This window comes from Flavobacterium macacae (assembly GCF_003865365.1).
In the GTDB taxonomy this organism is placed as follows: domain Bacteria; phylum Bacteroidota; class Bacteroidia; order Flavobacteriales; family Flavobacteriaceae; genus Flavobacterium; species Flavobacterium macacae.
In genome coordinates this window covers 1-115,343 of sequence record NZ_RQVR01000011.1, presented here as the reverse complement: position 1 = coordinate 115,343, position 115,343 = coordinate 1, and the positions used below count along the sequence as shown (strand labels likewise).

Genomic DNA, 115,343 nt, shown 5'->3' with positions numbered 1-115,343 from the left:
TGTGTCACAAAAGATGGAAATGAGTTGTGAAATTGAAATCAAGACCCGAAAAAAAAATGCCGAAATGATATTCGACATTTTTTCTAATTTATACGAAATTGACATTAAAAGGAAAGAATAAATTCCAATTTTGCGAATTCTATATCAATCTTCAACAAACGTTAAAAGTTTCTCAGAAACATACTTTGGCGGAAGCGTGGGACGGCCCGTTTTCATATCCACAAAAACCAACATTGAAGTTCCCGTTGTTAATAACTCATCCTTTTCATTGAATATCTCATAGTCAAATTCTATCTTCACAGACGTCTGGCTTTTAAAGATGGTTTTTACCCGAATCAAATCGTCATACCGCGCCGGCTTTTTGTAATTCATTGTCAAGGAAACTACCGGAAGCATGATTCCGTTTTCTTCCATCCATTTGTATGACAACCCCAGGTTTCTCAGCCATTCAACGCGTCCCATCTCAAAATATTGGGCATAATTTCCGTGGTAAACGACTGCCATTTGATCGGTTTCTGCATATCTTACTCTTACTTTGAATTCAAATTCTCGCATTTTGCTTTATCTTATTACATTAAAATTAATGTAGTCATTTTCTGAAACTACTTACAACAATATTTTTATAAAATCAATCCCTATTTAATTTTTTTTTACAGATTTTTGTCACATATTTGTTCTCCCAAAGAAGTTACAAAAGATGTACTTTTCTTTTGTAGGATTTACTTTTAACAAACATAATAATTTAGCTCATAATATGAACAAAACTGCGCAATCGGTATGGGAAAACTGTCTATTATTTATAAAGGACAATATTCAGGACCAAGCTTATAAAACTTGGTTTGAACCAATCAAATCGGTTGAGCTAACTGATAACGCTTTGTATATTCAAGTTCCGAGTAAATTCTTTTACGAATGGCTCGAAGAACATTATGTTAAATTATTAAAAGTCGCTTTGACCAAAGAACTTGGTAAAAATGCAAAGTTACTTTATAAAATTAAAATGGAAAACACTTATGGCAACAAACAACCGTTTACGGAACAATTGCCAAGTGCCCACAGAAGCCCTGTAAAACCACAGGATGTCGATGTGCCATTGCAAAATAAAAACCCAGAATTAAAAAATCCTTTTATTATTCCTGGAATCAGAAACGTGAAAATCGAGTCGCAACTGAATGCAAATTACAGTTTTGACAATTTTCTGGAAGGTGATTCCAACCGTTTGGCGCGTTCTGCCGGTATGGCTGTAGCCAATAAACCGGGAGGAACTTCATTCAATCCGCTGTTGATTTTTGGCGGAGTTGGTTTGGGTAAAACGCACCTAGCACATGCTATTGGTGTGGAAATAAAAGATAAATATCCTGAAAAAACGGTACTTTATATTTCTGCTGAAATTTTCACGCAACAATATATTGAGTCTGTAAAGAAAAATACGCGTAACGATTTTATCCATTTTTACCAATTGATTGACGTTCTTATTATAGACGATGTTCAATTTTTATCTGGAAAGACCGGAACCCAGGATGTATTTTTCCATATTTTCAACTATTTGCACCAAAACGGAAAACAGGTAATCTTGACTTCTGACAAGGCTCCTGTAGACATGCAAGATATTGAACAGCGTTTGCTTTCTCGTTTTAAATGGGGACTTTCTGCTGAATTGCACCAGCCTGATTATGAAACAAGAATTTCGATCTTGAAAAACATCTTGTATCGTGACGGCGTTGAAGTTCCAGAAGAAATTTTGGAATATGTGGCGCGAAATATCAAGTCAAACGTTCGTGAATTAGAAGGCGCGATTATTTCATTGATCGCCCAATCTTCTTTCAATAAAAAAGAAGTGACGCTTGAATTGGCAAAACAAGTAGTTGAGAAATTCGTTAAAAATGTAAAACGCGAAATTTCAATCGATTATATCCAGAAAGTAGTATCTGATTATTTCCAATTAGACTTGGACATATTACAATCAAAAACAAGAAAACGCCATGTGGTGCAAGCGAGACAGCTAGCAATGTTTTTTGCAAAAAAATATACCAAAGCTTCGCTGGCCAATATCGGCTCCCAAATTGGCGATCGTGATCACGCAACCGTACTTCACGCTTGTAAAACGGTGGACAACTTGGTTTCTACTGACAAACAGTTCAAGAAATTCGTAGACGATATAAACAAGAAATTATCTTTATAATTATAGATTTTAAAATCTAAGATCATAAATTCTCAAAAAATGCCTGTTAAAATCTTAATGGTCTGTCTCGGAAATATCTGCCGTTCTCCTTTGGCAGAAGGGCTTTTGCAGTCTAAACTTCCGAGAGAAAAATTCATTGTAGATTCTGCCGGAACCGGAAATTGGCACGTTGGAAAACAACCCGATGCTCGTTCTATTGCTATTGCCAAACTCAACGGGCTTGACATTTCCTGCCAGCGCGGAAGACATTTCAGCAAAAAAGATTTTGAAGAATACCATTATATTTATGTAATGGACAGTTCTAATTACAGCGATGTGATTTCTTTGGCTCCCAATTCTGAAGCAAAATCAAAAGTCAAAATGATTTTGAATGAAATATTTCCGGGCGAAAATGTTGACGTTCCAGATCCTTACTTCGGACTTGAAAATGGCTTTGCTAATGTGTATGCAATGCTTGATGAAGCTTGTGATAGTATTGCGCAAAAATTGATTGCCAAACATTTTTAAGAGCACTACTTTAATCCTCCTAAAATTAATCTGCGAATCTGTGGTTTATTTTTTATAAAATTTCGCAGTCGTTTTTAGAATACCTATTTTTACATTTCTAATAAAACGAAATAATTACAATGAAAGCTTTAGGAAAACTATACTTAATCCCAACAACTCTTGGCGAAAGCGATCCGATGGACGTCTTGCCTCAAACCGTAAAAAGAGCCATTGATTTCATTGATTACTATATTGTTGAAAACGAAAAAACAGCCCGAAAATCAATCAAAATTGTTCATCCTGAAAAGAAACAGCCTGATTTAAAACTCAGCTTGTTAAACAAACATACTGACGCAAAAGAGCACGCTACAATGATTGCGCCTTGCCTTCAAGGAATCAACGTGGGACTGATGTCAGAAGCAGGTTGTCCTGGCGTTGCAGATCCTGGGGCGGCGATTGTAAAAATTGCCCACGAAAAAGGAATCCAGGTGGTACCGCTGGTTGGCCCTTCTTCCATTTTACTGGCGTTGATGGGTTCTGGAATGAACGGACAGAGTTTTGCTTTCAACGGCTATCTTCCTATTGAGAAATCAGAAAAAAAAACAGCTTTAAAGAATTTAGAGAAATTATCTTCTGACAAAAACCAATCGCAACTTTTTATTGAAACTCCTTACAGAAACAACAAATTATTAGAAGATATTCTGCAAGCTTTACAGCCCAATACGCACCTTTGTATTGCCTGTGACATTACATTACCAACCGAATACATCAAAACTTTTAGAGTTGCCGATTGGAAGAAAATCAAAGTCGATTTACACAACAGGCCTTCTATTTTTATCATTCATAAGACGAATTAATTTCAAAATACAACCAAAAAATAATCCACAAAAAAAGGAAGACTGATAAAATCAATCTTCCTTTTTTTTTGAATTATAAAAACCTAGTTTAACTTCACTTTTGCATTCATATTTGCAACAATATGTGAAGTATCATAACCTCCAAATTTCTTGAAATAGCTTTTTAAAGAAGTGCCATACCCATCCTTAAACTTATTTTTCCCGTTGCTTCTCAAATAGCTTTTCACAGAACCTGCACCACCTAAATGTGCTGCAGCCAAAATACCTGATTCGGTAATTTTTATGCCATTGATAATTTTCCCCTCGTACTTCTCGATTTCATTTTCGAGCATCGCTTTGTTAATGGATAGCAATGCTTTAAATGCTTTTTCTTGAAGCCTTGGATTGTTTAGGAAATCTCTTTTATCTTTAATCCCAATCGAACGCAAGGCAGCACCACCAAATTGGTATTTCCCCATGTATCCAAAAGTATTGATTAATTTGTATTGTCCTTGAGATTCTCGAATGGCGATTGCCTGTTTGAAGCCGGTATAAGATTTGCCGGTAAAAGGAAGTTGCAGATTGACGTATTCACACTCATCTTGCGTTGGGACTGTATAGATGATCTCTTCATCTTCTCCCACATAAAACCAAGAATTTTTTTCGGATTCTTTAGATGTAAAACCTAAAGTAATAAATGCGACTGAAACGATCAGACCCGCAAAAAAGTAACATTTTTTTATCATAAATTGGATTTCTCAAGCACTGTCACCATCTTGAAATTTCTAGGGGGCAAAGATACGACAAAAAATATAATATTGAAAATCAGGCTGTTAATCTTTTCTAAAAATAGATTAAGTGTCCTTTTAGACCGCCTAACTCCCTGAACTCTAAAGTTGGAGCAGGAACTTTAATGGAGTTAAAAACCGAAAAAAGGGTCTTTAAAAAGTGGTTTTCAGTCTTAATTTTGGTCAAATCTAAATCCAAACTGACATAAAACTGTCGCGTCCGTTCCTTTTCAGGAAGAAAAATGGTGTTTATCAAACCGTCTTCTGCACCCAACATTCCTTCAGCTCCATAACCGATTGCCACATTCAGCCATTTCGGTATTTTTGATTCCTTAAAAAAGGAATGCATATTTACCGAAAGCCAATAAGTCTGTCCGTTATAATCTTTTAAAATTTCTTCTGATAAACCATTACCCAAAACTTCAGGTCTTGCGCCAGCATAAGGCGTTTGGTGAAACGAAAATTTCGGAACGATGCGCTGTTCGTCCCAAAGCAATTCTTGACCTACATATAAAGCCGTTCCGGAAGCGTTTGCCACAACATCGCCCCAAGAAAAGCCCCATTCAGCAGAATAACCGTCCATAACCTCAACGGCTGTTAAAAACACAAAACCCGTTGTAGCGCCATAAATCAACTGGTCCTTCTTTGAAACACCGCTCCAGTCAAGCAATTCTGCGCTAAACCTGCCGAGATGGTAAGACGAATACACATGACCGGCCTTGTCCATCTGCAACCAATGCGTATTGTCATTTTTAAAATGAAAATCAGATTTTTTATAATCTTTATACCAAAGCTGATCCAAACCAACCAAAGCACCGCCCAAAGCCACCGTTTCTAAAAGAACCACAGTATTTCTTCGGGCCACTCTTAACGAATCAGATGGCGTGAGAAAATCTTGGAATCGATTTTGCGCCACACCATCTGACAATGTTAGTACTAAAAGGAGAAAATAAATTTTAAGTAACTTCAAAACTATCTTTTAATTCCTTGTTTGCTTACCCAAGCAATATATTTTTGACGGTTGACCTCGTGCTGTGCCGGAGTTACCGCAAATTCGTGGTATCCAAAATTAGTTACGCTGGCGCAGAAAAAAATATAATTGTGCTTTTCAGGGTTTAAAACCGCATCAATTGCCGTTACATCCGGCATTGCGATCGGTCCTGGAGGCAAACCAAAATTTCTGTAGGTGTTATAAGGAGAAACGGTTTCTAAATCTTTATATAAAACTCTTTTAATTACTCTTTCAAAATCATTCTCCGATTTTTTTACAGCGTAAATTACCGTTGGATCTGCTTCTAATTTTATTCCCTTGTTTAACCTGTTTAAGTAAACTCCTGCAACTCTTGGCCTTTCGTCTGTTTTTACCGTTTCTTTATGAACGATCGAAGCCAATATCGAAACTTCGATCGGCGTTAATTTTTGAACTTCTGCTTTTGCTTTTCTTTCGGCAGTCCAGAATTTCCTGTATTCTTTTGCCATTCTTTCACGGAATTTTTCTGCTGAAGTATTCCAGAAAAAGTCATACGAATTGGGGATAAACATTGCCAAAACGTTTTCTTCAGTGAATCCGTTTTCTTCTAAAAACTTTTTATCAGTAAAAGCTTTCATCAAAGAGGTACTGTCAGCTTCAATTTGCGAACCAATTCTTCCTGCAAAATCTTCTAATCTTTCTTGGTTGTTGAACGCCAGTTTTGTCTCTACCGGCTGGCGCAATGAATTGATGATATCATTGTTGTTCATATTATTTTTCAACAAAAACTTACCCGCCTTTACATTCGTTACATATGATTTTTTCTCAGCTACCATTTTAAAATTGTCCATATTTTCAATATACGGCGCCACAATTTTTTCTACTTCTGCATAATCTGAATCTGTCGGGATGTAGATAAAAACCTCTTTTTCAGCAAACTTGGTGTTTGCCGAGAAGATTTTTTTGTAAATCATATATCCATAAATAGATAATCCAAGTACCAGAAGTACTGAAAATATAGCAAGGATTTTTTTTAGTGTCAAAGTGGTAATTTTTAAAGTTGGTGATTGATTAATTGAAACAGCGCTTCGTCATTATAAACGCCATTTACGAGGTTCCATTGTTTTTTTGTTCCGATTTTTTCAAACCCAAAATTAGTAAAAAGACTGATACTGGCTTCATTCTGCGGATTGATATTTGCAAATAATTGCTTCAGATTTAATTGCCTGAACGAATAATCGATTAAAATTTCTAATGCCTGGGAACCAATGCCTTGATTTCGGTTTCCTGCTTCCTTAATCAAAATCCCGATTCCGGCGCGATTGTTTCTGGGGTCAAACTCAAATAAATCAATCAAACCCACGGCTTTAAAATCTTCATTTTTGCAAATCGCCAAGCGCAATTGTTTGGCTTCATAAATATCTTGGTGTGCGTTTTCAAGATATTGACGAATTAAAAATCGGCTGTAAGGGGTTTGCGTGTTGCTAAATTCCCAAATGGCTTGGTCGTTTTCAATATCGAAAACAAATTCCAAATCTTCGGGCTCGAGCGCACGCAAATAAATATTTTTTCCTTGTAATGTAATCATCTGGAAATTCGATTTCTTAAATTGTTAGATTTTTGGACTTCTTATACTTTATAAATTGTAGAAAAGATTTTAAAATTTAAACCCCAATACTTCCTTCAAAAACAAAAGCCGCTGGTCCTTTTAAGAAAACATCCATATATTTTCCAGAAATTTCTTTAAAAGAAACTTCTAGCTTTCCTCCTTCTACGTTTAATTTTATTTCGTTAGAATCTGTTTTGCCGGTCGCTTTCATGGCTATGGCAACGGCAGTGACGCCGGTTCCGCAAGACAAAGTTTCATCTTCGACACCTCTTTCATAGGTTCTTACTGAAAAAGTGTCAGTGTCATTTTGATGTACAAAATTAACATTGCTTCCGGCTTGGCCGTATAATTTTCCGTAACGAATTTCCGCCCCTTTTTCTTTTATTGGGTAATTTTTTAAATCGTCCACCAACTGAACGTGATGTGGAGAACCGGTATCTAAAAAAACATAATCTTCTTCAATATTCACATTATCAACATCTTTCATTTGCAAAGAAACAATTCCGTCATCTGAAATTGTGGCGTGGTGCAAACCGTCTGTTGCGGTAAAAGTGGTTGTGTTTTCTATAACACCGAGTTGCTTGGCAAAGGCAACCAAACATCTTCCGCCGTTGCCACACATCGAACTTTGGTTTCCATCAGAGTTGTAATACACCATTTTAAAATCGGTTTCTGCATCATTTTCTAATAAAATCAAGCCATCCGCTCCGATTCCGAAACGCCTGTCGCACAGTTTTTCGATTAATCTGCTATCGTTTTTGGCAAAAGTTTCCTGGCGATTGTCAATCATTATGAAATCGTTTCCGGTACCTTGGTATTTGTAAAATGTAATTTCCATTTTTTGTCTGCGCAATTTTGGTAAGAGTTTAAAAAATGCCTTTTGTTTGTTTAATAGCCCTGATGCTCCCAAATATCCTTTTGTTTCCGGTGTTCGGAACAAAAGATAGGGCGAAGCAGCAGGAAAATGATAAAAACGATTCCAAATGTAGTGCTTCTAAAAATGACAAACAAAGCTTTACAAAAGTATGAATATTAATGAAAAGTTAATCATTGTTAATCGTGCGTTAAAGCGAAAATAACGGCACAGTTTTACATATATATTTACATCAAATAACTTAATTGCTAACGTACTATGAAAAAATTTTCGAGTTTATTTCTAGTGTCCTTATTAAGTGGCGCAACCACTTTGGGCGCTTATAAGCTGTTCATTGAAAATGACGGCTTTTTATCTGAAAACAAAAAAACAATTGTGACTTCGGCTCCTCCGAGCTTTAGCAAAAATGTGGGACTTGGGGCTGAAACGGTCGATTTTACGGCTGCAGCTGACAATGCGGTCCACACGGTTGTTCACGTGAAGAATGTGACGTACCGCACCATAAATAATCCGATGCTGGAATATTATTATGGCTATAAAGGCGGCCAGCAGCAAGCACAAGTTGGGACGGGTTCTGGCGTAATTATTTCTGAAGACGGATATATCGTCACCAACAATCACGTAATCCAAAATGCGTCTGAACTGGAAGTTACCTTAAATAACAAAGATACTTACAAGGCAAAATTGATCGGGACCGATTCAAAAATGGACATTGCTTTGCTTAAAATTGATGCTGGCAAAAAATTGCCTTACGCTGCTTTTGGAGATTCTGACGGCGTGAAAGTCGGAGAATGGGTTTTGGCTGTCGGGAATCCGTACAACTTGACTTCAACGGTAACGGCCGGAATTGTTTCGGCGAAAGCCAGAAATTTAGACCAAAAAGGGATCCAGTCCTTTATCCAAACGGATGCGGCGGTGAATCCGGGAAATAGCGGTGGCGCCTTGGTGAATACCCGTGGCGAATTGATCGGAATCAATACCATGATTACTTCAATGACCGGTTCTTATGTAGGTTATTCTTTTGCTGTTCCTTCGAATATTACCCGAAAAATCATTGAAGATATTATGGAATATGGAAATGTGCAGCGCGCCATTCTGGGTGTTGAAGGAGGGGAACTGAACGCTGCGGTTTCTAAAGAATTGGGAGTGGATCGCTCGTCAGGGTTTTATGTAAATAATGTGACTAAAAATTCTGGCGCTCAAAAAGCAGGGTTGGCCAAAGGCGATATCATCATCAAATTAGACGAGACCAATGTGACTTCTTTTGCTGATTTATCTGGGGTTGTAAATACCAAGCGTCCCAATGACGTATTAAAAGTGACGTACATCAGAAATGGAAAAGCGTGGGTTGTGCCGGTGACGTTAAGCAAAAACGAATTTTCGTCGTATGAATTTAACGGAATGAAACTAGAAGACATTTCTCCGGCGGATGCCAAAAAATACAATTTGAATTACGGCGTAAAAATTAAAGAAGTCGAAAATGATTACAATGACTTTTTGAAAGGAAGCATTATTTTGAAAATTGACAATGAAAAAATCGAAAATGTGGAAAGCGCTTCTGAAATCTTGAACAAAAAGCAAGAAAACCGAGCGATGAAAATTGAATTGATTAATAAAAATGGCCAATTGGAACGCTATATTTTACAAACAAGATAATTTCTAAAACTTTTAAAAATGGCCAGTTTAAATGACTGGCTTTTTTTATGCAAAATTTTTGGCTAAATACTTTACGAAAACGTTTGAAATCTATACTTTTGCATCGGTAAAAAAAACTACAACACACGAACTACACTTATTATTTATCATGACAAAAACAATTTTATACGAAAAAGAACTTTCTTTTCAGGCCGACAGGAGAAGAGCTGGAGTTGAATTCATCAAAATCATCAGCGACCTTTGGTATGACAAATCGATTGAATTGGTATTATTTAAAAACCAACTGATCAATACTAATGTCAGCGACATTATCAATCTTCACGAATATGCGGGAGAATTTGTTGGAAAACCAATCAATGTTTTTGATTCTGTAGAAATTGCAAGAGCTTTACTATCTCTTGATTTGCCTCCTGCCAAGTTAGACATCGGGAAACTGACGTATGAATACCATTTAGAAGACAATAAATATAATGACGCCAAAGCTTTTGTAATTGACAAATTGAGCAATGCAAAAGAATACAAAAACAACAAGCCGAAAGATGTGGTTTTGTATGGTTTTGGGCGTATCGGAAGATTATTGGCTCGTGAATTAATGTCAAAAACAGGAAAAGGTACGCAACTTCGATTGAGAGCAATTGTGGTTCGTGAGAAAAATGACGCTACAAGTTTGGAAAAAAGAGCATCCCTATTAAGATATGACTCGATCCACGGTGATTTTCAAGGTTCGGTTTCGGCTGATCCAGAAAACAATGCCTTGATCATCAACGGAACTACGGTTCACATTATTTCTGCCGGAAGCCCTGAAGATATTGATTATTCTGATTATGGAATTAAGGAAGCTTTGGTGATTGACAATACAGGAGCTTTTACTACAAAAGAAGCTTTAGAAAGACATTTGAAGTCAAATGGCGTTCACAAAGTTTTGCTGACTGCGCCTGGTAAAGGGATTCCAAATATTGTTCACGGTGTAAACCACAAGGAACATAATCCTGATGAAGTAAATATTTTTTCTGCTGCGTCTTGCACGACCAATGCCATTACCCCTATTTTAAAAGCAGTGGAAGATACTTTGGGCGTGGTAAAAGGGCATCTAGAAACGATCCATGCTTATACAAACGACCAGAATTTAGTAGATAACATGCACAAAAAATACCGCCGTGGCCGTGCTGCCGCTTTAAATATGGTCATCACAGAAACGGGTGCGGGAAGTGCCGTTGCAAAAGCACTGCCTTCACTTGCTGGAAAATTAACTTCAAACGCCATTCGCGTTCCTGTGCCAAATGGTTCTTTGGTTGTCTTGAACTTAGAAGTAAGCAAAGAAACTTCGGTTAATGAAATTAATGAAATCATGAAGCGTTATGCCCTGGAGGGTGAATTGGTGGAACAAATCAAATATTCTTTGAATAACGAATTGGTTTCTTCTGACATTGTTGGCACTTCTGCTCCGTCGATTTATGACAGCAACGCAACAATTGTTTCAGCTGACGGAAAAAATATCGTGCTTTATATCTGGTATGATAACGAATATGGATACAGCCACCAAGTAATTCGCTTGGCTAAATATATTTCTAAGGTAAGAAGATACGCTTACTACTAGGAAATACTTTGAATTTTAATTTTGGTAAAAAGGATCCGTTCTAGAAATAGAACGGATTTTTTAGTTAAAACATTCTCCTATCGAAACTTATCCCATACTTTAAAGTCGCATTATGAGAATTTTTTGATTTTTTTTCTTATTTTTGAAAGCTTCCTAATTTGAGAATATCATGAAAAATCTTATCTTCTTTCTACTTTTTTTTCCATTTATTGGATATTCCCAAATTGGAATTGGAACGGAAACTCCAACGAGAACTCTAGACATCAATGGAGATTTAAGAATCAGAAATACACCCGCTACTAATCGTGAAAGCGCAGCGAAAGATTCAATTTTAGTGGTTGACCTGCAAGGAAACGTCGACCGGACCACTTCGCAACAAGTCATTTACAGCCATTTTAAATCTTTTGTCAGAGGAAACTTTGGGACTTCAGGAAATACGAGTATACCTGCTTCGGGAACCGGACTAATGAAATTCAGCAACAAAGATTTTGATCTCAGCAATGATTACAGCTTGTCTACGGGAGTTTTCACTGCAAAAATCGCAGGCATTTACCACATCAATATTTCACTAAAATTTGCATCCTCTGTCTTGTCACTTACAGGAGACGTGGGTGTTGCTATTCAAAAAACCACTTTAGCCGGTATAACTGCCACAAAAGCAAAAGCATCATTTTCAAATATTGCAGTACTCGGAATAAATGTATCACCGACAACTCGAACAACGGAAACGATTGTGGAACTTAATCCTGGGGACACCATCACTTTTTTAGTAATAGGACCTTCTACGATTACAGTTGTAAATGAGGAAACATTTTTCTCCATTGAGCAGGTAAGATAATAATTAACATGTATTATTATGAGAAAAATATTTTTACCGTCAGTACTATTATTTCATGTTATCTGTTTTTCACAAATTGGAATTGAAACTGCACAACCGACCGCAATGCTGGATATCAATGGCAATATGAGAATTAGAAATATACCATCTATAAGTAGAGAATCTGTCGCAAAAGATTCGATACTGACGTCCAATATAACAGGAAACAGTCATCGTGTATCTTCAAAGACTGTGGTTTACAGCCATAAAAAATCATACGTGGCCGGTTTTTTTGCAGGTGGCGAAAGTCCTTCGTTGTCATTAACGAGTTCAAGAGCTAAAATTCCATTTAACGCAAAAGAAATCGATCTCAATAATGATTTTAATGTTTTAACAAATACATTCACTGCGCCACACAGCGGAATTTATAGAATTGGAGTACAAATTGTTTCCACTTCTGCAGTCGGGGTTACAACCGATTTCGGGGTTCAAATTGTGAAAAACGGAACTGCCATTTTAGCGAGAAGTAGTTTTGCAAATATTGGCGTCGTGGTACTTTTTGTAAATATTAATGTGACGCAACCCTTGAGAAATTTATCTACAACGGTTTCTTTAAACGCTGGCGAAACAATTACATTTGAAACTAAGAGCGCACTTCTCAACATTTCCTTATTAGGAAATAATGACGAAAATTTCTTTTTCATCTATCAACTGCAGTAAATTTTAATTAGCTAATGCTTAAATTTGTAACTAAAATCTAAAAAATGCATCCAAATCACAATTATCAGCTTACCCTTAAATGGACCGGAAACAAAGGAAAAGGAACTGAAAGTTACCGTTCTTATGATAGAAACCACGATATTTTAATTGATAATAAAGTCATCATCAAGGGTTCTGCTGACCCTACTTTTCACGGAGACAAAAGCGCGCACAATCCTGAAGATTTGCTGTTGGCCTCACTTTCGGCGTGCCACATGATGTCATACTTGCACGTTTGCGTAAAAAACGGAATCGTGGTTACAGATTACATTGACAATGCCACCGGAATTATGAAGGTAAACGATGATGGTTCCGGCCAATTTATTGAAGTGACTTTACACCCGATTGTGACAATTACCGACGAAAAATTTTTAGCAAAAGCAAATGAATTGCATTTTGAAGCGAACAAATTGTGCTTTATTGCCAATTCTGTAAACTTTCCCGTGAAGCATATTGCGGAAAGCAAGATTTGATTTTATGGCAAAACAATAACTTTCAAACGAAGCGCAAGTCTCTGAGTATATTTCAAAATTAGAAAGTTCAATTGGAGCAATAGTAGGATTTTTGAGAAAACGATTTTAGAAATAAAATCCTTTGATCTAAAAGAATACATAACAGATTTGCTGGTTTTAAATACACACAGAAAAGAATCCGTTATAATTGTATTTCCTACTGGAAAAATAATCACTTATGAATTGGGATTTTGAGAAGAAATTATCCAGACGGAGGAAAAATTAATAAATAAAAAAAACTCCCGATTTTCATCGAGAGTTTTTTGTTTATAAACAAAACTATTATTATGCGTTTCCTGCCGCAGCAATCAAGTTTAATGCTGAACCTGCTTTAAACCAGCCAATTTGCCCTTCATTATACGTGTGGTTTGCCATAATAATATCCTTAGTTCCATCCGCGTGGATGAATTCTAAAGTCAATGGTTTTCCAACTGCAAATTCTGTCAAATCGGTGAAGTTGATGGTATCATCTTCTTGGATCAAATCATAATCTGCTTCGTTAGCAAAAGTCAGGCCTAACAATCCTTGTTTTTTCAAATTCGTTTCGTGGATACGAGCAAAAGATTTTACAAGAACCGCCTTTACGCCTAAGTGGCGTGGCTCCATAGCTGCATGCTCACGAGAAGAACCTTCGCCATAATTGTGGTCACCCACAACCACAGTTGGAATTCCTGCCGCTTTATATTCTCTCTGAACCGCCGGAACTGCGTCATATTTGCCGGTCAATTGGTTTTTTACAGAGTTCGCTTTTTGGTTGAATGCATTGATCGCGCCAATTAGCATGTTATTTGAAATATTATCTAAATGCCCACGGAAACGCAACCATGGTCCGGCCATAGAAATGTGGTCAGTGGTACATTTTCCGAAAGCTTTGATCAGCAATTTCGCTCCTGTGATATTTTTTCCATCCCAAGGTTGGAATGGCGCTAATAATTGAAGTCTTTCAGAAGTTTCGCTTACCACTACTTGAACTCCAGAACCGTCTGCAGAAGGCGCTTGAAAACCGGGATCTTCAGCATCGAAACCTCTCGGAGGCAATTCGTTTCCGGTTGGTTCGTCAAGCATCACTTCTTCCCCATCTTCATTGATTAATTTATCTGTCAAGGGATTAAAACTTAAATCTCCAGCAATTGCCAGCGCCGTTACCAATTCAGGAGAACCCACGAAAGCCAAGGTGTTTGGATTTCCGTCCGCACGTTTTGAGAAGTTTCTGTTGAAGGAGTGAACGATGGTATTTCTTTCTTCTTTTTCAGCACCTTCCCTGTCCCACATACCGATACATGGCCCACAGGCATTGGCAAAAACCGTTGCACCAATTTTATTAAAAGTGTCGATAAAACCATCACGCTCAATGGTATAGCGCACTACTTCAGAACCTGGAGTAATTGTAAATTGAGCTTTAGTTTTTAAATTTTTATCTGAAACTTGTTTTGCTAATGAAGCGGCACGAGAAATATCTTCGTAGGATGAATTGGTACAAGAACCGATCAAACCCACTTGAATTTGTAATGGCCAATTATTTTTGATCGCTTCCTCTTTCATTTTAGAAATTGGCGTAGCCAAATCTGGCGTAAAAGGACCATTCAAATGTGGCTCTAGCTCAGAAAGATTGATTTCAATAACTTGGTCAAAATAGTGTTCTGGATTTGCGTAAACTTCGTCATCACCAGTTAAATAAGAAGCGACTTTGTCAGCAGCTTCAGCAACATCAACTCTATTGGTAGATTTTAAGTAACGACGCATTGAATCGTCATAACCAAAAGTGGAAGTCGTTGCTCCAATTTCGGCACCCATATTACAGATCGTTCCTTTTCCGGTACACGACATTGAAGTAGCACCTTCGCCGAAATATTCAACGATGGCACCCGTTCCACCTTTTACAGTAAGAATTCCTGCTACTTTTAAGATCACATCTTTTGGAGCTGTCCATCCTGATAATTTTCCTGTCAATTTGATTCCGATCAGTTTTGGAAATTTCAATTCCCAAGCCATACCAGACATTACATCAACCGCATCAGCACCACCAACGCCAATGGCAAGCATTCCCAATCCTCCTGCATTTACAGTATGGGAATCCGTACCAATCATCATTCCGCCTGGGAAGGCATAATTTTCAAGAACTACTTGGTGGATAATTCCAGCGCCTGGGCCCCAAAAACCGATTCCGTATTTATCAGAAACTGACGAAAGGAAATCGAAAACTTCATTACTTTGTGTTTTTGCTCTAGCCAAATCGGTAGCAGCATCTACTTTGGCTTGGATCAAGTGATCGCAGTGAACTGTTGTAGGAACTGCAACTTTCGGTTTTCCGGCGTGCATAAATTGCAATAAAGCCATTTGGGCTGTTGCATCTTGGCAAGCCACTCTATCTGGTGCGAAATCCACATAATCCTTTCCTCTTGTGAAAGCTTGCGTAGGATTTCCTTCCCAAAGGTGGGCATATAAAATCTTTTCAGAAAGTGTTAACGGACGGCCCACAAGTTCACGTGCTTTATCAACACGTTCTGCCATAGTGCCGTACGCTTTTTTTATCATTTCAATATCAAAAGCCATAGTTTATATATTTGTATTGTTATTACTATAAATTTACGAAAAATAAAGCTGTTATAAAAAGAAAGCTCAAGTTAATAACTCAAGCTTTCTCATAAATTTATATTATAAAACTGTTAATAATTTGCTAGAAGGAACAAACTTTGTCAAGCTGATGCCTTTAACTGCTACTTTATATTCTTCAATTGTTGGAGTCCTGCCTAAAATTGTGGACAGCACTACAACTGGCGTTGAAGAAAGCAAGGACTCTCCTTTTTTACCTTCCGTGTCTTCCACAACCCTTCCTTGGAAAAGACGCGTTGATGTCGCCATAACCGTATCTCCTTTAGAAGCTTTTTCTTGGTTCCCCATACAAAGGTTACAACCTGGACGCTCTAGATAAAGCATATTTTCATACTCCGTGCGGGCTGCTCCTTTTGGCGCATTATCGTCGAATTCAAAACCAGAATATCTTTGCAAAACTTCCCAATCGCCTTCTAATTTTAATTCATCTACGATATTGTAAGTTGGCGGTGCCACCACAAGGGGCGCTTTAAATTCCACTTTGCCATATTCTTCTTCGACATTTTTAAGCATCTGGGCCAAAATTTTCAAATCGCCTTTGTGGACCATACACGATCCGATAAATCCTAAATCTACTTTTTTGTCTCCGCCGTAAAAAGAAAGTGGCCTGATGGTATCATGCGTATATCTTTTAGAAACATCTTTATTATTTACGTCTGGATCTGCAATCATTGGCTCTGCAATTAAGTCAAGATCAACAACTACTTCTGCAAAATATTTAGCATTTGCATCAGGAGCCAAAGCTGGCTTTTCATACGTTTTAATCTCTGTAATACGTTTGTCTGCCTTGTTAATCAAGCCTTGCAGCACTTGTTTCTCGTTATCCATTCCTTTATCAATCATGATTTGGATTCTGCCTTTTGCAATTTCCAAAGACTCGATCAAAGTATCATCTTCTGAAATACAGATAGAAGCTTTTGCCTTCATTTCTGCTGTCCAGTCTGTAAATGTAAAGGCTTGATCGGCAGTAAGCGTTCCCAAATGAACCTCAATGATTCTTCCCTGGAATACATTTTCTCCTCCAAATTCCTGCAACATTTGCGATTGAGTAGCGTGTACCACATCACGGAAATCCATGTAGCTTGCCATAGCTCCTTTAAAAGTAACTTTTACTGATTCAGGAATTGGCATGGAAGCTTCTCCTGTAGCCAAAGCCAATGCAACCGTACCCGAATCGGCACCGAAAGCAACCCCTTTTGACATTCTTGTATGTGAATCACCACCAATTATGATGGCCCATTCGTCAATTGTGATATCGTTCAAAACTTTATGGATAACATCCGTCATGGAATGGTACACACCTTTTGGATCACGCGCTGTAATCAAACCGAAATCGTTCATGAACTTCATCAATTTTGGAATATTAGCCTGTGCTTTTTTATCCCAAACAGAAGCCGTGTGGCAACCTGATTGATACGCTCCGTCAACGATTGGAGAAATGACAGTTGCCGCCATCGATTCTAATTCTTGAGCTGTCATCAATCCCGTGGTATCTTGCGAACCTACGATATTAACTTCTACACGAACGTCAGAACCTGCATGCAACACTTTTCCTGGAGCGATACCTACCGCGTTTCTGTTGAAGATTTTTTCAACAGCAGTAAGACCTTGACCTTCGTTTGAAATTTCTTTAGAAGGGGCAAATACTAAAGGCGCCTCTATATCTAAAGTCTTCGCTGCAAATGTTTGGATTTTTTTACCAAAAACAATCGCATACGATCCTCCGGCTTTAATGAATTCCATTTTCTGAGGCGTAAAGGCCTTTGAAATATCCATCAATTCTTGATCGCCGTTGTATAATTTTTTAGTTTTTGTATTGATTGTAAGAACCGTACCCGTTTCAACAGAATAGGCTTCTTCTAAAACTGGATCGTTATTTTCATCACGAACAACTTCTCCGTTAGCATCTAACTTTTTTACCCAGTTTTTAAGGTCCAATCCGATACCTCCGGTAACATCAACAGTTGTCAAGAAAATTGGAGAAATTCCGTTTGTTCCTGCCACGATTGGAGCGATATTTACGAATGGAATAAAGGGACTTGCTTGCTTTCCTGTCCAAAGCGCCACGTTATTTACGCCTGACATTCTGGAAGAACCCACACCCATTGTTCCTTTTTCAGCAACCAGCATCACACTTTTATCTGGATGCTGTGCCTGCAATCCCCTGATTTCAGATTGTGCTTGGGGAGTAATCATGCATTGGCCGTGAAGTTCGCGGTCAGAACGGGAATGCGCTTGGTTTCCTGGAGAAAGCAGATCGGTAGAAATATCCCCGATTCCTGCGATAAAAGTTACCACTTTAATTTCTTCTGGAACTTCTGGAAGCTTGGTAAAAAATTCTGCTTTGGCATAGCTTTCCAGGATTTCCGCAGCCAGTGAATTGCCCTCTTTATAAGCTTGCTTTAAACGGTCAGTATCCGCTTCATAAAGAAAAACTTGTGTTTTAAGAACTTCTGCAGCCTGTTTTGCAATGGAAAGATCTTGACCAAGAGCTAAATCCAATAATACTTCAATGGAAGAACCGCCTTTCATATGGGAAAGCAATTCAAAAGCAAAAGTTGGTGTTATTTCTTCAACTACAGCTTCGCCAAGAATAATTTCTTTTAAAAACCTAGATTTTACCGTGGCCGCACTTGTGGTTCCAGGCAAGGTGTTGTATATGAAAAAATTAAGCGAATCTTCACGATTTGCATTATGTGTATCTTTGATCTGCCAGATAATTTCACTTAGCAATTCTGCACCGTCAATTGGCTTTGGATGAAGCCCTTGTAATTTGCGTTCTTCAATCTCTTTAATGTAATCGTTATAAATGTTCATAATATATATGGAAGTCTTTTGAAAACACACCCCTTATCAAACCATTTTGATATGTGAATTGTGCTTTTTTGTTTTGTTTATTTGTTAGTGCAAATTTACATAATTCCCTTCATACTTAAACTATTTTTAGCAAAAGCCGTGTTTCAAAAGATTATTATTCGCAAAATCTTAATTTTAATGATTATTATTAAATTATAATCGGAAAATAATTAAATTTTTTAGATTTTGTTAATTAACAAAAGATTTTTTAGCAAATTCGGAATTTACAAGACATAAAAAAAGGTTCTTAAAATTAAGAACCTTTCTAAATTAGAATTTTGACATTATTACATCAATTTTTCAATAATCATTTCTTCTGAAATGTCTTCGGCATCTGCCTTATAGTTTTTGATAATTCTGTGGCGTAATATTCCTGTTGCAACTGCTTTTACGTCTTCAATATCAGGAGAAAATTTTCCGTTGAAAGCCGCATTTGCTTTTGCTGCTAAAATCAAGTTTTGTGATGCTCTTGGGCCTGCTCCCCAGTCTAAATAATTTTTCACAAATTCGTTTGAAAGCGGATTATCCGGACGCGTTTTGCTTACTAAAGTTACCGCATATTCAATTACATTATCTGCCACCGGAATTCTTCGAATCAAGTGCTGGAAATCAATAATTTCTTGTGCTGTAAATAATGGATTCACTTTATCTGTAAAGTCAGAAGTTGTACTTTTCACTACTTGAACCTCTTCAGCAAATGTTGGATAATCTAGTTTAATTGCAAACATAAAACGATCTAACTGCGCCTCTGGCAAAGGATAAGTTCCTTCTTGCTCAATTGGGTTTTGTGTGGCCAAAACAAAATAAGGCAATGCTAATTTATAGTGCTGACCCGCAATGGTAACTGATCTTTCTTGCATCGCTTCTAATAAAGCAGCTTGCGTTTTTGGAGGTGTTCTATTGATTTCGTCTGCAAGAATTATATTGGAAAAAATAGGTCCTTTTATAAATTTAAATTGACGGTTTTCGTCTAAAATTTCACTCCCTAAAATATCAGAAGGCATCAAATCTGGGGTAAATTGAATTCTTTTGAAATCCAAACCTAAAGCTTGAGAAATAGTATTTACCATCAAGGTTTTTGCCAATCCAGGAACACCTACAAGCAATGCGTGACCGCCCGAAAAGATACTCAAAAGTATTTGATCCACTACTGCTTCTTGCCCAATAATGATTTTAGAAATTTCTTTTTTAAGCTCAATTCTTTTCTGAACCAGATTTTGTATTGCTGCGACGTCTGACATATTTTTTAATTTGAGTTGGAATCACTATTTATAAATCAATACAAATTAGCTTATTTCTTTAACCAATTGTTCGTAAACGTACAGTTTCTATATTCTCCGTTGACTTTAATATAGGTTTCTTTGATTTTCTCTTTAGTCCATTTCCCAATAACTTCGATTCTTTTTTCACCTAAAGCCAAATCTTTAATTTTTAAATAATCTGTAGCATAATCAGCTGTGTGCGCATCATATCGTCTTGTTACTGTCAAGATTTTATAGGTTTTTCTTCCTAATCTATCCTCGTCCATGAGTGGTTGCGAAACTTGACCCATTTGCATATCTGCAACCTCATTGTAAAGTGATGGATCAATTTTTGTCAATTCAAAACGTGGATCTAAACTTTGTGGATTTGTCAAAGCACCACCATTGGCTCTTGTTTCTTTCTCATCTGAAGAACTTCTTGCTGCATCCGCAAAAGAAATATCTCCGTTAACAATCTTGTTTCTGATATCTGTAATTTTATCTTTAGCCTCCTGTAATGATCCATCAGTCACCTTTGGAATCATTAAAATGTGACGCAAATCAATTTCTTGACCACGAATTTTTTCAACCGTCACAATGTGATACCCATATTCTGTTTTAAATGGCGCAGAAATCTCACCCTCTTCCAAACTAAAAGCAGCTTCTTTAAATTCTTTTACCAGTCCGGATTTTCGTGTAACACGCATAAAACCTCCGTTTCTAACAGTTCCCTCATCTTTTGAATACAAAACAGCTTTACTAAAAAAGCTACCTCGTCCTTCTAAAACGTCTGTTTTCAATTCATTCAACTTGTCAATAACCTTTTGCTCTTCTTCTTTAGAAATGATTGGATTGATTACAATTTGAGAAATTTCAACTTCAGCACCAAATTGTGGTAATTCTTCTTTTGGAATTTTTCTAAAAAAAGTTCTAACTTCTTCCGGAGTAATTTCTACCTCTTCAATAATTTTATTACGCATGGAAGAAGTCAATTTTCCTGTTTTTAAGATATCGAAAAAATAAGTTTTAAATTCTTCTTCGTTTGGCTTATTGTAATATTTCAAGAGTTTTTCCATTGATCCAGCTCTTTCAACCAAAGCATCAATTCTTTCTGCCATCATTGAGTTCACTTCACTATCTGTCACCACAATACTATCTTGAATAGCTTGATGCGCATATAATTTGTCTTCCATCAATTTACCCATAAGTTGGCATCTTGTAATCTCTTTAACATCTCCTCCTTGGCTTGAGATTTCAATATAAGCAATATCAATATCTGAATCTAAAACTACATAATCACCTACAACCGCAATCACACCATCGATTTTCTGCTTGCCTCCTACAGGTTTTGGGGTGACCGTTTTTAAGGTATCCTCCTGAATAATTTCCTGTGCGTTCACAGTGCTGAAAAGCGCTGCGAAACCAAAAACTAGGCAGGCGTTTTTAATTATAGATTTCATATTTTTTATTTTTAATGGCATCATCGGTAATCTCTTTTTCAATTTTTTTTATTAATTCTAATTTTTTGTTATTTAAAATAACTTGTTGCAACGTCGGCTTTATATATTCAAACGGACTCACCTGATTCCTATCGATAACTTTGGTCACTTTCACAAGATAAACATCTAAAGAATCATTTTTTTCAATCGATTTTCCTTGCGAAATATATTCTGTTCTATTGTTATGCGTGATAAATGGCAGTTTTTTATAAATCTGATTCATTTCAACCCACACAGAATCGTTCAGCACGAAGCTTTTAAACTGCATTCCATAAGTGTCCCAAAATTTCTTATCCGTTTTTTTGTAATCAAAAAACTTACTTTTTATCGTTTGGTATTTTGGATGCTCTTTTGGCAAATGAATGTATCGCAATTTAACTAACGTTCCATCTGTTTTAAAATTATCCTTATTTTGATTATAATAAGATTCTAATTCGGTATTGCTTATAATTGTATCAACTGTAGTTTTCACCACTTCTTCAATATAAGCTCTGGTGTACAAATCAATTTTATACTGTTTAATCAGTTGGTTAAATTCCTCTTGTCTTTCCTCGCTCAAGTTCATTTCTGCTGCTTTCATAAGCAACTTTTGCGAAGCCCATTTATCAATAAAACTTCTTACAATAATCAAACTATCTTCTTTTGTAGTTCCCGCAGGAATCAAATTTTTGATATCTTCTTTAAACAAATATGAATCATTTACTCTTGCAATATATTGCGGTTTCTCTTCTGGCTTAAAATAATCGCAAGAAGAAAATAACACCAGCAAAAGTAGCAGTAAGATTCTTGTCATTTATGATTTCATTTCACTCTTTACACTTTCAAAGACAGGCTGATTGACCCTCACTTTGAATTCATTTTTCAAATCTCCAACCCACTTTTCTTCCAGAAATTGTTGGTAATCATTAATCACTTTTCCTTTTGCTTCCTCTAATGTTTTTGGAGCAGCCGGAAGATGTTTATTTATTTGTACAACAAAATAATATTCTCCTTCTTTAATCACATCTGAAATTCCGTTTTTTCTTTCAATACTTTTTGGTAGAGCATCACTGTTTTCGTCAAAAACTCCAGCATTTGACATTACATTTACGGCGTCTTTGATATTCATTTGTTCTTTAATCTGATCTGCTGTTTTTCCTTGTTTTAAAAGTTTTTGCGCTTTTTTTGCAAAGTCTTTATTTGTGGTAGAAAGCACAACGGCATCGATTCTATTTCCCCACATATAATTTTGTTTATGTCCTTCATAGAATTTCTGCAAACCGATTGTGTCTGTTTTTGCTTTTTCCCAAATTTCTTTTTCCATAAGATCAAAAAGCAATAAGCCATCACGGTATTCATCCATCACGGCAGCAAACTCAGGAAATTCACCTTCTAAATTTTCATTATAATGTTCATTTAATTTTTGATCCACAAATTGCTGATACTTTGCTTCCACAAGTTTTGCAATCGGTTTGATCGTATTTTCTGATTTTTGCTGACTATTTAAAAAGTTTAAGAAATCAGTACCGCTAAACATTTTACCGTCAATTGTAACAAGATTGGCGTTAAGTTTCACATCTGTGGGAACACTCCATTCTCCAACATAAAATTTATCATTTACCGCTTTTGCAGTCAAGGCATAAACTTTATCATTCTTTTTAATTGAATATTTTTTCTTTAATTTCTCAGTCATTGAATTCATGATCAGCCTTGAACGCTCATCTTTTCTGATCTTAACATCCAAATCAGCTTTCATTTCATCTAACGTTTTTACCGGATGTTTTTCCACCAATTTGACAATATGCCATCCAAAAACACTTTCTATCGGAGTAGAATAATCATTTGGATTTTTTAAAGAGAAAGCAACATCTTCAAATTCTTCTGAACTTAATTCACCAGAACCAAAACGATTCATTACGCCCCCTTTTCCTGCAGATGATTTATCTTGAGAAAATTGTTTAGCAAGGCTTTCAAAACTTTCGCCTTGTTGTAATTTTTTGTAAATATCTTGAATTGTATTTTTGGCAGCAGCCAACTCTTCTGTAGTTTTCGCTTGTGGCTTTAAAATCATAATGTGGGCCACTGTCAGCTCACCACGATTTTTCCTCACATCTTCTACCTTAATAATATGGTAACCAAAACGTGTTTTTACAATTTCTGAAACGCCTCCTTTTTTAGTATTGTAAGCGGCACTTTCAAAAGGATAAACCATTCTAAATGCAGAAAAATAACCTAATTCTCCTTTGTTTTCTTTTGCCGATGGATCTTCAGAATATTGCAATGCCAATTGACCAAAATCTTCTCCTTTTACTGCTTTTTCTCTAACCTCAACGGCTTTTTTATACGCTTTTAAAGTATCTGCTGGCGTTGCATTTTCATCTACCAAAAACAAAATATGCGCTGCTTTAATTTCTTTCAAAGACCTACCATAAGCTTCCTGAATCAATTCTTCAGTAACTTTTGAGTCTGTAAGATAATTTTTTGAAAGTTGTCCTCTGTAAGATTTTAGCTCTGATTGATAAGCCTGTCCTTCTTGTAAACCCAGTTTATAAGCCTTGTTTATTTTTAATTTATACCCCACAAATAAATCTAAATACTGGTTTAGATCTTTTTGCGATTCATCTTTTACTAAATCTATATTTTTATTATAAACCCTTTTAAATTCATCTGTATAATAAGGTTTATCATCAATTGTAAATAAAACTTCCTTGTTAGCATTTTGAGAAAAGCCGGCAAAATTCACAGAAAGCAGTATTCCGAAGAACAATTGTTTTAAATTCATTATGTAAATTCTATAAGTTGGAAAATTAATTTTTACGCATAAGGTTGCAATCAACAAAAGTAACAATTCAATCGCATTAAACAAGTAGTGCCCTTACTATTAACAAAAATTTATTAACAAATAATTAAAGGTATTTTGGTTGATTCTACTACAGTTGTAACAAAAAAAGAGAACTCTTTTTTTCTCTTATTATTATACAATGATTATTTGTTGAATAAATAGTATTTTTGCAATCCATTTTATACAGGATATGAGTTTTCAAAAAGAAATAGAAAGAAGAAGAACCTTTGGGATTATTTCCCATCCCGATGCCGGAAAAACGACACTGACTGAAAAATTACTTTTATTTGGAGGTGCCATCCAAGAAGCTGGAGCGGTTAAAAATAATAAAATAAAAAAAGGCGCCACGTCTGATTTTATGGAAATTGAGCGCCAAAGAGGTATTTCGGTTTCCACATCGGTATTGGCATTTAACTACCAAAACAAAAAAATCAACATTCTGGATACACCAGGACACAAGGACTTTGCTGAAGATACTTACCGAACTTTAACTGCTGTTGACAGCGTTATTGTGGTAATTGACGTAGCAAAAGGTGTTGAGGAACAAACGGAGAAATTAGTTGCCGTTTGTAGAATGCGAAACATTCCGATGATTGTTTTCATCAACAAACTTGACCGTGAAGGAAAAGATGCTTTTGACTTGATGGACGAAGTGGAACAAAAACTGGGATTAAGAGTTACTCCTTTAAGTTTCCCTATCGGAATGGGTTATGACTTTCAGGGAATTTACAATCTTTGGGAAAAAAGCATCAACCTTTTCAGTGGCGACAGCAGAAAAAACATTGAAGAAACCATCGCTTTTTCAGATGTTCAAAGCCCTGAATTAGAAAAAATTATCGGTCAAAAACCAGCTGACAGACTTCGTGAAGAATTAGAATTAATCAATGAAGTCTATCCTGATTTCAATAGAGACGAATATTTAGATGGAACTTTACAGCCCGTTTTCTTTGGTTCTGCCTTGAATAATTTTGGGGTTCGCGAGCTTTTAGATTGTTTTGTAGAAATCGCTCCATCACCAAGACCCAAAGAATCTGAAACAAGATTGGTTGATCCTTACGAAGAAAAATTATCTGGATTTGTTTTTAAGATTCACGCAAATATGGATCCGAAACACAGAGACCGATTGGCTTTTGTTAAAATCGTATCCGGAACTTTTGAAAGAAACAAGCCTTACTTACACGTTCGTCAAAAGAAAAATTTAAAATTTTCGAGCCCGAATGCATTTTTTGCAGAGAAAAAAGAAATTGTTGATATTTCATATCCTGGAGACATTGTTGGTCTTCACGATACGGGTAATTTCAAAATTGGAGATACATTGACTGAAGGAGAAATGATGAGTTTTAAGGGAATTCCGAGTTTTTCTCCAGAGCATTTCCGTTATATCAATAATGCTGATCCGATGAAAGCAAAACAGCTTGACAAAGGAATTGACCAATTGATGGACGAAGGTGTGGCACAGCTTTTTACTTTAGAAATGAACAATCGAAAAATAATCGGAACGGTGGGAGCGCTGCAATACGAAGTAATTCAATACCGCTTAGAGCACGAATACGGCGCTAAATGTTCTTATGAAAATTTCCCGGTTCACAAAGCGTGCTGGGTGAAACCTGACGATGCCAAAAACGATGAATTTAAGGAATTCAAGCGAATCAAGCAGAAATTTTTGGCACATGACAAATATGGCCAATTGGTCTTTTTAGCCGATTCTGATTTTACGATCCAAATGACCCAGAACAAATATCCAAGCGTAAAATTATTCTTCACCTCTGAATTTGAATAATTTCAAACAATTATTTTTTATAAAATAAAAGAGCCGTATCAATTGATACGGCTCTTTTTGATTTAACTAAAATTACTTATTTCGCAACTTGGAATCTATTTTTCATTTTATAAAAAACATAAACCAAACCAATTATGGCTAAAACCCAGATGTAATCTGAAATTGGAGCCGCTGGTTCATCCGTTGGATTCGTGTCTGCTGGATCTCCTCCAAAATCCCCTTGTGCGAATGCAACAGTACTCATTAAAAAAGCAATAACTACTAAAAAACTTTTTGCTATATATTTTTTCATCTTCTTAAATTTAAAAAATTACTTTAACTGTTGCTACTTCGCCATTTTCTGATGTAACTTGAACAAGCAGTACTTGATTTTGAGCACTCAAACCTTGAGCAGTAAAATCTGCCGCATTGATGCCTGATTGCTGAAATATCAAACGTCCTCTTACATCAAACACTGAAACTGCTTTCATTGAATTTCCTTTTGTTTGAATGTTTAGTTGTGCATTTTTAACATAAGCAACTACCGAATTAGAAGTAAAAGCATTTTCAGGATTTGAAAGATTTACTTGATAAACAATTTCAAAACGATTATTGAACGTTCCTGCTTCTGATGTAAATGTGTATGGTGCTATTTTAATATTATTTACAGAACCATTTTCATTGTCTTTTACATATACATTTTGATCACCAGCAAAAAGTCCATCCTTATCTGAAAGCGAAATGGTATAATTCCCAGGAGTTATTGCCGTTAATCCTAAAGGAACCACATCTGTGGGATTGAAAGGCAAAGCTCTACCTTGAATAGTGAAATCTTCGTTGTTTAATCTTGAAGACAAAGCGCTCCCTTCGTTTCCAAAAGACAAACCGTCATAAAGATTGTCAACCTCTTGCGTTGCTCCAGCAACATATCCAATCAAAACTTGATTAAAAGTTGTTCCTTCCGCATTTGTTAAATTCAACCACAATCTGTGCTTTTCAGTCTCAGATGTAGTCTGAACTTCAGAAGCTAATCTGAAAAATTGATTTCCGTTACTTGCTTCACGCATTGCATTAGTAAAACTAACACTTCCGGAAGCAGTTGACTTCACAAAAAATCCTTGCCCTACTTGAATTTTTCCGTTTGGAACCAAAGCCGGAACTCCTGACGTCCCTACTGATGCTGCTGTTTGACCAGTTGCATTCCAAAGTGCATAATTTGTACCTGTTGGAAACGTTCCTGATGGACTCATTGTTAATGTATGCGCATAGAAATATAGCGTTCCGTTTATTCTAGCACTATTGGCTGCAACAAATAACGAAGCATCAATGACAGAAGGATAAGGATTTCCAACAAGATTAAATCCTGTTCCAGTTGTTACTAAAGTAAATGATTTACTTCCATTATTTGGATTACCTGTAAAAGATCCCATCCAAGTTGCTGGAGTTGTTGAATGATCGTTTGGAGCACGAACACCATACCCTTTTCCAACTACAAAGTTGGTTGTAGCAGAAATCCCTGTTGTCACATACGTATTTGTCGGCGTATTGTAAACATAAAAACGATTAGTCAACGTATTTGGCGAAAAAGCATATAAATTTTGAGTCGCTACGGGTGAAGACCAAAGTGTATGATCTAAACGAACCAATTGTGCTGATTCTCTTTTTACTGTAATGTTTCCAATATTTGTTCCTGTTGCTACCTGTACTAAATTTGCATTACTTTCTAAAGTCATTGATGCCGTTGAAGCAACATTAACTAAACCATTTACAATTAAATTACTTCCTGAAGTAAATGTAACTTGAGAAGTTCCGATTATGTCTAACGCACAACTTTCAAATCCTGGACCAGAGTAATTGCCATTAATAACAGCTACTATTCCCGCTACTGGATTTCCATTTGACCAAGCTGTTCCATCCCATCTTGTTTCGATACCACACGCTGGTACAGATGCTTTAATTTTAAACGAACCGCCACTTCCGTTATATCCCCAAGCTCTTACATAAATTGTTTCTCCCGGAGTCAAAGCTGTTAGATTTAATAGAGAAAATAATCCATCTGGTGAATCATCATCATCACATTCAATAGAAACTAATGACCCGCATACACCTCTATAAGCTTGTATTGCCTTGTCAGTAATGTTTGTATCTGAATTATTGGTAGTTTCAATATCTAATCGAGATACATTTGCTGGAACTACAACGCTATACCATATATCTTTAGCTGTAGTTGCGAAATTAAAATCACCACATGTAGGCACTGGTTCTGGTGATTTGGTTGCATATGCATTTGATGTCACGATTTGTGTACCTAATGTTAAGGCTACCGCTCCTGAACATTCATCGTTTGCAGTAGGATTTATTGTCAAAACACCACTATTAAATGTTGTTCCATCCCAAGTATTTCCGATACCCGCAGTATCGATCCCTCCATATACATAAGGTCCAAAATTCAATTGATAACGAGTCGCATAATAATAAGTACCAGGTGCTAAGTTTGCGCCAATAGCTAATTGATATTCGTCATTATTACCTACATAAGCAGCATTAAAAGTTGCTGGAGTCCATGTTGTCCAAGTATTTGGATTTGTATTTTGTCCGGCAGGGCTAATACCAATCCAAGCTACAATACCTGTTGCTTGTCCAGAAAGACCTGGCTCCACATCAGTTAAACCCGCTTCATAAACCTGACCATAAACGGTGGTTGAAATTCCTGGCTGTGTTGATGCTACGACTGGCGATTGAAGTCCAAAATAATCTGGAGTATCTGTTGGCTGTGTTACAATTGTTATTTTATAATCTTCAGTTTCTGTACGAGTTCCTCCATTGGTACACGGATCAGGACTCGCTGCATTGTAATCTGTTTTTATTCTCAAACGATATTCTCCATTTAATGTTCCTGCAGGAACATTAATAGATGCTGTATAAGATCCTGCTTCAAGATATGCTGCTGAATTAATAACTCTCTCAGAGGTTTCAAAAACAAAATTTTTATTCCAGTCAACCCAAAATGCAACTCCAGTTGTACCTCCTACAATTGATATATCGGTATTAATTACCCCTGCGGCGTAACTGGTTACAGTAGTTGATGCATAATTATTTTGATAGCCACCTGCAGTATATCCTGAAGCTAAATTAGAAATGTTAGTGATAGATCCTGTCGTTGAAAAACTACTAATGTAAGTCAAGCTGGTTGCATTTGAAGCTGGCATACAATATCCTGTAAAGAAAGAACCAGATTCACTCCATGTACTAAAATCTCCACTACCACAATTTGATCGAACGTACAATTTATACGATGTGTTTGCTGTTAATAATACTGTCGTTGCTGTAGTTATCGAAGATAAACCACTATCAGCCAGCCCAGTTGCACCACTTCCTCCTGCTCCTGTTGTACGAACTTGCCATTGATACCCTGATCCTGGAGATGCAGTAGGTGATACCCAAGAAAGAGTAGCTGAAGATACTGAAGTCGGAGTTCCGGTTAATGCTGTGGGTACAAAACAAGAAACTGGTGTTGAGAAAGTTTTTGGTCCAACCCATCCACTATTTCCGTCAACTCCACACACTTTTCTTACATAAAATTCATAATTTGTATTTGCCGTAAGAACTGCATCAGAATAACTTGTTCCTGAAACCGCAGTTCCTGAACTTGCTGGAACACCTGCTCCAGCTAATTGTATTTTAATTTCAAAATCATTACCTCCATTTGTTAAAGTAGCCCAACCTAAAGTTGCAGTTGTTGCTGAATTGACTACTGAAGTCAAAGCTGTTGGAGATGGGCAAGCTTGAGCAATTCCACCTAACACAACATCTGAAAGTGTTGTCAACCTTGTACCTGTTGGAGGACTTGTTGGATTAGGATTTGTATTATCACTTCTATAATATATCCCCCTATTATTTGAACCATAACTAGTCGCTTTCCAAGATACGACAGTTCCATAATCTGGTGTATTTTCATCAATTGCTACTACCAAATTATCTATATTATTATACGCAAAAGGAGTAGTAAAAGTAATAGTCACGGCTCCTAGCAATGCTGCTGGAAAACTTACAACACCATTAAATACTTGAGTCAATCCTGTTACCGGAACCCAGTCAGTATTTGAAGCAAACGCTGTTTTATTAGTATGTCCCAAATAAACAACCCAATCTTTACTAGTATTAAAGTTCCCAGCAGCTATAGTTGTTGTTGGGGTAAATGTGATAGAGGTAATATTTCCCGTAGCATTTATTTCGGATTTCAGAAAAATTTGCTGCGTGTAATTATACCCCCAATTACTTGCAATTGGAAAACTTGATGAAGTTGTGATTCCTCCTCCAATTGTAACTTGTGCATTTACACCAATTGATGTAAAAAACAGAACACTTAAGATCGACAGTAGTTGCCAAGTTTTTTTTTTCTTAGCAATAGCACAACTAATCTTTCTTTTCAAAGACAAATATTTAACACTTTATCTTACATTAAAGTAATAATTTGTCATAAATTTTTGATTTTTAAATAATCACCCAAATTAATTAAAATTAAACATATTTACTATTAATTAACTTAAAATCGACTAAAGACATATTAATACGATTAAAAACAAATGATATTTTTGCTTTTTTTACTAAAAAAACAATTATACAAAGGCATGTAACAAAAAAAAGGCTACATAATTAAATGTAGCCTTTTTGAAATTTAAAGAACTATTACTAGTTTGTACCTTGGAATTTATTTTTCATTTTATAAAAAACATAAACCAAACCAATTAGGCCTAAAATGTAGATATAAGATGACTAAAAGAGGTATTATAAGTACCAACAAATGCTTCAGGTGTTACAACAGGTGGCGCAACTACAGGAATAGTATATGTTATTTCAATACTCTCTATCCTTAATTGTGTATTAGTGGTGTTTGCATTTCTTATTCTTAAACTTGTTTCAGCTGATATCCCTGATATTGTATATACACTTCCCGACCTTGAAGCCGTTAAGTCTCCTAAACCATTTATATTGTATTTTACAGTTGGAGTTGTCGCAGCTGTTATTTTAACTTGCGTAATTATAGCTCCTCCAGAAGGAGATAGCGTAATTGAACCTCCATTGCCACTGCTTGCATAATACAATCTTAACTGACCACTATTTATTGCTGGAGAAGTACCAGAACTGTTTTGTTGTGATGTATAAGAAATATTATCGTCAATGGTTCCATTTGTATCTGAAAATGTATGATTAACTGTTTGCCCCCAAGCAACGTTAAAAAATAAACCAAACGCAAGTACGATAAGCGTCCGTAAAAATGTAAAATGTAAAGTGTTTTTCATAAAATAATCTTAAAAATTTCTAGGCCAAAGATAGCCATTGATTTGTAATATAAAAGCCATTAATATTACTAATAAGTTAAGAATCACCCAAAAGCAAAAAAATCAGGTTAAAATGCAGAACAAATCGTATAAAAAAAAGCCTCCCGAAAGAGGCTTTTAAATAATCAAAATACTATGAATTATTGATTCTTAAGCAACTTAACCATTTTTGATTGCACACCTGAAGATACTTCCAGCAAGTAAGAACCTGCCGGTAAATGTGACATATCAAGTTGTGTTTCTGTTGAACTAACTTTTTTATTCATTAATTCCTGACCCACCATATTGTACAATTTCAATCCTGTAATTTCTTCACTGTAGGAAACAGTCAACACATTATTTACAGGGTTTGGATAGTATTTCAATGATTTGAAACCAAAACCGTCCACTTTTAAATTATTACCCGCCGTTATAGGAAGCCTTGTCGGACTTTCACATCCTCCAACAGTTTGTGATGCATAATAAGTCACGCCAGAAACCAATACTGTTGTAGAAGGCAGAACATTTCCTCCAGTTGCAGCGTCATACCAAATAATTCCTGTTCCAACTACAACAAAGTCAGCAAGCGTATTTCCTGTAGTATAATCTTGCGGCGATGTACCTGTTGGCGCCGCAGTAGTTGTAACTGTTACACTTAATGTTTGTGTAGTGGCACATTGTCCCGCAGTCGGTGTAAACACATACGTTCCACTTGCTGTATTGCTAACCGTTGCCGGACTCCAAGTTCCTGTAACTCCATTTGGAGAGGTAGTTGCTAAAGTTGGAGCTGCAGATCCTGAACAAAATGCTGGAATTGCAGCAAAGTTTGGAGCAACATTGGCATTAACCGTTACGGCCACCGTTGCTGTTGTTGAGCAAGATTGAGCCGAAGTTCCCGTTACAGTATAAGTAGTTGCCGCCGAAGCTGCAGTAGCCTTAAAGTAAACGGTACTTGCATTTGTTCCTGCAACATAAGCGGTTGTGGCTGCAGCATCAGAATAAAGGTTTGTTATTGGCGACCATGCAAAATTAGTATTTTCTAAAGTAGTAATTCTAAGATTTGGACGATTCGTCGCACTAACTGGAGCAGTTGCATTAGAACAAAAATCAGCAATATTGTCTTGGGATCTATATAAATTTAAACCCGAAGCAACTGTAGATGACTGTATTGAAAGCGACGATGCCGAACCATTTCCGCTTGTACCGTTATTGAAACAAGTTTCAACTAAAAGATTTGAAATACCATCCCAAACTAATGGCGTAGCAATAGAAAAATCCAAGTTGCCTGTTCCTGTTGAAGGAGTATAAGTTGCCGGCGCATAAACTAACGTACTTGCACCAGAAATAAAGGTAGTACCTAAAGTGGTAGCGCTGACAAAACCTGCAGAAATCGTAAAGTTATTGAAAGCCGATGGAGTTCCTGACAAAGAAACATAACCAATTGAGCTTACTTTTTGTCCTGCTTGCAAACCTAATGCAGCCAACTCAGCAGCAGTATAAAGTGCTTGAGATTTTGACCCACCCCAATTACCTTTGAATGGAGTAGTTGTGTTATTTGTAGCAACACCAGAACCTATTTTACCTACAACACCTGTAATATTCCCTCCAGAGACAACAAGAGGAAGTATCGTATTTTCACAAACGCTTGCTGGTGATGGAGCAATTGTAATTGGTGTCGGTAAAGCATTTACAGATATTACGACAGAAGCTGTCGTATTACACAAGGAACCCGCACTTTGTGAAGCTGTCAAAGTATACGATGTAGTTATTGCTGGATTAAAAACCCAACCTGTAGCTGCATCACCTGAAACTCCTGTCGAAGGAGACCAAACATAAGTATCATAATCTGAAGCAGCAGAAGTTACTGTAACAGGCGTTGAAGATTGTCCAGAACAGATTGCCACAGGATTTCCGCTTAATGTAAATACTGGCGGAGTTGTCACCGTTGCAACAACTTCTACTCTTGATGAGCTACACGCTACTTGCCCAGCAAACACCACATTAAGTCTATTATTAGACAATGTTCCTGTCGTTGGTGCTGAAGCTGTAGAATATAAAACTTTTGAATCAGTCGTTGCAGTAAAGTACGTTCTTGAATTGTTAATTGAATTAGCACCGCTATAGCTAACATGTACAATAATATTTGAAACTCCATCCCATACGAAAGGTGTTGAAAAATTAATTGTTTGCCAACCTGTAGCTGTATGCGTGTATGTTAAAGGTCCATATACTGAAGTATAAGCCGTTGTATTCAAAAATGTACTATTACCAAAATTATTAGCTGCAATAGTACCAATTTTCACATTAAAGTTTGCATTTGTTGCTGCGTCCCCTAAAGTTGTTATATCATAAGCCATTGAGGTAATATTACCTGCTCTAAGTCCAAAAGAAATAAGCTCAGAAGCAGTATAAATAGTTTGACTTGTATAATTTGCCCATCTATTACAAAATGCAGTTGGTTGTTCTATATCTCCCGTTAAAGTTGATGCCGTACCTACTCTCATAAGCCCAGAAATAGCACTTTCAGAAGCCGCATAAAAATTAGTGGTTGTGCTAATTTCAGGTGTTGTAAATGTAGTACCTGTCCCTAACAAATTACCCCCTGTGCTTGCGCTGTACCAATTAACTGTTCCTCCTGCATTTGGAGTTGCCCCCAAACTTACCGTACCCACTCCACAACGTGTTGCCGGAGCAGTTGTTGCAATGTTATTTGTAAATGTAATTTGAACCGGAACAGAAACACCTGTATTTCCGCTACAAGTAACAGAAGCTCTGTAAAACATTGCTCCTGATGGAGTCGCTACGTAAGTTGCAGCTGTAGCTCCAGTAATTGGTGCGTAAACCGTTCCGTCAACAGAACTTTCCCATACGTAAGTTACACCTGTCCCCACAGTTGCGTTTTGCAAAGACAAAGTTACTGAACCTCCTAAACAGATTGTTGGTGCAGAAGCTACAGTATTACCCGGAGTTGGTGTTCCTGAACAAGTATTTGAAGTTGCATACCCAATAAATCCAACATAATTTCCTGCACTCATTGGACTAATTGACTGAAGCGTATTTGGTGTTCCTGCCACATAAGTTCCTGTAGATCCAAAAGTTGCAGCGTAAGCACCTGTAGCTGTAGCGGAATGAACCGGAATATTAGCACTCACGATTCCTGCATCTTCAATTTTTACATTCAAATCGGTAATAGTACCCGATACCAAAGGCACTTCCCATCTTCTTGTTTGGTTTAATCCAATGATAGAAGGATCTTCTGTTCCTGGATTAGTATCAAATGTTTCCGCTTTAAAATTAGTAACCGAAGTCGTCGTAGGCGCTATTGAAATAGGCGCGTATGCTACTTTACCAACGGGATATAAAATATAAGAAGTATTAGCATTTCCTGTTGCAATTGTTCTTGCAATCGGACCATTGATGTAAGAAATTGCAGAACCTCCTGTCAATGTTCCTGCAGCAGTTGCGCTTCCTAGTGTCAATAAATTAGCATTTGTTGTAGTAAGGTTTCCCGCTGTCAATGTCAATGTTGTTAAAACATCAACCGGACCACCAGCTAAAACAACACCATTTGTATTATTGACCGTCATCGTATTTACAGTTCTTGTTGATGGAATTTCAAAACCTGAAGTTCTAGCTACAGATTCTTGCAAATAGTTTACAGAAAATGTTCCTGTTCCTAAGTTAAAAACTGGTGCAGAGTCAAAATTCCCTCCAGAAGTTGCCAATGCAGCATCACCAATGTAAACGCTTGCTGCTAAAGCTGCTCCTGATCCAATTGTAAATTTACCACTATTAACAACAGTTCCTGTTATCAAATTAATTCTCAAAGCATTAATTCCAGTGATTGCCGGATCTAAAGTTAGATTACCAATTCCTGTATTAACAGTAAGAACCCTTAAACCTGGAGTAACAATTCCGGTACCAGTATAGGTTTGACCTGCAGCTGTAGTGGATAAGAAGTATAATGCACTTGATGTCGCAGTTCCAGTTAGCGTTCCGTTATTTGTTAGAACAGAACCTCTATTAGTATACGTATTTCCATTCAAATTTAAAGTAGAGCTTGCAGGAACTGTAACATCTAAAAATGTTGATGCATTACCTGAAAGTGAAAGTGAATGATTTGCCGAAGCATTGTTTATTGTGAATTTTGGAATGCTTCCTGTAAAGAAGAAAGTTTTTGCTCCTCCTGAAGCTGTTGTCCCAAAATTAACTGACCCTCCAGTTAATGTAGGATTTGCTATTGAAGTTCCTCTCACGTCTCTTGGTCCACTAGTTGCAGTATTTGCCAAAATAACATTAATATTCCCCCCAGTTATTGACACTGTTGAAGCAACAGAAGTACCCAAATCAAAAGAAGCAAATGTTGTATTTGTATTTCCAACTGAATTTACATTAATTGTTCCACCTGTTTGTGTGAAGTTCACAATATTTGCAGCTGCACTAACAGCAATACGAGAAGCAGAATTTACAGTACCACCTTCAATAATTACTTTTGAATTACTCAATAAATTTAATGTATTTCCCGCCACTGTTCCAACATTATAGGTTCCTGCAGAAACACGCAATAATCCTTGTACACCTGCAACACTACTCATAGCGTTTACAGTAAAATTTGGATTGTTTAACCAAAAACCGTATCCAACACCAATCGTATAATTTGCAGTATTCCATAACGTTCCGTCAAATGTATTTGTCCCACTAAATTTTAAAGTGCCTGTTTCAGTTCCATTTAATAAAGCACCTGTTGACAAAGTTGACAAACCTCTTACACTAAAATTAGTAAGGTTTACCTCTACTAAAACCGAAATTGACGATTTAGATAAAGACAAACTATACAAGTCATTAACAGAACCTGTACCCGTAAAATTAGACGTTAAAGTGCCATTGAATGTTAAAATCACTCCAGCAGTGTTTGTACTAAGATCCAAAACACCATTATTAACTAAGTTGCCTCCAACTGTTAAACCGTGAGTAACCACAGTCCCTGTTGCAGGACCTGTCAAATTTCCTGTTGAATTAATTGTGACACTATTACCAACTACCAAATTGGCAGCAGTAGTAGCTGAATAAACTAAATTTCCATCAACTGTCAAGTTGTATGATTTTGCAGCTGCATCATCTTGAGTTACTGTTAACCCAGCTGGAACTGTAACGTTATCTCCTTCATTTGGAACTGCACCAGATGACCAAGTTGCTGTATTACTCCAATTTCCAGAAGCAATCGCAGTATTTGAACCTGGTAATGTTGTTGCTTGTGAACCTATAACTTCAATACTTTTACCTCCTTCACTTATGGAAAATATTTTCCATGTGTAATTTGTATTTGCTACTAAATTTGAAACAACATATGAATTAGTTCCAACGTTAGTTGTATTAAAAAAATTGTAATTGACACCATCTGTTGAAACATAGATAGCATATTTTAAAACACCTGTCAAAGGGGATGCAGGTGTCCAATTTAATGTCATACTCACGGGACCAACTGCCGTAAAATTTAAAGCTGTTGGTGGTGCTAAAATAGAAGCGATTGAATTCCCGGGATTACCAATAGGAATAAATGAAAAAACTCTTCTACTTCCATTCGCACTAGAACCTAAATTTGCAATTAAAGGGGAACCTGTAGTCGTTCCAGATCCAGCAGCAAAGGTATTTGCGACAAAAGTAGCTGCTGCAGTAAATGTGGGAGTAGCACCTAAAGTAATATATCCAGCTGTGGCGGCAGTATTACTAGAGGATAACCCAATTGAACGAGTTACTGTAGCGTCATCTGCATTATAAATGTCTCCGTAAACATATTCTATTCTTCCATCCTGATGAAGCCATACTTGCATGTTTCCAGCATTTGTAATGTCAAAGAAATAAGCATAAAATTGAGTCCATTCTATTACTGCTTTTGTACCAACCATTTTAAATTTCATTCCATCATTGACCTCATTATCTCCTGTCATCGGAAATAAGGTAACCATGTTAGCGATAGGCCCTGTAACATTCGTAGGAATCGCTGTTTCTGTACTACTTTGATGCAATCTCAATTGCCCATTTGAATTACCACTAAAATGAGTGTATTTAGTACCCATAAAATAAAAATCAAAGCCAATTGGAAAAACACCTGTTGCAGCGGTATCTCTATTACCCGTCATCAAAACCGTAGCACCCACTGTTAAATCCTCTAAAGAACCATCAGTCGTGGTACTAAAGGTGTAATTAGTGATCGATTGAGCAAAGGAGGATAATGGTGCCAAACAAAGCATCATTAATAAAATCAAACCCGTCGCCAAACATTGCCTTTCTTTCCGCAAATATGGTTTGTTGGCCGGCTCAATTGTATGTTGGGACTGAGGTTGTCGCAACACATTAGAGTAGTTTGTAATCATAGTAAATATTTAAGTTAAATTGAAAATTCGAAAATATAACATTTAATTAACACTTTTGTTGTTTTAACAAAAAAGTTATTAACGATATATCTATTAAAATAAAATATTTTAAATTTGATATTTTACTCCCTAAAATTATACATAAAACACATTTAGTAAACAAAAATAGGTTTCATCAAAAAACTTTAATCATTTCTGTAAAATATCAAAAAAACCTCCAATTCTGCTTGGCAAAACAAAAAGAAGGGCATTTCTACTTAACTAAAAAACCTTACTATGTGTAACTAAATTTATAGATCAACCAAAAAGCCCCACACTAGTAAAAATCAATAAAACAAGAACGACTAAAAATCGGATAATTGTATTATGACTAAAAACTGTTTCAATGTATTCTCGAGATGTTTCCGAATAAAATTTCATTTTCAAAAATTGATATAATAATTAATATCTTCGGGAAAAACATATTGACTTGTGGTATATCAATACTCTTTTGAGTTCAAAATTTTAATTCTGAGATAAACATAATTATTTAAAAACAACAGAAGAAATAAAGTCGACCAAGATCCTTAAAAGTCGTTAAAATTCAATTTTGCATAAAAAAAGCCTCTTGATTTCTCAAGAGGCTTTTGGTTTAAGCTTGTCCAGCAGGACCAAAGTTTAAAGGAATTGGAGGTTGCTCCGTGTCTTTGATTTCGCCGTGGGCGCTTTCAAATCTGTGGATATTTTCTCCTATTGCTTTTAATAATCTTTTGGCGTGCTGCGGCGTCAAAACAATTCTAGATTTCACTTTTGCTTTTGGAATTCCGGGCATAATGCTTACGAAATCCAATACAAATTCTGATGCTGAATGGTTGATGATCGCTAAGTTAGAATAAATTCCTTCCGCTGTTTTTTCATCCAGTTCAATATTAATCTGACCTTGCGGTTGTTGATTTGAATCGCTCATATCTTAATAATTATATTCTTCTTTTGTAGCCATCAATTCGTTGTACTCATCTTTTGAACCTACGATCACATTATCATAGTCTCTCATACCTGTACCTGCAGGAATTCTGTGGCCAACGATAACATTTTCTTTCAATCCTTCTAAGTAATCGACTTTTCCAGCAACTGCTGCTTCATTCAATACTTTTGTAGTTTCTTGGAACGACGCTGCAGAAATAAATGATTTCGTCTGTAACGAAGCTCTTGTGATACCTTGAAGTACTGGCGTAGCCGTAGCCGTGATCACATCTCTTGCCACAACTTGATTTTTATCATTACGTTTCAATAGTGAATTTTCATCACGCAATTGACGCGGCGTAATAATCTGTCCTGGTTTCAAGTTGTCAGAATCCCCAGCGTCTTCAATTACTTTCATACCATAAAGCTTATCATTTTCAACGATAAAATCTTTTGTATGGATCAATTGGTCTTCTAAGAATAATGTATCACCTGGATCTTGAACCCTAACTTTACGCATCATCTGGCGAATTACAACTTCAAAGTGCTTGTCGTTGATTTTTACACCCTGAAGACGGTAAACTTCTTGAATTTCATTCACCAAATATTGCTGCACCGCTGCCGGTCCTTGGATTCTCAAGATATCATCTGGAGTAATAGCTCCGTCAGACAATGGAACTCCTGCTCTTACGAAGTCATTTTCTTGAACAAGAATCTGGCTTGAAAGTTTCACAAGATATTTCTTGATCTCACCAAATTTAGATTCGATAACGATCTCACGGTTACCTCTTTTGATTTTTCCAAAAGAAACAACTCCATCAATTTCAGAAACCACAGCAGGGTTTGAAGGATTACGAGCCTCAAGAAGCTCTGTAATTCTTGGAAGACCTCCGGTGATATCATTCGCTTTTGAGGAACGGCGCGGGATTTTTACCAAAACTTTACCAGACTTAATTTTCTCACCGTTTTCAACCATCAAGTGGGCTCCAACTGGCAAGTTATAAGAACGGATCAATTCGCCATCTTTACCATAAATCAATAAAGTTGGGATTAATTTTTTATTTCTTCCTTCAGAAATTACTTTTTCTTGGAAACCAGTCTGCTCATCGATTTCAACCATGAACGATTGTCCTTGTTCTAAATCTTCGTAAGCAATTTTACCCGTAAATTCAGAAATAATAACTCCATTATATGGATCCCATTTACAAACAACAGCTCCTTTTTCAACTACATCTCCGTCTTTAACGAAAATACTAGATCCGTAAGGAATATTGTGCGTATTAAGGATGATTCCTGTTTTAACATCAACCAATTTCAATTCAGTTGAACGAGAAATTACAATATCTGTAATATTTCCTTCAAGGTCTTCCCCTTTAACTGTTTTCAAATCTTCGATTTCAAGACGTCCGGCAAATTTCACAATGATGCTCGATTCTTCAGAAAGTCCACCCGCAACCCCACCGACGTGGAAGGTACGAAGTGTCAACTGTGTTCCTGGCTCACCAATTGACTGTGCAGCAATTACACCGACAGCTTCACCTCTTTGAGTCATTTTTCCAGTGGCAAGGTTTCTTCCGTAACATTTAGCACAGATACCTTTAGTAGCCTCGCAAGTCAATGGCGAACGAACTTCCACTTTTTCAATTGGAGATTCATCGATTGCTTTTACGATCGCTTCGGTAATTTGTTCCCCTGCTTTTATTAAAACTTCATTAGTCAAAGGATTGACAACATCTTGCAATGCCACACGTCCTAAGATTCTTTCTCCTAAAGTTTCAACGATTTCTTCGTTTTTCTTCAAAGCTCCAACATCAACACCTCTTAAAGTACCGCAATCAACAGTGTTTACGATAACATCTTGAGAAACATCATGAAGCCTTCTTGTCAAGTAACCCGCATCGGCCGTTTTCAAAGCCGTATCCGCAAGACCTTTACGAGCACCGTGAGTAGAGATAAAGTACTCAAGGATCGAAAGTCCTTCCTTAAAGTTAGACAAAATCGGGTTTTCAATAATTTCACCACCGCCAGCAGTCGATTTTTTAGGCTTGGCCATCAAACCACGCATACCGGTCAACTGACGAATTTGTTCTTTAGATCCCCTTGCACCAGAGTCAAGCATCATATATACCGAGTTGAAACCTTGTTGGTCTTCACGGATATTTTTCATTGCCAATTCTGTCAATTGTGCATTTGCAGAAGTCCAGATATCAATAACTTGGTTGTAACGTTCGTTATTGGTAATAAGACCCATGTTATAGTTGGCAGAAATTCCTTCTACCTGTACACGTGCATCAGCAATCAATTGTGTTTTTTGCTCTGGAATTCTAATATCTCCTAATGAGAATGACAATCCACCTCTAAAGGCAAATTTGTATCCCATATCTTTCATATTATCAAGGAAGGCAGCAGTTGTTGGAACATCTGTTACGCTTAAGATTCCACCGATAATATCTCTCAAAGATTTTTTAGTCAATACCTGGTTGATATATCCTGCTGCTTCTGGAACTACTTCGTTGAAAAGTACACGTCCAGCTGTTGTTTGGATAATCTTGTACACCAATTCTCCAGCTTCGTTAAAATCTTTTGCCCTGATTTTTACACGAGCATTCAATTCAACTCTTCCTTCGTTTAATGCAATATTTACTTCTTCAGATGAATAGAAAGTCAAATCTTGACCTAAAATTTTGTGATCTTCTGTAGAGATACGCTCTTTGGTCATATAATATAGACCCAAAACCATATCCTGAGAAGGTACCGTAATTGGAGCCCCGTTTGCAGGATTCAAGATATTGTGTGAAGCCAACATCAATAGTTGCGCTTCTAGAATAGCTTCCGGCCCTAATGGCAAGTGGACTGCCATCTGGTCACCATCAAAATCCGCGTTAAATGCCGTACAAACCAATGGGTGAAGCTGGATCGCTTTTCCTTCGATTAATTTTGGCTGGAACGCCTGGATACCAAGTCTGTGCAAAGTAGGAGCACGATTCAGCAATATCGGGTGTCCTTTAATTACATTTTCAAGAATATCCCAAACTACCGGCTCTTTTTTGTCTATTATTTTTTTAGCTGATTTTACAGTTTTTACAATTCCTCTTTCGATTAATTTACGAATCACAAAAGGTTTGTATAATTCGGCTGCCATATCTTTTGGGATACCACATTCGAACAATTTTAATTCTGGTCCAACGACGATTACCGAACGAGCAGAATAATCCACACGTTTACCCAAAAGGTTCTGGCGGAAACGACCTTGTTTACCTTTCAATGAATCAGAAAGTGATTTTAAAGGTCTGTTTGATTCTGTTTTAACAGCAGATGCTTTTCTTGTATTATCGAATAACGAATCTACAGATTCCTGCAACATACGTTTTTCGTTTCTCAAGATTACTTCTGGAGCTTTGATTTCCATCAATCTTTTCAAACGATTGTTACGGATGATTACTCTTCTGTACAAATCATTCAAATCTGAAGTCGCAAAACGACCACCGTCAAGTGGCACCAACGGACGTAATTCTGGTGGAATAACTGGAACCACTTTCATGATCATCCATTCTGGACGATTTTCTCTGTTCAAGTTAGACTCACGGAACGATTCCACAACTTGAAGTCTTTTTAAAGCCTCAGTTTTACGTTGTTTTGATGTCTCGTTGTTAGCTGAGTGACGCAATTGGTATGATAATTCATCCAAGTCAATTCTTGCCAACAAGTCCATAATACATTCAGCACCCATTTTGGCGATGAATTTATTTGGATCATTGTCATCTAAATATTGGTTTTCCATTGGAAGCGTATCTAAAATATTTAGATATTCTTCTTCTGTTAAAAAGTCAAGTCTTTTTAATGATTCTCCTTCTGGGTTTTGTGCAATACCCGCTTGGATTACTACGTATCTTTCGTAGTAAATGATCATGTCTAATTTCTTAGACGGAAGACCTAAAATGTAACCAATTTTATTTGGTAGCGAACGGAAATACCAGATGTGAGCGATTGGCACAACTAAATTGATGTGACCAACTCTGTCTCTACGTACTTTCTTTTCAGTAACTTCTACACCACAACGGTCACAAACGATACCTTTGTAGCGAATTCTTTTATATTTACCACAAGCACATTCGAAATCTTTTACTGGTCCGAAGATTCTTTCGCAGAAAAGTCCGTCACGCTCTGGTTTGTGTGTTCTATAATTGATCGTTTCTGGCTTCAAAACCTCACCTCTTGACTCTGCCAAGATCGATTCTGGAGAAGCAAGTCCTATCGAAATTTTATTGAACCTTTTGATTGGGTTCTTGTCTTTATTATTTCTGTTATTCATCATAGTTTTTACTATTGATTTATTTGCAATTAAAAAATTGATTCTTATTTAAGCCAAAATGACTTAAAAACTACCTCGGATTACTTCTCTAAACCTCAAAATTTTTGAAGTGCTAATTATGAAAAAACTCATAAAAAATCGGAACGGTTTACGGGTATAAATCCTGAAAACTATTTAAAAAAGTGATCAGTGTTCAGTTTGCAGTTTAAAAACTGATTACCAAACACTGATTACTGAAAACTATTTATTCTTCTAACCTGATGTCTAATCCAAGACCTTTCAATTCGTGCATCAATACGTTGAACGATTCTGGCAATCCTGGTTCTGGCATAGATTCTCCCTTAACGATAGCTTCGTAAGTTTTAGCTCTACCAATTACGTCATCTGATTTAACAGTCAAGATTTCTCTTAAAGTACTTGAAGCTCCATAAGCCTCAAGTGCCCAAACCTCCATCTCTCCAAAACGCTGACCTCCAAATTGAGCTTTACCTCCAAGTGGCTGTTGTGTGATCAACGAGTATGGTCCGATAGAACGCGCGTGCATCTTGTCATCAACCATATGCCCTAATTTCAACATATAGATAACTCCAACAGTTGCTGGCTGGTGGAAACGATCTCCCGTTCCTCCATCATAAAGGTACGTATGTCCGAATCTTGGAATTCCAGCTTCGTCAGTCAATTCATTGATCTGGTCAAGAGAAGCACCGTCAAAGATTGGAGTTGCATAAGTGCGTCCCAATTTTTGTCCAGCCCATCCTAAAACGGTTTCATAAATCTGACCGATGTTCATACGTGAAGGTACCCCAAGTGGGTTCAGCACGATATCAACTGGTGTTCCGTCTTCCAAGAAAGGCATATCTTCATGGCGAACGATTCTTGCAACAATACCTTTGTTACCGTGACGTCCCGCCATTTTATCCCCAACTTTCAACTTACGTTTTTTAGCGATATATACTTTCGCTAATTTCAAGATTCCAGCTGGAAGTTCATCTCCAACAGTGATCGTGAATTTTTCTCTACGCAATGCTCCTTGTAAATCGTTCAACTTAATTTTATAGTTGTGGATCAAGTCATTCACCATTTTATTGGTTTCATCGTCTGCAACCCATTGGCCTTTGCTTAAGTGAGCGAAATCTTCAACAGCGTTTAACATTTTTTGAGTGTATTTTTTACCTTTTGGCAATACTTCTTCACCCAAATCATTCATAACTCCTTGCGAAGTTTTTCCGTTAACGATGTTGAAAAGTTTGTCAACCAATCTGTCTTTTAATTCTACAAATTTAGTTTCGAACTCCAATTCAAGAGCAGCCAAATTATCTTTGTCTTGGCCTCTCTTACGTTTATCTTTTACCGCTCTCGCGAATAATTTTTTGTCTAAAACCACACCGTGTAAAGAAGGAGACGCTTTTAACGAAGCATCTTTTACATCACCAGCTTTGTCCCCGAAGATTGCACGAAGCAATTTCTCTTCTGGAGTTGGATCAGATTCTCCTTTTGGAGTAATTTTTCCGATTAGGATGTCGCCAGGTTTCACCTCTGCTCCAATTCTAATCATACCATTTTCATCTAAATCTTTAGTAGCTTCTTCAGAAACGTTTGGAATATCATTCGTTAATTCTTCGTTACCTAATTTAGTATCTCTAACCTCTAATGAATAATCATCAACGTGGATAGAAGTAAAAATGTCATCGCGAACCACTTTTTCAGAAATCACGATCGCATCCTCAAAGTTGTACCCTTTCCAAGGCATGAACGCTACTTTTAGGTTTCTACCTAAAGCAAGCTCTCCGTTTTGGGTTGCATAACCTTCTGATAAAACTTGACCTTTAACAACTCTGTCTCCTTTTCTTACGATCGGTTTCAAGTTGATAGAAGTACTCTGGTTCGTTTTTCTGAATTTGATCAAATTATAAGTCTTTTCATCGCTGTCAAAGCTTACCATTCTTTCTTCTTCAGACCTGTCATATTTAATAGTGATGATATTAGCATCTACATATTCAACAGTTCCGTTACCTTCAGCATTGATCAAAACTCTAGAATCAGACGCTACTTGTCTTTCTAAACCAGTTCCAACAATTGGAGCTTCTGGTCTTAACAAGGGTACCGCCTGACGCATCATGTTTGATCCCATCAACGCTCTATTCGCATCATCATGTTCCAAGAAAGGAATCAAAGAAGCCGAAATCGAAGCGATCTGGTTTGGTGCAACGTCAGTATAATGAATTTCAGATGGATCAACAACCGGGAAGTCACCTTCCTCACGGGCAATTACTTTATCAGCAGTAATTTGTCCAGCGCCATCCATTTCGATATTTGCCTGGGCAATCATCTTTCCTTCCTCTTCTTCTGCACTTAAATATACAGGAGTCGATTCAAGATCTACTTTTCCGTTAGTTACCTTACGGTAAGGCGTTTCGATGAATCCCATTCCGTTTACCTTAGCATAAACTCCAAGAGATGAAATCAAACCAATGTTTGGTCCCTCTGGTGTTTCAATCGGGCATAAACGTCCGTAGTGCGTATAGTGAACGTCACGAACCTCAAAACCAGCTCTTTCTCTCGAAAGACCACCAGGTCCAAGGGCAGACAATCTTCTTTTGTGCGTAATCTCAGCCAATGGATTCGTTTGATCCATAAATTGAGACAACTGGTTTGTTCCAAAGAAAGAGTTGATAACTGACGATAATGTTTTAGCATTAATCAAGTCAATTGGTGTAAACACCTCGTTATCTCTAACGTTCATTCTCTCACGAATGGTTCTTGCCATACGAGCCAAACCTACACCGAATTGAGCAGAAAGTTGTTCACCAACTGTTCTAACACGACGGTTTGACAAGTGATCGATATCATCAATCTCTGCTTTAGAGTTGATCAATTCGATTAAGTATTTTACAATAGTGATGATATCTTCTTTGGTCAAGACTTGCTTTTCCATCGGAATATCCAATTGTAATTTTTTGTTCATTCTGTAACGACCTACTTCACCTAAGTTGTAACGTTGGTCCGAGAAGAACAATTTATCGATAATACCACGAGCAGTCTCTTCATCAGGCGGTTCTGCATTACGCAATTGTCTGTAGATGTGCTCAACGGCTTCTTTTTCAGAGTTGGTTGGATCTTTTTGAAGCGTGTTGTGGATGATGGCATAATCACCTTGATTTGCATCTTCCTTGTGCAACAAAATAGTTTTCACATTAGCCTCGATAATTTCTTCCACATTATCTTTGTCGATAATGGTGTCACGGTCAAGGATGATCTCATTACGCTCGATAGAAACTACTTCGCCAGTATCCTCGTCAACGAAATCTTCGTGCCAAGTATTTAAAACACGCGCAGCCAATCTACGGCCTACGTATTTTTTAAGACCCGTTTTTGAAACTTTGATTTCTTCTGCAAGGTCAAAAATTTCAAGAATGTCTTTATCTCTTTCAAAACCAATTGCTCTAAAAAGAGTGGTAACTGGTAATTTTTTCTTTCTATCGATATACGCATACATTACGCTGTTGATATCGGTAGCAAATTCTATCCAAGAACCTTTGAAAGGAATTACTCTGGCAGAATATAGTTTAGTTCCATTTGCGTGGAAAGATTGTCCAAAGAAAACACCTGGAGATCTGTGCAATTGCGAAACAACAACACGTTCAGCACCGTTGATTACAAATGTACCGCTTGGCGTCATGTAAGGAATTGTACCAAGATAAACATCTTGAACAATTGTTTCAAAATCTTCGTGCTCTGGATCTGTACAATATAGTTTTAGTCTTGCTTTTAAAGGCACGCTATACGTAAGTCCTCTTTCAATACATTCTTGAATTGTATAACGTGGTGGGTCAACAAAATAATCAAGGAACTCTAAAACGAATTGGTTTCTAGTGTCAGTGATTGGAAAGTTTTCCATGAAGGTGTTATAAAGACCTTCGTCGCCTCTTTCGTCAGATTTCGTTTCTAATTGAAAGAAATCTTTAAAAGACTTAACCTGAATATCCAAGAAATCTGGATATTGAGGAATATTTTTAGTAGAGGCAAAATTCAATCTTTCAGTCTGATTTGTTATCATCTATGGACAAAATTTTGATTAAAAAAAAGTGATTTGTTGTGTGTTAGCACTATGTAAATCCATACTTTCTTTTTTAAACCGATACATCTATAAAAAGAACCAAGTTGAAGCTCTTTCTTTCTTCGTAGCGATTAAAAGCTTTTCGTATTCAACTCAATGACTAATAAAACTGGATATAATTTTATTATACGAAAAATGGTTTAGGCCTTTGGAAGTATATCCAAGACCTAAACCTAATTCTTAAAACCGAGTGAAACTATTTAAGTTCAACTACAGCTCCAGCTTCTTCTAATGATTTTTTAAGACCTTCAGCCTCATCTTTAGAAACACCTTCTTTAACATTTGCCGGAGCACTGTCAACTAAGTCTTTTGCTTCTTTAAGACCTAAACCTGTAAGTTCTTTTACAGCTTTAACTACAGCTAATTTAGAAGCACCAGCTTCTTTCAATACTACTGTAAATTCAGTTTGCTCAGCTTCAGCTGAACCACCGTCTCCACCACCTGAAACCACAACAGCAGCTGCAGCTGGTTCGATACCGTACTCATCTTTTAATATTGTTGCTAAATCGTTAACTTCTTTTACAGTTAAGTTAACCAATTGTTCTGCGAATTGTTTCAAATCTGCCATCTTTTCTATCGTTTAAAAATGATTTTGTAAAATATAATTTTGTTTTGCGTACTGATTAAGATTCAGCTCCTTCTTCGTTTGCGAATTGGTTCTTAAGAGCAGAAATAACTCTTTGAGCCGGAGACTGAAGCAATCCGATGATTTCTCCGATAACCTCTTCTTTTGATTTAAGAGAAGCAAGAGAATCTAAAAGGTTATCTCCAATGTAAATTTCATTGTTGATATAAGCCCCTTTAAAAACTGGTTTGTCAGATTTTTTACGGAATTCTTTGATGATTTTTGCAGGAGCGTTCGCCACGTCTGCAAAAAATATAGAAGTGTTTCCTTTCAAAGTTTCTGGTAATTCACCATAGTTGTTTTCAGAAGCTTCCATTGCTTTTGCAAGCAACGTGTTCTTAACAACTTCTAATTTGATACCAGCTTTGAAGCAAGCTCTTCTTAAGTTTGAAGTAGTTTCTGCATTTAGGCCAGAAATATCTGCTACATAAACAATGTTTGTACCAGCTAACTGTGCAGTTAAATCTTCAATCGCGATTGATTTTTCTTCTCTAGTCATACTAAAAATTTTTAACTACCAATTATACAGCTTTAGGATCTAAAGCTATAGCAGGACTCATCGTTGATGAGATGTGGATACTTTTAATGTAAGTACCTTTCGCTGCAGTTGGTTTCATTTTGATTAATGTTTGAATAATTTCATGCGCATTGTCAGTAATCATGTCAGCTCCAAATGAAACTCTTCCGATTCCAGCATGAACGATACCAGTTTTATCAACTTTAAAGTCAATTTTACCTGCTTTTACTTCCGTTACAGCTTTCGCTACATCCATAGTAACAGTTCCTGTTTTAGGGTTTGGCATAAGACCTCTTGGTCCTAAGATTCTTCCTAACGGACCTAATTTACCCATAACAGCCGGCATAGTGATGATTACATCAACATCTGTCCAACCGTCTTTAATTTTTTGTAAATAGTCATCTAAACCTACGAAATCCGCACCAGCAGCTTTAGCTTCAGCTTCCTTATCTGGAGTTACCAATGCCAATACTCTTACGTCTTTACCAGTTCCGTGAGGCAATGTTACTACACCTCTTACCATTTGATTTGCTTTTCTTGGATCTACACCCAATTTAACAGCGATATCAACAGACTCATCAAATTTTGCAGAAGCAATAGTCTTGATTAATGCAGAAGCATCTTTCAAAGAATATAGCTTGTTTTTTTCAATTTTAGATGCAGCCTCTTTTTGTTTTTTTGTCAATTTTGCCATGTCTTTTCTTAATTAGAAGGAGCGTCTCCAGTTACAGTTATACCCATAGATCTAGCCGTTCCAGCAATCATGCTCATAGCAGACTCAATTGTGAATGCATTCAAATCAGCCATCTTGTCTTCAGCGATTGCTCTAATCTGATCCATAGTAACTTTCGCTACTTTTTTACGATTAGGCTCACCTGAACCAGATTTCAATTTTGCCGCTTCTAATAGTTGAATAGCAGCAGGTGGTGTTTTTACAACAAAGTCAAAAGACTTGTCTTTATACACAGTAATTTGCACAGGGCAAATTTTGCCAGCTTTATCTTGTGTTCTAGCATTGAACTGCTTACAGAACTCCATGATATTAACACCAGCAGCACCCAGAGCAGGTCCAACCGGTGGCGACGGGTTCGCAGCACCTCCCTTAACTTGTAGTTTAACTACTTTACTAATCTCTTTAGCCATTGTTTAAAAATTTAACACATCATCATGGAAGCGATGGATGTGCGGTTTATTTATATATGTAACAAAAATTATACTTTTTCAACCTGCATAAAACTTAACTCTAAAGGTGTTTTTCTTCCGAAAATCTTAACCATTACTTCAAGTTTACGCTTCTCTTCGTTGATTTTCTCAACAGTTCCATTGAAACCATTAAAAGGCCCATCGACCACCTTGATTGTCTCACCGATTGTAAAAGGAATTGAGTGAAGATTATCTGTCTTAACAGCCAATTCATCTACCTTGCCCAACATTCTATTTACTTCAGAAAGCCTTAATGGTACAGGATCACCGCCTTTAACTTCACCTAAAAAACCAATAACACCAGTTATAGACTTAATAATATGAGGTATTTCGCCGACAAGATTCGCTTCCATCATTACATAACCAGGAAAATAAACTTTATCCTTGCTGATTTTCTTCCCGTCCTTCACTGTAACTACTTTTTCAGTAGGCACAAGAACCTGAGAAATATAATCAGACATTCCTAATCTGTTGATTTCAGTTTCGATGTAAGCCTTTACTTTATTCTCTTGCCCGCTTACAGCTCTTACAACATACCATTTTTTCACATTATTATCAACCATCTTTTAATTATCCTTTTATCAAATTAAAGAAACCAGCCAATACTTTTGCAAATAAAACGTCAACTCCCCAAGTAGCCAAAGCGAATATTATAGAAAAAACAGCGACAACAATTGTCAGACGCTGTACTTCTGCCCATTCTGGCCAGGTAACATTATTTTTCAATTCTCCGAATGCTTCGGATATGTAATTAACAACTTTTGCCATTGTAATTTGTTTTTGCACGGGCGGAGGGATTCGAACCCCCATCAACGGTTTTGGAGACCGCTATTCTACCCTTGAACTACGCCCGTTTATTAAAAGCCAGTGTCGCCAAAAAGCGACACTGGCTTTATAAAATATTTATAGAAATTATTCTAAAATTTCAGTAACCTGACCAGCACCTACTGTTCTACCACCTTCACGGATAGCGAAACGTAAACCTACAGTCATAGCGATTGGACTCAACAAAGATACATTGATAGTCAAGTTATCTCCTGGCATTACCATCTCTACTCCTTCTGGCAAAGTAATAACTCCTGTTACGTCAGTTGTACGAACGTAGAACTGTGGACGGTAGTTGTTATGGAATGGAGTATGACGTCCACCTTCTTCTTTTTTCAATACATAAACTTCAGCTTTGAAGTTAGCGTGTGGTTTTACTGATCCTGGCTTAATGATAACCATTCCTCTTTTGATAGATTCTTTATCAACACCTCTTAACAATAGACCTACGTTATCTCCAGCTTCACCTCTATCAAGGATTTTACGGAACATCTCAACTCCTGTAATTGTAGAAGTCAATTTGTCAGCACCCATACCGATGATTTCAACAGCATCTCCTGTATTAGCAATACCAGTTTCGATACGACCTGTAGCAACAGTTCCACGACCTGTAATTGTAAATACATCCTCAACTGGCATCAAGAAAGGTTTTGCAGTATCACGAACTGGCTCTTCGATCCAGTTGTCAACAGCTTCCATCAATTCAAGAATTTTAGGAACCCATGTTGGATCAGCATTCAATCCACCTAAAGCAGAACCTTGAATAACTGGACCATTATCTCCATCATATTCGTAGAAAGACAATAAATCTCTGATTTCCATTTCAACTAGCTCTAAAAGCTCAGCATCATCAACCATATCCACTTTGTTCATGAAAACAACCATTCTAGGAATACCAACCTGGCGACCTAAAAGGATGTGCTCACGAGTTTGTGGCATTGGTCCGTCTGTAGCAGCTACAACAAGGATAGCACCGTCCATTTGAGCAGCACCTGTAACCATGTTCTTTACGTAATCCGCGTGACCAGGACAGTCAACGTGTGCGTAGTGACGGTTAGCAGTTTCATACTCAACGTGAGATGTATTAATTGTAATACCTCTTTCTTTTTCTTCTGGAGCGTTATCAATCTGATCGAAAGATTTAGCTGCATTTTTAGAAAAACCCGCTTCAGTCAATACTTTAGAGATCGCTGCAGTCAATGTAGTTTTTCCGTGATCTACGTGTCCAATTGTACCTATATTTAAGTGCGGTTTGGAACGGTTAAAATTCTCCTTTGCCATTTTACTTAATTTTAATCTTAGTTATATATTAGTGTTCAAATTCAATACTTTCTTGAGCCAATGACGGGAATTGAACCCGTGACCTCTTCCTTACCAAGGAAGCACTCTACCCCTGAGCTACACCGGCAGGGAATCCTGATTTAGGACTTATGATTTCAGACAACCAAAATCTTATTTCACAAATCATGTGGGGAGAGCAGGATTCGAACCTGCGAAGTTCACACAGCAGATTTACAGTCTGCCCTCGTTGGCCGCTTGAGTATCTCCCCTCTTTTCATTTGTTGGCCCGGCACCGAGTGCCGTCTTGATTTAGAGCCGGCGGAGGGACTCGAACCCACGACCTGCTGATTACAAATCAGCTGCTCTAGCCAACTGAGCTACGCTGGCAAATACAAAATAAAAAGTCCGCTATTTCTAACGGACTGCAAATGTATATCTTTTTGTTTCTTTATCAAAATATTTTTGAAAAAAAATTCATATTATATATGCGTTCTTATTTTTTCTTTTCTTTTAAGAAGAACTCTTTCCAACGATTCTCCGCACAAATCAACACCCTCCTCAAAGGTCCTGCATTGTTTTTTAACAATAAACTCATCTCCAGGGACATGAATCTTTGCCTCAACTACCTTATTTTCTTTATCACTCGTTTTTTCTACTTTTAAGAAAACATCCGCCGAAACTACCTTGTCGTAATATTTTTCCAATTTATCCATTCTCTCCTGAATGAATTCTAAAAGTTTTGCGTCAACATTAAAATTAACTGCTTGCACATTTACCTTCATAATAAAAATTTTATAAGATTAAACATTGAACTATTTCAGATTTCGCGGATGCGCATCGCCATACACTTTTTTAAGCGCCGCCAGACTGCTGTGCGTATAAATTTGAGTAGATGCCAGGCTCGAATGCCCTAATAATTCTTTTACCGAATTTAAATCTGCCCCATTGTTCAGCATATGAGTCGCAAATGTATGCCGTAAAATATGCGGACTCTTTTTTACCTTCTCTGAGACATGACTAAAGTACTTATTTATTAATCGATAAACAAGAGAATCATTTAATTTAACGCCTTTTAACGTCAGAAAAAAGAACGTCCCGTCCTTAACTTGCTGTAAATTATTTCTTTCGAAAAAATACAATTTCACCTGCTCTTGGATGATCGGCAAAATAGGCAGGATCCGCTCTTTGTTCCTTTTTCCCAAAACCTTTATCTCGCCCTTGGCCAAATCAACATCAGCCGTTTTTAAAGCTATTAACTCCGCCCTCCTGATGCCCGTCACATAAAACATATCCACAATCAGCTTATCACGAACCCCTTCAAAACCTCCATCATAAACCACGTGATTCAAGACATCATCCAGTTCTTTTTCAGAAAATGGGATTTGGAGTTTTTTTGGAGTCTTGAGAACCTTGTGCCGTAAGAGAGGACTGGCGTCAATTTGTTTAATTTTTAGCAGAAATTTATAAAACGATTTCAAAGAAGAAACCTTCCTGTTGACAGAAGCATTTGAAATTCCGGAATCCACCAAAGAAACAATCCAGCTTCTAATTGGACCATAATTCACCTGCACCAAATTACAGCCTTCAAAAGTCGCAATTAAAAAAGCCTCAAATTCAGCAATATCATTACAATAAGCCACAACAGTATGAAGCGAATTCTTCTTCTCTTTTTCTAAATAATCGCGATATGAATCTTTAAAATTTTGCATAAAAAAAGCCGTCAGCATCAAAGTTATAAAACTTTAATTGCTAACGGCAATATGTCCAAGAAAATTATTTTATTAATTCTCTAATTGGTCTCTCATATTCTGGATGTAGCCCGCTTTTTGAAGCTGTGCTCTTTTCACTACAGAAGGCTTAATGAAAGCTTGACGTGCACGTAACTGACGAACAGTCCCTGTTTTATCAAATTTTCTTTTATAGCGCTTTAATGCTCTATCGATATTTTCTCCGTCTTTAATTGGTATAATTAACATAATATTGACACCTCCTCTCGTTAAGGTTGCAAAAGTAAAAATTATTTATCAATTAAGACGTATGATTTACAACTTATTTTACCGCAGGCTTATAATTTTGCTTGTCGATGATCATTTTTGACAAGATTTCTTTCAAAATTTCGGATGTTCCACCGCCAATTGGCCCTAAACGGCTATCTCTTAACAAACGTGCCAAAGGATATTCTTCCATATAGCCATAACCTCCCAACATCTGCAGACAGCTGTAAATGGTTTCATCTGCAACTTTTGTGGATTTTAATTTTGCCATGGTCGCTTCTTTAACCACGTATTCTTTTTGGTTCAATCTGGCAACAGCCGCATAATTAAATATTTTGCAGTGTTCCACATCAGTTGCATGCTCTACGATTGTATGCCTTAACGCCTGAAACTTATCTATTGTTTTTCCAAAAGCCTCACGCTCTGACATATATCCAATTGTATACTCAATTGCATATTCTGCTCTTGCGTGCGCATTGATCGCCATAATCAAGCGCTCTAATGCAAAATGCTGCATGATATAAGGAAAGCCTTTTCCTGCTTCACCCATTAAATTTTCAGCTGGAATTTCAACATTATCAAATGCGATTTCAGCAGTATCTGAAGCTCTCCAGCCTAATTTGTCTAATTTTGTAGCCGCAATTCCTTTTACATTTGCGTCAATCAAAAACATGCTTATCCCTTTGTTGCCCAATTCTGGATCTGTTTTTGCCGCTACTACATAATAGTCTGCATAAACTCCATTGGTTATAAAGGTTTTCGATCCATTAATGATATATTTGTCCCCTTGTTTTACTGCAGTCGTACGCATTCCTGCAACATCGCTGCCACCAAATGGTTCCGTAATGCACAAGGCGCCAATTTTATCTCCTAATATACTTGGAGCCAAATAGTCTTGCTTGATTTTCTCACTGCCTTCTGCATTCAAATGGGTTTGTGCCAAGTAAGCGTGCGCCCACATTGCTGCTGCAAAACCAGACGACTTAATCTTTTGAAGCTCTTCTAAAAAGACAACCGTATAAAACAAATCCAAGTTCATTCCACCGTAAGCTTCCGGATAATTGATTCCGAAGAAGCCCATGTCTCCAAATTTCTTCCAAATAAAGCGTTCAATCGTTCCTGTTTTTTCCCATTTCTCAATGTGCGGAACCACTTCTTTCTGCAAAAAATCTTGCAAACTCTTTCTAAACAATTCGTGTTCTTCAGTAAAATATATTGAATTCATATTTATAATAAGGTTGTTTTTATATGCTATTTTAGAATCCAAATATAAGGCAATTATTTTTTTATATTCAACAGAAAATATATTAATTTTTGTCAAATCCGCAATTTAACAAATCATTTGCATCTTAATCAACAATTCAAAAAGGGAATTCAAACGAGACAATTGCCAATAATTTAATATTCAAGGTATTTTTCGATAATTTTTATTTTCTCTATCGGAAATCCTTTAATTTTAGACAGATCTTCGCTGTTTTTAATTCCATTATTCATGCTTCGATAGGTTACAATCTCTTTATTTAGAGGATATCTGAAATAAGGAAACAATTGCAACTCTTTGGCGGAGGCGTCATTTATTTTAACTTTTTTGACATTTGGAACAGCACCCACATTAAACTGACCCTTTAATTTTTCAATCACTTCTGATGACAAACCCCAAACATCTTCCATTTGGTCCATGCTAACAAAACCGCCCAGAATTTCTTTTTGCTTTAAGATTCGTTCTGACAAACCTGGACCAATTCCATATACTTTTATCAAATCTTCCTGCGAAGCAAGATTGATATCAATGATTGGTGCTTTTTCTTTTTTGGCATAAGCCTGATTCGGATACTTCTCAAACTCCTTTGCTTGCTTTTTGTTTTTTACCCAATCTGGAAATTTAAAATAAGGCTCCATGGTTGCCAGCAAAGAATCAGAAACTTTTGTCAAAGATTGAAACTCTTCCGCAGAATTGACATAAAGATTTTTCTTCCGAAATTCTAAAAGCCGGTCAATTTCAGCCGTTGACATGCCAAGATTGTAGCCTTTAAAATCGGTAATAAAATTTGGATTGAAAGGATATATCGTGGGTTTGTAATTTACCTTCTCGATTTTCATCGTATCAATTTGCGACTGTAAGGACAGCCATTGCTGTTTTTCTAAAGAAGTGTCTTCTTCAAATTTGATTTCTCGAAAATAATACGCCACTTGAATTCCTATAATAATAAGGAGCAGTAAAAAAATTCCGGCACGCTGGGTAGCCGTGAACTTAAAAAAATCGTTTTTTGGCATAATTTACTTATTTTATCTTTCACGGAAATTTTCCTTGGCAATAGAATTATAAATCAAAAACCGAACTTCGTTTGGTGTATACCAAATCTTTTAACCTGACCAGAAATGCCAGAGTCAAATAAACGCCAAACCAGAGCCCAACAGTGAAGAAAGAAATATAGATAAAAAAAAGACGCACGCTTGAAGCTCTCATCCCCAAACGGTCAGCCAATCTTGAAGAAACTTCAAAACCGTGTTTTTCAAAAAAATGCCTGACTTTTGTTACCATCTATTTGTTCTATTTTTCAAAATTACTAAAAAAATCTAACTCTTCATTAATTCCAAGCCGATTACACATTCCAAACAGCGTTTTTGATTGCAATATTCATTCTTTAACTGAAGCAACGCTTGTGTTTCAAAAGCATTTTTCGCTTTAATTCCAAAATCAGAGTACTTTTCTATAATCACATTTTTTTCAGCGGGAATACTTTCCAATAAAGCAATCAGTTCTTCCGAAATATCTTTTCCCTGAGATTTGGCATAAGCAAATTTTATCGGGATGATGGTATTTATCAATAATAAATCCACAAAAGAAGCCGTCAATGCTTTTTTCTTCTTCGGAGAAATTTTATCAAACTGGTAATGCGTTTTCCAATACTCTGAAACTTCTACATTAAAAATTGCGTAAAACTCCGGAAGCGCTTGTGCATTAATTATACTGGAAAATAAATTTTTAGAAATGTGATATAAATGAGCCAATTGCGACAACCGAATCGTGGGAAAATTATCTGGTCGATGCTTGAAAAACTGAATCGGATCAACATAAACTTGCTGTAGTTTATATTTTGTAAAAGCATAACCATACCTAAATTTTAAATCCTTGAAATACGAATCTTCGTTATCGGCATCCAATAATCCGCTTCTTCCAAAGAATAATGCTTCCAAATTTTCAACTTCAAAACTTTCTTTTCGGATAATCGAAAACGGAATAGATTGTGCTATTTTAAAAAATATTTCACCATTGGTATTCAGCCCGAAGCTTTTTCCCAAAAGACAAAACAAAACCGTTTCCCAATCGTTTTCCGTTTCCTGCAATATTTTTTGGATGGGAATTGACTTTCTTTCGAGTCGCTCAAAAAATAGTTTTTCCTGCCAATTTTTAAAAACAAAATCATCAATAGTTGCTATTTCTTTCTCGCAAAAAATCCACGATTTTAAAGAAGCCAAATTCAGATATTTTTCTAACGTTTGGTTGGATACATACTTTCTAAGTTCTAAAACCGGAATTTCAGAATTGTCTTTCCTAAAAACTTCGGTATCGTGTTCCCAAACTACGTGCAAAATCACATTGTCATAATTCGAATCATTTTCGTGATGATGCACATACCAATCTGACGACTTTAAATGTATTTCCACATTTCCAGCCCATTTTTGTTCTCCGATGCTTAATTGCGAATTGAAAAAATCAGGCCCAGCCAGTTGCAGATAGTGTCCTGAATTAAATAAGATCAGTTTTTCACCTTGCACTGTTTCTAGATTTGAGAAGTCAAATTTCTTGAATTGCCAGATATAATGCAGAAAATCTTCTTTCATTTTGTCTCGATTTTAAATTATTCTTTTGGCTTGTATCTCGAAAGATTATTTAAAAGTAATAAATTTTTTATAACGAAGGAGTTATATTTGTAAATAACTCAATTTCTAAAAATGAAACAACTACTTACCTTATACCTACTGGCTTTCACAACGTTATGTTTTGCACAAAAAAAACCGAATGCTTTAAAAATCACCTACGAAAAAAAGTACAACGGAAAAATTACAGAAGAAAACAATCCTATTTATATTTTTTCTGATGCCAGCCAAACCGTACTGACTTCTAAGGAGATTGTTGACAACAAAGCTGGTTTTCCCTATGAGAAATCATTCATTGACAGAAAAACAAATTTTCATATACAAACGGCAAGACTTTCAGATTCAAATGAAATTGCTACCGTGGACAGTCTTGGCATTTCAAAACAACAATTTGAACTTTTAAAGGAGACAAAAACCATTTTGGGATACAAATGCAAAAAAGCGAAAACAATTATAAATTCAAATACGATAGAAATATGGTACACCAACGATTTAGGAATCAAAGGCGCTCCGAGTATTTTGGGTCAAGATTTAGGATTGGTTTTAGAAATGAATCGAAACAATAATTTTATCATTACAGCTTCAAAAATCGAAAAAATCAAAGCGATTCCAGAAAATGTGTCTTTGCTAAAAACAGAATTAAAAACATCAGATCTATTGACGTACCGCGATTTACTTTGGAAATCAAGATTCACCACGATCAAAATTTTTGAAAATGAAATTATTAATTTTTCACATGCCTCAAAATCTAACGACAGCATCTTTCGATTCGGAAATGGAACGATTATCGTCAAAAAAGTAAAAATTCCTAAAATCAATAACGGAAGCCAAATTTATATTGATCTTTCAGAACAATCAAATGGAGATGCGTATGACAGAACGGGTTCGGTTTTTCTGATTCCGATGGATGGAAAAATTTCTTTTTTAGACGGATTACAAAAAGGAATCAAAGAATTGCCGGCGTATGAAAATGGCAACGGAAAATCGTATTTGGGAATGGTGCGCACGGAAAATTATTCTCCTTTAATAGAATTGATGCGTTTTTTCACGCCTTTTGGAATCAAACAATACAATCATATCCAGCTCAAAGACAAAACTTGGCACGAAACAGTTTCTTACCGCCAGGAAATTTCAGAGTTAGTTTCGGCTTTAGACAATCAAGACGTTTACATTGGAACATTCATAGGCAATTATGACAAAGGCGGTCACAAAATCAGCTTGAATTTAACCATTCACAACGAAGAAAAGCAAGTTGCAAAAAGCACCCTTGCGTTACCTATTTTTAATTCTACAAACGTGATGGAAATGGCCGGACAAGAGTATGCTACGCTATTCAATTCTGAAAAAGGGCTGAAAGTTTCCTTTACTTTAGACAAAGATTTGATGAATGCAAAATTGAGATATATCACGACCGGACACGGCGGTTGGGAAAACGGAGATGAATTTCTGCCAAAGAAAAACACGATTATTTTAGACGGAAAAGAAGCGTTTAGCTTTGTGCCATGGAGAACCGATTGTGGTTCGTATCGGTTGTACAATCCGGCTTCTGGTAATTTTGCAAATGGATTATCGTCTTCCGATTACAGCCGTTCGAATTGGTGTCCAGGCATGGCAACAATCCCTAATTTCATTGACTTAGGAGATTTAAAAGCGGGAAAACACACGATTTCAGTAAAGATTCCGCAAGGCGAGCCGGAAGGTAACAGCTTCAGTTTCTGGAATGTTTCTGGAGTTTTGATTGGAGAATAAATTTACATTAAAAAAGCCTGACATTTAACTGTCAGGCTTTTTCATTCTTTATCTATTTAGATTATTTTATCGAACCGATAATATCGTATTTTGTAATGATATGGTGTTTTCCGTTTCCTAAATCTACAAGGACAGCTTGATTGTCTTTTGTAAATAATTTAGAAACCTCTTCGATAGAAGTTCCTGTTTTTACTATTGGATATGGTTTACCCATAATGTCTTTGATTGGTTTATCAGCTACATTTTTATCGGAAACATAACTTTGAAACAAATCTGTTTCGTCAACAGAACCTACAAATCCTTTGATGTCAATCACCGGAATTTGAGATATTTTGTATTTACGCATTCTTTCGATCGCATGTGAAACCAACTCTTCTGTACGAACTACAACCAAAGGTTTGTCAATGTGATCTTTGATCACATCTTCTGCTTTTGTAATTTCTTCGTCAAGAAAACCACGTTCGCGCATCCAATCATCATTGAACATTTTACCGATATAACGGCTTCCTGAATCGTGAAATAAAACCACAACCACATCTTTTGGCTTGAAATGTTCTTTTAATTGCAAAAGTCCTTTAATGGCAGAACCCGCTGAATTACCCACAAAAATCCCTTCCTCTAAAGCAATTTTTCTAGTGTAAACTGCAGCATCTTTATCGGTTACTTTTGTAAAACCATCGATTAATGAAAAGTCAACATTTAATGGAAGAATATCTTCCCCAATTCCTTCGGTGATATAAGAATAGATTTCATTTTCATCAAAAATTCCGGTTTCGTGGTATTTTTTGAAAACAGAACCATAGGTATCAATTCCCCAGATTTTAATATTTGGATTTTTTTCTTTCAAGAATTTTGCAACGCCAGAAATTGTTCCTCCTGTTCCTACTCCAACTACGAAATGCGTAATTTTCCCTTCGGTTTGTTCCCAGATTTCAGGCCCGGTTTGTTCATAATGCGCAATTGAATTGGATGGATTATCATATTGATTTACATACCAAGCATTTGGAATCTCGGTTGCCAATCTTTTTGAAACGGAATAATAAGAACGTGGATCTGTTGGTTCTACATCAGTAGGACAAACTACCACTTTTGCGCCAACAGCACGAAGAATATCTACTTTTTCTTTAGATTGCTTGTCTGAAATAACACAAATTAATTTATAGCCTTTTACGATTGCTCCTAGCGCTAAACCCATCCCGGTGTTTCCAGAAGTTCCTTCGATGATGGTTCCACCTGGTTTTAATCTTCCGTCTGCTTCAGCGTCTTCAATCATTTTAACAGCCATTCTGTCTTTTACAGAATTTCCAGGATTGAAGGTTTCTACTTTTGCTAAAACCAAAGCATCGACTTCTTGGGTAACTTTATTTAATTGTACCAAAGGCGTGTTTCCGATGGTTTCTAGTATATTTTTTGCGTATTTCATCTTAATTGAATTCGTAAATTTGATTGCAAAGATAGCTTTTAAGTTGCAGAGTTGCAAAAGTTGTAATTTACAAAGTGTGTTTTGCGTGGAGGATTGTAGCGTAAAGCCCGGAGCAAAAAGGATAAAATTTCTTGTTAAAAAACAGCGACCGAAGGAAACTCGTTTTTTAACTTAGAAATTTATTCTTTTTTGTGAGAACTTACAGCGGAAAGCCTGGTCGCTTTTTCAGCGACACGCCAAAAATATTAAGAGAAGAAGTTCCAGACCAAACCAAATCTCACAATAAAATCTCGGTAAGGATAATTTGGTGCGCTATAAAAATTATTTCCGGTAAAGCTGGAATTGAAATGTTCTGCTTTTAAGTAGATTCTGGTGTTTCTAATTTTAGCATTTAAGAAAAAATCAACCGTTGGGAAACCACCAATTTCTCTTTGGTTTTGGACGAAAAACTCGCCTAAAACTGGGTTGTAATCGTTGGCGAAATATTTTGTAAAGTAGCTAAACGTAAATCCTGTTTGAAAGTAAAGTGCTTTTTTGAAAATGTGATCTGAATAATAAATCGTATTTCTGGTCACAAAATCTGGCACGTTTAAAATATCATCTTCTTGATCTACTTTTTGGTATAGAAAAGTATTATCTATAGCAAATTTTCCGAACTTGAATTCTTTAGAAACCTTCAAAGACAAATAATTTATGGACTTTGAATATTGAAGTGGTTTAACCGTCAACACGTCAAAATTTGCATTGGTATCTTGAAAATAAAGGTGATCTTCATAAGACGAAATGTTCAGCGCTGCCGTTGCCCACTGCGTATTTGCAGCTACTTCGATGGTATTGATCTTTTCATTCTCAAAACTGTTTTGCCAATTGTAATCAACATAACTGCTTTGAAATAAATTATAAGAATGATCAGGAACCTTACTTAAATTTTGATATCTGAAATGGATATTATTTCTCTCATCAAATTTATAGGATGCCGACGCATCAAGGTTTGACATTTTTTGGTTTGAAATAGAATTTGAATATAAGAAACGACCGTTCCAATTGTTCTTTTGGTAAATGTATTGCCCACCAACGATATTAAATTCATCGCTTAAAAGATTGCCTATTGATTCGGTTTCATTGATAATTGTTCTGTTGTAAAAATAATTATATCTGAAATCTTCGATAAAAAACTGAAATTGGCCAAGCGTAGCATTTTCGTAAGTTGCCCCTACTTTATTATACATTCTGTTGTAGCGTGTTTTGTCTTTTATGTTGCTTGAGTTGTAGGAATCGCCAAATCTCGAGATCACTCTGTCACTAATATCATCAGAAATCTGCGTGAAAATTGTGGGCTGATTGTATTCATAAAACTTATTTTCATAATTGAATTGATGGTTTATGAATAAATTATTGTTTGTTTTTTCTTTATTGATTCGGAAATAATGGTCTACAAAAAAACGATTTCCCTTCATAACCGAATTCGCATCAAGAGCATAAACATCTAATCTTGGTCTGTCGTTAAAATCTGGATCTTCGCCTTCAAAATCGCTCAAATTAGAAATCCCGCCATTTTCCCCATTTGTCAAATCTTGACCGGTGAAATGGGCTTTCATAAAATAGCGTTTGTTTTTTGTATTGTAACTTGTAATGAATCTGAAATTTCCATTGCTTGAAAGTTGATTTACATATTTTCCTAACGAACGCAATCCGCGATAACCGATTGCAAAATTTAATCTTTCGGAAGTATTTAATGTAATGAAGGCATCAATCATCTGGCCTTGCTCCATAACTGTTTTGAAGTACAATTCAGTCATTGGCGTTGCTACATTATAGTACTTTATATCTTCAACTTGCATGTAATTAAAATGCTTTCCCGAAAAGCCAAATTGAGGATAAGACGAAACTGAATTTAAGCTGTATTGAAGTCTATTATAGGTTTGCCCTTCGTTTGAAAAAGGCAATAAACCAAAGTTATCTTTTCTTAAATAATTAAATTTATATTCTTTTTGGATTGTTAACGACGTATCGACATAGGTCGTGTCGTTCTTAAGGCTAATAATTTTATATTGATCAATTGTAGCGATTGAATCTGATTTGGTAAGCTTTTTATTAGAGGTCGTTTTTTCAGATTTTCTTGAATCTGATTCATTACGTTTTAAAAGCAAAGAATCTTTTTCTTGAGACATCGCCAAGAAAGGTAGGAAAATAAGAATAATTAAAAGTCTCTTCATTTTTTTGAAATCGTTTGAGCAAAGATACTTTTTTTAAGCAAAAAAAAAACATAAAAAAAACCGCTCATAAGAGCGGTTTTGATTTATTAAAAAAGATATTATTGTTTGGTCAACACTACAACATTAGGTGTAAATGTACCAACAGAAACTCTAACTCTAAATTTCAAAGTCATAGTCAGAGCACAAGCATCAACTGTACTTGCCCCACCATTTGCTTCAACAGATGCAGCTCCATAATCTGGGTGATTAAATAAATAATTTTCACTTGCAGGAGGAAATGTCAAAATTGTACTAGCAGAATTTCCGCTTAAAGAAACTTTAGTTACAGAGTTTGGATCTGCATCCCAAATATTACTTATAATAAAATCATTAGGACCAGCACCAGCAGTTACTTCACAAACATAGGCATAATTTCCTGGATTTTCAATAGCATCATAAGTTCCTAAGAAATCATTTCTGAAAACTGGACAAAATTGAGAAAGCATAACAGTGGCAGTAGTCTGACCATCTATTAGTCTAGCACCAGGTACATCCTCTAAATTAAAAACCAAAGTTTTTACAACTAATGGAGGAATTTCGTCAAAATAACCTGTAATTTTAATTAATCCATTATACTTCCCAGCAGGAATTACTAAAGTTGCTTGATCCAAAGTATACTCATTTGGCAAAGCAGTTGACTCAGGAGAAAGTTCTATATCAATAACTCTATCAACATTTGAAACAGTAGTTACATCAACTACTAATTCAATTGAAGAAACCCCTTCTTCAGTAACTGGCAAAGAATAAGTTGCAGAACGAAACCCTGCAATAGACTCTCCATTTTTACTGTCAAAAATCACTTTATCTTCTTCACAACTTCCTAATGAAGCAATGAAAAGACATAAAAAAGCGGATTTTAAAATGTTTTTCATAATTTTAATTATTTAATATTAATAACCAGGGTTTTGCTGAATAGTCGGGTTTGCAGATGATTCACTTAAAGGAATCGGCATTACAAATCTATAATCAGAAGAACTTAATTCACAAAAACCGTTAAAAGCACAATCTCTAGGATCTCTTTGAACACCTAAACCTGCTAATGGTCCTAGACGTCTAAGGTCAATATACCTATGTCCTTCAAAGGCTAATTCTACACGTCTTTCATTTAAAATCATAGCCCATGCTTCTTGAGCATTAGCCGGAGTAGCCATAGTTTGAACTGAACCGAAACGAGCAGTACGAATTGCACCAATCTCAGCAGCAACGTTAGCAAAATCATTTACACTAGCGTAATATTCTGCTCTAATCAAAACCATTTCAGACATTCTAAAAACTTTAACATCTGCTAAAAGATTTTGAGATTCTGTTGCTGTGTACTTACCAACAGGCAATACGTCATTTTGTTTGTAATCTGCATCACTAACACTAGGATCATTGTAGTTTGGCATAATCAATGATGTAGCGTCAGCTATAATTAATCTTCTTACATCTGACGGATTGTTAACTAAATTGAACAAAGCTCGGTTAACTTCAAAAAACGGAGATCCACTAACAGAACTGTTAACTGAAGACCAAAATTGATAAAAGTTACCTGTAGCAGCAGTACGTGTTCTTTCTAGTTTGAAAATAACTTCACTTCCTGGTGTTTCAGAATCTAACCAAATTGCAGCATATTGCGCTTTTGGAGTTAGGTTGTAAGTTGCATCTAAATCATCAACATAAGTTTTAGCTAAAGCGTAATCTCCTCTATAAGCAGCCATACGCGCCCTGAAAGCTTTAACAAAATTTTGACCAATGAACGTTCTGTTTGTTACAAGAGTAGTTGCCAAATTTGCATCTGCAAAAGCTAAATCTGCTTCAATAAATTCAAAGATTTCTCCTGTAGTACTTCTTGGTGATTGATCTGTATTTAATGGAACGTAATCCAATAAGATAATACCTAAGCTTGAATCATCTTTGATATTTTCAGAAAAATAACTTAAAAGTTGAAAATTTGCAAAAGCTCTGATTGCGTGTGCTTGACCAAGAATAACATTTTTCTCAGTTTCTTCAGCTGTACCAGCTTCAACATCAACATTTTCTGCACCAAGTATTAAACGATTTGCAAAGTTGATTGCTGCATAATTTGATAACCAAATAGAAGCAGCATCACCTGAAGTGTTGTTTAGCATAAAAGCCAATTCACCATCAGTACCTTGACCTCCATTTGAACGTCCTAAAGCTACTTCATCTGTAAAAAGAGAAGTAAAGTAAATCTGATTCTCACCAGGAATAGCTGCATATACTCCATTTAAGCCTAAACGTAAATCAGCAACTGTCTCATAAGCTCTTTCAGGAGTCAGTTCTGAAGGCTGCTTTATATCGATCGCATCTTGACAAGAAGCAAATGATGCCATTGCTACGATAACAATTAATTTTATTTTTTTCATAATCATTTTTATTTTTTACAATTCTATTTCAAGACCTAGAGAGAAAATTCTTGGTGTAGGATATTGATATTGATCAGATCCACGTGGGCTCTCAGCATCCCAACCTCTCCACTTAGACCAAGTAACCAAGTTTTCAACCTGAGCATACGCTCTAACTCTGCTTAAAAATGTTCCTTCTAACATTTTTGGAGAAAAATCGTAACCAAAACTGATATAACGTAATCTTAAGTAAGAAGCGTCTGTTAAATATCTATTTGAATTAGCATCTGCACCTTTGTTTGTTAAGAACAAAGAAGGAATATTAGTGTTTGTATTATCTGGTGTCCAAGCGTTTAACAAATCTGTAGATTTGTTAAAAACTCCAATATCAGTAGGATCTTGTAATCCTTCTAAATCGTAATCGATTCTCCAGATATCAGCAACATAAGAAAACTGAGTCGTCAAGAAGAAACCTTTGTATTTAGCATCAAACCCAAAACCTCCTTGGTAAACTGGAATTGGAGATTTACCTGAACGAACTCTATCAGTGTCTTGATTAGGATTTTCTGTTAAACCACCATTTGCATCTAAGAACAACAAATTACCATTTGCTGGGTTAACACCCGCATATCTAATTAAATAATACTGACTAAGAGGACCACCTTCTGCATTGATTGTCAAACCATTGTCAACAAACCCTGTAGTACCTGGAATGTCAGTGATTTCATTCTTGTTATAAGAACCATTAAAGTTCAAAGTAAAAGTAAAATCTTTGTTACTTACAAGATCATAAGAAACTAAAGCTTCAACTCCACTGTTTCTCATACTTCCGTTGTTTGCACTAATTGTGTAAGTAGCATTAACTGCAGAAATTGGTGAAGATTGGTAAAGATCATTAGTTGTTTTTCTATAGACATCGAAAGTACCTCTAAGTCTATTGTTAATCAAAGCAAAATCAAGTCCGATGTTTGCTTGCTCAATAGTTTCCCATTTCAAATCAGCATTACCTAATTGTCCAACTACATAAGAAGGAGTGTTTCCATATCCTGTACCAGAAGCAAACAATGTTCTTGATAAGTTTGGCCCAGTAAAAATACTTTGTCCAATAATGTTTTGGTTACCTGTTGTTCCATAAGAAGCTCTTAATTTCAACATATTAAAAGTTGAACCTTCTAAGAAAGCTTCTTGGTCAAGATTCCATCTTCCTGAAACTGACCAATAAGTTCCCCATCTGTTTGTTTCAGAGAATCTATATGAAGCATCTCTACGGATAGATCCACTCAAACCATATTTACTATCATAATCATAATCTACAGTTCCAAAATAAGAGAACAAACCTGCTGTTCCTTTACCTGAACGTCCAATTGGAACATAAAATTGAGGATTAGATGATGGATTGTGAGGAATAAAACCTGCACCATTTCCTGGTTCAAAAACTTTTGAATCTAAACCATTTTGAGTATAGCTAAAAGATTTCAAGTGACCTTTGTAGTATTCTGTAAATACCGAAGCTTCAACTGTATGCTTTTCAGCAAAAGTTTTTGCGTAAGTCAAAAATGCATTTACATTCACTGTAAACTCATGTGCATAACTTTCAGTTTGAAAACCTAAATAATCTTCTCCTGGATCTTGAAACAAAAGTGAGTTAAAAGAGTTTGGATCTTGAACATTCAACCCAACAGCTTGAGTATAATCTGCTCCAATTGTAGTACCTACTGATAAATCATCAGTTATTTTATAACTACCTTGCGCACTAGCAATCATTTTAAGTTCATTTGTTCTCAATGTTGCAGTACTCATTCTATCCAACAACATTAAAGGAGAAGTCAAGAACGAACCAGCGCCTCCAATTCCTGGAATACCATTATTAAACAAATCAAAAACTCCGGCACCGTTTGTATATAAGTTTGGATCAACATAAGGAACACCATTATTAGCTCCAATAATTGGGTTAATATTGATAGACCCTGCCCCTAAAGCCGAAGCTTCGTTTCTAACTGAATAGTTAATAGTAGTAGTGGTAGAATAATTGAATCTGTTATTATCACTCTTACCATTCAAGTTGTTTCTGAAATTAAATCTTTTCAAATCTGTATAATCTACAACACCTTCTTGTTCAAAATAACCCAATGACGTAAACGAACTTAAGTTTTTACTTCCGCTTGACAAACTCAAAACCTGACTAGTAGAAACACCAGTCTTCATCAATTCGTCATACCAATTAGTATTTACACCATTGTAGTTAGCAATTTGTTCATCAGTTAAAGTTGAACCATAACCCTGACCGTAAGCCTTCTCTAAACCAAGATATTGTCTCGAATCCATTTTGCGATAATCATTATCTTGCAAAGTTGAGAAACCTGAAACAGATGTAAATTTCACTTGCAAAGGAGACTCATAAGCTCCTTTTTTAGTTTTAACGATAATAACACCGTTAGCTCCTCTATTTCCATAAACAGAAGTTGCTCCAGCATCTTTAAGTACAGAAACTGACTCAATATCACTTGGATTGATACTTCTAAAGTTATCAACATTCAAAGGAACACCATCAATAACGTACAAAGGCTCCACATTACCATTAATAGAACCATACCCTCTTAAGATAACTGTACTATTAGAACCTGGCTGACCTGAACCAGTTGTAATATTCAAACCTGGAATTTGAGCTTGCAAAGTCTGCATAAATGAAGCATTTGGACGTCCTTCAATTGTTTTTGAAGTAACTGTTGTAGATGCAACATTCGATTTAGCCCTTGTGGTATTTCTAAAAGCCTCAATAACAACATCATCAATTGTTTCTACATCATCTGCCAATGTAACTGACATTACAGACGTAGAAGCATTGACAGTAACTGTCTGAGTCTTCATTCCAATAAATTCAAATACCAATTTTTGACCTACAGACGCTTTGATAGTATACCTACCGTCCATATCTGACTGAGTCCCCTGCGTTGTACCCAAAACTTTTACTCCTACACCCGGTAAAGGCATACCGGTAGTCTCAGTAACTACACCTGTAATAGTTTTTTCTTGAGCAAAGGAGGACTGAATAAAAAACGCTAATAAGAGCGTAAAAATCCAAGTAAACTTTGATTTCATATTTAATTAATTTGAGTTAGTTATAAATGCAAATCTATTAATTAATTTTAATATAACAAACTTTTAACACTCCAATATTCTGCTTATTTTTTAAAAAACACCTCATTAATATAAGGTTTTCATAGACTTTTGAATAATTGTATATAATTGCAACAAAAAAAGCAACATAATATTAACAAATATTATGTTGCTTTTCATACATGTAAAAAAATTTATTTTACAATCAACTTTTTCGAAATTGTTGACTCTTCATTTTTAACTGTCACAATATAAACACCTGAACCAATTGTAGCTGTTGAAATTTGATTTTCTGTCGCATTTAAAGAACCGCTTAAAACTTCTCTTCCTTGAATATCATATATTGAAAAACTCGATAGCTGATCTGAAGATTTCATAGAAATATTTAAAATATTGCTAGCAGGATTAGGCCACATTTTAAATGATTCTGACGCAAAACTATCAGTACTTAAAACCGCATCCGCATCAATACCTGTTACTATCAATGAATAATCTTGTGACGGAACACCTCCCGCTTTTGGATTTGACAATGTAGCTCCTTTATGCGTAACAGTTATAGTATAAATACCAGCCGGATTCAAAACCTCTACTTTTTCAATATTATCTACAGTATTATCTCCTTTTACAGCCGCAGCAGCTAAAGAATTACCTAATTTCCATGGAAAATTCACTACCCCGTCTTTTGTAACTCTGACGTCTAAATCATTTACCAATACTGGTGTAGTATTATTTACCGTACCGTTACTAGTTGCTCCTGCTGGATCCGTCCATGAAAGAGTTGCTATAACTGGCTCAGTACCTAATGCCAAAACATTAAAAGTATAAGATTGATTTGGCAATAAAGTAGCTTCTCTAATAACAGACTCTGTTCCTTTTCTAGAAATTGCTTCTGCCGCCTTTTTAGCGTTCATTAATCCCCATCCAAATTTACTATCTGGTCCATCAAAAGCTCCTGCTTCATCCGCTGAGTGAGCAACTAAACCTCTTACAGTTGAAGACAACATATAATCTCCCGCATTCAAATTAGAAAAATGCTGTTGCAATAATAACAAAGCACCTGTAACCCCTGGAGCAGCCATTGAAGTACCCTGCATTGGACCATAACTAATGTCAGTCTGAAAAGTAGCAGATACAACCGCCACCCCTTTTGATGAAATATCTGGCTTTACTCTATTATCATCTGTTGGACCCCAACTACTGAATCCAGCAAGAGACACAGACGAAGCCCCTGTATAGTTACTAACCTGATTTACTGCCGCTACAACAATTGTATTTTTTGCAGTCGCCATACTTGTTAAGTGATCATAATTACCATCACCATCATTTCCGGCCGCCACAACAGGCTGGTAACTAGGAGCGTTAAAGGTAAGCAAATCTACAGACCTAGAATTACCCGTATATGCTCCAAAAAAATAAGCTGGCAAACCTGCCGCAACAGGACCATAAGAATGATTTGATAGCAAAAGACCAAAAGACGCTTGTAACGTCATTTCCCCCATATCATTGTTAAAATCATTAATATAACCATATGCTTCCGAAGCAATTCCTTTAGCATTAGCATTTTGAGCACCCGCTCCAATAATTGTCCCTAAAACATGTGTTGGATGATTTTCCAGCTGAGTACCCGGACCATCTTGCGTTGTAAAACGTCCAACAAAATCCACATGAGAAGTCCTAGGATATTTCCCATCCCAAACCCCAACATACATTCCTGAACCTGTCAAGTTTAATCCTAACGAACCTCCTGGCTGTAAATGATTCGCACGTGAAGTCAACGCCGAACCGACATTATATGTACTATAATAAATTGGATTACCTTCTTCAGTTACGTCCATCAACTCAGCATAAGAACCTTCCTTAGAATAAGACAATGGCCAATTATTAATTTTCGCCAAAGATTCAGCTTTTGCTTTCTTTTCAAAAAACTCAGTTTCAAATTTAGTACTAAGCTCTTTCAAAGCATTTAGGTCATAATTCTTAATTATTCGCTCTCTCTGTTCCTTAGTTTGAGCAGTACCATAAAAAGCACCTCCAACTATAAAACTTAACATTAAAAACTTTTTAAATGTAATTTTCATAACATATATTTCTTTATAAATTTATAAATTCTTACTCCTGAATTATAAACACGCAGAGCTCAATATAATTCAAAAATAAAAATTATTTTTGCGAATATAAAAATCTTTTAGAAAAGATTGACATTATTAACACTAATATCTACGATTCTAAAAAAAATTCGGTTTTATGCTCCTACCAAATTTTTCTTCCTTATCATTTGAATGCGGCACCGACGAAGCAGGACGAGGCTGTCTTGCTGGTCCCGTTACAGCAGCAGCATTGGTTTTGCCAGAAAATTTTTTAAATGAATTGCTGAACGACTCCAAACAGCTTTCCGAAAAAAATCGAGATTTGTTGCGACCTATAATTGAAGAAAGCGCACTTTGCTATTCTGTTACACACATTGAACCCTTAATAATCGACGAAATAAACATTCTCAACGCTTCCATTCACGCGATGCAGGAATGCATTAAAAAATTAAGCCCGATACCGAATTATATTATCGTGGACGGAAACCGTTTCAAGCCCGTTGAAAACATTCCGCACAGCTGCATCATCAAAGGCGACAGCAAATACTTAAGCATTGCAGCAGCTTCTGTTTTGGCAAAAACCTACCGAGATGATTATATGAATAAAATTCACGAAGAATTTCCAATGTACAACTGGAAAAAAAATAAAGGCTACCCAACAAAAGAACATCGGGAAGCCATCCGAAAATATGGCACTACCAAATACCACAGAATGTCATTTAGGCTTTTGCCCGAACAACTCGAAATTGATTTTATCGAAAAAGCTTAAACCGTATCCGCTTTAAAAGAAACAAACTCTGATTCAAAAAGTTCGTTAAAATGTTTTAAGATTTTTTCTTTCACTTCTTCTTCGTTGACTTTTTCAACGCCAAGCTCCACATTTAAAGTCGAGACCGCTTTACCACGAATGCCACACGGAATAATATTGTCAAAATAACCCAAGTCTGAATTTACGTTCAAAGCAAAACCGTGCATCGTCACCCAACGGGAAGCACGAACCCCCATCGCACAAATTTTTCTAGCAAACGGCGTTCCCACACCAATCCAAACTCCGGTTTCGCCTTCACTTCTTATACCTATTATATGGTAGTCTGCCAAAACGCGAATAATCACTTCTTCCAGAAAACGCAAATACTTGTGAATATCCGTAAAAAAATTCTCCAAATCTAAAATTGGGTAACCCACAATCTGACCCGGACCATGATAGGTAATATCGCCACCACGATTAATTTTATAAAAAGTAGCCCCTTTTACCTCTAACTGTTTTTCGCTCAAAAGCAAATTGCTCAAATCCCCGCTTTTCCCCAAAGTATAAACGTGCGGATGTTCCACAAAAAGAAAATAATTTGGGGTTTCCAAATCCAGCTCCTCCCGCCTATTCCTGATTTTTAAATCAACAATGTCTTTAAAAAGCTGTTCCTGATATTCCCACGTTTCTTTATAATCTTTCTGGCCCAAATCCAAAAGCTGAATTTTCTTGTTCATTTTCTCGCACTTTTAAGAATTACAAAGTTACAAACTAATATTCTTAAAAACTGCAAAAGCTTTTGGAGCGAATGGCCGGAGATTTTTCAGCAGTCCATCTTCCCGCTGTCCTTCCAGCACTTTTTATTCGCAAAAAAGCGAATAAAAAGGCGCTTCCCTCACATCGGGGCTATTTAGCCATTCTTAGCTCTGATGCAGTTTGTCGATTTTGATTGTGTAGCGTTTTTTTCATATATTTAGCACTATGAAAAAATTACTTTTTTTATTCTTCTTATTTGCTGCAATAAACAATTGCAGAGCAGAATGCGCAATGAGTGTAACCTCTTATTATCCTGTAAACAGAAACAACATTAGCACAAATTCGTTTTTTATCATTCATAGTTATGGAATGAGCATATCAACTATAAATAGTTTTAAAGACCGAAAAATATTTTTAGAATCGAAAAACGGAGAATTAATCGAATTAAAACTAAAAGAAATCTTGACCGGAAAAGGTGAAAATCAAGCCGTTTTTTTTCCAATTTCAAAATTAAGCCCTAATACAAAATACCATCTTAAATACACAAACGAAACAGAGTCAGAAACACGCGAGCTTTCAAATTGGAACACTACAACGCAGCGTCGAGAAAAAATCACTTGGACAACAGGTTCAGAAACCAAAAGCCCTTTAAAAGAAGACACTACATTTCGTTTTATCAAATCAGAATCAAAAAGTTACGGCTGCGGAAACTCGTCGAATGCAATTTTTGAAACCAACGAAGCAAATGTTTCAGAAATCATCTTCAGAACTGAACTTTTAAATGTTACCACAAATAAAATTTCTACATTTTATATTTTCGCAAATCAAAAAATGCTTCAAGTCGGATATGGAATGTGTTCTGGAGGATTTGACCTAAAAGACAATTCAAATTACAAAGTGAGATTTACCGCAACAGACAGCACCGGTAAAGCAGCCAAAACATCAGACTGGAAAGCATTTAAAAGCGCAAAACAACCATTGTTTTAAACTTTAGTCTTGCAAAAGTAACATCGACACCTAGTTATCTATAATCTTGGTCCAAAAATTCACAAACACAAAAGACCTTTCTCAAATAGCCCTGATGCCGGAATTGTTTGAACTCTTACACCTGCCAGCGAAGCAGGTTTAAAGCGAGTTCCTGAAGCAGGAAAATGGTTTCCAAGAATTCACTGGCTTTTCGCTTCAAAAAAATCACAAAATAAAAGTAAAAATTTATAAATCTTCAAAACTTAACGACTTTTAAACTTTGCAACTCTGCAACTTATCGACTATCTTTGCACGCTTAAAATTAACGCACTATGCAACTTTCAGAACAAGAAATCATCAGAAGAGAAAAATTGGGCAAGTTGAGAGAACTCGGCATCAACCCTTATCCGGCAAATTTGTTTCCAGTGGACCACACTTCGAAACAGATAAAGGACACTTTTGAAGAAGGCAAGAAAGTGATTGTTGCAGGCCGTGTGATGAGCACCAGAATCCAAGGAAAAGCGTCTTTTGCCTCGTTGCAAGACAGCGAAGGTCGTGTTCAGATTTACATCAATCGTGATGAAATTTGCCCGGGTGACGATAAAGATTTGTACAACGAAGTTTTCAAAAAACTGATTGATTTAGGCGACTTTATCGGTGTGGAAGGCGAATTGTTCACGACGCAGGTTGGTGAAAAATCAGTTCGCGTGAGCAATTTTACGCTTTTGAGCAAAACATTGCGTCCCTTGCCATTGCCAAAAACAGATGCTGACGGAAACATCCACGATGGTTTTACTGACCCTGAATTGCGCTACCGCCAACGTTATGTAGATTTAGTGGTAAATCCGCAAGTGAAAGAAGTTTTTGTGAAAAGAACGAAATTGTTCAACGCCATGCGTAATTTCTTCAACACGGCAGGTTATATGGAAGTGGAAACTCCGGTTTTGCAATCTATTCCTGGCGGTGCAGCAGCGCGCCCGTTTATTACGCACCACAATTCTTTGGACATGCCTTTGTATATGAGAATTGCGAACGAATTGTATCTAAAAAGATTGATTGTTGGTGGTTTTGACGGTGTTTATGAGTTTTCAAAAAACTTCAGAAATGAAGGAATGGACCGCACGCACAATCCAGAATTTACAGCGATGGAAATTTATGTAGCCTACAAAGACTACAACTGGATGATGGAATTTACAGAAAATTTATTGGAAAATTGTGCTAATGAAGTAAACGGAACGACTGATGTGACTTTTGGCGAACACCAAGTGAGTTTCAAAGCACCGTATGCTCGTGTAACAATGACCGATGCTATCATAAAATATACTGGTTTTGACATTTCTGGAAAAACAGAACAAGAAATTTTCGAGGCCGCACGCGGCATGGGAATTACCGTTGACGCGACAATGGGGAAAGGAAAATTAATCGACGAAATCTTCGGAGAGAAATGTGAAGGAAACTTCATCCAGCCAACGTTCATCACAGATTACCCGAAAGAAATGAGTCCGCTTTGTAAAGAACACCGTGACAATCCGGAGTTAACAGAGCGTTTTGAATTGATGATTTGCGGTAAAGAAGTAGCGAATGCTTATTCTGAATTGAATGACCCGATTGACCAAAGAGAGCGTTTCGAAGCACAAATGAAACTGTCTGAAAGAGGCGATGATGAAGCAACAGGAATTATCGACAACGACTTTTTAAGAGCTTTAGAATATGGAATGCCGCCAACCTCTGGCTTAGGAATTGGTATGGACCGTTTGATTATGTTCTTGACCAACAATGCTTCGATTCAAGAAGTGCTTTTCTTCCCTCAAATGCGACCAGAGAAAAAAGCGGTAGAATTATCAGAAGAAGAAAAAGGAATTATTGAGATATTGAAAGCCAATGAAAACGCAATGAACTTAAATTCTTTAAAAGCGAACGCGGGTTTAAGCGGTAAAAAATGGGATGCCGCGATGAAAGGCCTGGCAAAACACGCTTTAGTAAAAGTAGCCGTGAACGGCGAAGAAAAAATTGCTGAATACGTGGGATAATTTATTTCCAAATTATATTCAAAACAGAAATCGAAAGGTTTCTGTTTTTTTTATTTACATTTCACTTAGTTAAAAAATAAAAAATATTTGTTATTTTAATAAAATGAAGTAGATTTGGACTTCTATAAACTACAAAAAACTAAATTATGAAAAAAATACTTGCAACCTTTGTTTTGTTTTTAGCATTTTCAATCAATGCTAATGCTCAACGCGAAGAAGCTTTAAAGGATGTTGAAGCTTTAAAAGCTGTTGTCAAAATTGACCCAGCTAAAGAACATACAATCCAATCTATTTTTTATAGTAAACATAAATTTTTATTGCAAAGCAATCTTTCTGAAGATATGAAAAATGATAAATTCAAGGATACAGAAAAAAAACTTGAAGCAGCTTTGCAACCAAGCGAATTTGAAAAACTTAAAGCAAACGCAGAATTATACAAAAGACTGACGCGCTAAATAATAAAGAAGGGAACTCAATCGAGTTCCCTTTTTTTATTTGTTTTACAGCGAATAATTTAAATTTACTGACCATCGATAATTGGCTTCCACTCTTCCGCCCGTTAAATTCTGACTGATCGGAAGCATTGCATTTACTCCGAAAGAAAAACGATCTTTTCCGGCTTCGACACCTACTTTTCCAAAAAGAATATCGCCTTTTGTGTCCCGAATATCTTCGCCATAAATTTTATTGGTAGCATAAGTTTCTCCAGCAATTCCAGCTTGTGGCACGATTTTAAAACTTTCTTTTTCAAACTCATAAAAAACCGCTGTTCCATAAGAAAGTTGGTTTCCAAATTGATAATGATCTTGATTCTCCGTTTTAAAAGTATAATTCAGCATAGAATTCAAACCGATATTTTTTCTTTTAATTGTGTGTTCCACTGCCAAAATATAATCCCAGCTTCCGGTTCCTACTTGAAAACTTGGATTTACGCTTCCTTTATTTTCAGTGTCATATTTTCCGGTAGGCGCTTTCAATCCCCCGCCAAGTTGCAATTGATTGGTAAAAACAGCCGAATCTTTTTTGGTTTGATAAATCGTATAAAAACCTAAAACGGTAATATCTCCCAAACCATCAATATTTTGTTTTCCGGTAGAAAGTTTGCGGTTGTGAAAATGGTATGGAACCAATGCTGAAACTTGGATTTTCTCGGTAATCGGAATTCTTGCCCAAACTTGAACTGTATTAAAATTTTCATCAATCCACGGCGAATTATTAAAAAGACCGTCCCGGCTCGAATAGCTTTGGTTCATATACCGGATTCCAACAAAATTTTGATTTAAAATCGAATTAAAACCCATGCCACCGCCACTTGCCGAACAGCCACAAGCGTCACAATCGTATTTAAATAAAAAGCGTTCATAGGATTTAAAACTATTTTGAATCGTGTCTTCGACTGTTTTTGCGCCTGAAAATTGGGTTACAAAAAGCAATAGTAAAATGTATTTTTTCATAATTATGTCTGAAAATAAAATAACGGATTATTGATATATTCTTGATCCGTCAAAGTTTTTAAAAAGGCGATTATTGCTTCTTTTTCGGAAGCTGAAATTGGAATTCCCAAAACTCCATTTTGATTTAAAATTGGGTCTAATGTTTCCGAATGTGAAACTCCGCTGGCATAAAAATTTAAAACCGATTGAAGCGAGCCAAATCTTCCGTCGTGCATATAAGGCGCGGTTAATTCGACATTTCTTAAACTTGGAACTTTAAACTTATAACGATCCGTTTCAAAACCGGTCACTACTTCCCTACCCAAATCATTCAAAAAAGGATTGGCGGGCAAACCATTATTTTTAAACGAATTATCGGCAAACAAATCAGTAGCATGGCACGAAGCACATTTGCTTTGGAACAAATTCAAGCCTTGTAATTCTTGCGAATTTAAATTTCCTCCAGATTCATTTCTCACGTATTTATCATAGCGTGAATTGCTGGAAACCATCATTGTCATAAATTGCCCTAATGCTTTCAGCGTATTTCCAGTAGTGATTTCTCTGTTTTCAAATGCTTGTGCAAAAAGTTTTACATAAGTTGGATCTTGCTTTAATTTCTGAACAATATTTGGCAACGTTTCGTCCATTTCAACTGCATTGTGAATGGGAACAATGGAAATCATTTCAAGCGAATTGGAAGCTCCGTCATAAAAATAATCACTCTGGAATGCTAAATTTTGAATGGCCGGCGTATTTCTGTTTCCGATCAAATTATCAATCCCGTGGCTAAAATCATGGCCGTGATGCGTGAATGCAGAAGATTGTTCGTGACAAAAAGCACAGGAAATGGTTCCGTCGCGTGATAATCTGCCGTCATAAAATAATTTCCTGCCAAGTTCAAAACCTTTTTTGGTGGGATAATTCAGGGAAATATCTTGTGCCAGATCAGGAAAATTATCGGGAATATTAAATTCTAAATTTTCGTTTATTTCTATGTAGTCGCTGTCATCATTTTGGCACGAAAAAAGCACAGAAAGGATACTGAAAAAGAATATTTTTTTCATAAAGTATGCGCGTTTTGTGAGTTACTGCCCCAGATGGAAGCGGAAACCCCGGAGCTCAAAAAGCTATTTTTTCCTGGCTCAAAAAAGCGACCGAAGGAAGCTCTTTTTGTGGCGTAGAAAAAATGCTTTTTGAGCGAGGAGTTATAGCAAACAGCTGGATTAGGCTCTAATAAAAATGATATTAATGTTCTGCTCCGCCTGCGTGAACGTGATCCACAACAAACATGGAAGTCGTATTGCCCGCGATGGTCATCAGTTTTTCGCCACCCATGACACTTGCTGAAGTCCCGGCCAGATTCATGGCTTCAGAAAGCTTGATTTTTGAGTTTCCGTCCAAGATTTTATTGGCGTCTGCGATGAAGTGAACGCTTGGAGATTCGTTGGTTCTCACGCGTGCTGTGTTTGGCAAAGTAACCGTAATTTCTCTGTAATTATCAGTCGCCGTGTTGCTTCCTTGATGTACTTGAAACGTTTTTTCACCTGTTAAAGTTGGTGCTGTAAAAGTTCCTTCAAAATTGATAAAACGGTAACCTGTTGACCACGTCCAAGTCATATTGTTGGCGTCTGCCAAGTCCCAGAAACTTTGCTGTGCGGTTTCACCCTGAAGGTAACGTTGCTGGTCTACGCCTAGGCCAAATCTGATTTTTGTGTATTTCCCAGCAGGAATATTTTCAAGATTTATAGTGTTTAACTGTGCCTCTTCGCTGATGATGAAATACGAACTTTCTTTGTCATAAACGACTTCAGTTCCGTCTTCTTTAATTAATACAAAATTGCTGACGATGTAATTAAATCGGTTGATTTTTAGTGTTTCGTTATTAGAATTTGTATAAGTTGAAGCGCCTAAAATCAGGTTATCTCCGTTTACAGAATTGTCAAAATAAAGCTCCATTTCGCCGTTTCCAGAAGCCATTTGCGAATCGTCATCGCTGGAACAAGAAGTCAAAAAAGTAAGTAGCGCTAAAGTAGCGACCTTGTTTTTTATAGAAAATATCATTTTTTTATTTTTTAAAATAGTTTCGCAATAAATTGATTTCAAAGTGATTGTACTTTAAAATAAATATTTTGCATAGAAAATTAGGAATGTTTTCAATTTGCATTGAATCATTCGATTGGTTTCAAAAAAGTATTTTAAGAAATAAAAGCAGGCGGGTGAAAAATAGCATGACAATTTAAATGAGAATATAAATTGCTATAAACAGAACTATTTGGAGTGATTAAAACCGTAGCATTTGGGATAATTGGGAACGAATTTAGTTCCTCCAAAAACAAAACTTCCACTTGAGCTTGGTGATTTTTCTTATCGGAAGAAGAGGGCTTTTCATCTTCAGAAGCTTTTGCCAGCTCTTTCATCAGGTGGCATTTTCCGTTACACTGAAGTTCTGGCTTTTCTTTGTTGATACAAAGCACTTCAGAAATATATTGATAATCTAAAACATACTGAAACACCGGAACGATTGGTTTTACCAACATAATAAACGATAGTATGAACAGATATTTTTTCACGGTGCAAAGGTAAGTGACAATCATAAATAAAACTAAAATTTTCATCAGAATTAAACCTTTCTCTTTTTTGACGGTCTTAACTGCAAACAAAAAAATTAAAAAGAAGATTATGAAAAAAATGTTTATGATTGCAATTATGATGATCGGATTTTCATCTTTTGCACAAGAAAAAAAGATTAGCGAAAACAGACCACAACGTTCTGAAAGAGGCGACGTTCCTCAGATGGAAAAATTTACGCCAGAGCAAAGAAAACAATTACAGTTAAAAAAAATGACTTTGGCATTAGATTTGAATACTTCTCAACAGAAGGAAATGGAAAAAATTATTTCAGAAGAATCTGCGAAAAGAGAAGCAAAAATGGCAGAGAGAAAAGCGTCGAAAGAAACTAAAAAACAATTGACATCTGACGAACGTTTTGCTCTTCAAAATAAAAATCTCGACGAACAGATTGCCATGAAAGCCCGAGTGAAAAAGATTTTAAATGCTGAACAATTTGAAAAATGGGAAAAAATGAAATTGCAAAAACATCACAGAGGCGATAAAAAGAAATTTCACAAAAAGAAGTTTAATGGTGAAAAAGGCTTGATTGACAAAAAATAATTTTGAAGTATTGTTAAAATGATTTAGATTTGACATTCTATAAACTAAACCAAACTATCATGAAAAAAATATTTGCTCTTTTGACTTTGTTTTTTGCTTTTACTATGAATGTTTCAGCACAAGATAAGGGAAATGTAAATGAACTTGCAAAAGCAGACATTGCTTTACTTGGTAAAACAGTGAAATTAACGGCACAAGATCAGACGAATCTTACGGCACTTTTTGCAAAAAAGCATGAAGTTTTATCAACTCCGAATCTTTCAGAAGAAAGAAAAAAAGTGGTAATAAAATCAATTGACGCAAAACTGAGAGCTACTTTATCTTCTGAAAACATGGCTAAAGTGGATGCAAATCCAGAATTATTAAAACAATTGACGCAACATTAAAAGTAAATTTTAATACAAATAAAAAAGGCTTTCCGATTGGAAAGCCTTTTTTATTTTACAACTGCTTTGCTATTTTGTCCACAGCATTTATGGTAAAATCTAAATCTTCATAAGTCAATGCATCGGTGATGAACCATGTCTCATAAGCCGATGGCGCGATATATATTCCTTCTTGCAATAATCCATGAAAGAATTTTTTGAAGGTTTCATTATCGCCTCTTGAAGCTGATTGAAAATCAGTTACTGGCGCTTCATCAAAATGTACCGAAATCATTGAACCAACGCGATTTATGGTAAACTTCACCTTGTTAGCGGTTAGTTTTTCTGCAATTCCTTTTTCAAGATACGCTGTTTTTTGCTCTAATCTTTCAAAAATCTGAGCGTCAGCATTTAAAGCTTTCAGCATTTCAAGTCCGGCAGCCATCGCTAATGGGTTTCCAGATAAAGTTCCGGCTTGATAAACCGGGCCAAGCGGTGCCAGATAATTCATAATCTCATTTCTTGCTGCAAAAGCTCCGACTGGCAGGCCACCACCGATTACTTTTCCGAAAGTCACGATGTCGGCCTTGATATTAAACAATTCTTGAGCACCGCCTTTTGCAAGGCGAAATCCGGTCATCACCTCATCAAAGATGAACAAAGTTCCGCTTTCATCGCAAAGCGTCCGTATTGCCTCTAAAAAACCTTTACTTGGCGGAATACATCCCATGTTTCCTGCCACCGGTTCGATAATAATGGCTGCAATTTCATTTTTATTGGCTTCAAATACTGCTTTTACATTTTCGATATCGTTGTATTTTGCAAGCAATGTATCTTTTGCGGTTCCTTGTGTCACTCCTGGGCTGTTTGGCGCACCAAAGGTGATAGCTCCACTACCCGCTTGGATCAAAAACGAATCGGAATGGCCGTGGTAGCAACCTGCAAATTTGATAATCTTATCTCTTTTTGTAAATCCTCTTGCCAAACGAATGGCGCTCATGCACGCTTCTGTTCCGGAGTTAACGAAACGAATTTTATCAATATTTGGAACCATTGAAACCGCCAATGCTGCAATTTCAGTTTCTAAAGCGGTGGGCATTCCGAAGGAAGTTCCCAATTTGGCCCTCTCGATTACGGCATCAACCACCGGTTCAAAAGCGTGGCCTAAAATCATCGGGCCCCAAGAATTGATATAATCGATTAATTTGTTTCCGTCTTCGTCAAAAAGATACGCTCCTTTGGCCGATTTGACAAATATTGGTGTTCCTCCAACGGCTTTAAATGCACGAACTGGTGAGTTTACGCCGCCTGGAATTACTTTTTCAGCTTCGGCAAAAAGCTGACTGCTTCTTTGATATAACATAGTTTTTATTTTTGAAGGTGCAAAGGCGCAAAGTTACAAAGTTGAATGCTTTTGCGATAGTGTTTTGCAGATTAGTTTGGAGAGACGAAGATTCCAAAAATTAAAATACTTTCTCCCATAGCCCCGATTGGCGGCAGCAGCTTTTTTTTCCGGATTTTTCTCCGGAGAAAAACTACTGCAGAAAGCGGGAAAAGGGACAGCTGAAAATGCCGGAGCTTTCGCTTCTGCAAAAAAAAAGCCTAATCGAATTGGAACAATTAGGCTGTATGCTTATTTTATTTTGATGGATTGCCCTATGGAAATGGCATTGTCTGACATGTCGTTTAATCTTCTTAATTCGTCAACGGTGGTGCCAAAACGTTTTGAGATGGAATACAAAGTATCTCCTTTTGTTACTTCGTAATAGCCTTCGCCTGAATTTTTAGGTGGTTTTGGTTTTGAAGCAACCGGTTGGTTTCTTGTAAAGGGCGTAAAATCTTTTCCGAGAACCTCAGCGTCATATTGGTGCAAATTGTAACGTTCAATATAACTGATCAACTTGTCCGGATATTTGGGGTCGGTAGCATAACCTGCGGCTTTTAGTCCTTTTGCCCAAGCTTCATAATCGCCTTTTTCAAGTTTAAAAAGACTGGCATAACGGCTTCTTCCTGTTAAAAACTCAGCATGATCGCGATACGATTCTGCCGGGTCTTTGTATTTTCTGAAACATTCTTGAGCGGCGTCGTCATCGTGGCGAACGCTTTCTCCGGTCCAACCCGTGTGGCATTTGATACCGAAATGATTGTTTGAATTTTTACTTAAAGTTCCCGCACCAGCACCCGATTCTAAGATGCCTTGCGCCAAAATGATACTGGCCGGAATGCCGTATTCTTTCATATTTGACTTTGCAATGTCTTTAAATTGACCTACATAATTATTCACCACATCGCTATACACTACCGTTCTTGAAGTAGACTCGATCACCTCGGTATTTCTATTTGATGCCGAAGCTGAAGAAGTAGTTCTTGTTGCCGTTGGTTTCTTTGTTACAACTGTCCTCTTTGGTTTATAAGCTGTTTTTTTTGATTTTGATGACTTCGAAGAACCGCAACTTACTAAGGTTGCAATTGCCAAAAGAAATAAGACTTTTTTAAACATTTGTGATTATTTTGGGTAATTGTTTTTTCTCTAATAATTGATTCATTCCTTGAATTCCCTGCAGTCCGCCGGTGTGAATGAGCAAAATTTTTGAATGGGATGGAAAATAATTCTTATCGATCAAATCGTAAATTCCAAAGACCATCTTGCTTGTATAAACGGGGTCTAGCGGGATTTTATTACTTTCGCTGAAATTATTTATGAAATTTACCAGCTCCAGATTTATTTTTCCATAACCTCCAAAATGGTAATCTTTAATCAGTTGCCAATTATCGGTTTTTGCAAACATACAAATTTCTTCTCGCAAGAAGTCACCTTTTAACGCTGGAAATCCCAAAACTTTTTGATGTGGCAAGGCCGAATTAATCAATCCAGAAATGGTACCGCCGGTTCCAACCGCACAACAGATGTAATCAAACTGCGAATCTTTATGGTTTAAAATCTCCTTACAACCTTTGACGGCAAGTTCGTTGGTGCCCCCTTCTGGAATCAAATAAAAGTCTGCGAATTTCTGTTTTAATTTTTCTAAAAATTCAGGATTTTCTTTATTGGAATAATCGCTTCTGGAAACAAATTCAAACTGCATTCCGTTTTCTTGTGCGAATTTCAGTGTAGGATTTTCTAAGATTTTTTCTCGTAGCTCCTCACCACGAATGATTCCGATTGTCTTGAAATTATGTTCTTTTCCAGCAAAAGCGACAGAAGCTATATGGTTTGAAAAAGCACCTCCAAAAGTCAGTAAGGTTTTGTGATTTTCTTCTTTTGCTTGAAGCAAATTGTATTTTAATTTTCTGAATTTGTTTCCAGAAACAAAGGGATGAATCAAGTCTTCACGGCGAATGGCGACAGTTATTCCGTTTTTTTGAACGGGAAGATAGTGTGTAGGGATTTCCAAAATATTTTAAATGTATTTTCTAAATTTCCAAAAGGAACGCGTTTTTAAGTAATCTAAATTGCTTTCGTTTTGATAGGATTCTCTTTCAAAACTGATATTTCTGTAGGCTTTGTTTCGATCTTTAAATTGAAGCAACCGAATCAAATATTCTAAAAAATAAAGCAAGAAAAACGGCAAAATCAAAAGCTCTAACTGCTGGCGAATGTGGATTTTTTCGTGGTTTAAAAGCACTTTATTTTCTTTGTCTAAAAAATCCCGAAGAATTACAAAAGGAAAAAGCGTCAGTCCGCGAAAACCTTTTGGAATTAAATATTTGGAAACGATTAGAAACATTAATTATAAAGTTTATATTTTTTTCTCTGAGTTTTTATTTTTGCCCAAGGAAAGAAGAACCTCGGATAAATTTAATTATTTTTGGGAAAATTAAATTTATCTGAAGTTTGTCTACTATGAATGAGCAAAATAATGAAAATAAATTAAAAGAAGGCGAAGATTTTTATTATACTCCCGAAGGATACAAATGCTTTACCGAAAAACACCATTTGAAACGCGGTTATTGCTGTAAAAGTGGCTGTCGCCATTGTCCGTACGGATTTGATAAAAAAACCGGAACGAATAAAAAATAAGCGAACTTATCAATTAGATAATTCGAAAATGAGATAATTTAGACCAACAAACTTTAAAATATAATGAATTTCAGACTTCGCAACTTAGCGACTCTGAAACTTAGCAACTTTAAAAAATGACTTTCAAAGAACAAATACAACAAGGAATTCCCACAATTCTGCCAGAACCAAAACCCTACGAAACAAATATAAATCACGCTCCGAAGCGAAAAGAAATTCTTTCTGACGATGAGAAAAAATTAGCTTTAAGAAATGCGTTGCGTTATTTTGAACCGAAAGACCATGCGGTTTTGATACAAGAATTTCTAGAAGAATTAAATACCTACGGAAGAATTTATATGTACCGTCTTCGTCCGGATTATAAGATGTATGCACGTCCTATTGAAGAATATCCTGGAAAATCAGAACAGGCAAAAGCAATTATGCTGATGATCCAAAATAATTTGGATTATGCAGTCGCACAACATCCGCACGAGTTAATAACCTATGGAGGAAACGGTGCAGTTTTTTCAAACTGGGCCCAGTATTTATTGACGATGAAATACCTTTCTGAAATGACTGACGAGCAGACTCTGACGATGTATTCGGGCCATCCGATGGGGTTATTTCCTTCGCATAAAGAAGCACCAAGAGTTGTGGTAACGAACGGAATGGTGATCCCGAACTATTCAAAACCGGATGATTGGGAAAAATTCAATGCTTTGGGAGTTTCGCAATACGGACAAATGACGGCGGGAAGTTATATGTATATCGGTCCGCAAGGAATCGTGCACGGAACCACGATTACCGTTTTAAACGGATTTAGAAAAATAAAAAAATCCCCTTCTGGTGGATTATTTGTGACTTCTGGTTTAGGAGGAATGTCTGGTGCACAGCCAAAAGCTGGAAACATTGCCGGATGCGTGACCGTCTGTGCCGAAGTAAATCCAAAAATTACCAAGATCCGCCATTCTCAAGGCTGGGTGAATGAAATTGTTTCAAATATTGAAGATTTGGTTCCAAGGGTCAAAAAAGCATTAGAAAATAAAGAAGTGATTTCGATTGCGTATCTAGGAAATGTGGTCGATGTTTGGGAACGTTTTGACCAAGAAAACCTGCATATTGATTTGGGTTCCGACCAAACTTCGCTTCACAATCCGTGGGCTGGTGGCTATTATCCGACTGGATATTCTTTTGAGGAATCGAACGAAATGATGGCGAATAATCCTGAAAAATTTAAAACTGAAGTTCAAAAAACATTACGCCGTCACGCCGATGCAATTAACAAACATACCGCAAAAGGAACGTATTTCTTTGATTATGGCAATGCTTTTTTATTAGAAGCTTCTCGTGCGGGAGCCGATGTTTTTGCACCAAACGGAATTGATTTCAAGTATCCGAGTTATGTGCAAGATATAATGGGACCCATGTGTTTTGACTATGGTTTTGGGCCTTTTCGATGGGTTTGTGCTTCTGGAAAACCTGAAGATTTAGCTAAAACGGATGCGATTGCTTCAGCTGTTTTAGAAGAATTAGCCAAAACCTCTCCGCCAGAAATCCAACAGCAAATGCAGGATAATATCCAATGGATCAAAGGCGCTCAAGAAAATAAATTGGTTGTCGGCTCGCAAGCCCGAATTTTATACGCGGATGCGGAAGGAAGAATCAAAATCGCCGAAGCATTCAATCAAGCGATTGCCAAAGGCGAAATTGGATATGTGATTTTAGGGCGTGATCACCACGATGTTTCGGGAACAGATTCACCTTACCGTGAAACTTCAAACATTTACGACGGGTCAAAATTTACCGCTGATATGGCTATTCAAAACGTGATTGGCGACAGTTTCAGAGGCGCTACTTGGGTTTCCATTCACAATGGCGGTGGGGTTGGTTGGGGCGAGGTTATTAACGGTGGCTTTGGCATGGTTCTTGATGGCTCTGAAGAGGCCTCAAGACGCTTACAATCAATGCTTTTCTGGGATGTGAACAACGGAATTTCAAGAAGAAGCTGGGCGAGAAACGACGAAGCTATTTTTGCAATAAAAAGAGCCATGGAAACGCAACCTTTATTAAAAGTTACCATCCCTAATAAAGTGGACGATGCGCTTTTGAATTTTTAATATTTCTTTCAAGTATGTCAAAATTTAACAGTATATCATTCCTAATTATTGGACTTAGCTTTTTTATTTTAGGTCTTTTTTCAGAACATCTTTATTTAAAACTGGCTCTGCTTTTTATAGCCGCGGTGTTTAATATTATCGGTGCTGTGAAAAGCTTTAAAGACAAGAAAAACAAGCGCTTTTAATATTAGCTTATTACTTTTAAAAAATTCATTATGAAAACTATTCAAATTTTACCTGTGTTTTTACTCCTTGTTTTGACCTCTTGTTCATCAGTGAGAGTAGCTTCTGATTATGATAAAAATGCTGATTTTAATCAATACAAAACCTATGCTTTTTTTAAGTCTGGCATTGACAAAGTGGAGATTTCTGATTTAGATAAAAGAAGAATTTTAACTGCAATTGATACCGAGTTGGCTTCAAAAGGATTTACCAAAAGTGAAAATCCTGATTTATTAATCAATATTTTCACCAAATCAAGACAGCAAGTTGACGTGAACCAATTTAACGCCGGATGGGGTTATGGCTGGGGATGGGGTTGGAATCCATACATTTGGGGCGGACGAAGCACATCTGTGTCTACATCAACACAAGGAATGCTCTACATTGATTTAATTGATGCCAAAAAGAAAGAATTGATTTGGCAAGGGGAAGGTATTGGTATTCTGAATCAAAACATCGACAAAAAAGACGAGCGAATTCAGGAATTTGTTCAAAAAATATTGGCAAAATATCCGCCAGAGAAAAAATAATTTTCACGAACTTATCTTAAAAAAGCCACAACTTTACTTTTGTGGCTTTTTTTATTTACGTAATATAATTTAGAGACTTTATGCTTAGTTAATTTATGTAAAAACAGCTCATTTATTTTTAAGCAAGTGTAAACCAATGTTCTTTTAAAAAAAAAACTAATTTATATGAATCATTCTACTACTTTAATTATAATTTTAGTGGTTTTGAATATAAAATCAAAAAAAAAGCTGTCCGAAGACAGCTTTTTATTCTCAAATTAAAGTAATAAACTATTTTTTACCTACAATTGATTTTCCTTTTGCCAAAGCTTCAGCTTTAGTTGTTTTTACAATTTTAGCATTTTTCCCAACAGCTAATTTTCCTGTAGCAGTTTCATCAGAAAATCCGAAATCTCCTTCAAAATCCCCACTGATTACTGTTCCGTCATTTAATGTTGAAGCGTAATTAAATGACCAGTTTTGAACAGTTGAAGTTGCTGTAATTGCTGTTAAATTAAAGTTTACTGTATTTACATCTGTAAATAAAGCATAATCTTCGCTATTAAGAATCAATTCAACATCAAATATGTTGTTTACTGCAGTTTCAACACCTTTTGTATAAGTTGTAATAGTTGGCAATTCTAAAGTTGTTGTACTTACTTGAGCAGATGTGATATAAATAAATACGTCATTTGGATAAGTAGCAGCAGCACCCGTTCCAACTTGATTATAAGCATTTACAGCCCAGTAATTGATATTACCTTCAGTGCCTAAATAGTACAAAATCGATTTATCGGTAACATAATTAACACCATCGACAACAATTGAATTGTCAGCTTCAACAATAGCTGGCGCAGTAACTGTAACAGTTACCGGAGCACTTTCTAAAGTACCATTTTGAGCTTTTACTGTAAAAGTACCCGCTTCAGTTGAAGTAAATACATTGCTTTCAATAGCAACATTATTTACAAGAAATGTGGATGTAGAAGTTACATCAGCAGCTAAATCATCTGTAACTGTAAATGTAAATGCACCACCTACTTCAACGGTTTCAACATCTGAAGTCAGAACGATTGATGTAGCAACAGGAGCTACTGGTGTAGTTGTTCCATTATCATCGTCGCTATTACAAGATGTAACGAAAGTTGTTCCAGCTACTGCTAGAAAGAAAAAAACTTTTTTCATAATAAATTTATGTTTGGTTAATAAGCTGTAAAAATAAACTTTCAATATGGAGCATCCAATTCTTTAACAAATCAATCTAAACACATTTAAAAGGTTAAAAAACAACAACAATAATTATTATTTTAAAAAAAAAGAACACAAACAACAATATAAAACACAATAAAATGAGAATGTAAAATTTAAAAAAAATATCAAATGAAAATTCATACAAATTTTATGTTATTTGTGATTTTTTTACCATTTATTAATAATTTAGTAAGATTGAATTTCTTATTTCTCAAAAAAAATAAAAAGCGTACTTTTACAAAAGTCAAATTTAATTGATAAAACATGAGCACAATTGAAAGCAACCCACTAATTGACAGGCTTCCTGAACACTTAAGGCAATTTATAAAACCTCAAGACTATACAGATTACACTCCGATAAACCAGGCAGTCTGGCGTTATGTGATGCGAAAAAACGTGGATTATCTTTCAAAAGTGGCCCATAATTCTTATTTGGACGGATTAAAGAAAACTGGCCTTGAAATTGAAAACATTCCAAATATGTATGGAATGAACCGAATCTTGAAAGAAATCGGCTGGGCTGCCGTAGCCGTTGACGGATTTATTCCGCCCAATGCTTTTATGGAATTCCAAGCTTACAATGTCTTGGTAATTGCTTCCGACATTAGACAATTAGAACATATTGAATATACTCCAGCTCCAGATATCATTCACGAAGGTGCCGGCCACGCTCCTATTATTGCCAATCCAGAATATGCTGAATATTTAAGACGCTTTGGCGAAATTGGCTGCAAAGCGATTTCTTCCGCACACGATTATGAAATGTATGAAGCGGTTCGTTTGCTTTCTATTTTAAAGGAAGCCGAAGGAACGCCTCAGGACCAAATTGATGCTATCGAGAAAAAAGTTGATGATCTGCAAAACAATATGGGCGAATTATCTGAAATGGCTTTAATCCGAAACCTGCATTGGTGGACTGTGGAATATGGCTTGATTGGAGACATCAACAACCCAAAAATTTATGGCGCCGGATTGCTTTCCTCTATTGGCGAAAGCGCTTGGTGCATGACCGATAACGTAAAGAAAATTCCTTATAACATTGAAGCCGCGTATCAAAGTTTTGACATTACCAAACCGCAGCCGCAACTTTTTGTTACGCCAGATTTTGCCCAGTTAAGTTCTGTTTTAGAAGAATTTGCAAACACCATGGCACTTCGAACCGGCGGATTATCTGGATTGGAAAAACTCAAAAATTCAAATGCTTTAGGAACTATCGAATTAAGCACGGGAATCCAAATTTCAGGCGTATTAACTAACGTTATTGAAAACGAAGGAAAACCAGTTTACATCCAAACCATCGGAAAAACGGCTTTGTCTTACAGAGAAAAAGAATTAGTCGGACACGCGACTTCCTACCACGCAGAAGGTTTTGGAAGCCCAATTGGAAAACTAAAAGGAATCAATTTGGCCATTGAAGACATGAGCCCGAGAGATTTGCAAGCCTATGCTATTTACGAAGGCGAACGCGTGACTTTAGAATTCCAAGGCGACATTACTGTCAGCGGTGAAATCATCACAGGAACTAGAAATATTCAAGGAAAAATCATTTTGATTAGCTTTAAAGATTGCACGGTTACGCACAACGACACCGTTTTGTTCCAGCCTGATTGGGGAATTTATGATATGGCTGTTGGAAAAAAAGTAGTTTCTGCTTTTTCTGGCCCGGCTGATGTGAGCAGTTTTGACTTGATCAATCACGTTCCATCAAGTACAACGATTAAGGCGAAAAAAAGCACCGAAAGAGAAGAATTAGAACGTCTTTATTTAAATATCAGAAACATTCGCGAAGGAAAATCGCCGTTTATGTCGATTGAAAAAACATTCGAAAACTTGAAAGAAAACCATCCGAAAGATTGGCTTTTGGCTGTGGAAATCGCAGAACTTTTAGACAAAGAAAACGAAACCGAATTCCTTCAAAAAGTTATTCTATACTTAGAAAAACAAAAACAAAACCGTCCAGAAGTGGCCCACCTGATTTCTGGCGGATTAGAATTGATTTTCGAAAACGAAAGCGTTTAAAAACAACCTCAGTTTCGCGATTAAAAAAGTAATTTAATTTAAATAAAAAACCGCAGACTCACCGATTGATGTAATCTTTGAATCTGCGGTTTTCTTTTTTTGTGCTTCTTGCTTCTTTTCGTTCTAAAGCAAAACCTTATCTAAAGTTGCTTCATTAACCGTTTCACCATCATATTTCAGCGTCCAGCCCATTGAATTGGTGGTAATCAAAATCTTTGAAAGTTCGCTGACCAGTCTGTTTTTGGCATTCGATTTGAGCGTAGATTTTTCTATTTTCTTGGCTAAATTCGCCTTGACCGTTTTATTTATTTTGTTATAATCATCGCCAGTAAACGGATTCATTCGGCTTTGGTTCACGTCATAAAACTTAATATCTGGATTGATTTTTATTTCTTCCTTTGGAATATAAGTGATCGTGATCGTCTTGTTTTTTTCGTCAATATCATATTTCATTTGGCGCAAATCATACGCCACAGTCACATCTGCATTGACAATCACCAACGCTTTTTTCTCGAAAGAAACCATATCCATCAAGTATTTATCTTGGTCTTTGTAGGTCAAAACTTCTGCAAAATGACCTTCGGTGACAATCAGTTTTCCAACATTCACGATGCGTTCCTGAATCAAATTGCTTCCATATTCAATAGTCGAGTCGTCGTCTTTTTTGAATTCGCAAAAGCGGAAAGCCAAAAAGATGGCTAAAATGATTCCTGCAAATAGGAGAATTCTGCGCATAGGTTTTTTTATAAAGTTATCGAATTAAAAAATAAGGAACTAAAATCTTGTTTTAAATTACTCCTAAAAAGCAACTATCAAGCCAAATTTTAAAATTTCATAAAAGGAAACTGTCTTTGCAAAACAGCAATTCGATTTTGCAATTTTGCCAAGAAAATCAAATGCTGTTCTGATTCGCTATTAAACGGACGGTGATGTAAGCCTTTTTGGATATTTTCAACTTCTTGCATTACCAGAAGCGTTTCTTCTGAAATCCACGCTTCTGAAAAGCGTTTCCAGATATAATTAATCGCAGTTGGATTGGGATGAATCATATCTTCGGCATAAAATCTATAATCGCGAAGCTCGTCCATCATAATTTCATAACTGGGGAAATAGTCAGTATTCAGTTTGCAGTGTTCCGTTTGCAGTGTTTCGAGCAAAGCAGAAATCAGATTGGCTTTGCTCCATTGATTTTCAGTAAAACCATCTTTGATATGACGAACCGGCGAAATCGTGAAAATCATTTTTGCTTTTGGATTCACTTTAGAAATTGCACCAATAATTCGCTCCAAACTCTTTTTTGAAGTTTCCACAGAAAGCAATTCCTTTTTAAACTGGGTTTGCGGGACTTTATGACAATTGGCAACAATCGAGTCAGAATCTATTTTTCGGTAAACCCACGACGTTCCTAACGTTATAATGATATGTGAGCTTTTCATTAAATCAATTTCCAACTTTTTTAAATTAGTATTCAATGATTTTAAGAAAGCTTTTTTATCCGAAGCGCTTAAATCAGAATGCACATCAAAGGAATGCCATCTTTCGTTATGAAAAAAAATGTCATCTTCCGTAAACTCTTCCTTCAAAATTGCTTTTGAAATAATTTTTTCCAAAGCCAAAGGATGAAACAAAATCCCAAACGGATTCAGACTATTCTGAAATTTAAAATAGTCTAATTTCTCGCCCATATTTACCGCAAAACAAGAACCCAGTGATACAATTTTAGAATTGTAACCTATCTGAAAATTACTTTTTTGAATGGGGATTGGCGTTGTGAATTGCATAGTTTGAGTTTGTGAATGGTAAAGATACAAAGTTGAAATTTCATCAAATCTATTTAAATTTGTAAAAACAAGCAAAAATCAAAAAATGGAAAATTTAAAAGAAAAAATTACGGTAAAAACCACCGTCAACAAACCGATCAATGAAGTGTGGAAGAGCTGGACATTACCAAAAAATATCGTCAACTGGACATTTGCTTCAATCGATTGGCATTCGCCAGAGGCAGAAAACGATTTAAAGATTGGTGGAAAATTCAGAACCAGAATGGAAGCCAAAGATGGAAGTATGGGGTTTGATTTTGAAGGAAAATATACCAATGTGGAACTTCACAAAATCATTGAATATGTATTGGAAGACGGACGTGAAGTTTTGATTTCTTTCGAAGATTTGAATGAAAATACATTGATAACCGAAACATTTGATCCGGAAACTGTAAACTCTTTAGAAATGCAAAAAGACGGCTGGCAGGCCATTTTAAACAATTTTAAAAAATACACCGAATCACTTTAAAGCAAAAAAACCACAACATAATCGTTGTGGTTTTCTTTAATCTATAAACTAAATCTGCTGTCTATTTCACAAAATCAATTGCTTTTTCTAAAGCTTCCTTGATTCCGGCAACGTTCTTTCCTCCTGCTGTTGCAAAGAAAGGTTGTCCGCCACCGCCACCTTGGATATATTTTCCCAATTCGCGAACGACCTGCCCAGCGTTCAGGTTTTTTTCTGCGACTAATTCTTTCGAAATATAGCATGAAAGCATCGGTTTATTTTCATCGGCTGTAGCCAAAACCAAGAATACATTGGTTCCTAAAGTTCCTAATTCATACGCCAGATCTTTTGCACCTTCTGCATTCAAATCGACTTGTTTTGCTAAGAATTTTACGCCATTGATTTCCTGGATTTCAGAAGCCAATTCGCCTTTCAAGTTTTTTGCTTTTTCTTTCAATAACGCTTCCACCTGTTTTTTCAATTTGGCATTTTCATCTTGCAATGAAACTACTGCTTTTACCGAATCTTGCGGATTTTTAAGCGCTTCTTTTATTTCTTTTAAAGTGGCTTCTTGCGAGGCAAAAAATTCTTTTACACCTTGGTTTGTAATCGCTTCAATTCTACGGATTCCCGCAGCAACAGCTCCTTCCGAAACAATTTTGAAATGCCAGATATCCGCGGTGTTTTTCACGTGAATGCCACCGCAAAGTTCCATGCTTTCTCCGAATTTGATGGCACGAACATTGTCGCCATATTTTTCGCCGAACAAGGCCATTGCGCCTTCTTCCACCGCTTGCTTAAACGGAATATCGCGTCTTTCGATCAAAGGCAATTGCTCTTGGATTTTTTCGTTTACGAAGTTTTCCACCGATTGCAATTCTTCCTCAGTTACTTTTGAAAAATGTGAAAAATCAAAACGAAGGTAATTTGGAGAAACCAACGACCCTTTTTGTTCCACGTGCGTTCCTAAAATGTGACGCAAAGCCTGATGTAACAAATGGGTAGCCGAGTGATTGCTTGCCGAATTGCTTCTTAATTTTGTATTTACCAAAGCCATGAATTTCCCGGAAGGATTTTCTGGCAATTCTTTTGTAAAATGCAAAATCAAGTTGTTTTCTTTCTTTGTATCTAGAATTTCAATGGCTTGGTTGGGTGTAAAAAGTGTTCCTTTATCGCCAACTTGGCCTCCTCCTTCTGGATAAAAAGGCGTTGCATCTAAAACGATTTGGTACAATTTACCGTCTTTCTTAGAATCTACTTTTCTATATCTTGTGATTTTTACTTCTTTCTCTACTTCGTCATAACCTACGAAAGTTTCTGCATTTCCTTCCACCAAAATCGTCCAATCATCCGTTGATGTTTCTGAAGCCGCTTTGGAACGGTTTTTCTGTTTTTGCAACTCTTCCTTAAAGTGAGGCTCGTTGTAAGTCATCCCTTTTTCTTTCAGGATCAATCCGGTCAAATCATCTGGAAAACCGAAAGTATCGTACAATTCAAACACTTTTGCACCAGAAACTTCTTGCCCTTTCGTGTCTTTTACGACATTTTCAAGCAATTGCAAACCTTGGTCCAATGTTCTCAAAAACGAAGCTTCTTCTTCTCTGATTACGTTCGTTACCAAGCTTTCCTGTTTCTTGATTTCTGGAAAAAATTCGCCCATTTGGTTCGCCAAAACAGCAACCAATTTGTAAACAAACGGTTCTTTTGTGTCTAAAAATGTAAATCCATAACGAATTGCCCTGCGTAAAATTCTTCTGATTACATAACCCGCGGCGGTGTTGGATGGCAACTGTCCGTCAGCAATTGCAAAGGCAACGGCGCGAACGTGATCCACAACCACACGAATGGCGATGTTTGTTTTATTTTGTTCTTCTGAGATATTTTTTATTTCGTTTGAAGTATAATTTCTTCCGGTGATTTTAGCAACTTCTGCGATTAGCGGTGTAAAAACATCGGTGTCATAATTGGAAGTTACGCCTTGCAAAGCCATACAAAGACGCTCAAAACCCATCCCGGTATCAACGTGTTTTGCAGGCAATTTTTCAAGCGAACCATCAGCTTTACGGTTAAATTCCATAAAAACGTTGTTCCAAATTTCCACCACTTGCGGATGGTCATTGTTTACTAGACTTTTGCCTGAAACTTGTGCTTTCTCTTCTGCAGTTCTCAAATCAACGTGTATTTCAGAACAAGGACCACACGGACCTTGCGCTCCCATTTCCCAGAAATTGTCTTTTTTATTTCCTAAAATAATGCGGTCTTCATCAATCAAGGTTTTCCAGATATCCCAAGCTTCTTGGTCAAATGGCACATTTTCTGCTTCGTTTCCTTCAAAAACTGATACGTATAAATTTTCCTTCGGAATTTTATACACTTCTGTCAATAATTCCCAAGCCCAATTGATCGCTTCTTTTTTGAAATAATCGCCGAAAGACCAATTTCCCAGCATTTCGAACATCGTGTGATGGTAGGTGTCAAAACCGACATCATCTAAATCGTTATGTTTTCCAGAAACACGAAGGCATTTTTGCGTATCGGCAATTCGGTTGCTTTTTGGCGTGGCGTTTCCTAAGAAATATTCTTTGAACTGGGCCATCCCTGAGTTGTTGAACATCAAGGTCGGGTCCTCTTTTAGAACAATCGGAGCCGAAGGAACGATCAAATGTCCTTTGCTTTCAAAAAATTGCAAAAATTGCTTTCTAATGTCTTGTGATTTCATTGAAAATTGGTTTAAGATGCTGTGCTTAAGACTGAAGTATTTAAAAAATCAACTCAAATTCCCGCATTCTATTATATTTGGCTATACATTTCGTTTTTCTAAATTTACGTTAATATCAAAATAATAAGTTGAAGCAGTGAAACATTTAGTAAATTTGTTCGTCTAACTAATTATCCGTTGTGAATAAACGTTTTTAAAGGTGCAAAAATAGCATATTTTAAAATATGAAAAAGGTAAAATATTATTACGATTCAGAAAATCTCGCGTACCGAAAAATAAAACCTAAAAAAGGACGAAAATTAGGCGTAATTGCGATGTTTTTATTGGCTTCGGCATTATTTGGATTTATTTGTTTCGTAATTTTGATTAACACGCCTTATTTTGAAACTCCGAAAGACCGGCTCCAGGCCCGAGAAATTGAGAATATGAAAATCAATTATTCTATTTTAAATAAAAAAATGGACCAAGTTGATGAAGTTTTAGAAAGTGTCGCTGCACGGGATAATAATTTATACCGCGTTTATTTCAACTCTTCGCCTATTCCTAACGAACAGCGAAAAGCAGGTTTTGGGGGTGTGAATCGATACAAAAATTTGGAAGGTTATGACAATTCAGAATTGGTGGTCAGCACGACAAAACGGGTGGACATTATTTCAAAAGAATTAGTGATTCAGTCAAAATCTTTAGATGAAATATTGAAATTGGCGAAAGAAAAAGAAAAACTATTAGGTGCCATTCCCGCAATTCAGCCTGTTAAAAACGAGAATTTAAAACAGATGGCATCAGGTTTTGGCTACCGAAGCGATCCGTTCACAAAAATCAGGAAGTTTCACGCCGGAATGGATTTTTCTGCCAAAACAGGAACACCGATTTATGCGACGGGAGATGGCGTTGTAGAACGCGCGGACAACACGGCTTCTGGTTATGGAAACCACATTGTAATTCGGCACGGATTTGGCTATGAAACATTATACGCACATTTGAGTAAATATAAAGTCAAACGTGGCGAAAAAGTAAAACGTGGTGACGTGATTGGCTACGTGGGAAGCACGGGCCGTTCAGAGGCGCCACATTTGCATTATGAAGTACACAAAAACGGGGAAATTGTAAACCCCTTGAATTTTTATTACGGTAATATTTCGGCAGCAGAGTTTGCCGCCATTTCAAAATTAGCGAACCAAGAAAACCAATCTTTAGATTAATGCATTTAGACTTACCACCAGACAAAAGATATTATAGCATTGGTGAATTGGCCAAAGCTTTTAACGTAAATGCCTCGCTGATTCGTTTTTGGGACAAAGAATTTGATATTCTGCAACCCAAAAAGAACGCAAAGGGGAATCGTATGTTTACTCCCGAAGATGTGAAAAACCTGCAATTGATTTTTCATTTGGTAAAAGAACGCGGTTTTACGCTGGAAGGTGCCAAAACACATTTGAGAGAAGGCCAGAAAAAAACGTTGCATAAATTTGAAGTAATCAGCAAATTAGAATCTATCAAGGCGCAGCTGAGTAATATCAAAAACGCATTGTAGTATCTGTTAGCAAAATTTATTTTAGAAACAACAACAAATACAAATCAATAAATAAACTCTAAAAACAAGAACAAAATGAAAAGATGGTTAATACCTGTAGGAATTATTATTGCGTTAATAGTAATTGTCGGATTCTGGGTTGTGGGAATTAAAAACACGGCTTTAAAACACAATCAAGCCGTTGGAAAAGAATGGGGTAACGTGGAAACAGCCTACCAAAGAAGAAATGACTTGATCGGAAACTTGGTAAACACGGTAAAAGGTGCCGCTGATTTTGAAAAAGGAACATTGACAGCAGTTGTAGAAGCGCGTGCAAAAGCAACTTCAGTAACAATTGATCCAGCGAATGTAACGCCAGAGCAAATGGCACAGTTCCAACAAGCGCAATCCAATGTTTCTTCAAGCTTGTCAAGATTATTGGTTTCTGTGGAAGCCTATCCGCAATTAAGAGCGAACGAAAGCTTCATGAAATTGCAAGATGAATTGGCAAGTACTGAAAACCAGATTTTAACATCAAGAACACGTTTTAACGAGTCAGTACAAGTGTACAATGGTTATGTGCTTACCATTCCAAACAGCTGGTTCTTAGGCGGGACTTATCCTGAAAAACCATATTTCAAATCGGTTGAAGGTGCTGAAAAACCAGTGGAAGTTAAATTCTAAAAAGCCTTAAAACCTTGAAAAAGGGAATCAAAAAAAAGTAACTAATTATGTCAAAAGTAGAAGATTTTCTAACTTCGGAAGAAGAGGCCGAAATTGTAAAAGCGATTTCTCAGGCGGAAAAAAATACTTCAGGAGAAATTCGCATCCACATTGAAGATCATACAGAAAAGCCTCCGCTCGAAAGAGCTCAGGAGGTTTTTCACACTTTAGGTATGGACAACACTTCTTTGCGAAACGGCGTGCTTTTTTATGTGGGAGTTGCCGATCACGCTTTTGCCATTATTGGTGACCAAGGCATTGACAAAGTCGTGGAAAGCGATTTCTGGGATTGCACAAGAGACATTGTCATTTCACATTTTAAAGAAAAAAAATATAAAGAGGGTCTGGTTGCCGGTATCTTAAGAGCCGGAGAAAGACTAGAACAGTATTTTCCTTTCACAGATGGCGATAAGGACGAACTATCTAACGAAATATCAAAAGGGTAATGAAAATTTTAAAATTAAAAAACACGTTCTTCTTATCGGTATTTTTATTGATTCAAAGTTTGGGTTTTGCGCAATATGACATTCCACCTATTCCTAAATTACAGACTAGTGTGTATGATTACGCTGCGATAATGAATGCTTCAGAAAAAGCAAATTTAGAGCAAAAACTGATTAAATATTCTGATTCGACTTCCACGCAAATTGTAGTGATTACGATTGAATCCCTGAAAGGCGAAGACATTGGAATTCTGACTCCAAAATGGGGTCAGACTTGGGGAATCGGCGGATCAAAAGAGAATGACAATGGTATTATTGTTCTTTTGGCCAAAAAAGAACGCAAAATTTGGATCTCAGCTGGTTATGGAGTTGAAGATCGATTACCGGCAGGAATCATTGGGGAATTGACCCGTAATGTAATTATTCCCGAATTCAAAGCGGGAAGTTATTACAAAGGCTTGGACAAAGGAACCGATGCGATTTTTGATGTTTTAAAAGGAAAGTACAAAGGAAAAAGAAAACAAAATTCTGGAGAATCAAATCCAGGCGGTTTGATTTTCTTTGTGATTATTGTGGTAGTCTTAGTAGTGATTCTTTCAAAGAATAAAAACAACAGAAACGGTGGCAATAGCGGCGGTGGCGGATTGGATTTGGCTGACATTATTATCTTAAGCAGTTTGGGTCGCGGTGGCGGCGGTGGCGGCTTTGGAGGTTTTGGAGGAGGTTCTTCTGGCGGCGGCGGATTTGGCGGCGGATTTGGCGGTGGCGGCTTTAGTGGCGGCGGCGCCGGAGGAAGCTGGTAAAAACTGGTTTTAAAATAGTAAAGCCTTGCAAAATTTGCAAGGCTTTTTTTTGTTCTTTCGAAGATTCTGACGAAAGTCGCGGGTTTATTTTTATTCGCTATTTTGTCCGAAGCTATTGTCGGACTGACGGTTACTGAAGTTAAAACGGCTTTTCTGATAGCCCTGATGCTGGAATTGCGTGAGCTCTTAAACCTGCCAGCGCAGCAGGTTTAAAGCGAGTTCCTGCAGCAGGAAAATGATTGACTAAAAGGCGGCAACATTCGCTTCAAAAAAAGAATAAAAAAAGCCGGGCGAACCCGACTTCAAAATCATTTAAAATGTGAAAGCACCACCTCCGTCTTTTTTCTTGCCTCCAAATTTTTCAATTTTATAAGTCAGCGAGAACATGGCATAACGTTTTAAAACGGTGTTTTGAATGTCTTGAATCGACTCCGGGTTTATGTAGCGAACAGCGCTCTGGTTTTGATTTAAAAGATCATACACTTTTACTTTGAACAATAATTTGTCGTCCATAAAATTGTATCCTAAACTGGTGTTCAAAAGGAAAAAATCTTTTTTGAATCCGTCAGAGATGTTAGAGTTGTAAGTGTATCCAAAGTCATTTCCGAAGACAAAATGCTTTGGCCAATAACTTGTGGTTTGGACCTTAAAATTGTGCGTAAAATTTGAAGATTCGTCAATGGTATAATTTGTATAACTGGTTTTGTTAAATCCGTAAGTGTAAGAAGGCTCGATGGTTAGCAACTCGCCGTAATCCCAACCTAAACTAACATTCGGCTCCATCGTGATTCTGTTTGCTTCATAACCAAGGTTGTTCGTCAATCCTTTATCTAAACTGTAATTAGTGCTAAGCCCAAAACCGACACGAAAGGTATTGGTTTCTTTTTTGATGGTTTTATTCCAGTTTATACCTGCGTAACTGTAATAGCTATTGTTGATATTTTGATATGTTGCTCTATTAATCAAATCAATTAGATCAAGATTTCTTGCCAAAGTAATTTGCTGTTCATAAAAATTCATACCCGCATAAGCATAATATCCTGACTTTGTAGCATAATCATAATTGTTGTAATTCAGATATATATTGTGTGACTTAACCGGTTTGATATTTGCATTTCCAGAAATTTGAGATAAGGGATTTGTCAGATCTATAACTGGCAAAATCTGTTCAGCCGTTGGCATTTGTAGTCTAAAATTATAATACATATAAATCGACTGAGACTTGGTCAATTTATAGTTCATCCATGCATTTGCGGTTGGATAAATGAAATTTTGGTTTATCACACTACTTTCTCCGTTGTACAGAGAACTATTTCGAAAATCAACCACTTGTGTTCCCAGAGACATTCCCAACCCATATTTCTTCTTTCTTAAATTTAAAGAAACCGAAGGGTTAAACGTGCGTGTTTTTGAATTCATAGTATATGAAAGCAGGTTGTCAAAATCGCTGTATTGATTGGTACCTCCATTGAAATTATATGTATTTTGATCTTTATTGTAATCTTTCCATTCGTAGGAAGATCGCAACGTTAAAGTAATGGAATCTGTAACGGGCTCAGAATACCCAAATCTAGTGTAATATCTGTTTTCTTTCACGTTATCAAATTCTCTTTGGCGACGAATATCGTCTGGCAAAGCAGCGTCTTGATAAAAATAAGTTTCTGAATTGGTGATATCATCAGCATCATTTGTCTTGTTAGAATTGTCAAATGAAAAACCAAAATTTCTTCCTTTCTTTTTAAATTTTCGGCTTAAATAAAGTTCATTTTCAAAGTTTGACGTTTTGTTATCTCGAAAATTTGCACTCGTACTTTCATTGACCAAACCTAAATCATTAAAAGAAGAACGTTCTGATTCACTTTCAAATGACGAATTGTTTTTTACAAATGTTGGTCTTACCGAAAGCGTTGTCAAGGAATCAATTTTATATTCAAACTCAAAACTCATATTATGCCCTTCGGTTTTATTTTGAGAAGTTCCGGTAGATTCTGTTATAAAGGTGCTGTTGGTTCCGTTTTCTGAAGTCAAAAAATTCTCGCTCCGGCTTTTGGTTTGGTTATCTGTTGTCGAATTTGTGTAGAAATAACTTCCGCTTGGCTCAAATTTTTTGAACCATTCATCCGCAAAATTCACTCCGGCCATACTTGACTGTGTGATTCCTGAACCACCTCCAAAATCTACACCGTTAATATTAAAACTACCGTCTCCTCGAGAAAACATTTGACGGTTTCTTCCACCACCCATGGCGTCAAAAATCTCATCCATTGAAAATCCGGTAGCATTGATGTTATTTGAAGAGCCTAAAAAGCTAATTTTCTGTTTGTCTTTAAAATAATTCAGCAATCCGCTTGATTCATATCGATCATCGGTTCCATAGCCTCCCGTAAATTTTCCAAACAAACCTTTATTTTTATCTTCTTGAATGGTTAAATTAATGGTTTTTTTATCCGAACTTGAAGCTTGTCCTGACAATTTTTCTTCGGTAGTTTTCAAATCAGAAACTTGAATTTTACTGATAATATCGGAAGGAAGATTTTTAATAGCCACGGCTCCATCTTTTCCAAAAAAAGATTTTCCGTTGACTAAAATTTCATTCACTTCTTTTCCATTTACCGTAATTTTCCCCTCTTTTGTAATCTCAACACCAGGCAATTGTTTTAGCAAAGCCTCAACATTCGCATCGGGTCGCACTTTAAAAGAAGTTGCATTAAATTCTAAAGTATCGCTTTTAATACGAACCGGCGGCGCTTCGCCCACCACAACAACTTCGCCTAAAGTCGTCACGTCGTCGTTAATTAAAATTTCTCCAAGCTCTAAATTGGCGTCTAACTTATCATATATTTTTTGATAAATTTCATAACCGATTGAGGAAACTTTGATTGCAAATGGTTTTGCCTGTTTTTTAACCGAAAAATTAAAATTTCCGTTTTTATCAGAAATCGTGTAGTCGATCATTGTAGAATCTTTTGCAGAAGTCAGATAAACCGTTGCCGATTCAATTGGTTTTTTATCAACAGCACTCACGGTTTTTCCTTTAATTAAAAAGGTTTGCGCAGATATAGTACTAGAAATTAAAAAAAATAATACGATGTAAATCTTTTTAGACATCAACTTGAGGGATTTTAAGTTATCGTTTGTAAGAATTTTAAAACTGCGAATTACTAATTTTATTATCCAAATAAATATTTTCTTACGAAATTTTTAACTTTTTCAATAAATTTTACTTTTTAAATTGTAGCGTTATTTTTTTTATGCAAAACAAATTCTTTCTAAATAAATCTCAATGTTTTAAATTATCAATTAATTGACTAATAAAAAAAAATACTTAACTTAGATCCTAATTGAAATTAAATCAAGTGGTTATGAAAAATTTTGCAATTAAGATTATAATACTGGCTACACTTTTTTTTCTAGGATTTGTAGTTTACACGCATTTTGAAGTGATTCCATGGCTTTTGCTTACGCTATTTGTCATTGGCCATTTGTTGATTTTGTATATGGTTTTCAGCGTACTGAAAGACCCGTACAAAACAAAAAAGACATTTAAGGATTGGTATGAAGACCGACCTATGAAACATTCCTCAAGCGAAATCTAAATTATTCTAAATAAAAAACCGAGACGTTCATCTCGGTTTTTTTTATTATTTCTCTCTAATATAAATATCGATCGGTACACCTGAAAAATCCCAGTGCTCACGGATTTTATTTTCCAGGAAACGTTTGTAAGGATCTTTTACATACTGTGGCAAGTTGGCAAAAAACACAAACTGAGGTGTTGGCGTTGGCAATTGCATACAGAATTTAATCTTCACATATTTTCCTTTCAAAGCTGGCGGTGGATAAGCCTCAATCAATTTCAACATATAATCGTTGAATTTTGAAGTAGCAATTCTTTGCTTTCTGCTTTCAAAAACTTTTACCGTTTCTTCCAACGCTTTCAGCAAACGCTGTTTGGTGATTGCTGATGTAAAAATAATCGGCACATCTGTAAAAGGCATTAATTCTTTGCGGATTTTCGCTTCGTATTCTTTTGTTGACATCGTGTCTTTTTCAACCAAATCCCACTTGTTTACCAAAATCACGACACCTTTTCTGTTCTTTTCAGCCAACCAAAAGATATTTTGGTCCTGACCTTCAAAACCTCTGGTCGCGTCAATTATCAAGATACAGACATCAGCGTGCTCAATGGCACGAACCGAACGCATAACCGAATAAAATTCTAAATCTTCCTTCACTTTTGCCTTACGGCGAATTCCCGCTGTATCGACCAAGTTAAATTCAAACCCAAAACGGTCAAACTTTGTATCAATAGAATCACGAGTTGTTCCCGCAATATCAGTCACAATATACCTGTCTTTACCAATCAAAGCGTTGATAAAGCTTGATTTTCCTGCGTTTGGACGACCAACAACAGCAAAACGTGGCAATTCAATTTCTTCTTGTGTTGGTTCTGGCTTTACAGGAAATGATTCGATTAACGCATCTAACAAATCTCCCGTTCCGCTACCTGAAATACTTGCAAAAGTGTAATATTCACCTAAACCAAGGTTGTAAAACTCCACGGCGTCTTTTTCACGCATCGCGTTATCTACTTTATTTACCGCTAAAATAACCGGTTTTGTAACCTTGCGAAGCAATTTCGCAACGGCATCATCCATCGGAGTAATTCCTTCTTCAACGTCCACGACAAAGATGATTACATCTGCTTCGTCAATGGCCAATTCGACCTGTTTTCTGATTTCGCCTTCAAAAACGTCATCAGATCCGCGAATATATCCGCCCGTATCAATCACAGAAAACTCTTTTCCGTTCCATTCGCTTTTACCGTAGTTTCGATCTCTGGTAACTCCAGAAACAGAATCTACAATAGCTTCTCTTCTTTGTATCAGCCTATTGAAAAGGGTTGATTTCCCCACATTAGGTCTTCCTACTATCGCAACAATATTATTCATAATTTTTTTCAAATATTTTGCAAAGGTACAACTTTTGGCCAAGCTTTTACGCTGTAACGCAGTAAGTTGTTGTATTTGCCAATTTCATTCAGCAATGTTTAACTTGAATTTAGCTTTTCTTTAAAAATAAAATTTTCGTTTTTGGGTTTATATGTATATCATTTTCAACGAATATGGAAAATCAGAAAAACATAAAATTGCGTCTTCGATTCGAAAGATTTTCGTCAAAAACTGCCGAAGAAATTAAAGCAGGCATCGAACGATTGAGACAATCTGAATCAGAAAACTTTAAGCTAAACAATGCGGGAAACCACATCTGGCTTGGCATCGGAATGTTGCGACGCGAGTTTTGGTCGCCAACTTTGCATATCGAATTAGACAAATATGAAGACGGAAGAACGCACGTAAAAGGCACTTTTGGCCCCGACCCTATTTTGTGGTTTGTGTTTTTAGCGCTTCACTTCGTTGTTGGTGTCCTGTTCGTGATTTTCGGAATTATCGCGTATTCTAAATGGAGTCTAGAACAATCGCCTCAATTTGATTTGGCCGTGATGTTTGCGTTAGTAAATGCTTGGTTTGTATTGTATTTTTTGGCGCGATACAACAGAAAAAAAGGAGCCCGCCAAATGGACGAACTCCTTAATTTATCAGAACAATTGATTTAATTATTATCCCTTACTAATAAAAGCCACAGATTTTATAAATTAAATGGATTCTGTAATCCCGAAATTATTAAAATCTGTGGCTTCATCTTTTTTATAAAAACAATTTATTTATTATTATACCCAAATCTCTTTAATTGATACGCACTGTTTCTCCAGTCTTTATTGACTTTCACATACAATTCAATATGGATTTGTTTTCCGAAGAATTTTTCTAAATCTTCACGAGACTGCATTCCCACTTTTTTCAAAGCGCCACCCTTGTGCCCAATAATAATTCTTTTTTGGGTATCTCTTTCAACCATAATTACAGAACGGATGCGGATGATTTTTTCGTCTTCCAAAAATTCTTCCGTTTCAATTTCTACCGAATACGGAATTTCTTTTTCATAATTGATTAAGATTTTCTCACGAATCGTTTCGTTTACAAAGAAACGTTCTGGTTTGTCTGTCAACGCATCTTTTGGATAATACGCCGGAGATTCTGGCAAAAGCGCAATGATTCTGGCAAAAACTTCTTTGACGTTAAAATTCTCCAGCGCCGATATCGGATGAATTTCAGCATTCGGAACTTTCTCTTGCCAAAGTGCAATTTGTTCTTCCAAAACATCTTGGTTTGACTTGTCAATTTTATTCAAAAGCAACAATACCGGAATTTTAGCGTGGATAATTTTATTAAAAAATGCTTCATCTTTCAACTCCTTTTCCCCGATTTCTACCATATAGATCAAGATATCGGCATCTTCAAACGCAGATTTCACAAAATCCATCATCGAAGATTGCAATTCATACGCTGGTTTAATAATTCCCGGCGTATCTGAAAGAATGACCTGAAAGTCTTCTCCGTTAACGATTCCAAGAATTCTGTGACGTGTTGTCTGTGCTTTTGAGGTGATAATCGACAAACGTTCCCCGACGAATGCATTCATCAAAGTTGATTTCCCAACGTTCGGATTACCTATAATATTTACAAATCCTGCTTTATGTGACATTTCAAAAATAATTTATTCTGCAAAGGTAATCATATCAGTTCAATAGAAGAAATAAAACATTTTTCAATAAAAAGCTTGTTTTTTCAGATATTCGTCGTAAATTTGCACCCGAAACATCGCGGGATAGAGCAGTAGGTAGCTCGTCGGGCTCATAACCCGAAGGTCACAGGTTCGAGTCCTGTTCCCGCTACTAAGTTTTACTGATTCAGTAAACAAAAATACATTTTGAGATTACAAACGCACATCGCGGGATAGAGCAGTAGGTAGCTCGTCGGGCTCATAACCCGAAGGTCACAGGTTCGAGTCCTGTTCCCGCTACAAAGGAAAGCTTCAGAGAAATCTGGAGCTTTTTTTGTTTCTATTATTTCTAAATCTCTCCTATTTCTGCCAAATGTTAGAAATTCTGTACCAAGACGAATATATTATTGCCATTAACAAACCAAGCGGATTGTTGGTTCATAAATCCTTTTATGCACGCGATGCAACAGTATATGCTATTCAAGAACTGCGAAATCAAATAGGGCAACATGTTTATCCGATTCACAGGTTGGACCGAAAAACATCTGGCGTCTTGTTATTTGCGCTAGATAAAGAGACCTTGAAAATTATGAATGCGCGTTTTGCCACACGCGAAGTCGAAAAAAAATATTTGGCCATTTTACGCGGTTGGTCGCCCGAAAAAATGACAATTGATTATGACTTGATCAATGATGATGACATTACGCAAAACGCAGTCACCTACTTTCATCGTTTGCAAAATGCCGAAATTGAACTTGAATTTAATAACAAACCAACGTCAAGATATTGTTTGGTAGAAGCGATTCCTGAAACGGGACGCATGCATCAATTGCGAAAACATTTCAAACATATTTTTCATCCCATTTTAGGAAGCCGTCCCCACGGTTGCAACAAGCAAAATAAATTATGGTTGGAAAATTACGAATTGAAAGGAATGATGCTTCACGCCCATCAGCTGATCTTTAATCATCCGATAAAAAACAAACAGCTGATCTTGAATGCAAAGATTAATGAAGAATTCAGCAGAGTTGGCGTTATTCTTAATTTAGATTTGGGCAAATATCAATAAAATAGCATTTTGAGATTACCTTAAGAACGTGGCTTAGACAAGTTTCTGTCATACATAACAATCGTTCCCGCCACAGCTACATTTAAACTTTTTTCAGATTTGAATTTTACTAAAAAGTGGCATTTGTCCATTGCTTTTTGAGACAAGCCGTGGTCTTCGGCACCTAATAAATACACACAGCGTCTTGGATGTTCAAAAGTTTCTAAATCGACCGCTTTTTTATCTAATTCAACCCCCACCAATCGCGCTCCTTTTGGTAAGTTCTCAAAAAATGCTTCGAAAGTATCATAATGAAAATAAGGAATTGATTTTACGGCATCATGCGTATCAGAAGCCTGTTTGGCATAACGATTGCCGATCGTAAAAATAAAAGTAGCGCCTAAATTTTGAGCCGAACGCCACAAAACCCCCAAGTTTTCAGGAGTCTTGCCATTTTGGATTCCAATCCCAAAATATTCATTTATAAAATTATCATTCATAACGCAAAAATACAAACTGTTTTGAATATTTTCCTGATAAAAAGAAAACCATCAGCAAACGTCAATGGTTTTTTAATTACTAGGTTTTCCTTAAATTTGCTTCGCTCCTATTTACCTAAATTCACAATGAAAAATTTACTTTTTGTTCTTTCCGCAGTGGCTTTTATTTTCCTTTTAAGCTGTAAATCACAAGCCCAAAAAAACTCAAATGTCATTGAAGTTCAAGCGCATCGCGGTGACAGAGGTTTTTATCCAGAAAATACGCTCTCGGCATTTTACAGTGCGATTGATAAAGGAGCCGACGTAATTGAACTGGATTTGGTGATTTCAAAAGACAAAAAAGTGGTCGTTTCTCACGATACTTTTATGCATTCGGCTTATATTTCTTGGCCAAACGGAAAACCGGTTACTAATGAAGAACAGAAAAAATCGAATTTGTACCAAATGACGTATGATAGCATCAGAAGTTTTGACGCCGGTTTAAGAACAAATCCTGCTTTTCCGGATCAAAAAAGTGTAAAATCATACAAACCATTGCTTTCTGAAATGATTGACAGCATCGAAAATTATATTGTAAAAAACAATAAACAGCGAATTCGTTACAACATCGAAATCAAATCTGGTTCGGGAGATTACGGAATCAAGCAACCGAAACCTGAAGAATTTGCCGATTTGGTTTTGAAAGTAATTCAAGAAAAGAAAATTGAAAAATTGAGCAACGTGCAGTCTTTTGACCCAAATATTTTAAATGCAGTGCACAAAAAAGCTCCGAAAATCGTCATTGCTTTTTTAACCGGAGACAAAAGTTTGGATCAAAATTTAGCCAAATTAGATTTCAAACCGCAAATTTACGCACCACATTTTGGCTTGGTAAATTCGGCATTGATTGATTCCGTTAGGGCAAAAAATATGAGAATTATTCCGTGGACAGTCAACGACCAAAAAGATATTGACGCGATGATTGCTTTAAAAGTAGACGGCATTATTACCGATTATCCGGATAGAGTTATCGAGAAACTGAAAGCCAATTAATACTCATTTGGTTCAATGTGAATCAAAATATGTCCCAATTCTGGGATTTCAATTCGCAAAAAATCTTCTAAATTGTGCGCCAAAAGATGCCCTTCTTTTACCGAAATATTTCCGTCAACGATAGCGTGAAGTTCTAAATGATACTTCATTCCTGCTTTTCGGATAAAACATTTTTCGGTATCTATGATACCTTCTACTTTAACCGAAGATTTTCTGATTTCCAACGTCAAATCATCATACAAATGCTCGTCCATAATTTCGCCCAAAGCCGGACGGAAAATCTTGTAACAGTTAAACAATATAAATCCAGAAGCAAAAAGTGCGGCCCAATCATCTGCAGCTTCATAACCTTCTCCAAAAGTCAAGGCAATTGTAATTCCAATAAAAGCTGCAACAGAAGTTATAGCATCACTTCTGTGGTGCCAAGCGTCGGCAGCTAAAGAAGAACTTTTGGTTTCCCTGCTCCTTTTCATAACCAAGCGGTATGATATTTCCTTCCAAATAATAATACCGCCAAGAACGATTAACGTCCAAGGTTTGGGCAATTTGTGCGGGGTTTGGATATTTTCGATACTTTCATAAGCGATCACTGTAGCGGAAGTTATCAAAAAGCCTACAACCAAAAACGTAATTAAAGGTTCTGCACGACCGTGGCCATAAGGATGGTTTTCATCGGCAGGACGGCTTGCATATTTGATTCCGAATAAGACTAAAAAAGACGCAAAAATGTCTGAAGTTGATTCAATGGCATCTGCAATCAAGGCATACGAATTCCCAAAATATCCCGCAAACCATTTGATTAATGCCAATGCGGCATTTCCAAAAATACTGAAATAAGTAGCTTTTATTGCTTTTTGTTCGTTTGTCACTTTTTAATTTTCAATTACGCTTTACAGCAATTATCTAAACCTTCATACGCAACTGGGTCTGCTTTTATTTCATCAGCATCATAGCCAAATTTTGAAATAGCGGTTTTTATGGAATTCAAAGTGGTTTTCTTTGAATTAAAAACAACTTTTATTGTCATTTCTTTTTCATCTAGTTCCACCATTTGGATCCCTTTTTCACGCAATAACGTTTTATTGAATTTTTCGCCGCAGGTTTCGCAAGCTTTACAGTGATCGCAATGAATCACAGTTTTTATTACAGCAGTCTGAATCGTTTTTTGTGCAAAAGCCGTGTTCGAAAATGCAATCATTCCGATAAACAGCAATAAAGATTTTAAAAGTGTTTTCATCGATTTAATTTTTTACAAAGATACCTTTTAAACTTTCATTTTTTGGATTCTGACCGCATTTAATATTGCCAAAAGTGCCACGCCAACATCAGCAAAAACGGCTTCCCACAAAGTCGCAAGACCTCCAGCACCGAGAATCAGCACAATCACTTTTACGCCAAAAGCCAAAGCGATGTTTTGCATCACAATTTTTCGGGTCAACTTTCCTATTTTGATAGAAGTGGCAATTTTTGTCGGCTGGTCATTTTGAATCACAATATCCGCCGTTTCAATGGTGGCATCGCTTCCCAAACCGCCCATTGCCATTCCGGCATCGGCAAGCGCGATAACGGGCGCGTCATTTACCCCATCGCCCACAAAAATAATCGTGCGTCCTGCGCTTTTTAATTCTTGCACTTTTTCGACTTTATTTTCAGGCAAAAGATTCCCGAAAGCGCTGTCAATATTCAAGCTTTTAGCTACATTTTCAACGATGCTGTGCTTGTCACCGCTCAACATTACCGTTTTAATATTCATTTGATGCAAAATTGCAACCGCCTGTTTGGCATCTTCCTTAACCGCATCAGCGATGGTGATGTAGCCCGCATATTTATTTTCAATTGCAACAGCCACAATCGTTTCCGGATTTGAATCGATACTTTTATCGTAATCAATATTGAATTTTTGGAGCAATTTTGCATTTCCTGCTAAAACCTTTTTTCCATCAATTGTTCCAGAAAGGCCGTGCCCTGGAATTTCTTCTACGTTTTCAGCGATCCTCTTTTTATGGCTTCCTTTAGCAAATTTCACAATCGCACCGGCAATGGGATGCGTTGATTTACTTTCTAAACTTGCGGTTATTTTAATTAATTCTTCTTCAGAAATTCCGACTGCATCCACTTTTTGAACTTCAAAAACACCTTTGGTCAATGTTCCGGTTTTGTCCATCACAACGGTATCAACTTTTGTCATTACGTCTAAATAATTGCCTCCTTTAAACAAAATTCCGTTTCGGGAAGCCAAACCAATTCCACCAAAATAACCCAACGGAATCGAAATCACCAAGGCACAAGGACACGAAATCACCAAGAAAACCAGACCGCGATACAACCATTCGTTAAAGATGTAATTTTCTACAACTAAATAAGGAAGAAAGACAATTGCAATAGCCAGAAAAACCACAATTGGCGTGTAAATTTTAGCGAATTTAGAAATAAACAATTGTGTTTTTGATTTCTTGGCAGTTGCTTCCTGAACCATTGTCAAGATTCGGGAAAGCTTGCTGTCTTTGAACAAAGCCGTAACTTTTACTTCTGAAACGGTTTGGAGATTTATCATTCCGGCGAAGACTTTTTCGCCTTTTATTTTAGAATCCGGTTTGCTTTCTCCGGTCAACGCCGAAGTATTGAAAGAGGCTTTTTCAGAAAGTAATTCGCCATCTAAAGCTATTTTTTCTCCCGATTTTACTTGTATTGTTTCTCCGATTTTAACTTCGGAAGGAGTAACGACAAAAAATTCACCATTGCGAAGTACGGTCACTTTATCAGGACGAATATCTAACAATGCCTTGATGCTTTTTTGGGCTTTTTCAACGGCTGCATCTTGAAATAATTCTCCAACGGAATAAAAAAGCATGACGGCAACTGCTTCAGAATATTCGCCGATTAAAAAGGCGCCGAAAGTGGCAATGGTCATCAAGAAAAATTCAGAGAAAATAGTGCCGTGGCGAATTTCTTTTAACGCTTGATAATTTACTTTTAAGCCGACAAAAGCGTAGGCAACCGCATACCAAATTAGATTTATGGGATTGTTGAAAAAAGAAACTTCGGTGTGTTCCAAAATAATTCCTACGACTAAGAGCACAAAACTGAATAATGCTGGAAAATAGGTTTTAAACTTGCTATCGTGATGGTGAGAATGTCCAATTTCGCTGTGATCGTGTGCCATATTTTTTGAAACTGATTTTGATTAAAGTTACAAAAAATAGCGGCAGCAATTCTTCTTGAATACTACTAAACACGATTTCCATTTTGATCTTCAGCTATTCTTAATTTTTTCACAAGTGTTTTTTCCTTTTTCTTCGGTAATTTTAACTTCTGAAAATTTTTTCTAACGACTTTCCTTTTGCCAATTCATCAACCAATTTATCTAAGTAGCGTATTTTCTGCATCAAAGGATTCTCAATTTCTTCTACTCGATATCCGCAGATTACTCCTGTGATTTTTGTTACGTTTGGATTCATTTTAGGCGCTTCTGCAAAAAAAGTTTCAAAGTCTTTTTTAGTTTCAATTTGATCGGACAATCCTTTTTCATCATAACCGGTAAGCCAGAAAATGATCGAATGCACTTCTTCTTTTGTGCGTCCTTTTTTGACTGCTTTATGGATATAATGTGGATACACACTTGCAAATGAAGTTGTAAAAATTCTGTGCTTTTCCATTTTATTGAGATCTATTTTTTTTTATTATTTTATTCTCTTTGTATAATGCTGCACCTTTTTCAGTGTAACTAAAAAAATCTACGAAAATAAAAAGCGCCCGAAACACTATCAAACAAGTATTCCTACTTATTGAGAAACAGTTTATTTTTAAACTCCGCTATATAATTTAGTTTAAGCTAGGATCCTTCGGTTTAAACAAAGGGATTAGCGTCTCTCCTGAAAACACCATTACTTGTAATGCAATTAAGATCATAATAATGATGGCAAATGCAAATTGTGAAGATGCTTTGATTGTTGCGTATTGCGATTCAACCTGTTGCATTATTAACTTCGATTCCTCTAATTGGATCGCCGAGAGTTTATTTAATGAAGAAAGAATTTCATCAGTGTAAATTGAAGGAGCATTTTTATCTTTTAAAATAAGTTGTTCCATTTTTTTAAAGTTACCGATCAACGCCGCGGCAGTTGTTTTTTCAGTTTCTGTAAGTTTCGTTTTTTTATAAATATCAAAGGTTACTTTAAAATCTGTGCCTAATTTGTTGATCGCATTATCTTTTAGATCTTGGCTTTTATCACTCATTGCCATTTCTCTAATCTGATACACATTTTGGGTCATTTTCAGAATGTATTCTTCGACAATTAATCGATCCTCATACATTGTAGAGATGGAATTTTTTACATTTTCAGTATGCAATCTATCCAGATAATTACTCAACAGCACCAGCAAGCACAACGCCAATAAAACCATTGATGCCGTAAATTTATTTTTGATGCCGTAAGTCCACTTCATACGTAATTTTGGATTATTTTAAGTTTATAGTTCTTTTACATCAAAAACAAAATCGTGTCAATTAGGGAATATGCCCGCTTTGCCTATAACGTTTTTTAGCTTTTTTAGTACAAATTATTTTCGTCAAGGAAATCCCAATCTCATTTTATTTAAATGATAATAATTCCGGTCCAATGCATAATAAGCATGATTAAAACTGTTATTCCGAAACTGCACAAAGTAAGGATTCTCCAATAAGTGGATCGTCCATTCCCGAATCTCCAAATTTTCTCTCCAGCTTCTTTTCTGTTTGCTTTTAGAGTAAATGATGACAGCAGATAGGTGGAAGCAATAAAAATCACGACTGCAATTGTCCAAAATTTTATCATAATGTGTAATTTTAAATTGTAATTAATTCACTTGTTTTCAATAAAATTAATAGGACTAATTTATAAAAATAAACTTTTATTAATAAAAAAGCAACAGTAAAAAAACACTATTGCTTTCTTCTGGTTTGTTTTATACTAGTTTGAAACTGTTTTTATTTTAATCTGCAAGAGCATTCGTGATGTTCACTGATGTATTTAATTGACTCTAAACATATTTCTTTTAATGCAACAATATCGATATCAGAAAGTTTTTTCACATGAATACAAGCCTTACTCATTTTAAATTTATCAAGATCAGCTACTCCCAATTTGCTTTTTTCAGTCTCAGAATACACATAGAACGTTAGCGCTGTTTTTCTTGGTGAAAATGCAATAACCGGCGCATCTCCTTCGTGTCCGCTTGCATATTTACCCAAAGCCAATAATACTTGGGCCCCACATTTTAGGTTCAGATTCAGACCAATCTTGCATTAACTTTAAAAGAAGAAAACTGTCCTGCTTTTTTTGTTCGTTATCAACGTAGGTGTTTATAAAATCGATTACATTTTGTCCGGTGAAAGTTGTTTTTGTCTTTCCCATAGAAGATCTATTCTTTACTTTATATTTCAAATAAATTGAGGGTTTTATTTCGTTTTAAAACATTTACAACGAGCAAATTCAAGGATTAAAAAAGTATAAAATTTTTCATCAAACCATCAAGATCGTCATTTGATTTTGGTTCCTTTCTGAAGCCAAGATTTAGAATTAACGACTGTTTATTGACAATTCCTGAAGCATATATAACATACCCATAATCATTTACTTTGTACTTTTTTCCTGAAAAACCCTCCCCTTTTGACTTAAATGTTACAGTTCCAATTTCTGTTAAAGGCAATTGGCTTTCCATTTGAGCTAGTATCTGATCTTTAATATTGCTATAAAACATTTCGGAACTAAGATACATCGATTGCGCAGAAAATAAATCATTTCCAATTTCAAATTCTGACTTTGCTATATAATTTTCAGGAACAGCTATTTTTAGAGCTGCGTAATTTACTTCCAAATTTTTAGTTTCTTAAGAAGACATTTTCAAAGAAATCATTAAAAATAGAAAAAAATATTTTTTGAGTTTTATACTTTTCGTTTTTATTATTTCGTTGTTTTTTTGAGGTTATAAAATAGCCGCTACCATGATGTGGTCTAAAAGATTTGCGAACTTTAAAAGTTGATTTAGCTCCGCTCATATAAAATTCACTTCCTAAATAAAGAAATTTCCAATTACCAAAAGAAACCTTTATTTCGTCAAATACAACTTAAACAAACGTCTTAGTTTTGTTTGTCGTGCTTTACCCACAGAAGATCGCCAGTATTGTATCCGCTATTTTCGGCCACTTTTAAATAGTCTTTTTTGATGTCTTCAGGAATGGTGGTTTCCCTTGATAAAATCCATAAATACTTTTCATTCTTTCCTGCTACTAAAGCGTATTTGTAATTTTCATCAATGGCGATTACATTATAGCCCGAATAAAACGGACCGAAAAAAGACACTTTAAGCATTGCAATATTTTCGTCTCCTACAAATTTTGCTTTTCCAACGGCTTGCGTCCACTTTTTCTCTTTGACGTTATACCCTCTATTATCAACTTTGATTTTCCCATCTTCCCTTAAAGAATATTCTGCCGTGGTATTGTTTAAATCTTTTTCAAATTTGAAATCGATCCTTGCAATTTCATACCATTTTCCAAGGTATTTCTCTTTGTAAAAGGGCTTTACTGCTGAAGCTTTTTCAGGAATTGTACTGCAAGAATATAAAAATACAACTGTAACGAATGTCATCAATACATAAATTATTTTCTTTGTTTTCATATTTACTTTTTTTTACTGTTTTTTTTATCAGTTCTCTTGGCACTCCTCTAACGTTTTGGGGATTTCGAAGTACTAAACCCGTTATTCCATAAAAAGCAGTTAGCGGTAGGCAAATAGTCTCATTTCTATTTATTTTCTAATTGTGCATATAAGCCCATTCCATGAATTGTGAATGCGGGATATTCTATCAAATCAACATTTGGCAAATAACTCACATAGTGTATTTTATCCATCAAATGAAACTTTTCAATACGGTATAGTTTGACTTTTTTATGTAGCGGTTTTACAAGATTTCCCAGTTGCTTATTAAGTTTTGAGTTCAACAGAAACTGATTTAGTTTTTCATAATTGATACTTTTTTGTCCAAATTGCTGTTCGTATTCAGTGGACAAGTCGTTAGCTAAATCTAAATAATAAATAGGCTGTCTAAAATAGAAAGAATTAAATTTTGAAAGATCGAAATCTATCTCAATCTGGGGATAACATTCATTTATTTTGGTCAGCAGAGACGCAAAAAGCATCGGGTCTTTATGATGTACGCCTAAATGCAGTGTACTGTCTCTGCTATATTCTCTAACATTCACTACAATGTCCAATGTATCTTTACCCACAAGCCAATAATAGGAATGTGATTTTGACAAAAAACCAACTTCGTAAGACCTATTTAAAGCCTGTTTTTGCTTGACAATGATCGTATCTTGGATGTTTTTAGAAGTTTTTGCACTCAGATTATTAGATTTTGTTTCTTTAACACAAGATATCAAACCAAGGGATATGATAAAAAGAAATAACCATTTTAAATACTTACCTATATTCATATTCGTGTGTTTGTTGTTTACGTTCCGCCTCTATTGAGCTTTTATATGGTGAGAAAAACTAATAGAAAGTTCTCACGTCTGGTGCAAACGAAGTTAGAAAATCAAAACGTCATTTCATAGTTTAAACTAGCAATAATGCTTGACTCTCTGGCATCACCAGTAAGGCGTGTGTGTTTTTAGTAATTTTTTGATTCATTAAGTTGCAGTAAATAGTTAGCTATGATTTCTGTCTCTTGTATTGAAAAACTAAGTTTAAAATATGCTATGTAATTGCGAAGTTCTTTTAATGTCCCCGCTCCCGCGCGAATCCCTTCGCGTGGACAAATTACAACTTAAAGTTCTGAAAAACGCAA

General features: G+C 36.3%; 98 protein-coding genes and 6 tRNA genes (1 of these 104 running past the window's edge). 33 read left to right on the top strand and 71 right to left on the bottom strand.

Annotated features, from left to right (window positions below; translation table 11 throughout):
* Positions 1-121, top strand: partial view of an IMPACT family protein gene (locus tag EG849_RS10730; protein WP_125013083.1) — the 3' end only. It extends 491 nt beyond the left edge of the window; 121 of the gene's 612 nt are visible here — the last part of the coding sequence; its start codon lies off the left edge, out of view; its stop codon occupies positions 119-121.
* 23 nt (positions 122-144) lie between these two features.
* Here EG849_RS10730 and EG849_RS10725 read toward each other — a convergent pair whose 3' ends face one another.
* Entirely contained in the window at positions 145-555 is a 411-nt protein-coding gene (locus EG849_RS10725) for an acyl-CoA thioesterase (RefSeq protein WP_125013082.1), read from the bottom strand.
* A 199-nt stretch (positions 556-754) separates the two neighbouring features.
* Between EG849_RS10725 and dnaA the strand changes: the two genes are divergently transcribed.
* The 3 genes from dnaA to EG849_RS10710 all read left to right on the top strand — a co-directional run bounded on the left by dnaA (position 755) and on the right by EG849_RS10710 (position 3,525).
* Positions 755-2,182, top strand: coding sequence for a chromosomal replication initiator protein DnaA (dnaA, locus tag EG849_RS10720; RefSeq protein WP_125013081.1), 1,428 nt, complete (start codon positions 755-757; stop codon positions 2,180-2,182).
* A 39-nt stretch (positions 2,183-2,221) separates the two neighbouring features.
* Entirely contained in the window at positions 2,222-2,689 is a 468-nt protein-coding gene (locus EG849_RS10715) for a low molecular weight protein-tyrosine-phosphatase (RefSeq protein ID WP_125013080.1), read from the top strand.
* 119 nt (positions 2,690-2,808) lie between these two features.
* Positions 2,809-3,525: an SAM-dependent methyltransferase gene (locus EG849_RS10710; protein WP_125013079.1), complete on the top strand. Its 717-nt coding sequence runs from the start codon at positions 2,809-2,811 to the stop codon at positions 3,523-3,525.
* Between the two features lie 83 nt (positions 3,526-3,608).
* Here EG849_RS10710 and EG849_RS10705 read toward each other — a convergent pair whose 3' ends face one another.
* The 5 genes from EG849_RS10705 to dapF form a co-directional block, all read right to left on the bottom strand.
* Positions 3,609-4,250, bottom strand: a complete 642-nt coding sequence (locus tag EG849_RS10705) for a peptidoglycan-binding protein LysM (RefSeq protein ID WP_125013078.1) — start codon at positions 4,248-4,250, stop codon at positions 3,609-3,611.
* Positions 4,251-4,347: 97 nt separating this feature from the next.
* Positions 4,348-5,262, bottom strand: coding sequence for a DUF2279 domain-containing protein (locus tag EG849_RS10700; RefSeq protein ID WP_394336489.1), 915 nt, complete (start codon positions 5,260-5,262; stop codon positions 4,348-4,350).
* Positions 5,263-5,264: 2 nt separating this feature from the next.
* A complete protein-coding gene (gene mltG / locus EG849_RS10695; protein WP_125013076.1) occupies positions 5,265-6,305 on the bottom strand; it encodes an endolytic transglycosylase MltG in 1,041 nt (346 codons plus the stop codon).
* An 11-nt stretch (positions 6,306-6,316) separates the two neighbouring features.
* Positions 6,317-6,850, bottom strand: a complete 534-nt coding sequence (locus EG849_RS10690) for a GNAT family N-acetyltransferase (protein ID WP_125013075.1) — start codon at positions 6,848-6,850, stop codon at positions 6,317-6,319.
* Between the two features lie 76 nt (positions 6,851-6,926).
* Positions 6,927-7,709, bottom strand: a complete 783-nt coding sequence (gene dapF, locus EG849_RS10685) for a diaminopimelate epimerase (RefSeq protein WP_125013074.1) — start codon at positions 7,707-7,709, stop codon at positions 6,927-6,929.
* Between the two features lie 294 nt (positions 7,710-8,003).
* Here dapF and EG849_RS10680 point away from each other — a divergent pair, with 294 nt between their 5' ends.
* From EG849_RS10680 to EG849_RS10660, 5 genes are all read left to right on the top strand, one after another.
* Positions 8,004-9,401, top strand: a complete 1,398-nt coding sequence (locus EG849_RS10680; RefSeq protein ID WP_125013073.1) for a trypsin-like peptidase domain-containing protein — start codon at positions 8,004-8,006, stop codon at positions 9,399-9,401.
* A gap of 148 nt (positions 9,402-9,549) precedes the next feature.
* Positions 9,550-10,998 carry a glyceraldehyde-3-phosphate dehydrogenase gene (locus tag EG849_RS10675; protein ID WP_125013109.1) on the top strand — a complete coding sequence of 483 codons (1,449 nt, stop codon included), beginning with the start codon at positions 9,550-9,552 and terminating at the stop codon, positions 10,996-10,998.
* Positions 10,999-11,167: 169 nt separating this feature from the next.
* Complete coding sequence (locus tag EG849_RS10670) at positions 11,168-11,836, top strand: alpha-protein kinase family protein (protein ID WP_125013072.1); 669 nt, start codon at positions 11,168-11,170, stop codon at positions 11,834-11,836.
* A gap of 18 nt (positions 11,837-11,854) precedes the next feature.
* Positions 11,855-12,535, top strand: coding sequence for a hypothetical protein (locus tag EG849_RS10665; protein ID WP_125013071.1), 681 nt, complete (start codon positions 11,855-11,857; stop codon positions 12,533-12,535).
* A 44-nt stretch (positions 12,536-12,579) separates the two neighbouring features.
* Entirely contained in the window at positions 12,580-13,047 is a 468-nt protein-coding gene (locus EG849_RS10660; protein WP_125013070.1) for an OsmC family protein, read from the top strand.
* A 324-nt stretch (positions 13,048-13,371) separates the two neighbouring features.
* Here the strand turns inward: EG849_RS10660 and EG849_RS10655 are convergent, their stop codons facing one another.
* From EG849_RS10655 to EG849_RS10630, 6 genes are all read right to left on the bottom strand, one after another.
* A complete protein-coding gene (locus EG849_RS10655; RefSeq protein WP_125013069.1) occupies positions 13,372-15,639 on the bottom strand; it encodes an aconitate hydratase in 2,268 nt (755 codons plus the stop codon).
* 102 nt (positions 15,640-15,741) lie between these two features.
* Positions 15,742-18,516, bottom strand: coding sequence for a bifunctional aconitate hydratase 2/2-methylisocitrate dehydratase (locus EG849_RS10650; RefSeq protein ID WP_125013068.1), 2,775 nt, complete (start codon positions 18,514-18,516; stop codon positions 15,742-15,744).
* A gap of 326 nt (positions 18,517-18,842) precedes the next feature.
* A complete protein-coding gene (locus tag EG849_RS10645; protein WP_125013067.1) occupies positions 18,843-19,796 on the bottom strand; it encodes an AAA family ATPase in 954 nt (317 codons plus the stop codon).
* A gap of 50 nt (positions 19,797-19,846) precedes the next feature.
* Entirely contained in the window at positions 19,847-21,277 is a 1,431-nt protein-coding gene (locus EG849_RS10640; protein ID WP_125013108.1) for a peptidylprolyl isomerase, read from the bottom strand.
* Positions 21,240-22,088, bottom strand: coding sequence for a hypothetical protein (locus EG849_RS10635; RefSeq protein WP_125013066.1), 849 nt, complete (start codon positions 22,086-22,088; stop codon positions 21,240-21,242). Before EG849_RS10635 ends, EG849_RS10640 begins: the two co-directional genes overlap by 38 nt.
* Positions 22,089-24,056 (bottom strand): peptidylprolyl isomerase, encoded by a 1,968-nt coding sequence (locus tag EG849_RS10630; RefSeq protein ID WP_125013065.1) that lies wholly within the window; start codon positions 24,054-24,056, stop codon positions 22,089-22,091. It lies immediately after the preceding gene.
* A gap of 250 nt (positions 24,057-24,306) precedes the next feature.
* Here EG849_RS10630 and EG849_RS10625 point away from each other — a divergent pair, with 250 nt between their 5' ends.
* On the top strand, positions 24,307-25,896 hold the full coding sequence (locus EG849_RS10625) for a peptide chain release factor 3 (RefSeq protein ID WP_125013064.1): 1,590 nt from the start codon (positions 24,307-24,309) through the stop codon (positions 25,894-25,896).
* Positions 25,897-25,972: 76 nt separating this feature from the next.
* On the opposite strand, the gene EG849_RS10620 is transcribed toward EG849_RS10625, so the two are convergent.
* From EG849_RS10620 to EG849_RS10500, 25 genes are all read right to left on the bottom strand, one after another.
* Positions 25,973-26,188 (bottom strand): hypothetical protein, encoded by a 216-nt coding sequence (locus EG849_RS10620; RefSeq protein ID WP_125013063.1) that lies wholly within the window; start codon positions 26,186-26,188, stop codon positions 25,973-25,975.
* Between the two features lie 10 nt (positions 26,189-26,198).
* Positions 26,199-30,308 (bottom strand): GEVED domain-containing protein, encoded by a 4,110-nt coding sequence (locus EG849_RS10615; RefSeq protein ID WP_125013062.1) that lies wholly within the window; start codon positions 30,306-30,308, stop codon positions 26,199-26,201.
* Positions 30,309-30,629: 321 nt separating this feature from the next.
* Entirely contained in the window at positions 30,630-31,178 is a 549-nt protein-coding gene (locus EG849_RS10610; protein WP_125013061.1) for a hypothetical protein, read from the bottom strand.
* Between the two features lie 179 nt (positions 31,179-31,357).
* A complete protein-coding gene (locus EG849_RS10605; RefSeq protein ID WP_125013060.1) occupies positions 31,358-37,570 on the bottom strand; it encodes an Ig-like domain-containing protein in 6,213 nt (2,070 codons plus the stop codon).
* 631 nt (positions 37,571-38,201) lie between these two features.
* Positions 38,202-38,516, bottom strand: a complete 315-nt coding sequence (locus EG849_RS10600; protein ID WP_125013059.1) for a DUF3467 domain-containing protein — start codon at positions 38,514-38,516, stop codon at positions 38,202-38,204.
* Between the two features lie 3 nt (positions 38,517-38,519).
* Positions 38,520-42,827: a DNA-directed RNA polymerase subunit beta' gene (rpoC, locus tag EG849_RS10595; protein ID WP_125013058.1), complete on the bottom strand. Its 4,308-nt coding sequence runs from the start codon at positions 42,825-42,827 to the stop codon at positions 38,520-38,522.
* 241 nt (positions 42,828-43,068) lie between these two features.
* A complete protein-coding gene (rpoB, locus tag EG849_RS10590) occupies positions 43,069-46,881 on the bottom strand; it encodes a DNA-directed RNA polymerase subunit beta (RefSeq protein ID WP_125013057.1) in 3,813 nt (1,270 codons plus the stop codon).
* Positions 46,882-47,137: 256 nt separating this feature from the next.
* The gene (rplL, locus tag EG849_RS10585; protein WP_125013056.1) at positions 47,138-47,509 is read right to left on the bottom strand and encodes a 50S ribosomal protein L7/L12; all 372 of its coding nucleotides are present in this window, start codon (positions 47,507-47,509) and stop codon (positions 47,138-47,140) included.
* 55 nt (positions 47,510-47,564) lie between these two features.
* Entirely contained in the window at positions 47,565-48,065 is a 501-nt protein-coding gene (gene rplJ, locus EG849_RS10580; protein ID WP_125013055.1) for a 50S ribosomal protein L10, read from the bottom strand.
* Positions 48,066-48,087: 22 nt separating this feature from the next.
* Complete coding sequence (rplA, locus tag EG849_RS10575) at positions 48,088-48,777, bottom strand: 50S ribosomal protein L1 (RefSeq protein ID WP_125013054.1); 690 nt, start codon at positions 48,775-48,777, stop codon at positions 48,088-48,090.
* Positions 48,778-48,785: 8 nt separating this feature from the next.
* The gene (gene rplK, locus EG849_RS10570) at positions 48,786-49,226 is read right to left on the bottom strand and encodes a 50S ribosomal protein L11 (protein WP_125013053.1); all 441 of its coding nucleotides are present in this window, start codon (positions 49,224-49,226) and stop codon (positions 48,786-48,788) included.
* A 68-nt stretch (positions 49,227-49,294) separates the two neighbouring features.
* Entirely contained in the window at positions 49,295-49,849 is a 555-nt protein-coding gene (gene nusG, locus EG849_RS10565; RefSeq protein WP_125013052.1) for a transcription termination/antitermination protein NusG, read from the bottom strand.
* A 7-nt stretch (positions 49,850-49,856) separates the two neighbouring features.
* A complete protein-coding gene (gene secE, locus EG849_RS10560; RefSeq protein ID WP_125013051.1) occupies positions 49,857-50,054 on the bottom strand; it encodes a preprotein translocase subunit SecE in 198 nt (65 codons plus the stop codon).
* A gap of 15 nt (positions 50,055-50,069) precedes the next feature.
* Positions 50,070-50,140: transfer RNA gene (locus EG849_RS10555), tRNA-Trp, on the bottom strand.
* A gap of 58 nt (positions 50,141-50,198) precedes the next feature.
* Positions 50,199-51,392, bottom strand: a complete 1,194-nt coding sequence (gene tuf, locus EG849_RS10550; protein ID WP_125013050.1) for an elongation factor Tu — start codon at positions 51,390-51,392, stop codon at positions 50,199-50,201.
* A gap of 55 nt (positions 51,393-51,447) precedes the next feature.
* A tRNA-Thr gene (locus EG849_RS10545) sits at positions 51,448-51,519 on the bottom strand.
* A gap of 61 nt (positions 51,520-51,580) precedes the next feature.
* Positions 51,581-51,661: transfer RNA gene (locus tag EG849_RS10540), tRNA-Tyr, on the bottom strand.
* A gap of 44 nt (positions 51,662-51,705) precedes the next feature.
* Positions 51,706-51,779: transfer RNA gene (locus tag EG849_RS10535), tRNA-Thr, on the bottom strand.
* A gap of 92 nt (positions 51,780-51,871) precedes the next feature.
* Positions 51,872-52,174: a ribosome hibernation-promoting factor, HPF/YfiA family gene (hpf, locus tag EG849_RS10530; protein WP_125013049.1), complete on the bottom strand. Its 303-nt coding sequence runs from the start codon at positions 52,172-52,174 to the stop codon at positions 51,872-51,874.
* A 30-nt stretch (positions 52,175-52,204) separates the two neighbouring features.
* Complete coding sequence (locus tag EG849_RS10525) at positions 52,205-53,101, bottom strand: tyrosine-type recombinase/integrase (RefSeq protein ID WP_125013048.1); 897 nt, start codon at positions 53,099-53,101, stop codon at positions 52,205-52,207.
* Positions 53,102-53,173: 72 nt separating this feature from the next.
* Positions 53,174-53,368 carry a 30S ribosomal protein S21 gene (rpsU, locus tag EG849_RS10520; protein WP_125013047.1) on the bottom strand — a complete coding sequence of 65 codons (195 nt, stop codon included), beginning with the start codon at positions 53,366-53,368 and terminating at the stop codon, positions 53,174-53,176.
* A gap of 73 nt (positions 53,369-53,441) precedes the next feature.
* Positions 53,442-54,611, bottom strand: coding sequence for an acyl-CoA dehydrogenase family protein (locus EG849_RS10515; protein ID WP_125013046.1), 1,170 nt, complete (start codon positions 54,609-54,611; stop codon positions 53,442-53,444).
* Between the two features lie 173 nt (positions 54,612-54,784).
* Positions 54,785-55,660 carry a ComEA family DNA-binding protein gene (locus EG849_RS10510; RefSeq protein WP_125013045.1) on the bottom strand — a complete coding sequence of 292 codons (876 nt, stop codon included), beginning with the start codon at positions 55,658-55,660 and terminating at the stop codon, positions 54,785-54,787.
* A gap of 46 nt (positions 55,661-55,706) precedes the next feature.
* Positions 55,707-55,928: a PspC domain-containing protein gene (locus EG849_RS10505; protein ID WP_125013044.1), complete on the bottom strand. Its 222-nt coding sequence runs from the start codon at positions 55,926-55,928 to the stop codon at positions 55,707-55,709.
* 35 nt (positions 55,929-55,963) lie between these two features.
* On the bottom strand, positions 55,964-57,232 hold the full coding sequence (locus tag EG849_RS10500) for a DUF2851 family protein (RefSeq protein ID WP_125013043.1): 1,269 nt from the start codon (positions 57,230-57,232) through the stop codon (positions 55,964-55,966).
* Positions 57,233-57,343: 111 nt separating this feature from the next.
* On the opposite strand from EG849_RS10500, the gene EG849_RS10495 reads away from it, so the two are divergent.
* Positions 57,344-59,017 carry a GLPGLI family protein gene (locus tag EG849_RS10495; RefSeq protein WP_125013042.1) on the top strand — a complete coding sequence of 558 codons (1,674 nt, stop codon included), beginning with the start codon at positions 57,344-57,346 and terminating at the stop codon, positions 59,015-59,017.
* Positions 59,018-59,078: 61 nt separating this feature from the next.
* Here the strand turns inward: EG849_RS10495 and EG849_RS10490 are convergent, their stop codons facing one another.
* From EG849_RS10490 to EG849_RS10465, 6 genes are all read right to left on the bottom strand, one after another.
* Complete coding sequence (locus EG849_RS10490) at positions 59,079-60,440, bottom strand: pyridoxal-phosphate dependent enzyme (RefSeq protein WP_125013041.1); 1,362 nt, start codon at positions 60,438-60,440, stop codon at positions 59,079-59,081.
* 245 nt (positions 60,441-60,685) lie between these two features.
* Complete coding sequence (locus EG849_RS10485) at positions 60,686-62,656, bottom strand: putative porin (RefSeq protein ID WP_125013040.1); 1,971 nt, start codon at positions 62,654-62,656, stop codon at positions 60,686-60,688.
* A 98-nt stretch (positions 62,657-62,754) separates the two neighbouring features.
* Positions 62,755-63,567, bottom strand: coding sequence for a hypothetical protein (locus EG849_RS10480; RefSeq protein ID WP_125013039.1), 813 nt, complete (start codon positions 63,565-63,567; stop codon positions 62,755-62,757).
* Between the two features lie 18 nt (positions 63,568-63,585).
* Positions 63,586-65,064: a RagB/SusD family nutrient uptake outer membrane protein gene (locus EG849_RS10475; RefSeq protein WP_158611941.1), complete on the bottom strand. Its 1,479-nt coding sequence runs from the start codon at positions 65,062-65,064 to the stop codon at positions 63,586-63,588.
* Positions 65,065-65,079: 15 nt separating this feature from the next.
* The gene (locus EG849_RS10470) at positions 65,080-68,142 is read right to left on the bottom strand and encodes a SusC/RagA family TonB-linked outer membrane protein (protein WP_125013037.1); all 3,063 of its coding nucleotides are present in this window, start codon (positions 68,140-68,142) and stop codon (positions 65,080-65,082) included.
* Positions 68,143-68,354: 212 nt separating this feature from the next.
* Complete coding sequence (locus EG849_RS10465; protein WP_125013036.1) at positions 68,355-70,238, bottom strand: S8 family serine peptidase; 1,884 nt, start codon at positions 70,236-70,238, stop codon at positions 68,355-68,357.
* 166 nt (positions 70,239-70,404) lie between these two features.
* Here EG849_RS10465 and EG849_RS10460 point away from each other — a divergent pair, with 166 nt between their 5' ends.
* Entirely contained in the window at positions 70,405-71,016 is a 612-nt protein-coding gene (locus EG849_RS10460; protein WP_125013035.1) for a ribonuclease HII, read from the top strand.
* On the opposite strand, the gene lipB is transcribed toward EG849_RS10460, so the two are convergent.
* On the bottom strand, positions 71,013-71,732 hold the full coding sequence (gene lipB, locus EG849_RS10455) for a lipoyl(octanoyl) transferase LipB (protein ID WP_125013034.1): 720 nt from the start codon (positions 71,730-71,732) through the stop codon (positions 71,013-71,015). The two genes, EG849_RS10460 and lipB, sit on opposite strands and share 4 nt — an antisense overlap.
* 244 nt (positions 71,733-71,976) lie before the next feature.
* On the opposite strand from lipB, the gene EG849_RS10450 reads away from it, so the two are divergent.
* The 3 genes from EG849_RS10450 to EG849_RS10440 all read left to right on the top strand — a co-directional run bounded on the left by EG849_RS10450 (position 71,977) and on the right by EG849_RS10440 (position 75,202).
* The gene (locus tag EG849_RS10450; protein WP_125013033.1) at positions 71,977-72,738 is read left to right on the top strand and encodes a hypothetical protein; all 762 of its coding nucleotides are present in this window, start codon (positions 71,977-71,979) and stop codon (positions 72,736-72,738) included.
* 311 nt (positions 72,739-73,049) lie between these two features.
* Positions 73,050-74,747 carry a lysine--tRNA ligase gene (lysS, locus tag EG849_RS10445; RefSeq protein WP_125013032.1) on the top strand — a complete coding sequence of 566 codons (1,698 nt, stop codon included), beginning with the start codon at positions 73,050-73,052 and terminating at the stop codon, positions 74,745-74,747.
* A gap of 146 nt (positions 74,748-74,893) precedes the next feature.
* Complete coding sequence (locus EG849_RS10440; protein WP_125013031.1) at positions 74,894-75,202, top strand: hypothetical protein; 309 nt, start codon at positions 74,894-74,896, stop codon at positions 75,200-75,202.
* Between the two features lie 45 nt (positions 75,203-75,247).
* On the opposite strand, the gene EG849_RS10435 is transcribed toward EG849_RS10440, so the two are convergent.
* The 4 genes from EG849_RS10435 to EG849_RS10420 all read right to left on the bottom strand — a co-directional run bounded on the left by EG849_RS10435 (position 75,248) and on the right by EG849_RS10420 (position 78,798).
* Entirely contained in the window at positions 75,248-76,201 is a 954-nt protein-coding gene (locus EG849_RS10435; RefSeq protein ID WP_125013030.1) for a transporter family protein, read from the bottom strand.
* Positions 76,202-76,203: 2 nt separating this feature from the next.
* Positions 76,204-77,247, bottom strand: a complete 1,044-nt coding sequence (locus EG849_RS10430; protein ID WP_125013029.1) for a cytochrome-c peroxidase — start codon at positions 77,245-77,247, stop codon at positions 76,204-76,206.
* 181 nt (positions 77,248-77,428) lie between these two features.
* A complete protein-coding gene (locus tag EG849_RS10425; RefSeq protein WP_125013028.1) occupies positions 77,429-78,244 on the bottom strand; it encodes an MbnP family protein in 816 nt (271 codons plus the stop codon).
* Between the two features lie 134 nt (positions 78,245-78,378).
* Positions 78,379-78,798: a hypothetical protein gene (locus EG849_RS10420; protein ID WP_233581784.1), complete on the bottom strand. Its 420-nt coding sequence runs from the start codon at positions 78,796-78,798 to the stop codon at positions 78,379-78,381.
* Positions 78,799-78,862: 64 nt separating this feature from the next.
* Between EG849_RS10420 and EG849_RS10415 the strand changes: the two genes are divergently transcribed.
* Both EG849_RS10415 and EG849_RS10410 read left to right on the top strand, forming a co-directional pair.
* Entirely contained in the window at positions 78,863-79,354 is a 492-nt protein-coding gene (locus EG849_RS10415; RefSeq protein WP_125013027.1) for a hypothetical protein, read from the top strand.
* 59 nt (positions 79,355-79,413) lie between these two features.
* Positions 79,414-79,740: a hypothetical protein gene (locus tag EG849_RS10410; protein WP_125013026.1), complete on the top strand. Its 327-nt coding sequence runs from the start codon at positions 79,414-79,416 to the stop codon at positions 79,738-79,740.
* A gap of 55 nt (positions 79,741-79,795) precedes the next feature.
* On the opposite strand, the gene hemL is transcribed toward EG849_RS10410, so the two are convergent.
* The 4 genes from hemL to EG849_RS10390 form a co-directional block, all read right to left on the bottom strand.
* Positions 79,796-81,082 (bottom strand): glutamate-1-semialdehyde 2,1-aminomutase, encoded by a 1,287-nt coding sequence (gene hemL / locus EG849_RS10405; protein ID WP_125013025.1) that lies wholly within the window; start codon positions 81,080-81,082, stop codon positions 79,796-79,798.
* A 270-nt stretch (positions 81,083-81,352) separates the two neighbouring features.
* A complete protein-coding gene (locus tag EG849_RS10400; RefSeq protein ID WP_125013024.1) occupies positions 81,353-82,219 on the bottom strand; it encodes a glucosaminidase domain-containing protein in 867 nt (288 codons plus the stop codon).
* Positions 82,212-83,114, bottom strand: coding sequence for a 1-aminocyclopropane-1-carboxylate deaminase/D-cysteine desulfhydrase (locus tag EG849_RS10395; protein ID WP_233581783.1), 903 nt, complete (start codon positions 83,112-83,114; stop codon positions 82,212-82,214). The genes EG849_RS10400 and EG849_RS10395 overlap by 8 nt, the downstream gene beginning before the upstream one ends.
* A gap of 6 nt (positions 83,115-83,120) precedes the next feature.
* Entirely contained in the window at positions 83,121-83,447 is a 327-nt protein-coding gene (locus EG849_RS10390) for a hypothetical protein (RefSeq protein ID WP_125013022.1), read from the bottom strand.
* A gap of 116 nt (positions 83,448-83,563) precedes the next feature.
* Here EG849_RS10390 and EG849_RS15615 point away from each other — a divergent pair, with 116 nt between their 5' ends.
* The 3 genes from EG849_RS15615 (at position 83,564) to EG849_RS10380 (ending at position 86,591) form a co-directional block, all read left to right on the top strand.
* A complete protein-coding gene (locus tag EG849_RS15615) occupies positions 83,564-83,740 on the top strand; it encodes a DUF5522 domain-containing protein (protein WP_158611940.1) in 177 nt (58 codons plus the stop codon).
* Positions 83,741-83,856: 116 nt separating this feature from the next.
* A complete protein-coding gene (locus EG849_RS10385; protein ID WP_125013021.1) occupies positions 83,857-85,839 on the top strand; it encodes a urocanate hydratase in 1,983 nt (660 codons plus the stop codon).
* Between the two features lie 215 nt (positions 85,840-86,054).
* Complete coding sequence (locus tag EG849_RS10380; protein ID WP_125013020.1) at positions 86,055-86,591, top strand: DUF4136 domain-containing protein; 537 nt, start codon at positions 86,055-86,057, stop codon at positions 86,589-86,591.
* Positions 86,592-86,861: 270 nt separating this feature from the next.
* Here the strand turns inward: EG849_RS10380 and EG849_RS10375 are convergent, their stop codons facing one another.
* The gene (locus tag EG849_RS10375) at positions 86,862-87,755 is read right to left on the bottom strand and encodes a hypothetical protein (protein WP_125013019.1); all 894 of its coding nucleotides are present in this window, start codon (positions 87,753-87,755) and stop codon (positions 86,862-86,864) included.
* Between the two features lie 330 nt (positions 87,756-88,085).
* Between EG849_RS10375 and EG849_RS10370 the strand changes: the two genes are divergently transcribed.
* Positions 88,086-89,840: an aromatic amino acid hydroxylase gene (locus EG849_RS10370; protein WP_125013018.1), complete on the top strand. Its 1,755-nt coding sequence runs from the start codon at positions 88,086-88,088 to the stop codon at positions 89,838-89,840.
* A 123-nt stretch (positions 89,841-89,963) separates the two neighbouring features.
* Here the strand turns inward: EG849_RS10370 and EG849_RS10365 are convergent, their stop codons facing one another.
* Both EG849_RS10365 and EG849_RS10360 read right to left on the bottom strand, forming a co-directional pair.
* Positions 89,964-90,575: a DUF4230 domain-containing protein gene (locus EG849_RS10365; protein WP_125013017.1), complete on the bottom strand. Its 612-nt coding sequence runs from the start codon at positions 90,573-90,575 to the stop codon at positions 89,964-89,966.
* Between the two features lie 89 nt (positions 90,576-90,664).
* Positions 90,665-91,621 (bottom strand): GSCFA domain-containing protein, encoded by a 957-nt coding sequence (locus EG849_RS10360; protein ID WP_125013016.1) that lies wholly within the window; start codon positions 91,619-91,621, stop codon positions 90,665-90,667.
* 85 nt (positions 91,622-91,706) lie between these two features.
* On the opposite strand from EG849_RS10360, the gene EG849_RS10355 reads away from it, so the two are divergent.
* Positions 91,707-92,129, top strand: coding sequence for an SRPBCC family protein (locus EG849_RS10355; protein WP_125013015.1), 423 nt, complete (start codon positions 91,707-91,709; stop codon positions 92,127-92,129).
* A gap of 61 nt (positions 92,130-92,190) precedes the next feature.
* On the opposite strand, the gene alaS is transcribed toward EG849_RS10355, so the two are convergent.
* On the bottom strand, positions 92,191-94,827 hold the full coding sequence (gene alaS / locus EG849_RS10350; RefSeq protein WP_125013014.1) for an alanine--tRNA ligase: 2,637 nt from the start codon (positions 94,825-94,827) through the stop codon (positions 92,191-92,193).
* A 224-nt stretch (positions 94,828-95,051) separates the two neighbouring features.
* Here alaS and EG849_RS10345 point away from each other — a divergent pair, with 224 nt between their 5' ends.
* The 5 genes from EG849_RS10345 (at position 95,052) to EG849_RS10325 (ending at position 98,309) form a co-directional block, all read left to right on the top strand.
* On the top strand, positions 95,052-96,029 hold the full coding sequence (locus tag EG849_RS10345; RefSeq protein WP_125013013.1) for a M23 family metallopeptidase: 978 nt from the start codon (positions 95,052-95,054) through the stop codon (positions 96,027-96,029).
* The gene (locus EG849_RS10340; RefSeq protein ID WP_125013012.1) at positions 96,029-96,361 is read left to right on the top strand and encodes a MerR family transcriptional regulator; all 333 of its coding nucleotides are present in this window, start codon (positions 96,029-96,031) and stop codon (positions 96,359-96,361) included. The genes EG849_RS10345 and EG849_RS10340 overlap by 1 nt, the downstream gene beginning before the upstream one ends.
* Positions 96,362-96,436: 75 nt before the next feature.
* Positions 96,437-97,024 (top strand): LemA family protein, encoded by a 588-nt coding sequence (locus EG849_RS10335; RefSeq protein ID WP_125013011.1) that lies wholly within the window; start codon positions 96,437-96,439, stop codon positions 97,022-97,024.
* A gap of 47 nt (positions 97,025-97,071) precedes the next feature.
* Positions 97,072-97,509: a TPM domain-containing protein gene (locus EG849_RS10330; protein WP_125013010.1), complete on the top strand. Its 438-nt coding sequence runs from the start codon at positions 97,072-97,074 to the stop codon at positions 97,507-97,509.
* The gene (locus EG849_RS10325) at positions 97,509-98,309 is read left to right on the top strand and encodes a TPM domain-containing protein (protein WP_125013009.1); all 801 of its coding nucleotides are present in this window, start codon (positions 97,509-97,511) and stop codon (positions 98,307-98,309) included. The genes EG849_RS10330 and EG849_RS10325 overlap by 1 nt, the downstream gene beginning before the upstream one ends.
* 312 nt (positions 98,310-98,621) lie before the next feature.
* On the opposite strand, the gene EG849_RS10320 is transcribed toward EG849_RS10325, so the two are convergent.
* A complete protein-coding gene (locus EG849_RS10320) occupies positions 98,622-101,417 on the bottom strand; it encodes an outer membrane beta-barrel protein (protein ID WP_125013008.1) in 2,796 nt (931 codons plus the stop codon).
* 254 nt (positions 101,418-101,671) lie between these two features.
* On the opposite strand from EG849_RS10320, the gene EG849_RS10315 reads away from it, so the two are divergent.
* Complete coding sequence (locus EG849_RS10315) at positions 101,672-101,905, top strand: hypothetical protein (RefSeq protein ID WP_233581782.1); 234 nt, start codon at positions 101,672-101,674, stop codon at positions 101,903-101,905.
* Positions 101,906-101,950: 45 nt separating this feature from the next.
* Here EG849_RS10315 and der read toward each other — a convergent pair whose 3' ends face one another.
* Positions 101,951-103,261: a ribosome biogenesis GTPase Der gene (gene der / locus EG849_RS10310; RefSeq protein WP_125013007.1), complete on the bottom strand. Its 1,311-nt coding sequence runs from the start codon at positions 103,259-103,261 to the stop codon at positions 101,951-101,953.
* Positions 103,262-103,434: 173 nt separating this feature from the next.
* On the opposite strand from der, the gene EG849_RS10305 reads away from it, so the two are divergent.
* The gene (locus tag EG849_RS10305) at positions 103,435-103,926 is read left to right on the top strand and encodes a hypothetical protein (protein WP_125013006.1); all 492 of its coding nucleotides are present in this window, start codon (positions 103,435-103,437) and stop codon (positions 103,924-103,926) included.
* 104 nt (positions 103,927-104,030) lie between these two features.
* Here the strand turns inward: EG849_RS10305 and era are convergent, their stop codons facing one another.
* Positions 104,031-104,915: a GTPase Era gene (gene era, locus EG849_RS10300; protein WP_125013005.1), complete on the bottom strand. Its 885-nt coding sequence runs from the start codon at positions 104,913-104,915 to the stop codon at positions 104,031-104,033.
* A gap of 117 nt (positions 104,916-105,032) precedes the next feature.
* Here era and EG849_RS10295 point away from each other — a divergent pair.
* From EG849_RS10295 to EG849_RS10285, 3 genes are all read left to right on the top strand, one after another.
* Positions 105,033-105,105, top strand: a tRNA-Met gene (locus tag EG849_RS10295).
* Positions 105,106-105,160: 55 nt separating this feature from the next.
* Positions 105,161-105,233, top strand: a tRNA-Met gene (locus tag EG849_RS10290).
* A 73-nt stretch (positions 105,234-105,306) separates the two neighbouring features.
* Positions 105,307-106,002, top strand: a complete 696-nt coding sequence (locus EG849_RS10285; RefSeq protein WP_125013004.1) for a pseudouridine synthase — start codon at positions 105,307-105,309, stop codon at positions 106,000-106,002.
* A 20-nt stretch (positions 106,003-106,022) separates the two neighbouring features.
* On the opposite strand, the gene EG849_RS10280 is transcribed toward EG849_RS10285, so the two are convergent.
* A complete protein-coding gene (locus tag EG849_RS10280) occupies positions 106,023-106,481 on the bottom strand; it encodes an RNA methyltransferase (RefSeq protein WP_125013003.1) in 459 nt (152 codons plus the stop codon).
* A 126-nt stretch (positions 106,482-106,607) separates the two neighbouring features.
* On the opposite strand from EG849_RS10280, the gene EG849_RS10275 reads away from it, so the two are divergent.
* Positions 106,608-107,513 carry a glycerophosphodiester phosphodiesterase family protein gene (locus EG849_RS10275; RefSeq protein ID WP_125013002.1) on the top strand — a complete coding sequence of 302 codons (906 nt, stop codon included), beginning with the start codon at positions 106,608-106,610 and terminating at the stop codon, positions 107,511-107,513.
* Here the strand turns inward: EG849_RS10275 and EG849_RS10270 are convergent.
* The 11 genes from EG849_RS10270 to EG849_RS10225 form a co-directional block, all read right to left on the bottom strand.
* Positions 107,510-108,382, bottom strand: a complete 873-nt coding sequence (locus tag EG849_RS10270) for a cation diffusion facilitator family transporter (RefSeq protein ID WP_125013001.1) — start codon at positions 108,380-108,382, stop codon at positions 107,510-107,512. The genes EG849_RS10275 and EG849_RS10270 overlap by 4 nt on opposite strands.
* A 14-nt stretch (positions 108,383-108,396) precedes the next feature.
* Positions 108,397-108,750, bottom strand: a complete 354-nt coding sequence (locus EG849_RS10265; RefSeq protein WP_125013000.1) for a cation transporter — start codon at positions 108,748-108,750, stop codon at positions 108,397-108,399.
* 27 nt (positions 108,751-108,777) lie between these two features.
* A complete protein-coding gene (locus tag EG849_RS10260) occupies positions 108,778-110,676 on the bottom strand; it encodes a heavy metal translocating P-type ATPase (protein WP_125012999.1) in 1,899 nt (632 codons plus the stop codon).
* A gap of 142 nt (positions 110,677-110,818) precedes the next feature.
* The gene (locus tag EG849_RS10255; RefSeq protein WP_125012998.1) at positions 110,819-111,169 is read right to left on the bottom strand and encodes a DUF2200 domain-containing protein; all 351 of its coding nucleotides are present in this window, start codon (positions 111,167-111,169) and stop codon (positions 110,819-110,821) included.
* 166 nt (positions 111,170-111,335) lie between these two features.
* Entirely contained in the window at positions 111,336-111,959 is a 624-nt protein-coding gene (locus tag EG849_RS10250; RefSeq protein ID WP_125012997.1) for an MCP four helix bundle domain-containing protein, read from the bottom strand.
* 149 nt (positions 111,960-112,108) lie between these two features.
* A complete protein-coding gene (locus tag EG849_RS10245; RefSeq protein ID WP_125012996.1) occupies positions 112,109-112,327 on the bottom strand; it encodes a hypothetical protein in 219 nt (72 codons plus the stop codon).
* A 152-nt stretch (positions 112,328-112,479) separates the two neighbouring features.
* Positions 112,480-112,743, bottom strand: coding sequence for a DUF1801 domain-containing protein (locus tag EG849_RS15845; RefSeq protein ID WP_233581781.1), 264 nt, complete (start codon positions 112,741-112,743; stop codon positions 112,480-112,482).
* Positions 112,736-112,906 (bottom strand): hypothetical protein, encoded by a 171-nt coding sequence (locus EG849_RS15840; RefSeq protein WP_233581780.1) that lies wholly within the window; start codon positions 112,904-112,906, stop codon positions 112,736-112,738. Before EG849_RS15840 ends, EG849_RS15845 begins: the two co-directional genes overlap by 8 nt.
* 85 nt (positions 112,907-112,991) lie before the next feature.
* A complete protein-coding gene (locus tag EG849_RS10235; protein ID WP_125012995.1) occupies positions 112,992-113,369 on the bottom strand; it encodes a hypothetical protein in 378 nt (125 codons plus the stop codon).
* A 263-nt stretch (positions 113,370-113,632) separates the two neighbouring features.
* Positions 113,633-114,172 (bottom strand): lipocalin family protein, encoded by a 540-nt coding sequence (locus tag EG849_RS10230; protein ID WP_125012994.1) that lies wholly within the window; start codon positions 114,170-114,172, stop codon positions 113,633-113,635.
* Positions 114,173-114,297: 125 nt separating this feature from the next.
* A complete protein-coding gene (locus EG849_RS10225) occupies positions 114,298-114,990 on the bottom strand; it encodes a hypothetical protein (RefSeq protein WP_125012993.1) in 693 nt (230 codons plus the stop codon).
* Between the last annotated feature and the right edge of the window lie 353 nt (positions 114,991-115,343).

Coding starts and splice junctions, on each gene's coding strand:
- EG849_RS10425 (WP_125013028.1), bottom strand. CDS start 78,244: ATGATATTTTCTATAAAAAACAAGGTCGCTACTTTAGCGCTACTTACT.
- EG849_RS10625 (WP_125013064.1), top strand. CDS start 24,307: ATGAGTTTTCAAAAAGAAATAGAAAGAAGAAGAACCTTTGGGATTATT.
- lysS (WP_125013032.1), top strand. CDS start 73,050: ATGCAACTTTCAGAACAAGAAATCATCAGAAGAGAAAAATTGGGCAAG.
- alaS (WP_125013014.1), bottom strand. CDS start 94,827: ATGAAATCACAAGACATTAGAAAGCAATTTTTGCAATTTTTTGAAAGC.
- EG849_RS10260 (WP_125012999.1), bottom strand. CDS start 110,676: ATGGCACACGATCACAGCGAAATTGGACATTCTCACCATCACGATAGC.
- EG849_RS10415 (WP_125013027.1), top strand. CDS start 78,863: ATGAAAAAAATGTTTATGATTGCAATTATGATGATCGGATTTTCATCT.
- EG849_RS10390 (WP_125013022.1), bottom strand. CDS start 83,447: ATGTTTCTAATCGTTTCCAAATATTTAATTCCAAAAGGTTTTCGCGGA.
- EG849_RS10285 (WP_125013004.1), top strand. CDS start 105,307: ATGTTAGAAATTCTGTACCAAGACGAATATATTATTGCCATTAACAAA.
- EG849_RS10340 (WP_125013012.1), top strand. CDS start 96,029: ATGCATTTAGACTTACCACCAGACAAAAGATATTATAGCATTGGTGAA.
- EG849_RS10380 (WP_125013020.1), top strand. CDS start 86,055: ATGAAAACTATTCAAATTTTACCTGTGTTTTTACTCCTTGTTTTGACC.
- EG849_RS10650 (WP_125013068.1), bottom strand. CDS start 18,516: ATGAACATTTATAACGATTACATTAAAGAGATTGAAGAACGCAAATTA.
- EG849_RS10305 (WP_125013006.1), top strand. CDS start 103,435: ATGGAAAATCAGAAAAACATAAAATTGCGTCTTCGATTCGAAAGATTT.
- EG849_RS10410 (WP_125013026.1), top strand. CDS start 79,414: ATGAAAAAAATATTTGCTCTTTTGACTTTGTTTTTTGCTTTTACTATG.
- EG849_RS10680 (WP_125013073.1), top strand. CDS start 8,004: ATGAAAAAATTTTCGAGTTTATTTCTAGTGTCCTTATTAAGTGGCGCA.
- EG849_RS10645 (WP_125013067.1), bottom strand. CDS start 19,796: ATGTCAGACGTCGCAGCAATACAAAATCTGGTTCAGAAAAGAATTGAG.
- rpsU (WP_125013047.1), bottom strand. CDS start 53,368: ATGTTAATTATACCAATTAAAGACGGAGAAAATATCGATAGAGCATTA.
- EG849_RS10525 (WP_125013048.1), bottom strand. CDS start 53,101: ATGCAAAATTTTAAAGATTCATATCGCGATTATTTAGAAAAAGAGAAG.
- hemL (WP_125013025.1), bottom strand. CDS start 81,082: ATGTTATATCAAAGAAGCAGTCAGCTTTTTGCCGAAGCTGAAAAAGTA.
- EG849_RS10360 (WP_125013016.1), bottom strand. CDS start 91,621: ATGCAATTCACAACGCCAATCCCCATTCAAAAAAGTAATTTTCAGATA.
- EG849_RS15840 (WP_233581780.1), bottom strand. CDS start 112,906: ATGGGAAAGACAAAAACAACTTTCACCGGACAAAATGTAATCGATTTT.
- EG849_RS10600 (WP_125013059.1), bottom strand. CDS start 38,516: ATGAGCGATTCAAATCAACAACCGCAAGGTCAGATTAATATTGAACTG.
- EG849_RS10480 (WP_125013039.1), bottom strand. CDS start 63,567: ATGAAAAACATTTTAAAATCCGCTTTTTTATGTCTTTTCATTGCTTCA.
- EG849_RS10665 (WP_125013071.1), top strand. CDS start 11,855: ATGAGAAAAATATTTTTACCGTCAGTACTATTATTTCATGTTATCTGT.
- EG849_RS10370 (WP_125013018.1), top strand. CDS start 88,086: ATGAGCACAATTGAAAGCAACCCACTAATTGACAGGCTTCCTGAACAC.
- der (WP_125013007.1), bottom strand. CDS start 103,261: ATGAATAATATTGTTGCGATAGTAGGAAGACCTAATGTGGGGAAATCA.
- EG849_RS10275 (WP_125013002.1), top strand. CDS start 106,608: ATGAAAAATTTACTTTTTGTTCTTTCCGCAGTGGCTTTTATTTTCCTT.
- dnaA (WP_125013081.1), top strand. CDS start 755: ATGAACAAAACTGCGCAATCGGTATGGGAAAACTGTCTATTATTTATA.
- EG849_RS10710 (WP_125013079.1), top strand. CDS start 2,809: ATGAAAGCTTTAGGAAAACTATACTTAATCCCAACAACTCTTGGCGAA.
- rplJ (WP_125013055.1), bottom strand. CDS start 48,065: ATGACTAGAGAAGAAAAATCAATCGCGATTGAAGATTTAACTGCACAG.
- EG849_RS10655 (WP_125013069.1), bottom strand. CDS start 15,639: ATGGCTTTTGATATTGAAATGATAAAAAAAGCGTACGGCACTATGGCA.
- EG849_RS10450 (WP_125013033.1), top strand. CDS start 71,977: ATGAAAAAATTACTTTTTTTATTCTTCTTATTTGCTGCAATAAACAAT.
- EG849_RS10620 (WP_125013063.1), bottom strand. CDS start 26,188: ATGAAAAAATATATAGCAAAAAGTTTTTTAGTAGTTATTGCTTTTTTA.
- EG849_RS10670 (WP_125013072.1), top strand. CDS start 11,168: ATGAAAAATCTTATCTTCTTTCTACTTTTTTTTCCATTTATTGGATAT.
- EG849_RS10355 (WP_125013015.1), top strand. CDS start 91,707: ATGGAAAATTTAAAAGAAAAAATTACGGTAAAAACCACCGTCAACAAA.
- EG849_RS10245 (WP_125012996.1), bottom strand. CDS start 112,327: ATGATAAAATTTTGGACAATTGCAGTCGTGATTTTTATTGCTTCCACC.
- EG849_RS10435 (WP_125013030.1), bottom strand. CDS start 76,201: ATGAAAAAATACATTTTACTATTGCTTTTTGTAACCCAATTTTCAGGC.
- EG849_RS10675 (WP_125013109.1), top strand. CDS start 9,550: ATGACAAAAACAATTTTATACGAAAAAGAACTTTCTTTTCAGGCCGAC.
- EG849_RS10635 (WP_125013066.1), bottom strand. CDS start 22,088: ATGACAAGAATCTTACTGCTACTTTTGCTGGTGTTATTTTCTTCTTGC.
- EG849_RS10265 (WP_125013000.1), bottom strand. CDS start 108,750: ATGAAAACACTTTTAAAATCTTTATTGCTGTTTATCGGAATGATTGCA.
- EG849_RS10420 (WP_233581784.1), bottom strand. CDS start 78,798: ATGAAAATTTTAGTTTTATTTATGATTGTCACTTACCTTTGCACCGTG.
- EG849_RS10485 (WP_125013040.1), bottom strand. CDS start 62,656: ATGAAGAGACTTTTAATTATTCTTATTTTCCTACCTTTCTTGGCGATG.
- EG849_RS10230 (WP_125012994.1), bottom strand. CDS start 114,172: ATGAAAACAAAGAAAATAATTTATGTATTGATGACATTCGTTACAGTT.
- EG849_RS10660 (WP_125013070.1), top strand. CDS start 12,580: ATGCATCCAAATCACAATTATCAGCTTACCCTTAAATGGACCGGAAAC.
- EG849_RS10335 (WP_125013011.1), top strand. CDS start 96,437: ATGAAAAGATGGTTAATACCTGTAGGAATTATTATTGCGTTAATAGTA.
- rplK (WP_125013053.1), bottom strand. CDS start 49,226: ATGGCTAAAGAGATTAGTAAAGTAGTTAAACTACAAGTTAAGGGAGGT.
- EG849_RS10320 (WP_125013008.1), bottom strand. CDS start 101,417: ATGTCTAAAAAGATTTACATCGTATTATTTTTTTTAATTTCTAGTACT.
- EG849_RS10465 (WP_125013036.1), bottom strand. CDS start 70,238: ATGAAAATTACATTTAAAAAGTTTTTAATGTTAAGTTTTATAGTTGGA.
- EG849_RS10690 (WP_125013075.1), bottom strand. CDS start 6,850: ATGATTACATTACAAGGAAAAAATATTTATTTGCGTGCGCTCGAGCCC.
- era (WP_125013005.1), bottom strand. CDS start 104,915: ATGTCACATAAAGCAGGATTTGTAAATATTATAGGTAATCCGAACGTT.
- EG849_RS10325 (WP_125013009.1), top strand. CDS start 97,509: ATGAAAATTTTAAAATTAAAAAACACGTTCTTCTTATCGGTATTTTTA.
- EG849_RS10715 (WP_125013080.1), top strand. CDS start 2,222: ATGCCTGTTAAAATCTTAATGGTCTGTCTCGGAAATATCTGCCGTTCT.
- rpoB (WP_125013057.1), bottom strand. CDS start 46,881: ATGATAACAAATCAGACTGAAAGATTGAATTTTGCCTCTACTAAAAAT.
- EG849_RS10705 (WP_125013078.1), bottom strand. CDS start 4,250: ATGATAAAAAAATGTTACTTTTTTGCGGGTCTGATCGTTTCAGTCGCA.
- EG849_RS10225 (WP_125012993.1), bottom strand. CDS start 114,990: ATGAATATAGGTAAGTATTTAAAATGGTTATTTCTTTTTATCATATCC.
- EG849_RS10605 (WP_125013060.1), bottom strand. CDS start 37,570: ATGATTACAAACTACTCTAATGTGTTGCGACAACCTCAGTCCCAACAT.
- EG849_RS10375 (WP_125013019.1), bottom strand. CDS start 87,755: ATGAAAAAAGTTTTTTTCTTTCTAGCAGTAGCTGGAACAACTTTCGTT.
- EG849_RS10515 (WP_125013046.1), bottom strand. CDS start 54,611: ATGAATTCAATATATTTTACTGAAGAACACGAATTGTTTAGAAAGAGT.
- rplA (WP_125013054.1), bottom strand. CDS start 48,777: ATGGCAAAATTGACAAAAAAACAAAAAGAGGCTGCATCTAAAATTGAA.
- tuf (WP_125013050.1), bottom strand. CDS start 51,392: ATGGCAAAGGAGAATTTTAACCGTTCCAAACCGCACTTAAATATAGGT.
- EG849_RS10500 (WP_125013043.1), bottom strand. CDS start 57,232: ATGAAAGAAGATTTTCTGCATTATATCTGGCAATTCAAGAAATTTGAC.
- EG849_RS10505 (WP_125013044.1), bottom strand. CDS start 55,928: ATGGTAACAAAAGTCAGGCATTTTTTTGAAAAACACGGTTTTGAAGTT.
- EG849_RS10640 (WP_125013108.1), bottom strand. CDS start 21,277: ATGCCATTAAAAATAAAAAATATGAAATCTATAATTAAAAACGCCTGC.
- EG849_RS10315 (WP_233581782.1), top strand. CDS start 101,672: ATGAAAAATTTTGCAATTAAGATTATAATACTGGCTACACTTTTTTTT.
- lipB (WP_125013034.1), bottom strand. CDS start 71,732: ATGAACAAGAAAATTCAGCTTTTGGATTTGGGCCAGAAAGATTATAAA.
- EG849_RS10345 (WP_125013013.1), top strand. CDS start 95,052: ATGAAAAAGGTAAAATATTATTACGATTCAGAAAATCTCGCGTACCGA.
- EG849_RS10250 (WP_125012997.1), bottom strand. CDS start 111,959: ATGAAGTGGACTTACGGCATCAAAAATAAATTTACGGCATCAATGGTT.
- EG849_RS10725 (WP_125013082.1), bottom strand. CDS start 555: ATGCGAGAATTTGAATTCAAAGTAAGAGTAAGATATGCAGAAACCGAT.
- EG849_RS10400 (WP_125013024.1), bottom strand. CDS start 82,219: ATGTTTAAAAAAGTCTTATTTCTTTTGGCAATTGCAACCTTAGTAAGT.
- nusG (WP_125013052.1), bottom strand. CDS start 49,849: ATGGTTGATAATAATGTGAAAAAATGGTATGTTGTAAGAGCTGTAAGC.
- EG849_RS10365 (WP_125013017.1), bottom strand. CDS start 90,575: ATGCGCAGAATTCTCCTATTTGCAGGAATCATTTTAGCCATCTTTTTG.
- rplL (WP_125013056.1), bottom strand. CDS start 47,509: ATGGCAGATTTGAAACAATTCGCAGAACAATTGGTTAACTTAACTGTA.
- EG849_RS10630 (WP_125013065.1), bottom strand. CDS start 24,056: ATGAATTTAAAACAATTGTTCTTCGGAATACTGCTTTCTGTGAATTTT.
- rpoC (WP_125013058.1), bottom strand. CDS start 42,827: ATGATGAATAACAGAAATAATAAAGACAAGAACCCAATCAAAAGGTTC.
- EG849_RS10470 (WP_125013037.1), bottom strand. CDS start 68,142: ATGAAATCAAAGTTTACTTGGATTTTTACGCTCTTATTAGCGTTTTTT.
- EG849_RS10430 (WP_125013029.1), bottom strand. CDS start 77,247: ATGAAAAAAATATTCTTTTTCAGTATCCTTTCTGTGCTTTTTTCGTGC.
- EG849_RS10460 (WP_125013035.1), top strand. CDS start 70,405: ATGCTCCTACCAAATTTTTCTTCCTTATCATTTGAATGCGGCACCGAC.
- EG849_RS10385 (WP_125013021.1), top strand. CDS start 83,857: ATGACTTTCAAAGAACAAATACAACAAGGAATTCCCACAATTCTGCCA.
- EG849_RS10280 (WP_125013003.1), bottom strand. CDS start 106,481: ATGAATGATAATTTTATAAATGAATATTTTGGGATTGGAATCCAAAAT.
- EG849_RS10330 (WP_125013010.1), top strand. CDS start 97,072: ATGTCAAAAGTAGAAGATTTTCTAACTTCGGAAGAAGAGGCCGAAATT.
- EG849_RS10495 (WP_125013042.1), top strand. CDS start 57,344: ATGAAACAACTACTTACCTTATACCTACTGGCTTTCACAACGTTATGT.
- EG849_RS10440 (WP_125013031.1), top strand. CDS start 74,894: ATGAAAAAAATACTTGCAACCTTTGTTTTGTTTTTAGCATTTTCAATC.
- EG849_RS10610 (WP_125013061.1), bottom strand. CDS start 31,178: ATGAAAAACACTTTACATTTTACATTTTTACGGACGCTTATCGTACTT.
- EG849_RS10475 (WP_158611941.1), bottom strand. CDS start 65,064: ATGAAAAAAATAAAATTAATTGTTATCGTAGCAATGGCATCATTTGCT.
- EG849_RS15615 (WP_158611940.1), top strand. CDS start 83,564: ATGAATGAGCAAAATAATGAAAATAAATTAAAAGAAGGCGAAGATTTT.
- dapF (WP_125013074.1), bottom strand. CDS start 7,709: ATGGAAATTACATTTTACAAATACCAAGGTACCGGAAACGATTTCATA.
- secE (WP_125013051.1), bottom strand. CDS start 50,054: ATGGCAAAAGTTGTTAATTACATATCCGAAGCATTCGGAGAATTGAAA.
- EG849_RS10510 (WP_125013045.1), bottom strand. CDS start 55,660: ATGCCAAAAAACGATTTTTTTAAGTTCACGGCTACCCAGCGTGCCGGA.
- EG849_RS10255 (WP_125012998.1), bottom strand. CDS start 111,169: ATGGAAAAGCACAGAATTTTTACAACTTCATTTGCAAGTGTGTATCCA.
- EG849_RS10490 (WP_125013041.1), bottom strand. CDS start 60,440: ATGAAATACGCAAAAAATATACTAGAAACCATCGGAAACACGCCTTTG.
- hpf (WP_125013049.1), bottom strand. CDS start 52,174: ATGAAGGTAAATGTGCAAGCAGTTAATTTTAATGTTGACGCAAAACTT.